Raw genomic sequence first — 111437 nt, forward strand, 5'->3', positions numbered from 1 at the left:
CGCTTCGAGACGCTGGAAGACTTTCGCCAGGTATTCGAGGTGGGTCTGGTCATCCTGCTCGCGCAGCAAACCGACCAGCGCCATCTGCAGCATCTGACGCAACTTGCGCAGTACGTTGGGCCAGTCGGCCGGCTCCAGCGCGGCCAGCGCTTCTGCGCTCAGCGCCGGCAAGTCCGGCAGGGGCGGGCTGAACAGGCTGGTTTCCGAGAGCAGGCTGTCGCCGCGCGCACTGCGCAGGTCGTTGATCAGCGGCAGCACCACCAGCGGCAAGTCGCGGCGGGCGCTCTGCACCCGATCAAGGTAGATCGGCAATTGCCCAAGGGCTTGCAGCAGCAGGTGCAGGGCTTCGTCGCGATGGGCGACGCGCCCGTGCTGCAAGGCTTCGACCAGATGCTCCATCTCTTCGGCCAGCAACGCCGCGCCGTAGAACTCAACCATCTGCAAACTGCCGTGCACCTGATGGATATACGCCAGACACTCATCCAGCCCCGGCGTGGCCTGCGGGTCATCGAGCACGGTTTCAATCGCCTGATGCGCCTGTTTCAGCGTTTCGGCAATTTCACCCTTGACCCATTCGAGGGCCACGTAGTCGTGCCGGTCACCCATAACCACTCCACTCACGCCTTATCCGTCGCGGACGCCGACGGCAAGGTGAAACCGGATACCGAACGGCGCAGCTGACTGGCCATTTTCGCCAGATTGCCGATGCTCTCGGCGGTGGCGGTGGAGCCGGACGAGGTCTGCGTGGTGATCTGCTGGATCACGTTCATCGTCAGCGAGATCTGCCCGGCCGACGAAGTCTGCTGCTGCGCCGCGTTGGAGATGCTCTGAATCAGCGCGGCAAGGGTCTTCGATACGCCTTCGATTTCTTCCAGGGCCACCCCGGCATCCTGCGCCAGTCGCGCGCCGCGCACCACTTCGGTGGTGGTCTGTTCCATGGAGATCACCGCTTCGTTGGTGTCGGTCTGAATCGCCCGCACCAGGGTTTCGATCTGCCGGGTGGCGGCGGACGAACGTTCGGCCAGTCGCTGCACTTCGTCGGCAACCACGGCAAAGCCGCGTCCGGCGTCCCCGGCCATCGAGGCCTGAATCGCAGCGTTGAGCGCGAGGATGTTGGTCTGGTCGGCAATGTCGTCGATCAGGCTGACGATGTCGCCGATTTCCTGCGACGACTCACCCAGACGCTTGATGCGCTTGGCGGTGTCCTGAATCTGTTCGCGAATGTTGTCCATACCGTGGATGGTGTTGTGCACCACCTCGTTGCCCTTGTTGGCGATTTCCACCGAACGCTCGGCCACCGCCGAGGATTCGGCAGCGTTGGCCGAGACCTGATCGATCGACTGGGCCATGTCGCTGATCGCGGTCGAGGCTTCGGAAATCTGCTGCGCCTGATGCTCCGAGGCCTGGGCCAGGTGCATGGCGGTGGCCTGGGTTTCCTGCACGGCGGCGGCGACCTGGCCGGCGGTGAGGTTGATGGTCGCGACCAGATCGCGCAGTTGATCGACCGAGTAGTTGATCGAGTCGGCGATGGTCCCGGTGAAGTCTTCGGTTACCGAGGCGGTCACCGTCAGGTCGCCATCGGCGAGGTCTTCAATCTCGTCGAGCAGACGCATGATCGCGTTCTGGTTGCGTTCGTTCTTCTCGGCGGTCTCGCGCAACTGGCGATTGGTTTCACGAACCATGACCAGACCGATCAGGATGATCGAAGCCAGCGCCAGCAAGCCCAGCACGTAGCCGCCGATGGTGTCGGTGTTGCGCCCGCCGGCGAGGTTTTCGAAACCGCTGGCGAGGTGCGAGGCTTCGTCGAGCAGGGTTTGCGACAGGCTGAAGATGTTGCTCGCCGACTCACGAACCTTGAACAGCTCCGGCGATGTTTCGAGGATTTCATCCACGGAGCCGGAGACGAACTGGAACAGCTCGGAGATTTCACTCAAACGGGCGCGGGCATCACGGTCTTCGACCTGGCTGACTTTCAGCGCCGGGTTGCCCTGCAACATGCCGTTGAGCACCTGGCCGAAACGGGTGGCATCGCGGCCGAAAGCGTCGGCGGCCTGCTGCGAATTCTCGTCGCCAGCGAGCACGGTGTTGACCGCGCCGAGGATGCGTTCGGCCAGCAGCGATTGGCGCTGGGCCATCGCAACTTGCGCTGCCGGGGCGCCACGTTGCAGGAGGATCTCGACGACTTTTTCGTACTCGATCTGCAATTGCGGCACAGTTTCGGCCAGTGTCGCGGCGACCTGATGCAGCGAGAGCACGGTCTGCTCGCTGGAGAGAATCGCGTCGGTGTTTTTCAGCAGGCGCTCCCAGTCCAGCTGCACCGCGCGCATTTCCGGGCGCACAGTAGCGGGGGCTGGCGGCAGGCCGGTGGCCGGGTCACCCTTCTTCAGGTAACCCCAGCGCTGGGCAAAATCGTTACGTGCATCACTCAGCAGCTTGAACGCAGCAGCCTTGCCGGCGGCGGCTTCGGTGGCGTTCTTGGCGATGCGCTGTGACAGCACGCGCAGTTCACCGGCATGACCGATGTACTGCTTGTCATAGTTGGCCTGGGTGTTGAGGTACGCGAAGTTGGCGAACAGCAGCATGATGAACACGATCAGTGCGATGAACAGCACGATGATCTGCGAGCGACTGCGCGACCCTTCTGCCGACTTGCCTGTTTTTGCCTTTGTCATCGGTCCTCGCCTATGAAACCTGCCACGGTCCACTGTGGGATTTGTGGTGAGGGGATTTATCCCCGATGGGTCGCGCAGCGGCCCCAAAACTGAGTTGTATCTGGCACATCGCGAATGCAGGTTTTGGGTTGGCTTCGCCAACCATCGGGGATAAATCCCCTCGCCACAGACCCCCACCCCATAGATTTATGGTGTTTCGGCTAAATCGCGACGCTCATGAACACCGGCGATTTGGCCAGCGCAAACAGGCTGAACACCCGCCAGTTCTGCTCGCGCCGGAAATAGCCTTTGACGAACTCGGCCTTGGAGCCCTGGCGCTTGCTGATCGAGATCGGTTCGAAGCTGTCCTGCGCGAAGTGCTGTAAACCGAACACCTCATCCACCAGCAGCCCGGCGAACACATCGTTGTGCTCCACCACCAATACCCGCCGCTGTTTGCGCAATGGCGACAGCTCGTGACCGAAGAATCCGCACAGATCCATGATCGGCAGCAAGCGCCCACGCAGGTTAGCCACCCCTTTGACCCACGGCTTGACCCCGGGCAACTGAGTGCAGCGCGGCTCGTGCAGCACTTCGCTGACTTCGCCCATCGGCGTCACGTACCAATGCTCGCCAAGGCGAAAGCCGATGCCGCTCCAGCGATCCTGACGGCCGGGCTGCGACGGCAGATCCGCCGCCAGCAGGCGGCAGCGCTGGTCGATCTGCCACAGCAGCTCGAACGCGGTCAGCGACTGGTTCATGGCAGCGCGATCAACCGGCCAGCACGTTGTTCAGGGTCTTGATCAGCATGTCTTCTTCGACCGGTTTGGTCAGGTAATCCTTCGCGCCCTGGCGCGTGCCCCAGACCTTGTCGGTTTCCTGATCCTTGGTGGTGATGATGATCACCGGAATGTGGCTGGTTTCGGCATCCTTGGTCAGTTGCCGGGTAGCCTGGAAGCCGTTGAGGCCGGGCATGACGATGTCCATCAACACCGCGTCAGGCTTTTCCTGACGGGCCAGGGCCACGCCGTCGGCGCCGTTTTCGGCCTTGAGCACTTCATGGCCGTGCTTTTCCAGCATGCCGGTGAGTTTGTACATTTCAGTCGGCGAATCATCGACGATCAGGATACGTGCCATGGTCTTCCCCATTTTTCTTGTCGACACCCGGCCCGCTGGCCGAGCGTCACTGTACGTGTCTTACTGCGGCAAAACGGCGGCGAAGCCCGGAACATGGGCCTGAATCGCGTCGAGCAGTTCTTCCTTGCTGAAAGGCTTGGTCAAAAATTGATCAGAACCGACAATCCGCCCCTTGGCCTTGTCGAACAGCCCGTCACGCGACGACAGCATGATCACCGGCGTGGCCTTGAACGCACTGTTGTTCTTGATTAAAGCGCAGGTCTGATAACCATCCAGACGCGGCATCATGATGTCGACAAAAATGATCCCGGGGTGGTGATCGGCGATCTTGGCCAACGCGTCGAAACCGTCGATGGCCGTGATGACTTCGCAGCCCACATTTTTCAACAGCGTTTCGGCGGTGCGACGAATCGTTTTCGAGTCATCGATCACCATGACCTTCAAGGCGCTGGACTGCTGTTCCATAAGAGGGCTCTACCGTCGCCTTTGCGAATCAAATTGTCCGTTTTGCGATGAGTAATGGCTGGAAACCCTTGATGCTCAAGGGCCAGCACGCTATGCCAGCCTTTTTAGCACAGTCTCCAGATGCAATCTATCGACGGGTTTTTCCTTGACCGAAAACCCTGCCAGCGCCACTCTGGCGGCACTTTTTCAATACCGATCCGGTAGCCAATTTTCGAGGAAAACCCAATGAGCGTTCGCGTCGGGATTGTCATGGACCCTATCGCCAGCATTTCCTATAAAAAGGATAGCTCGCTGGCCATGCTGCTGGCCGCGCAGAAACGTGGCTGGGAACTGTTCTACATGGAGCAGCGCGACCTGTATCAGGCCGAAGGTCAGGCCCGGGCGCGCATGAAGCCGCTGAAAGTCTTCGCCAACCCGGAAAAATGGTTCGAACTGGACGCCGAGCAGGACAACCTGCTGAGCGACCTCGACGTGATCCTGATGCGCAAGGATCCGCCGTTCGACATGGAGTTCGTTTACTCCACCTACTTGCTGGAACAGGCCGAAACCGCCGGCGTGCTAGTGGTCAACAAGCCGCAGAGCCTGCGCGACTGCAACGAAAAACTGTTCGCCACGCTGTTCCCGCAGTGCACGCCGCCAACCATCGTCAGCCGTCGCGCCGACGTCCTGCGCGAGTTCGCCGCCAAACACGGCGACGTGATTCTCAAGCCGCTGGACGGCATGGGCGGCACCTCGATCTTCCGTCACCGTGCCGGCGATCCGAACCTGTCGGTGATCCTCGAAACCCTGACTGCCCTCGGCAATCAGCAGATCATGGGCCAGGCCTACCTGCCGGCGATCAAGGACGGTGACAAGCGCATCCTGATGATCGACGGCGAGCCGGTGGATTACTGCCTGGCACGGATTCCGGCCCAGGGCGAAACCCGTGGCAACCTCGCGGCCGGTGGTCGTGGTGAAGCACGGCCGTTGACCGACAAGGATCGCTGGATTGCCGCGCAGGTCGGCCCTACTTTGCGTGAGAAAGGCCTGCTGTTCGTCGGTCTGGACGTGATCGGTGAAAACCTCACCGAAATCAACGTCACCAGCCCGACCTGCATCCGCGAAATCGACAACGCTTTCGGTACCGACATCGGCGGCATGCTGATGGATGCCATCGACAAGAAGCTGCAAGCCGCCGGCAAAAAGCCGCAAGCTTGACGTGTGTCACATGCAGCCTGTCGCTTGAAGCGTGAAGCCCAAGGCGCGAAACCAACATTGCGTTATCATGCGCAGCCTCTGAAAAACGCGATGTTGGTTTTCTTGTCATGACCCTCCCGTCCGATCTGCCCGCAGAACTCGCCCATCGTGGCGTGCGCCCGGCCGATCGCCTCGGTTTTACCCTGTTTCTCGCGGCGCTGATTCACCTGGCGCTGCTGCTTGGCGTCGGCTTCACCATGGTCGAGCCCAAGCAGATCAGCAAAACCCTGGAAATCACCCTCGCCACCTTCAAAAGTGAAAAGAAGCCTGAGAAGGCCGATTTTCTCGCTCAGGAAAACCAGGAAGGCAGTGGCACCCTCGACAAGAAGGCGATTCCCAAGACCACCGAGGTCGCGCCGTTCCAGGACAATCAAGTCAAGAAGGTCACCCCGCCTCCGGCCGCCAAACCGGAAGTACGCGAGGCCGCGCCCAAGGCTGCGGTGACCACGGTGGCGCCGAAACAGCAAAAGGCGCCGACCAAGAAAGAAGAAACCAAAACCGAGACCAAACCTGCGGTCAACGCGCCGACGTTCGACAGCTCACAGCTGTCCAGCGACATCGCCAGCCTTGAAGCGGAACTGGCCAACGAACAACAGCTGTACGCCAAGCGCCCGCGTATCCACCGTTTGAGCGCGGCCTCGACCATGCGCGACAAGGGCGCTTGGTACAAGGATGACTGGCGCAAGAAGGTCGAACGCATCGGCAACCTCAATTACCCGGAAGAAGCGCGGCGCAAGCAGATTTACGGCAACCTGCGCTTGATGGTCTCGATCAACCGCGACGGCTCTCTGTACGAAGTGCTGGTGCTGGAATCCTCCGGCCAGCCGCTGCTGGATCAGGCGGCGCAGCGCATCGTCCGGCTGGCGGCACCGTTTGCGCCGTTTACCGGCGATCTGTCGGATATCGACCGACTGGAAATCATCCGCACCTGGAAATTCGCCCGGGGCGACAAGCTCTCGAGCAATTAAGAACACCGCAACCCCCCTGTGGGAGCGGGCTTGCTCGCGAATGCGGTGGGTCAGCTACATTGACTTTGCCTGACACGCCCTCTTCGCGAGCAAGCCCGCCCCCACCCTTTGATCTGCGTTGTTCTCTGATCGTCAGCTTGTCAGTTTGCCCCTACGACGCCACACTATCGCTCATGAAAAACGTCAGCCCCAGCTACCTCAAGCATCACTTCCTGATCGCCATGCCGCACATGGCCGACCCGAACTTTGCCCACACCTTGACCTACATCGTCGAGCACACGGCCAATGGCGCCATGGGGCTGGTGGTCAATCGACCGCAAGAGCTGAATCTGGCTGACATTCTCGAGCAACTGCGCCCGGACATCGATCCGCCAGCGCTGTGCCAGCATGTGCCGATCTTCATTGGCGGCCCGGTGCAGACCGATCGCGGTTTCGTCCTGCACCCGGCGGGCAAGACCTTTCAGGCCACCGTCGAGCTCGAAGGTGATCTGGCGCTGTCCACCTCGCAGGACGTGCTGTTCGCTATAGCCGACGGCGTAGGCCCGGCGAAAAGCGTAATCGCCCTCGGTTATGCCGGTTGGGAAGCCGGGCAACTGGAGGCCGAGCTGGCCGACAACGCCTGGCTGACCTGCCCGTACGACGCCGACATCCTGTTCAACACCAGCAGCGAGCTGCGTCTGGAAGCAGCGGCACGGCATCTGGGGATCAACCTCAGCCTGCTGACCAGCCAGGCGGGGCACGCCTGATGGCCCTGCGCCTGCTTCTCGGCTTCGACTACGGCACCAAACAGATCGGCGTTGCGGTCGGCCAGGTGATTACCGGCCAGGCCCGTGAGCTGTGCACCCTGAAAGCGCAGAACGGCGTGCCCGACTGGAGTCAGGTCGAAGCGCTGTTCAAGGAATGGAAACCCGACGCGGTGGTGGTCGGCCTGCCGCTGAACATGGACGGTACGCCCAGCGAGATGTGCCTGCGCGCGGAGAAATTCGCCCGGCGCCTCAATGGCCGCTTCAATGTGCCCTTCTATACCCACGACGAACGCCTGACCACCTTTGAAGCCAAGGGTGAGCGACTGGTGCGTGGCGGGCAGAAAGGCAGTTACCGCGACAACCCGGTGGATGCCATCGCCGCCGCCCTGCTGTTGCAGGGCTGGCTCGATGAAAACACTGCATTGTTTGAATCCTGACAAGCGCTTCGGCGCTTTTCTTTTGGTTATAAACCCAGCCACGTCCGGCAGGACGCGGCTCGGAATCACGAAGGAGCAACCATGAGCCTGCCCAATCCCGCCGATCTGATCAGCCAGATGGCGACCCGCCTCAAGGCGCACCTTGCACAGCGTGATATCAGCGAACCGCGTTACATCGGCATCCGCACTGGCGGCATCTGGGTTGCTCAGGCCTTGCTCAAGGAATTGGCCAGCGACGCACCGCTGGGCACGCTGGATGTTTCCTTCTACCGCGACGACTTCAGCCAGAACGGCCTGCACCCGCAAGTGCGCCCCTCGGCCCTGCCCTTCGAAATCGAAGGCCAGCATCTGGTGCTGATCGATGACGTACTGATGAGCGGCCGCACCATCCGCGCCGCCATGAACGAACTGTTCGACTACGGCCGGCCGGCCAGCGTGACCCTGGTCTGCCTGCTCGACCTGGACGCCGGCGAGCTGCCGATCCGTCCGAACGTGGTGGGTGCGACCCTGTCGCTGGCTGCCAATGAGCGGGTCAAGCTGTCCGGCCCGGAGCCGCTGACGCTCGAACTGCAAGACCTGAATTCCTAACCCGCCCTTATTGAGAGTCCCCCTCGCGATGACGCCTCTAGATACCAAGCGCCCGCTGCAGCTCAATGATCAGGGCCAGCTGCGCCACTTCCTCTCGCTCGACGGCCTGCGCCGCGAGTTGCTGACGGAAATCCTCGACACTGCCGACTCGTTCCTCGAAGTCGGTGCCCGGGCGGTGAAGAAGGTCCCGTTGCTGCGCGGCAAGACCGTGTGCAACGTGTTCTTCGAAAACTCCACCCGCACCCGCACCACCTTCGAACTGGCGGCCCAGCGGCTGTCGGCGGACGTGATCACCCTGAACGTGTCGACCTCGTCGGCCAGTAAAGGTGAAACCCTGCTCGACACCCTGCGCAACCTCGAAGCCATGGCCGCCGACATGTTCGTCGTGCGCCACGGTGATTCCGGCGCGGCACACTTCATCGCCGAACACGTCTGCCCGCAGGTGGCAATCATCAACGGCGGCGACGGCCGTCACGCGCACCCGACCCAAGGCATGCTCGACATGCTCACCATCCGTCGGCACAAGGGCGGTTTCGAAAACCTCTCGGTGGCGATCGTCGGCGACATCCTGCACTCGCGGGTGGCGCGCTCGAACATGCTCGCGCTGAAGACCCTCGGCTGCCCGGACATCCGCGTGATCGCGCCGAAGACTCTGCTGCCGATCGGCATCGAGCAGTACGGCGTCAAGGTCTACACCGACATGAATGAAGGCCTGAAGGACGTCGACGTGGTGATCATGCTGCGCCTGCAGCGTGAACGCATGACCGGCGGCCTGCTGCCGAGCGAAGGCGAGTTCTACCGCCTGTTCGGCCTGACTACCGCACGTCTGGCCGGGGCCAAACCCGATTGCATCGTCATGCACCCGGGGCCGATCAACCGTGGGGTGGAGATCGAGTCCGCGGTGGCCGACGGCCCGCACTCAGTGATCCTCAATCAAGTGACCTACGGCATCGCCATCCGCATGGCCGTGCTGTCGATGGCCATGAGCGGGCAAACAGCGCAACGTCAATTCGAGCAGGAGAACGCCCAGTGAAGCTCAGCATTCTCGGCGCCCGCGTCATCGATCCAAGCAGCGGCCAGGATCAAATCACCGACATTCACGTTGAAGCCTGCAAGATCGTCGCCCTCGGCGCCGCACCGGCCGGTTTCACCGCAGTGGAAACCATCGACGCCAGCGGTCTGGTTGCAGCACCGGGCCTGGTCGACCTGAACGTGGCCCTGCGCGAGCCGGGCTACAGTCGCAAAGGCACGATCGCCAGCGAAACCCGCGCCGCAGCGGCCGGTGGCGTGACCAGCCTGTGCTGCCCGCCGAAGACCAAACCGGTGCTCGACACCTCGGCCGTGGCCGAACTGATCCTCGACCGCGCCCGCGAAGCCGGCAACACCAAGGTGTTCCCGATCGGCGCGCTGAGCAAAGGTCTGGACGGCGAACAGCTTGCAGAGCTGGTGGCGCTGCGCGACGCCGGGTGTGTAGCGTTCGGCAATGGTCTGGAGAGTTTCCGCAACACCCGCACCCTGTGCCGGGCATTGGAATACGCGGCGACCTTCGACCTGACGGTGATTTTCAATTCACAAGATCATGATCTGGCCGATGGCGGTCTGGCCCATGAAGGCGCGGTCGCCAGTTTCCTCGGCCTGCCGGGGATTCCGGAAACCGCTGAAACCGTGGCTCTGGCTCGCGATCTGCTGCTGGTCGAGCAGACCGGCGTGCGCGCGCACTTCAGCCAACTGACCAGCGCGCGCGGCGTGGCCCTGATCGCTCAGGCGCAGGCCCGTGGTTTGAAGGTCACCGCAGATGTCGCCCTGTATCAGCTAATCCTCACCGATGAAGCGCTGATCGACTTCAGCAGCCTGTATCACGTGCAACCGCCGCTGCGCACCCGCGCCGACCGCGATGGCCTGCGTGAAGCAGTGAAATCCGGGGTGATTTCGGCGATCTCCAGCCATCACCAGCCGCATGAACGCGACGCCAAACTGGCACCGTTCGGTGCGACCGAGCCGGGCATCAGCAGTGTCGAATTGCTGCTGCCGCTGGCGATGACGCTGGTTGATGATGGTTTGCTGGATCTGCCGACCCTGCTGGCGCGCCTGAGTGCCGGGCCTGCGGACGCGCTGCGTCTGCCGGCGGGCAAACTGGCGGTGGGCGGTGCGGCGGATATCGTGCTGTTCGATCCGAAAGCCTCCACCGTGGCTGGTGAAGGCTGGCTGTCGAAGGGCGAGAACTGCCCGTTCCTCGGTCACACCCTGCCGGGTGTGGTGCGCTATACGCTGGTGGATGGGCGGATCAGCCACGAGGCCTGAAGACAAGAGATAGCAGGCTGCAATGGCCTGCTATCTCTTGAGTTTCATTTGATTTGCGACAAACATTTTTATGAATAAGCTTCCCTCAAAATCATTGCTCGCAACAGACATATCCTTCCCACCATTCCCACCATTCCCGCCATTCCCGCCATTCCCGCCATTCCCGCCGATAGGCCTACACCAAGTGGCGTAGGAAAGCGGCCACCCGCCGTAAAGAAATATCCGATGCTTTACCCGCCTGTAAAAACAGCTTCCACACAATCAGAAACACCCTACAAAGTTACTTTAGGCGACATATACGCACAGCCATTAATATCAAACCGTCAGAAGGACAACCAATTCCCACAAGGATGAACCTATGAAAAATGGACTTACGCTTCCCCCTATTGTCACCAGAGGTACAACAGGAAACTCTGGCGGCTTTACAGTCGACACCGGATTCAGCTGGGGAACCTACGCAGTAGCAGACTGGCAAGGCGCCGGAGAAGCCATCATTACAAATAACGGCCAAACCTACTCACTACCAATGAGCACTGGCCCCGTAATAACCTCAGCAGAAATGGATATGTTTCATGCTTGGCTTGAAATGAAATCCGGAATCAAAGCTTTCACCTATGAACTGCAAAAGGTCAGCAAGGCAATTAATAACGACACCTTGGGTGGAATTCGAGAACTTTGGAGAATCACAGAAAGCGACAACTACTTACTAAACAGCTCCACCATTATCAGCCATGGTTACTTCAAGAACAAAGTCATCAACTTCAGCCTGGCTGATTCATTCGCGGCACAGCAAAAACTAAGCCCCATAGTAGCGTTGATCAAAGTCTCAGCCACTGCCCCGTACAACCTGAATTACGAAACACTCACAACAGAACTCTCAGGAGGCACCTTTAGCCCGATCAAAGCTTTCGCTCATTATCTTTGGGGTAATGGTGAAAGGATGAGGGTTAACATCAATAATATTGGTCTGAATGTCACGGCCAATGAGCTGCCATTATTGGCAAGCTCTATCGCAAGCACTCAAGAGGCTGGCACTTATTACTTATCAGACCCCAAAATTCCTTACGCCACTATCAATGACAGCAATGTCACAGGAGCTTATCTAGGAAGAATAACGTTAAAAATGGAAGGAAATTTTACCCGAGACAATGCTGGATCTTGGGTTTCGATGGTGTCATCAGAGCCTACACTGATACTTACGACTTCGACGCAAGCAACAGATCAACTGCCCTTGAGTTATTAACGACAGCAGGCAGGGTGTTTTCCGGAACGCATTATGAGATCGAAATCTTCGGTGACCATAAAATAAGGCTAAGCGGAACCGGGTTTAATGCCACCCCATGAATATAAATATTTTTATAGACACCTGCGCCACGGAGAGCGAATGAGCAGAACTTACAAGCTTTCAAGCCATATATACCTGACCACTCTCGCACTTACATCTGGCGCAGGAGCACTAATACTAGTAAAGAACCTCGAAACAGAAACTTATGGTGTTAATCAGGATTCAATCGGCCTGCCCATTGGTGTAACACTGATTATTTTTCTTACGCTGACGCTAACGCACCTACTGCAGGTTCTCTTATTACGCTGGGCACACACTAAATCATTCGCAAGTCTGTTATTGAAAATATCAGCCTACTTGATTTCAACAGTATCGCTGATGATTTTGGTTGACCGGATTGTGTACTGGTCCATGCCCCATCACGCCATCATTGCAATACTTTATGGTGTCACTGCTCTTACGTTTGTCGTTTTTCAAATGCAAACCTTCGCTCATTTGAAATAACACAGATGCAATACCGGAATTCGAGGGGCCTGCCAGCGCACGAACTGCGCCCGCGGCCTGCCCCTCTTTTCATTTACTGGAAGGCGCCGCGATTCTGCGCGTTGCGCACCGAAACCTGATCATTCAGCGTCCAGAAGTCATACAGCACCCCCAGAAAGAACAACCCGCCGGTCAGCAGATACAGCAACCCGCTGATCCACTTGCCCTGGTACATCCGGTGCACGCCGAACACACCCAGGAACGTCAGCAGAATCCACGCCACGTTGTATTCGATCGGCCCTGCGGTGAAGCGCAGATCCGCCTCGCGATCCATTGCCGGGATCAGGAACACGTCGATCAGCCAGCCAATGCCCAGCAGACCGAAGGTGAAGAACCAGATCGTCCCGGTCACCGGCTTGCCGTAATAGAAGCGGTGAGCGCCGGTGAAACCAAAAATCCACAGCAGATAACCGATGATTTTGCTGTGTGTATCCTGCGGTGCTGCAACCTGCTGATAGCGGTTCATGAAGACCTCGATTCACACGATAGATAAATTTTCTTTAATTCTTTGTGACTTTTTTACATGTAGCCGACGTACGGCAAATGTTACCGTGTCGTCCGTCAAAGCCTTATAGCACCGGACTTCTGTCCGACAATTGCGTCCGTTTGCCGCTTGTTTGGTTCCGTTGCCCTCCGATGGAATCGACCAACGGCCTCGGAAGGGACAAAAAAGCTGTTATAAAGTTGCGCGCTACCACATAAGAGCCACGCCTAATGCGACCATTTTTCAAGACATGGCTAACTATTTGCCTATTAATGCCACTGGCCGCCCACGCCACCAATCGTGAGCAACGTCTTCCCAACGTTAACGGTTTCACCCCTAAATCCCATGCTTCGGCTCCTTCGAGCAAGAGCAGCAAACAAACGAAACACACCACGCTCGCCAGCAAGAATAACGGCAAGCTGGTGCCACCGATGGCCAACAAGGAAAGCAGCAACGTCCTGAGCCGTGCGGTGAACGTCCTCGGTACTCCATACCGTTGGGGCGGCAGCAGCCCAAGTAAAGGCTTTGATTGCAGCGGGCTGGTGAAATATGCGTTCAACGACGCCACGTTCGACCTGCCACGCACTTCCAACGCGATGGCCAGCGGGCATGGCGAGAAAGTCGAACGCAAGGATCTGAAACCGGGCGACCTGATTTTCTTCAACATCAAGAGCCGTCGGGTCAACCACGTTGCCATCTACCTGGGCAACGACCGCTTCATCCACGCACCACGCCGTGGCAAAGCGGTGAGCATCGATACGCTGAACAAGCCGTACTGGCAGCAGCATTACGTGGTTGCCAAGCGTGTGTTGCCGAAAGAACCGGCTGGCAAGCAGATGCGTGTGGTTCAGCGCTGAGCTGACTGATCCAGAATCTGTTCAAGCAGTATTGACCCCTTCGCGAGCAAGCCCGCTCCCACATTTGATTTGTGAACGACACAGATCCAATGTGGGAGCGGGCTTGCTCGCGAAGAGGCCAGTGAACGCAACACAAACCTCTCTTAGAAATTATCCGGCGTACGCGCCTTCTCCCGCGCATGTTCGCGACTGATCAAGCCTTTGGTCACCAGCTCCTTCAGGCACATGTCGAGTGTCTGCATCCCCAACGAACCGCCGGTCTGAATCGCCGAATACATCTGCGCCACCTTGTCCTCGCGGATCAGGTTCCGGATCGCCGACGTTCCCAGCATGATTTCGTGCGCGGCCACCCGCCCGCCGCCGATCTTCTTGATCAGCGTCTGCGACACCACGGCCAGCAACGACTCCGACAGCATCGAGCGCACCATAGACTTCTCGTCGCCCGGGAACACATCGACAACACGGTCGATGGTCTTGGCGGCGGACGTCGTGTGCAGCGTGCCGAACACCAGATGCCCGGTCTCAGCGGCAGTCAGTGCGAGGCGAATGGTTTCCAGGTCGCGCATCTCACCCACCAGGATCACATCCGGGTCTTCGCGCAGCGCCGAGCGCAACGCCGTGGCGAAGCTGCGGGTATCGCGATGGACTTCGCGCTGATTGATCAGGCATTTGCGCGATTCGTGGACGAACTCGATCGGGTCTTCGATGGTGAGAATGTGGTGATGGCGATGGGTATTGAGGTAATCGATCATCGCCGCCAACGTGGTGGATTTGCCGGACCCGGTCGGCCCGGTCACCAGCACCAGCCCGCGCGGGGCATCGGTGATCTTGCGAAAGACATCGCCCATGCCGAGGTCTTCCATGCTCAGCACTTTCGAGGGAATGGTGCGGAACACCGCGCCGGCGCCACGGTTCTGGTTGAACGCATTGACCCGAAAGCGCGCCACGCCGGGGACTTCGAACGAGAAATCCGTTTCCAGCTGTTTCTCGAAGTCGACCCGCTGGGTGTCGTTCATGATGTCGTAGATCAATTCGTGCACTTGCTTGTGATCCAGCGCCGGCAGATTGATCCGCCGCACATCGCCATCGACGCGGATCATCGGCGGCAGACCGGCCGACAAGTGCAGGTCGGAAGCGCCCTGTTTGGCGCTGAACGCCAGCAATTCAGTGATATCCATAGCGCTCCTCAATTCCAGTAGAATGCCGCGAACCTTCAGACCGCCGGCGCCTCTTGATGTCCACGATAGCAGACAACATCCAACTGGTTAGTTCGCGCATCCAGGCTGCCACCGCAGCGGCCGGGCGCAGTGAAAACAGCGTGCAGTTGCTGGCGGTCAGCAAGACCAAACCCGCACAAGACCTGCGTGAAGCCCATGCCACCGGCCTGCGTGACTTCGGTGAGAATTATCTGCAGGAAGCCTTGGGCAAACAGCTCGAACTGGCCGACCTGCCCTTGATCTGGCACTTCATCGGCCCCATTCAATCGAACAAGACTCGCGCCATCGCCGAGCATTTCGACTGGGTGCACTCCGTGGATCGCCTGAAAATCGCCCAACGCCTGTCCGAACAGCGCCCGGCCGAGTTGCCGCCGCTGAACATCTGCATTCAGGTCAACGTCAGTGGTGAGGCCAGCAAGTCTGGCTGCACTCCGGCCGACCTGCCGGCGCTGGCCGAGGCCATCAGCGCCCTGCCCCGGTTGAAACTGCGCGGGCTGATGGCGATTCCCGAGCCGACCGAAGATCGCGCCGAACAAGATGCCGCTTTTGCTGCAGTGCAACGTTTGCAGGCCAGCCTGAATCTGCCGCTCGACACACTTTCCATGGGCATGAGCCACGACCTCGAGTCGGCCATCGCCCAAGGCGCCACCTGGGTGCGGATCGGTACCGCCCTGTTTGGCGCCAGAGATTACGGTCAGCAATGACCGACAGCCATCTGAAAAAGGACCTGACATGAGCAACACACGCATTGCCTTTATCGGTGCCGGCAACATGGCCGCCAGCCTGATCGGCGGCCTGCGGGCCAAGGGTCTGCAAGCCAGTCACATTCGCGCCAGCGATCCGGGCGAAGAGACCCGCCAACGCGTCAGCGCCGAACACGGCATCGAAACCTTCGCCGACAACGCGCAGGCCATCGACGGCGTCGACGTGATCGTGCTGGCGGTCAAGCCACAGGCGATGAAAGCCGTGTGCGAAGCCATCCGTCCCAGCCTGAAGCCGAAACAACTGGTGGTGTCGATCGCCGCCGGCATCACCTGCGCGAGCATGACCGCATGGCTTGGCGAGCAGCCGATCGTGCGCTGCATGCCGAACACCCCGGCGCTGCTGCGTCAGGGCGTCAGCGGTCTGTACGCCACCAGCGAAGTGACCGCCGAACAGCGTCAGCAGGCTGAAGAGCTGCTGTCCGCCGTCGGCATCGCGCTGTGGCTGAACGAAGAACAGCAACTCGATGCGGTGACCGCCGTCTCCGGTTCCGGCCCGGCGTACTTCTTCCTGCTGATCGAAGCGATGACCGCCGCTGGCGTCAAACTCGGCCTGCCAAAGGAAATCGCCGAACAACTGACCCTGCAAACGGCACTGGGCGCCGCGCACATGGCGGTATCCAGCGATGTCGACGCTGCCGAACTGCGCCGCCGCGTGACGTCGCCAAATGGCACCACAGAGGCCGCGATCAAATCATTCCAGGCTAATGGCTTCGAAGCCCTGGTAGAAAAAGCACTCGGCGCCGCCGCGCACCGCTCGGCCGAAATGGCCGAACAACTGGGCAAATAAGGAGCCTTACATGATTGGATTGAACACCGCAGCGGTTTACGTGCTGCAAACCCTCGGCAGTCTGTACCTGCTGATCGTGCTGTTGCGCTTCGTCCTGCAACTGGTGCGCGCGAACTTCTACAACCCGCTGTGCCAGTTCGTGGTCAAGGCTACCCAGCCGCTGCTCAAGCCTCTGCGCCGGATTATCCCGAGCGTATTCGGTCTGGACATGTCGTCGCTGGTGCTGGCGATTCTGGTGCAACTGGCCCTGATGGCCCTGACCCTGCTGCTGACCTATGGCACCACCGGCAACCCGCTGCAGCTGTTCATCTGGTCGATCATCGGCGTGACCGCGCTGTTCCTGAAGATTTTCTTCTTCGCCCTGATCATCAGCGTGATCCTGTCGTGGGTCGCCCCAGGCAGCCACAATCCGGGTGCTGAACTGGTGAACCAGATCTGCGAGCCGGCGCTGGCACCGTTCCGCAAGATTCTGCCGAACCTCGGTGGCCTGGACCTGTCGCCGATCTTCGCCTTCCTCGCGCTGAAGCTGATCGACATGCTGGTGATCAACAACCTCGCGGCGATGACGATGATGCCGGAAATCCTGCGCCTGCTGATGTGAGCTGGTTTCGCTGGGACGGGGACGACCTGATCCTCGAATGTCATCTGCAACCGGCAGCCCGCAGCGATGATTTCGCCGGGCTGCACGGTGACCGCCTGAAGATCCGCCTCACCGCACCGCCGGTCGAGGGCAAGGCCAACGCCTATCTGATGGGCTTTCTGGCCAAGGCGTTTGGAGTCTCCAAGAGCCAGGTCAGTTTGCTCAGCGGCGAGTTGAACCGGCAGAAACGGGTGAAGATCTGTGCGCCGAAGAGGCTGCCGGAGTTGCCTGATCTGGTGCGTCCAGCCTGATCCACCGAGTCGCTCCATTCGCGAGCAAGCCCGCTCCCACAGGAGATCGCATTCCCCTGTGGGAGCGGGCTTGCTCGCGAATGGCCGCACCTCGGTCCAAAGCGAACAAACAGGCCCCATCGTTGCTTGCCGCTAACCCCCCCGGTCTTTAGACTTACGCCTCATTTCAACGAGAGCAGGGTCGATGCCAGCTGCCTTTCCCCCCGATTCTGTTGGTCTGGTGACGCCGCAAACGGCGCACTTCAGTGAACCTCTGGCTCTGGCCTGTGGCCGTTCGCTGCCTGCCTACGACCTGATCTACGAAACCTACGGCACGCTGAACGCGCAAGCGAGCAACGCCGTGCTGATCTGCCACGCCTTGTCCGGGCATCACCATGCCGCCGGCTATCACAGCGCCGAAGACCGCAAGCCCGGTTGGTGGGACAGTTGCATCGGCCCGGGCAAACCGATCGACACCAACAAGTTCTTCGTGGTCAGCCTGAACAATCTGGGCGGCTGCAACGGCTCCACCGGCCCGAGCAGTATCAACCCGGAGACCGGCAAGCCGTTCGGTGCCGACTTCCCGGTGCTCACCGTGGAAGACTGGGTACACAGTCAGGCGCGCCTGGCCGATCTACTCGGCATTCGTCAGTTCGCCGCCGTGATCGGCGGCAGCCTCGGCGGCATGCAGGCACTGCAATGGACCATCACCTACCCGGATAGAGTGCGTCACTGCCTGGCCATCGCCTCGGCGCCCAAGCTGTCGGCGCAGAACATCGCCTTCAACGAAGTCGCGCGTCAGGCGATCCTCACCGACCCGGAATTCCACGGCGGTTCGTTCCAGGAAGCGGGCGTGATCCCCAAACGCGGGCTGATGCTCGCGCGAATGGTCGGACACATCACCTACCTGTCCGACGACTCGATGGGCGAGAAATTCGGCCGTGGCCTGAAGAGCGAAAAGCTCAACTACGACTTCCACAGCGTCGAATTCCAGGTCGAAAGCTATCTACGCTATCAGGGCGAAGAGTTCTCCGGACGTTTCGATGCCAACACCTATCTGTTGATGACCAAGGCGCTGGACTACTTCGATCCGGCGGCGAACTTCGACGATAACCTGGCGAAAACCTTCGAGAACGCCACCGCCAAGTTCTGTGTGATGTCGTTCACCACCGACTGGCGCTTCTCCCCGGCTCGCTCGCGAGAACTGGTGGACGCGCTGATGGCGGCACGCAAAGACGTCAGCTATCTGGAAATCGACGCACCCCAGGGCCACGACGCCTTCCTGATTCCGATCCCGCGCTATTTGCAGGCGTTCGGCAATTACATGAACCGAATTACGGTGTGAACAAGCCATGAGAGCTGATCTGGAAATCATCCAGGAATGGATCCCCGCCGGCAGCCGCGTGCTCGACCTCGGTTGCGGCGACGGCGAACTGCTGACCTGGCTGCGCGACAACAAGAACGTCACCGGTTATGGCTTGGAAAACGACGCCGACAACATCGCCGAGTGCGTGGCCAAGGGCATCAACGTCATCGAGCAGGACTTGGACAAAGGGCTGGGCAACTTCGCCAGCAACAGCTTCGACATCGTCGTCATGACCCAGGCCCTGCAAGCCGTGCATTACCCGGACAAGATCCTCGACGAGATGCTGCGGGTCGGTCGTCAGTGCATCATCACCTTCCCCAACTTCGGTCACTGGCGCTGCCGCTGGTACCTGGCGAGCAAGGGCCGGATGCCGGTGTCGGAGTTTCTGCCGTACACCTGGTACAACACGCCGAACATCCACTTCTGCACCTTCGAAGACTTTGAAGAACTTTGTCGCGAACGTGATGCGAAGGTCATTGATCGGCTTGCCGTGGATCAACAGCACCGCCACGGGTGGGCCAGTAAGCTATGGCCTAATCTGTTAGGTGAGATTGGTATCTACCGCGTCAGCAGCCCGGTGCTTGCAGATCATCGGGTCGCGGTCTGAACCACGACATTTCGAGGAGAACGATCATGGGTCGCTTGATTACTGTGCTATTGGCCGCCTGCCTGAGTCTGTCGGCGATGGCCGCCGATGCCATCAAGGGCGAACGCAAGGAAGTGTTCGGTGACGTTACCGTGCACTACAACACCTTTAACTCGACCTTCCTGACACCCGAGATCGCCAAAGCAGCCGAGCTGATCCGCAGCAAGAACCAGGGCGTGATCAACGTCTCGGTGATCAAGGACGGCAAACCGCTGATCGCCAACGTCACCGGCACGGTCAAAGACCTGACCAGCCAAAGCGTGCCGCTGAACTTCCGCCAGGTCACCGAACAGGGCGCGATCTACTACATCGCCCAGTACCCGGTGGAGCAGCAGGAAACCCGCACCTTTGAAATCAGGGTGCAGAACGGTGACAAGGTCAACACCATCAACTTCAACCAAGAACTTTTTCCCGGCGAATGATGAACCTCACGCAACTCGTACTGGCCAGCCATAACGCCGGCAAACTCAAGGAACTCCAGGCCATGCTCGGCGACTCGGTGCAACTGCGCTCGATCGGCGAATGGAGCAAGGTCGAACCGGAGGAAACCGGTCTGTCGTTCGTCGAGAACGCGATCCTCAAGGCGCGCAATGCTGCGCGCATCTCCGGCCTGCCGGCGCTGGCCGACGACTCCGGTCTGGCGGTGGATTTCCTCGGCGGTGCACCGGGCATCTACTCGGCGCGCTATGCCGACGGCAAGGGCGATGCGGCGAACAACGCCAAACTGCTCGAGGCCCTCAAAGACGTGCCGCAAGCCGAGCGCGGCGCGCAGTTCGTCTGCGTGCTGGCACTGGTGCGACATGCCGATGATCCGCTGCCGATTCTCTGCGAAGGCCTGTGGCACGGACGCATCCTGACCGCCGCCAGCGGCGAGCACGGTTTCGGCTACGACCCGCTGTTCTGGGTGCCGGAGCGTGACGTGTCCAGCGCCGAACTGAGCCCGGCCGACAAGAACCAGATCAGCCACCGCGCCCGTGCAATGGATCTGCTGCGCCAGCGTCTGGGCCTGAAATGACCGACAGCCACCCCGCGTCGTCGCTGATCATCGGCGGCGCCGCCTCTTCGCCTCGGGCGCTGCTGCCTGCGCTGCCGCCTCTGGCGCTGTACATCCACATTCCGTGGTGTGTGCGCAAATGTCCGTATTGCGACTTCAACTCGCACACTGCCAGCCCGGTGCTGCCAGAAGAGGAATACGTCGACGCCTTGCTGGCCGATCTCGATCAGGACCTGCACGCGGTGTATGGCCGTGAAATCAGTTCGATCTTCTTCGGTGGCGGTACGCCGAGCCTGTTCAGCGCGCAAGCCCTCGGGCGCTTGCTCAAAGGCGTCGAGCAGCGCATCCCGTTCGCCCACGACATCGAGATCACCCTGGAAGCCAACCCCGGCACCTTCGAGCAAGAGAAGTTCGTTGCGTATCGCAAGCTCGGGATCAATCGCCTGTCGATCGGCATCCAGAGCTTCCAGCAGCAGAAACTCGAAGCCCTCGGACGTATCCACAACGGCGACGAAGCGGTGCGCGCGGCCGGTATGGCGCGTCAGGCCGGGTTCGATAACTTCAACCTCGACTTGATGCACGGCTTGCCCGATCAGTCGCTGGAAGATGCCTTGAGTGATCTGCGCCAGGCCATCGAACTGCAACCGACACACATCTCCTGGTATCAGCTCACACTGGAGCCGAACACGGTGTTCTGGAACCAGCCGCCGGTGCTGCCGGAAGACGACACGCTGTGGGATATTCAGGAAGCCGGGCAAGCGCTGCTCGCCGCGCACGGTTACGCGCAATACGAAGTCTCGGCCTATGCCCAGCCCGGGCGGCCGGCGCGGCATAACCTCAATTACTGGAGTTTCGGCGACTTCATCGGCATCGGCGCCGGCGCGCACGGCAAGCTCAGTCATCCGGACGGGCGCATTGTGCGCACCTGGAAAACGCGCCTGCCGAAGGACTATCTCAACCCGGCCAAGAGCTTCCAGGCTGGCGAGAAATCCCTGAGCAACGATGAGATGCCGTTCGAGTTCCTGATGAACGCCCTGCGCCTGACTGCCGGGGTGGAATCACGCCTGTATCCCGAACGCACCGGCCTGCCGCTGGAAAGTCTCGCCGAACACCGCCGCGAGGCCGAACAAAGCGGCCTGATGCAGGTCGAACCGTCACGTCTGGCGGCCACCGAGCGCGGACAACTGTTTCTCAACGACCTGCTGCAGAAATTTCTGAGCTGAGCCCACCTCAAACGGCTGCCCTAAGGAAAACCGCATGGATTTGATACTCGACCTGCTCGCCACCGTGTCCCGCTGGAGCCGCAGCAACCTCTCGGAAATCGCCCTGGCCCTGGTGGGCTGCCTGCTGGTGCTGTTCGGCGCCGACTTCAAAGGCTGGGTCGAGCAACGCCTGGGCAGCATCGCCGGCGCCCTGCGCGTACCGCTGATGGCCCTGCTTTGCGTGATCGGCAGCGGCGCTGCGCTGATCTATGCGACGCCATGGGTGGTCAAGGGCCTGAGCCAGTTCAACAACTACAGCCTGGCGCCGGTGTTGCTGGTGGTGCTCGTCCTGATCGGCGTAGTCGCTGACCGCCGCTGACTTTCAGCCATCACCAAAAACAACTGTGGGAGCGGGCTTGCTCGCGAAGGCGTCGTATCAGTCAACATCAACGTTGCATGATTCACCGCTTTCGCGAGCAAGCCCGCTCCCACAGTTGATCGCAATGACAGGGAAGTTCATGAGCAAAAAACTGTTGGACGAGACAAGCAAATTTCTCAGCTTCGTATTGCGACACGAACCTCAGGCGATTGGTCTGACGCTGGATTCTGAAGGCTGGGCGAATATAGACGCGCTGATCAGGGGCGCTGCGCGTGACGGTCGTAAACTGGATCACGAACTGATTGAAGCGGTCGTTACAAGTAGCGACAAGAAGCGCTTCTCGATATCCGAGGACGGCCAACTGATTCGTGCGGTCCAAGGTCACTCAACGAAAAGCGTGGATTTGCAGTTCGAGCAGAAACAGCCACCGCAAACGCTCTATCACGGCACAGCGACGCGCTTTCTTGAGTCAATCAAAGAACAAGGCCTGATCCCGGGGTCACGCCATCACGTGCATCTTTCCCAAGACATCGACACCGCTTCGGCGGTCGGGCAGCGCTATGGCACCGTGGTGATTCTGAAAGTCGCCGCACGGCAGATGGAAGAACAGGGTTTCAAGTTCTATCAGGCCGAAAACGGCGTCTGGCTGACAGAACAGGTGCCGGCGCGCTTTCTCTCCACCGTGTAATTTCTGAGCACACAAAACAACTGTGGGAGCGGGCTTGCTCGCGAAGGCGTCGTATCAGTCAACATCAACGTTGAATGATTCACCGTTTTCGCGAGCAAGCCCGCTCCCACATTGGGTTTTGCGTGATGCTCAGGAGATTTTCTCGAACTTCAGATCCCACACGCCATGGCCAAGACGTTCGCCGCGGCGTTCGAACTTGGTGATCGGGCGTTCGGCCGGGCGCGGTACGCATTTGCCGTCTTCGGCGAGGTTGCGGTAGCCCGGGGCGACGTTCATCACTTCCAGCATGTACTCGGCGTATGGTTCCCAGTCGGTGGCCATGTGCAGGATGCCGCCAACCTTCAGCTTGCTGCGCACCAGTTCGGCGAAGGACGCCTGAACGATGCGACGCTTGTGGTGACGGCTCTTGTGCCACGGGTCCGGGAAGAACAGCATCAGGCGATCAAGACTGTTATCGGCGATGCAGCGGTTGAGCACTTCGATCGCGTCGCAATCGTAGACCCGCAGGTTGGTCAGGCCCTGGGTCAGCACGCCGTTGAGTAGCGCGCCAACACCCGGACGGTGTACTTCCACACCGATGAAGTCCTGATCCGGCGCCGCTGCGGCCATTTCCAGCAGCGAGTGGCCCATGCCGAAACCGATCTCCAGCGAGCGCGGCGCCGAACGGCCGAACACCTGATCGTAATCCACCGGCGCGTCGGCCAGCGGCAGCACGTACAGCGGCGCGCCCTGGTCCAGACCCCGTTGCTGGCCTTCGGTCATGCGCCCGGCGCGCATCACGAAGCTCTTGATGCGGCGGTGTTGGCGCTCGTCGCCCTCTTCCGTCTGGATAGGCGTGTCGTTCGATTCAGTCATCAATGGCTCTTACTTGATCAGACCATCCAGCGGCGAAGAGGCGCTGGCATAGAGTTTTTTCGGCATGCGCCCGGCGAGGTAGGCCAGACGGCCTGCGACGATCGCGTGTTGCATGGCTTGGGCCATCATCACCGGTTGTTGGGCGTGAGCGATGGCCGAGTTCATCAGCACCGCGTCACAGCCCAGTTCCATGGCGATGGTGGCGTCGGAAGCGGTACCGACACCGGCATCCACCAGCACCGGAATTTTCGCTTCTTCGAGGATGATCTGCAGGTTGTACGGGTTGCAGATCCCCAGACCGGAACCGATCAGACCGGCCAGCGGCATGACCGCGATGCAGCCGATTTCCGCCAGTTGGCGAGCGATGATCGGGTCATCACTGGTGTAAACCATCACGTCGAAGCCTTCCTTGACCAGCGTTTCCGCGGCCTTGAGGGTTTCGATCACGTTGGGGAACAGGGTTTTCTGGTCAGCCAGCACTTCCAGCTTCACCAGGTTGTGACCATCGAGCAGCTCACGGGCCAGGCGGCAGGTGCGCACGGCTTCGATGGCGTCGTAGCAACCGGCGGTGTTCGGCAGGAAGGTGTAGCGATCCGGCGACAGCACGTCGAGCAGGTTCGGCTCGCCTTCGATCTGGCCGAGGTTGGTGCGGCGCACGGCGAAGGTGACGATCTCGGCACCCGAGGCTTCGATGGCCTGGCGGGTTTCTTCCATGTCACGGTATTTGCCCGTACCGACCAGCAAACGCGACTGGTAAGTACGACCGGCCAGAACAAAAGGCTTGTCGCTGCGAACGATGCTCATGGGGAATCCTCTTTAGGGGTGAGGGTCTTGCAGAATTCTATGCCCTTGCGGGCCTGGCGATCAGCCGCCGCCGATGGCGTGCACCACTTCGACGTTATCGCCGTCGTTGAGGATGGTGTCGGCATGCTGGCTGCGCGGGACGATATCCAGATTGAGTTCGACTGCCACCCGGCGTCCGGTCAGTTCCAGACGGGTGATCAGGGCCGCAACGGTCTCGCCGTCGGGCAGTTCAAGGGATTCGCCGTTCAACTGAATGCGCATGCGCCAAGCCGCCATCATTTTTAGGGGGTGGCATTCTAGCCCGATCATGACCTAAAGGTCAGCACCAAGCGTCAAGCGGTTTACTGCAGGCGCCAGGCGGCAAGTCCAAGGCACAGCCAGCCGACCAGAAACGCCAGACCGCCGAACGGGGTGATGATGCCGAGCTTGCTGATGCCGGTGGTGGTCAGCACGTACAAGCTGCCGGAGAACAATAGAATGCCGACAGCGAACGAAATGCCGGCCCAGGTCACCAGCCGCCCCTGAATCTGCGTGGCCAGCAGCGCCACGCCGAACAGCGCCAGAGTGTGCACCAGTTGATAGGTCACGCCAGTGTGGAAAATCGCCAGATACTCGGGGGTCAGGCGGCTTTTCAGGCCATGCGCGGCGAAGGCGCCCAGGCCCACACCGGTAAAACCAAAGAAAGCGGCCAGCATCAGAAAGCCACGCAGCATGTGGAACTCCAGTCAGACTCGTTCGGCAGGGTCTGTATAATGGCCCGCTCTATCGGTTCGGCCAAGCCATCTCTATGCTGCGTTCACTTTTGCGTCGTCTCACGAAGGCCCTGCTCTGGTTCGCGGGCGGCAGTGTATTGCTGGTGTTGCTGTTTCGCTTCGTGCCGCCGCCGGGCACGGCGCTGATGGTCGAGCGCAAGATCGAATCCTGGGTCGACGGCGAGCCGATTGACCTGCAGCGCATCTGGAAACCGTGGGACGAGATCTCCGACGATCTCAAAGTCGCGGTCATGGCCGGCGAAGACCAGAAATTTCCCGAGCACTGGGGCTTTGACTTCGGCGCGATCCAGGCTGCACTGGCCCACAACGAACTCGGCGGCTCGATTCGCGGCGCCAGCACCTTGAGCCAGCAGGTGTCGAAGAACCTGTTTCTGTGGTCCGGTCGCAGCTATCTGCGCAAAGGCCTGGAAGCATGGTTCACCGCACTGATCGAGGTGTTCTGGCCCAAGCAGCGAATTCTTGAGGTTTATCTGAACAGCGTCGAGTGGGATGACGGGGTGTTTGGTGCCGAAGCGGCGGCCCGCCATCACTTTGGCGTGAGCGCCAAATCGCTGTCGCGGCAGCAGGCGAGTTATCTGGCGGCGGTGCTGCCTAACCCGCGAGTGTGGAGCGCCAGCCATCCGACGGCTTATGTTTCGCGCCGGGCCGGGTGGATTCGGCAGCAGATGAGCCAGTTGGGCGGAACCAGTTATTTGCTGGGGCTTGATGATTCGCGTCGGGCGCCGTGGGCCCAATAACCACATTCAATCATTCAGACACCATCGATCACTGTGGGAGCGGGCTTGCTCGCGAAGGCGGTGGGTCAGCCAGCATTGTCGGTGACTGACACGACGCCTTCGCGAGCAAGCCCGCTCCCACAGGGATTTGTGTTGGAACAGAAATGAAAACGCCCCGATCATCGCTGATCGGGGCGTTTTTGTTTGCCTGACCGCCGGTTATGCGGCGATCGACAATTTGAGCTTGTTCATCGCGCTCTTCTCGAGCTGACGGATCCGCTCGGCCGACACGTTGTACTTCTGCGCCAGGTCGTGCAGCGTGGCTTTCTCTTCTGCCAGCCAGCGCTGGTAGAGGATGTCGCGGCTACGTTCGTCCAGCACTTCCAGCGCTTCGTGCAGGTTGTGGTTGGAGTTGTCGCTCCAGTCGGCATCTTCCAGCTGACGCGCCGGGTCGTACCGGTGGTCTTCCAGGTAGTTGGCCGGCGACTGGAAAGCACTGTCGTCGTCAGCTTCTGCAGCCGGGTCGAAGGCCATGTCATGGCCGGTCAGGCGACTTTCCATCTCGCGCACTTCACGTGGTTCGACGCCGAGGCTTTCCGCCACACGGTGGACTTCCTCGTTGTTCAGCCACGCCAGACGTTTCTTCTGGCTGCGCAGGTTGAAGAACAGCTTGCGCTGGGCCTTGGTGGTCGCGACCTTCACAATGCGCCAGTTGCGCAGGATGAACTCGTGAATTTCCGCCTTGATCCAGTGCACGGCGAACGACACCAGACGCACACCCATTTCCGGGTTGAAGCGTTTTACCGCCTTCATCAGGCCGACGTTGCCTTCCTGGATCAGGTCAGCCTGAGCCAGACCGTAGCCGGAATAGCTACGGGCGATGTGTACGACAAATCGCAGGTGGGCGAGCACCATCTGCCGAGCCGCCCCCAAATCCTGCTCATAGTAGAGACTCTCGGCCAGTTCACGCTCCTGCTCCGGCGTCAGCAATGGAATGCTGTTGACGGTGTGCACATAGGCTTCCAGGTTCGCACCCGGAACCAACGCGTACGCAGGTTGCAAAGAATTGGTCATGCGAAAAAACCTCCCACTTACATACTCGTGCCTCTCGGCACTGCGAAAAATTGACCGGGAATTCAAGTGCAAGTTCCCAAAAAAACCGCAAGGTCAATCACGCGCAAAAAAGATTCTACTTCGGCGCCAGCTCCCTGAGATGACGTGCGACTGCAATCCATGCACCGATATAACCCAACAGCACCGCGCCAAGCAAGAGCGACAGACCGTCGGCAACTGGCACTCCGGCCAGCGCGAAATCACTGCCGTACAAGCCGGCCAGCCCAACCACCGCGTCGTTCAGCCAGTTCAGGCCGAACGCCAGCACACCCCAGGACAAGACACCTGCACCGAAGCCATACAACGCGCCCATATAAAGGAAAGGACGACGCACATAACTGTCAGTGCCGCCGACGAGTTTAATCACTTCTATCTCTGTGCGGCGGTTTTCAATATGAAGACGAATGGTATTGCCTATCACCAAAAGTAATGCAGACACCAAAAGCACCGTCAGACCGAAGACAAAGCGGTCACCGAGCTTGAGGATGGCGGCCAGACGCTCGACCCAGACTAGATCAAGTTGCGCCTGTTGTACCTTGGGCAGCTCGGAAAGTTTTTGTCTTAATGCTTCCAGGGTCGGCTTGTCGACCTCGTTCGGAGTCACCAGCACCACGCCCGGCAGCGGGTTCTCCGGCAGCTCGCGCAGGGCTTCGCCCAGACCGGACTGCTGCTGAAATTCTTCCAGGGCCTGATCGCGACCGACATATTCGGCCTCAGCAACGCCAGGCATGCCTTTGATCTGTTCGCGCAACGATTCGCCCTGCGCGGGCGTGGCGTCCAGTTGCAGGTACAGCGAAATCTGCGCCGCACGCTGCCACGAACCACCCAGACGTTCAACGTTGTTGATCAGCAGCGACAGGCCCATCGGCAAGCTCAACGCCACGGCCATCACCATGCAGGTGAAGAAGCTGCCGATCGGCTGCTTGCCGAGGCGCCGCAGGCTGTCGAGCAGGCTGGCGCGGTGACTTTCGATCCACGAATGCAACAGCGTGGAAAAGTCCGGGCCGTCGTCATCGTCGTGTTTTTTCTTCTTTGGCGGCTGCGGATCGGCGGCCTTCGGAGCCACGCGCTCGGAAACCTTGGGACTGCGTGTCGCACTCATACGCCGGCCTCCCCGTCGCCGATCAATCGGCCGCGCTGCAAGGTCAGCATGCGGTGACGCATGCGCGCAATCAGGGCCAGGTCGTGACTGGCGATCAGCACACTGGTGCCCAGGCGGTTGATGTCTTCGAACACGCCCATGATCTCGGCCGCCAGACGCGGGTCGAGGTTACCGGTCGGTTCGTCCGCCAGCAGCAGGGCCGGACGGTGGACGATGGCGCGGGCGATGCCGACGCGCTGTTGCTGACCGGTGGACAGGTCGCCTGGATATAGATCGGTTTTATCCGACAGCGCCACGCGTTCCAGCGCCGAATCGACGCGCTTGGCGATCTCGGCCTTGGACAGCCCGAGAATCTGCAGCGGCAGCGCGACGTTGTTGAACACCGTGCGATCGAACAGCAACTGGTGGTTCTGAAACACCACGCCGATCTGCCGACGCAGGAATGGAATCTGCGCGTTGCTGATGGTGCTCAAGTCCTGCCCGGCCAGCAGCAGTTTGCCGCTGGTCGGCCGCTCCATCGCCAGCAACAGGCGCAACAGCGTGGATTTACCGGCACCGGAGTGGCCGGTGACAAACAGAAACTCGCCACGACGGACTCGAAAGCTCAGCTCATGCAAGCCGACGTGACCGTTCGGGTAGCGTTTACCGACCTGTTCGAAACGAATCATGAACGCTCCCGCTCGGCAAACAGTGCCTGGACAAAGGGTTCGGCTTCAAAGGTACGCAGGTCGTCGATGCCTTCACCGACACCGATGTAGCGGATCGGCAGGCCAAACTGCTTGGCCAGGGCGAATATCACCCCGCCCTTGGCGGTGCCATCGAGCTTGGTCAGCGCCAGGCCGGTCAGTTCGACGGTCTGGTTGAATTGCTTGGCCTGGTTGATGGCGTTCTGCCCGGTACCGGCGTCGAGCACCAGCAGCACTTCGTGCGGTGCGTCGGCGTCGAGCTTGCCGATGACCCGACGAACTTTCTTCAGCTCTTCCATCAGGTTGTCTTTGGTGTGCAGACGACCGGCGGTGTCGGCGATCAGCACGTCGATGCCACGGGCCTTGGCGGCCTGCACGGCGTCGAAGATCACCGACGCCGAGTCGGCACCGGTGTGCTGGGCGATCACCGGGATTTTGTTGCGCTCACCCCAGACCTGCAACTGCTCAACAGCAGCGGCGCGGAAGGTGTCGCCGGCGGCGAGCATGACTTTCTTGCCCTCCAGCTGCAGCTTCTTCGCCAGTTTGCCGATGGTGGTGGTCTTGCCGGCGCCGTTGACGCCGACCACCAGAATCACGAACGGCTTGCTCTGCGAGGCGATTTTCAGCGGCTGCTCGACCGGCTTGAGCATCGCGGCCAGCTCGGCCTGCAACGATTTGTACAGCGCGTCGGCGTCGGCCAGCTCTTTGCGTGCAACCTTCTGGGTCAGACGCTGGATGATCTGCGTGGTGGCTTCGACACCGACGTCGGCGGTCAGCAGACGGGTTTCCAGCTCATCGAGCAAATCGTCATCAATGGTTTTACGGCCGAGAAACAGGCTGGCCATGCCCTCGCCGATGCTGGCGCTGGTTTTCGACAGGCCTTGCTTGAGGCGGGCGAAGAAGCCGACTTTGGTTTCTTCGCTGCGCGGGGCTTCCACTGGCGCTTCAGCAACCACTTCTGCCGGCACCACCGGAGCAGCGACGACCGGTGCAGGTGCAGGTGCAGGTGCAGGTGCAGGTGCAGGCTCGGGCTGCTGAACGACCGGCGCAACAGGGGCAACGAACACCGGGGCCACTGGCTCGGGAACAACCGGAGCAGGCTCGACAACCGGCTCAACCAATGGCGCCGGAGCGACTTCAGGGACGAACGCGGCAGGCGCCGGAATCGGCGGCGTCACATGCGGCGCGGCCTCTTCGACCAAGGCCACCGGCTCTTCCGCCACCGGCAAGGTCAGCCACGGCTCGGCCGTCGGGGACAGTGGCAGCTCGGCCGCCACCGGGGTTTCAGGTTCTGGCTCGGGCTCGACCGGTTGCAGCACCGGCTCGGCAATGGGCAGCACGATCGGCGCCGGCTCTTCTTCTATAGCAGGCGCTGGCGTCGGAGCCGGTTCAGGAATCGCGGGCGGCTGTTCGACGACGGGTTCCTGCGGTTTCTTACGCAGCCATCCGAACAGGCTTTTCTTCTCGCCAGCCGCAGCTGGGGTCTTCTTGTCGTCGTTGGAACCAAACATGGAGGACGGCTATCTCACGGTAGCGACGCGCCATAAGGGCGCCCCGGCAAATAAATATTCGATGCAGAACAGACTGTGTTTCATCCAGCTTGTTCACGCGCAACATTTTGTCGAGGCGCCAGCGGCACCCCAAAGATTCGTATTAACGAAGGACTAAACCGGCAAAATCGGCGAAAAAGCGAAGTCTAGTCGATAAACCGCAGCTTTCTGCCGCCAACCTATACAACCGCATCAGGCCTGAAAACCTGATAGGCGTGGTCGCCGGTAAAACGGATCAGTATCCTAGCACCCTCTCGCCCGCCGACGCTAAGACCAAGCGGGCAGCCCAACAGGTTAAAAAACGAATGAATGCTCTAGCCCGCCGCGCTGCAGGCCTGCTGCTCAGCACAGTCTGCCTGCCCCTTTCGGCCCTGGCGGCCGACCCGCAACCGACCCACGAATTCACCCTCGACAACGGCCTGAAGGTCGTCGTGCGCGAAGACCATCGCGCGCCGGTGGTGGTGTCGCAGGTCTGGTACAAGGTCGGTTCCAGCTACGAAACTCCGGGCCAGACCGGTCTGTCCCACGCACTCGAGCACATGATGTTCAAGGGCAGCGAAAAAGTCGGCCCCGGCGAAGCCTCGCTGATCCTGCGCGACCTGGGCGCCGAAGAAAACGCCTTCACCAGCGACGATTTCACCGCCTATTACCAGGTGCTGGCCCGCGATCGTCTGGGCGTGGCCTTCGAACTGGAAGCCGACCGCATGGCCAATCTGCGCCTGCCGGCTGACGAGTTCGCCAAGGAAATCGAAGTCATCAAGGAAGAGCGCCGCCTGCGCACCGACGACAAGCCGATGTCCAAGGCTTACGAGCGCTACAAGGCGATGGCTTACCCGGCCAGCGGCTACCACACGCCGACCATCGGCTGGATGGCGGATCTGGACCGGATGAAAGTCGAAGAGCTGCGGCATTGGTATCAGTCCTGGTATGTGCCGAACAACGCCACGCTGGTGGTGGTCGGCGACGTCACTCCTGATGAAGTGAAGACCCTCGCCCAGCGCTACTTCGGGCCGATTGCCAAGCGCGACGTGCCACCGGCGAAGAAACCGCTGGAGCTGGCCGAGCCGGGTGAGCGCCAGATCACCCTGCACGTGCAGACCCAACTGCCGAGCCTGATGCTCGGTTTCAACGTACCCAGCATCGCCACCGCTGAAGACAAGCGCTCGGTCAACGCCCTGCGCCTGATCTCGGCGCTGCTCGACGGCGGCTACAGCGGGCGCATCCCGACGCAACTGGAGCGCGGCGAGGAGCTGGTTTCCGGCGGTTCGTCGAGCTACGACGCCTACACCCGTGGTGACAGCCTGTTCACCCTGTCGGCGACGCCGAACACGCAGAAGAAAAAGACCATGGCGCAAGCTGAAGCCGGTCTGTGGAAACTCCTGGACCAGTTGAAAACCACCGCACCGTCCGCCGAAGAACTGGAGCGCGTGCGGGCACAGGTCATCGCCGGCCTGGTGTTCGAACGTGATTCGATCACCAGTCAGGCCACCGCCATTGGCCAACTGGAAACGGTCGGACTGTCATGGAAGTTGATGGACACCGAACTCGCCGATCTGGAAAGCGTGACCCCGCAAGACATCCAGAACGCCGCCAAGCTGTATTTCACCCGCGAACGTCTCAGCGTCGCCCATGTCCTGCCACTGGAGACGACTCATGAGTGAGCGCAAATCCCCACGCCTGTTGCTCGGCCTGATCGCCGTGGCGGTCATCGGCTCCGCCGCGTTCTATCTGATGCCCGGTGTCAAAACCGGCGCCAGCGAAGCACTGGACAACGCCAAAACCAGCCAGAAGCTGCAATCACTGGCCGAACTCGACGGCAAGGCCCCGGCCAGCCGCAAGCTCGACGTGCAGACCTGGAACACCGTCGAAGGCGCCAAGGTGCTGTTCGTCGAGGCCCATGAGCTGCCGATGTTCGACATGCGCCTGATCTTCGCCGCCGGCAGCAGTCAGGACGGCAATGCGCCGGGCCTGGCAGTCCTGACCAATGCCATGCTCAACGAGGGTGTGGCGGGCAAGGACGTCGGCGCCATCGCCCAAGGCTTCGAAAGCCTCGGTGCGGATTTCGGCAACGGTGCCTACAAGGACATGGCGCTGGCTTCGCTGCGCAGTCTGAGTGCCGCCGACCAGCGCGAGCCGGCGTTGAAGCTGTTCTCCGAAGTGGTGGGCAAACCGACCTTCCCGGCCGACTCCTTTGCGCGCATCAAGAACCAGATGCTCGCCGGTTTCGAATACCAGAAACAGAACCCCGGCAAACTCGCCAGCCTCGAGCTGATGAAGCGTTTGTACGGCGACCACCCTTACGCACACTCCAGCGACGGCAATGCGCAGAGCGTGCCAAAGATCACCCTGGCACAGTTGCGTGAGTTCCACGCCAAGGCCTACGCGGCGGGGAACGTGGTAATCGCACTGGTCGGTGACCTGTCGCGCGCAGAAGCCGAGGCAATTGCCAATCAAGTCTCCGGCGCCCTGCCGAAAGGCCCGGCTCTGGCGAAAATCGCCCAGCCGCAGGAACCGAAAGCCAGCGTCAATCACATCGAGTTCCCGTCGAAGCAGACCAATCTGCTGCTCGCGCAACTGGGCATCGACCGTGACGACCCGGATTACGCGGCGCTGTCGATGGGCAACCAGATCCTCGGTGGCGGCGGTTTCGGCACCCGCCTGATGAGCGAAGTGCGCGAGAAGCGCGGCCTGACTTACGGCGTGTATTCCGGTTTCAGCCCGATGCAGGCTCGCGGCCCGTTCATGATCAACCTGCAGACTCGCGCGGAAATGAGCGAAGGCACGCTGAAACTGGTGCAAGACGTGCTCGCCGATTACCTGAAGAGCGGCCCGACCCAGAAAGAACTCGACGACGCCAAGCGCGAGCTGGCCGGCAGCTTCCCGCTGTCCACCGCAAGCAACGCCGATATCGTCGGCCAACTGGGCGCCATGGGCTTCTATAATCTGCCGTTGAGCTATCTGGATGACTTCATGCGTCAGTCCCAGAGCCTGACTGTCGAGCAGGTCAAAGACGCGATGAACAAACACCTGAGCACGGACAAACTGGTCATCGTCAGCGCTGGCCCGACCGTGCCGCAAAAGCCGTTACCGGCCCCATCTGATAAACCTGCCGAGCAACCGCTCGGGGTTCCGGAGCATTAATGGCTACTCGTCCTAAAAAACCTGCGCAGAACGTTCACAACGGTGTGAACCAGCTGCGCATCATCGGCGGCGAATGGCGCAGCCGCAAACTGAGCTTCCCCGATGCGCCGGGCCTGCGCCCGACGCCGGATCGCGTGCGCGAAACCCTGTTCAACTGGCTCGCGCCGTATGTGGCCGGGGCCAAGGTGCTGGACCCGTTCGCCGGCAGCGGCGCGCTGTTTCTTGAGGCATTGTCGCGTGGCGCGGCCATGGGCCAAGCGCTGGATGCCAGCCACGTAGCGGTGTCGAGCCTGAAGGAACACCTCGGCACCCTGCGCTGCACAAACGGCCAGGTGCAAACCGCGGACGCGCTGCGTTATCTGGAAACCCAGGTGGCCACGCCGTTTGATCTGGTGTTCCTCGATCCGCCGTTCAACCAGAACCTGCTGCCGGCGGTCTGCACCCTGCTGGAAGAGCGTCAATGGCTGGCAGCGGATTCGTGGATCTACACTGAAAGCGAGACCGCGCCATCGACGCTGGGCCTGCCGGGCAACTGGCGCCTGCACCGCGAGCAGAAATCCGGGCGGGTGTACTACGCGTTGTGGCAACGTATGGCAGCTAACTGAACATATTGAACAACCCTGTGGCGAGGGAGCTTGCTCCCGCTGGACTGCGCAGCAGTCCCAAAAAAGGGCCGCTTCGCGTCCCAGCGGGAGCAAGCTCCCTCGCCACAAAAGGTGTGTGCCCTCTGGAAACTGAACGCTTCACCCCCGCCTTCGGCCTCGGCAATCCGCACCTGCAAACCTTGTGGGGGCCGCTGTGGCGCAAAACCGTCCACCTTGAACGCGAGCGTGAACGCCTGTGGCTGGACGACGGGGATTTCCTCGATCTCGACTGGCATGGCCCGCACAGCGCCGAGGCGCCGTTGGTGCTGGTGCTGCACGGGCTGACTGGCTCTTCAAATTCACCCTACGTCGCCGGGATTCAGGCAGCACTCGCCACGCAAGGCTGGGCCAGCGTCGCGCTGAACTGGCGCGGTTGCTCCGGCGAACCCAACCTGCTGCCGCGCAGTTACCACTCCGGCGCCAGCGAAGACCTCGCCGAAGCCATCAGACACCTGCGCGCCAAGCGGCCACTGGCGCCGCTGTATGCGGTCGGTTATTCCCTCGGCGGCAATGTGTTGCTCAAGCATCTGGGCGAGACCGGCAGCAACAGCGGCGTGCTCGGTGCAGTGGCGGTGTCGGTGCCGTTTCGTCTCGATCAATGCGCCGATCGGATCGGTCAGGGGTTCTCCAAGGTCTATCAGGCGCACTTCATGCGCGAAATGGTCGCCTACATCAAGAACAAGCAACGCCAGTTCCAGCATGACGGGCGCGAGGATGGCCTGGCGGCTCTGGCGGCGCTCGGTTCGCTGGAGAACATGCGCACCTTCTGGGACTTCGATGGCCGGATCACTGCGCCGTTGCATGGTTTTACCGATGCCGAGGATTACTATCGCCAGGCATCGAGTCGCTACTTTCTCGGCGAGATCCGCACCCCGACCCTGATCATTCAGGCGGCTGACGATCCGTTCGTGTTTCCCCACAGCCTGCCGACGCCCGAGGAGCTGTCCACCAGCACCCGGTTCGAGCTGCAGGCCAAGGGTGGGCATGTCGGCTTCGTCGATGGCACGTTGCGCCAGCCCGGTTACTACCTGGAACGGCGCATCCCGCAATGGCTGGCCCGTGTGACGTCATGAGCGATCAGGGCGAGTCGATCCGATTCTGGCAAACCGCGCCGCTGGCCGGGGTCGAATTGTTGTCGGCGCGCTACATCGAGCATCGCTTCGCCCCGCACGTCCACGACGGTTATGTGATCGGCATGATCATGGCCGGCGCGCAGCGTTATCGCTATCGCGGTGCCGAACACCTTGCGGGCAGCGGCACCCTGGTGCTGATCAACCCGGACGAATTGCACACCGGCCACAAGGGCACCGAGGATGGTTGGCTGTACCGGGCGTTTTATCCCGACACCGGACAGATCGTTTCACTGCTCGAAGAACTGGAACTGCGCACCGCGCCGATGCCCGCGTTTGGCGCGACGCTGTACCGCGACCCGGATCTGGTCAACGGTTTCTGTCAGTTGCATCGCTTGCTGGAAAGCCCGGCCACCGCGCTGCAACAGCAGACGATGTGGCGCGAAATGATGATGCTGCTGTTGCAACGGCATGCGGCGGTGCAGATCAGCGGCAAACCGGGCAAGGAACATCGCGCGGTGGTGATGGCCAAGGAGCTGCTGCATGCGCAACTGGCTGCGCCGCCATCGCTGGAAGAACTGGCGGCTGCGGTAAATCTGTCGCCCTTCCACTTCGCCCGGGTGTTCCGCCGCGCCACCGGCATGCCGCCACACACCTGGCTGATGCAACAGCGCATCGCCACCGCCCGGGGTTTATTGCAGAGTGGTTGCCTGCCGGTGGAAGTCGCCATGCAGTTGGGTTTTGCCGACCAGAGTCATCTGAGCCGGCAGTTCAAGCAGGTGTATGGCGTGGGGCCGGCGGCGTATCGCAGTGCCCGCGTGGAACGCTGAAAGATCGCAGCCTGCGGCAGCGCCTACAAGGTTCACCGGCCCCTGTAGATACCGTCTTGCCCCTTACCGGGCAAGTGCCAATTTCGGGTCAAATGGTTGGCCCGATTTGAGCACTCCGTAAACGAAGTGCAGCAACTTGCGCATGGCTGCACAGATGATCTGTTTGGGCGCCTTGCCATTGGCCTTCAAGCGTTCCTTCATGGCGATGATCGCCTCGTTGTGCTTCAGCGCTACCAGGCCTGGCATGTACAGACCCGCGCGGACGCGAGCCGATCCGATCCTGGAAATCACTGTTCTGCCTTTGAGCTTTCCCGAGTCCTGCAGCTTTGGGTTCAACCCCGCAGCAGCGACCAGTTTGCGAGGGTCGTCATATTTGCGCAGGTCGCCCAGTTCGGCCAGCAGCCGCTCAAGGGTTTTCTGCCCGATACCGTCGATGGTCACGATCAAGTCGCGCATCTGGCGCATGTCCGGATCATCGTCGATGTGTTTCTTGATCGCTTTGTGCGTTTCAGCGATCTCTTTTTCGATGTGGCGCAGAACGGAGTTGATCGAGTCTTTGACCTTTTCGTCGGACACATCCAGACGATTGAGCTCCATCTGTTCCATTTCCTGAAGATCATCCAGCCGACGCACCATCGCCTTCAGTTGGCGGTATTTCAGTGGCTCCGGTGCCCAAAGCTGAAGCTTTTCAGCCTTTTCCCGAGCAAAATCAGCGATCAGTTTGGCGTCGCTTTTATCGGTTTTGATCCGGCGTAACTCGCTGTCGGCGTAAGCATGGGTCGTGGCCGGATTGACGACACAGACCCGGTAACCCTTGCTGTAGACGAACTCGGCAAGTTCCAGGTGATAGATGCTGGTGGCTTCCATCACGATCAAGGCTGTAGGCTCGACCTGCTTGTTCAACCAAGCTTCAAATTCTTTGAAACCCTTCGAGTTATTAGGCAGCTTGGCCTTGGTTTTGTGCTTGCCGTTCGGCAAGTGCGTGGCGATATCAAAGGTATTTTTAGCGACATCGACACCGACGAAACTGGACATGACTGTCTCTCCATTGATCCGTTTTCGATCATCACTGCACTCTGTCCAACCTTGCGAATGCGAGCTCTCGCCAGAGACGGGCCCAAGATACCGTTCGAACTATATGAGTGAGTGTGGAGGGCTGGAGCACGATCTACATCACAGGCAAAAAGCCTAAGGAGCTGCACGGCTTCCAAGTCCCTCCCTCGATGATCAGTCGAGAACTATCGCTCCTGACGGAGCGATAGTCGAGATACAAGGAGCTGCCGCAGGCTGCGATCTTTTGCTGTTATTCGCCCGTGGCTATACCTCTGGAAGGCTCGTTGATCCACTCACTCCACGACCCGGCATACAGCGAACCCAGCGGATACCCCGCCAGGCACAACGCAAACAGGTTGTGACACGCCGTCACCCCGGAGCCGCAGTAAGCCACCAGTTCCATTGGCGAACGATCACCTAGTTTCGCGGCAAAGCGCTGCTTGAGCTGCTCCGCCGGCAGGAAGCGTCCGTCGCTGCCGAGGTTTTCGGTAAACGCCGCGCACTGCGCGCCGGGAATGTGCCCGGCAATCGGATCGATCGGCTCCACCTCACCCTTGAAGCGCGGCAAGGCCCGGGCGTCGAGCAACGTCAGCAATGGCTGATCAAGGCGCTTCTGCAATTGCTCGGCGCTCAGCAGCAGGCCCATGTCCGGTTTGCCGCTGAAGCTGCCCCGGCTGACCGATGGCGCATCCAGGCTCAGCGGCAGACCCGCCGCGTGCCAGGCCTTCAACCCGCCGTCGAGAATGAACACGCCGTCGCGCTTGCCCAGCCACGCCAGCAACCACCAGGCGCGGGCCGCATAGGCACCGGGGCCGTCGTCGTACAAAACCACATCGCTGTCGGCATTGACGCCCCAGGCTTGCAGGCGTTCGATCATTGCTGCCGGCTCGGGCAACGGGTGACGCCCGGTCACGCCTTTGATCACCTTGCCACTGAGATCGCGCTCAAGGTCGGCGAAGCTGGCGCCGGCGATGTGCCCTTCGGCATAGCTGCGCTGCCCGTAGTCCGGGTCTTCGAGGGCAAAACGACAATCGAGAATCACCAGCCCCGGCTGCTCCTTGCGGGCATCCAGTGCATTCGGGCTGAGCAGTTGCGCAATCGGCATAACGGACTCCTGTGAGCGACTTCGAAATGGGTTACCGCCCCTCCTCGAGGGCTTGGGCCAGCGGCACGTAGAACTCGTCGAACAAGGCATTCACCTCCTCGCGCGCCTGATCGGTGACGAACCCGGCTTCCAGCACCAGCACCTGATACACGCCACGCTTGATGGCCTGTTCGCTGAGGTGGTTGGAGTTTTCCCGGGTGGTGCACAGAAAGCGCACCCACGAGGTGAGGATGATCCAGGCATTGATCGTCAGGGATTCGATCTGCACCCGATCCATCTTGAGGATGCCGGCGGCGACGAAGCCTTCGTAGATCGCCATGCCCTGGATCACGCAGCGCTGGGAAAAACGCCGGTAGCGCGCGGCCAGATCCGGGTCGCTGTCGAGCAGGTGCTCCAGATCCCGATGCAGAAAGCGGTAGCCCCACATCGCCGACAGCAGCTCCTTGAGGTAATAGCGCTTGTCTTCGACGGTGGCGGCGCGCCCCTGCGGCGGGCGCAGAAAGCTGTCCACCAGGCTTTCGTACTCACTGAACAGCACGGCGATGATCGCCTGCTTGTTGGGGAAGTGGTAGTACAGATTGCCCGGAGAAATCTCCATATGCGCGGCGATGTGATTGGTGCTGATGCTGCGTTCGCCCTGCTGATTGAACAGCTCGAGGCTGTTCTGCACGATGCGCTCGCTGGTTTTTATTCGTGGGGCCATGGCTTGAGCTTTAATTCAGAGTGCGGTGAGGGGCATCTTACGACCTAACCGGAACTGGATAAAACAAAGCTGTGTCGGGAAGTCATTTGACTTTCTAGAGCATAGACTCTAGAAAGTCATCACTACAATAAATCCGGAGCCGACGATGACTGCCGACATTGCATATCTGCAAACGCTGCAACAGCCCCTGGAAGAGCTGGATCGGCTGTTCGCGGCACAGCGCGCCGCCTATGCCGCCAACCCGATGCCAGCGGCAGACCAGCGCCAGCAGTGGCTCAAGGCGTTGCGCGACTTGCTCAGCGATGAGCGGCAGGCGCTCGTTGACGCCATCAGCGTAGATTTCAGTCATCGCAGCGCCGATGAAACCCTGCTCGCCGAACTGATGCCCAGTCTGCACGGCATCCATTACGCCAGCCGCCATCTCAAGGGCTGGATGAAGTCGTCGCGGCGCAAAGTCGGCATGGCCTTTCAACCGGCGTCAGCAAAAGTCGTGTACCAGCCACTTGGCGTGATCGGCATCATCGTCCCGTGGAACTACCCGCTGTATCTGGCCATCGGCCCGCTGGTCGGCGCACTGGCGGCGGGCAACAGGGTGATGCTCAAGCTCAGCGAATCGACCCCGGCCACCGGCCAGTTGCTCAAGACCCTGCTGGGACGGATCTTCCCCGAAGACCTGGTCTGCGTGGTGCTCGGCGAGGCCGACATCGGCGTGGCGTTTTCCCGTCTGCGCTTTGATCACCTGCTGTTCACCGGCGCCACGAGCATCGGTAAACAGGTGATGCGCGCCGCAGCGGAAAACCTGACCCCGGTGACCCTCGAACTCGGCGGCAAGTCCCCGGCCATCGTCTCCCGCGACGTGCCACTCAAGGACGCCGCCGAACGCATCGCCTTCGGTAAAACCCTCAACGCCGGGCAGACCTGCGTCGCCCCCGATTACGTGCTGGTGCCGCAAGACCGCGTCGGCGCGTTCGTCGAAACCTATCGCCAGGTGGTCAACAATTTCTATCCAACCCTCGCCGACAACCCGGACTACACCGCGATCATCAACGAGCGCCAATTCGCCCGGCTGAACGGTTATGTCAGCGACGCCACGAGCAAGGGCGCGCTGCTGATCCCGCTGTTCGAACAGGGCCAGGGCCGGCGCATGCCGCACAGCCTGCTGCTCAATGTCACTGACGAGATGACCGTGATGCAGGACGAAATCTTCGGCCCGTTGCTGCCGATCGTGCCATATCAGGATCTCGACCAGGCGTTTGCCTACATCAATCAGCGCCCACGTCCTCTGGCGCTTTACTACTTTGGCTACGACAAGCGTGAGCAAAACCGCGTGCTGCACGAAACCCACTCTGGCGGCGTGTGCCTGAACGACACCCTGCTGCACGTGGCGCAGGACGACATGCCGTTCGGCGGCATCGGCCCTTCGGGCATGGGCCACTATCACGGCCACGAAGGCTTCCTGACCTTCAGCAAGGCCAAGGGCGTGTTGATCAAACAGCGCTTCAATGCCGCCAGGCTGATTTACCCGCCTTACGGCAAATCGATTCAGAAACTGATTCAGAAGCTGTTCATCCGCTAATCGTCGTCACCGCCGGGTAATAACAACAATGCACCCAAGCCTGACCGAAACACCTGCCCTGTCGCGCCGTGGCCTGCTGAAATTCAGCCTCGGCGCCACAGCATTTCTCGCCACCGCCGGCCTCGGCGCCAGCCTCAGTGGTTGTTCATCGAGTGTCGCAGCCAATGGCTTCGTCACTTTGCGCGACGGCGACCTGTTGTTTCTGCGCGCACTGATTCCAGTGATGCTCGACGGCGCCGTGGCGAGCGAAAAAATGCCCGGTGCCATTGATGGCACCCTCAAGTCGCTGGATTACAGCCTCGATCACCTGTCGCCGGAGATGCTCAAACTCACCCGGCAGCTGTTCGACGTGCTCGGCATGGCCGTCACCCGTGGCCCGCTCACCGGAATTTGGGGCAGTTGGGAAAACGCCAGCCCCGAGGCGATGCGCCACTTCCTCGACCGCTGGCAGAACAGTTCGTTGAGCCTGCTGCGCATGGGCCATAGCTCATTGCAGCAAATGGTGATGATGGCCTGGTACACCCGCGCCGAGTCCTGGGCGCATTGCGGCTACCCCGGCCCGCCCACGGTCTGAAATCGAGTCGCGCCGTTCGCGAGCAAACTCGCTCCCACAAGGGAATGCATTTCAATGTGGGAGCGGGCTTGCTCGCGAAGGCGCCAGCCGGCACACCACCGCACCCAGAATAATAAAGAGAACCTGATCAATGCCTGTACCCGACCCGTTCCGCGAAGGCCTCGCCCGTGGCTGGAAAACCTACAACGGCGCACAGCTGACCGCCGACCTTACGCTGCAAGCCGACGTGGCGATCATCGGCAGCGGCGCCGGTGGCGGCACCACGGCGGAAATCCTCAGCGCCGCCGGCTACAAAGTGCTGCTGATCGAAGAAGGCCCGCTCAAGACCAGTTCTGACTTCAAGATGCTCGAAGACCAGGCCTACAGCAGCCTCTATCAGGAAGGCATCGGCCGCATGAGCAAGGACGGCGCAATCACCATCCTCCAGGGCCGTGCGGTGGGCGGCACCACGCTGATCAACTGGACGTCGAGTTTCCGCACGCCCGAGCCAACGCTCGAGCACTGGGCCAGGGAGCACAACGTCAAAGGTCACAGCCCGGCCGAGATGGCGCCGTGGTTTGAAAAAATGGAACAGCGCCTGGGCGTCGCGCCGTGGATGATCCCGCCCAATGCCAACAACGACGTGATCCGCAAGGGCTGCGAGCAACTTGGCTACAGCTGGCACGTGATCCCGCGCAACGTGCGTGGCTGCTGGAACATCGGCTACTGCGGCATGGGCTGCCCGACCAACGCCAAGCAGTCGATGCTGGTTACCACCATTCCGGCGACCCTGGAAAAGGGCGGCGAGCTGCTGTACCTGGCCCGCGCGGAAAAACTGCTGATCAACGGCGACAAGATCACCGGCCTGCAATGCGTGGCGATGGACGAGCGTTGCGTCGCGCCGACCGGACGCAAAATCACGATCAAGGCGCGGCATTACGTGCTGGCGGGCGGCGGCATCAACAGCCCGGCCCTGCTGCTGCGTTCGGATGCACCGGATCCGCATCAACGCCTCGGCAAACGCACGTTCCTGCATCTGGTGAACATGTCCGCCGGGCGTTTCGACGAGGTGATCAACCCGTTCTACGGCGCGCCGCAGTCGATCTACTCGGATCATTTTCAATGGAAGGACGGCACCAGCGGGCCGATGGGTTACAAACTCGAAGTGCCGCCGCTGCACCCGGCGCTTGCGGCAACGCTTCTGGGCGGTTTCGGCCAGCAGAACGCCGAACATATGGCTGATCTGCCGCACACCCACGCGATGCTCGCGTTGCTGCGCGACGGTTTCCACCCGGACAGCTCCGGCGGCAGTGTCGAGTTGCGCGGCGACGGCTCGCCAGTGCTCGACTATCAAGTCTCGCCTTACGCCTGGGAAGGCTTGCGCCGCGCCTTTCACAGCATGGCCGAGATCCAGTTTGCCGGCGGTGCGAAAGCGGTGATGCCGATGCACGCCGATGCGCGTTACGTGAACAGCCTGGCCGAAGCCCGCACGCTGATCGACGGTTTGAACCTTGAGCTGTATCGCACGCGTTTGGGCAGTGCCCACGTGATGGGCGGTTGTGCGCTGGGCGAGGAACCGAAAAACGCAGTCACCGACAGCCTTGGCCGGCATCATCAACTGAGCAATCTGTCGATTCACGACGGCTCGTTGTTCCCCACCAGCATTGGTGCCAACCCGCAATTGTCGGTGTACGGGCTGACCGCACAACTGGCGACGTCCCTCGCCGATCGACTGAGAAATCCGTGAAAAAACCGTTTTATCGCGTCGTCTATAGTGCTTTCTTACCCAACAGGCGACTTGGCCGACCGGGACGGCTGCGATACCATCCGACTCCCCAACGGACTCCCGCCAGGACGACGCGATGAACCGAGTGTTGTACCCAGGTACCTTCGACCCTATTACCAAGGGCCATGGCGATCTGGTCGAACGCGCCTCGCGCCTGTTCGATCACGTGATCATTGCGGTCGCCGCCAGCCCCAAGAAAAACCCGCTGTTCCCGCTGGAACAACGGGTCGAACTGGCTCGCGAGGTCACCAAACACCTGCCCAACGTCGAGGTGGTCGGCTTCTCGACGCTGCTCGCGCATTTCGCCAAGGAGCAGAACGCCAACGTGTTCCTGCGTGGCCTGCGTGCGGTGTCGGACTTCGAATACGAATTTCAGCTGGCCAATATGAACCGCCAGTTGGCCCCGGACGTCGAGAGCCTGTTCCTCACCCCGTCCGAGCGTTATTCGTTCATTTCCTCGACGCTGGTGCGGGAAATCGCCGCGCTGGGCGGCGATATCAGCAAGTTCGTGCACCCGGCCGTGGCCGATGCCCTGACCCTACGCTTCAAAAAGTAGGAGCTGCCGCAGGCTGCGATCTTGGCTTTTGATTTCAGCCCTTGATCGCAGCCGCGTGCACTGCGGGCGCCAATGCGGCACAATTGCGCGCATTGATTTATTGCGCCCGGGCCTGCCGCCCCGGCTGGAGTTAGCATGTCCCTGATCATCACCGACGATTGCATCAACTGCGACGTCTGCGAACCCGAGTGCCCGAACGCCGCGATTTCCCAAGGCGAAGAGATCTACGTGATCGACCCGAACCTGTGCACCCAGTGCGTCGGCCACTACGACGAGCCGCAGTGCCAGCAGGTCTGCCCGGTGGATTGCATTCCGCTGGACGAGGCGCATCCTGAGACTGAAGAACAGTTGATGGAGAAATACCGCAAGATCACCGGCAAGGCCTGATCTGAACGTTTTGTAGCGCTCTTCCGGGCCCTTTCGCGAGCAAGCCCGCTCCCACAGTTGGAATGCATTTCACTGTGGGAGCGGGCTTGCTCGCGAAAGGGCCATCAGCAACACCGCAGAATCCGGATCAGCTCACTCGCGCTGCTCAAACCCTTCCCCAATACACCCCAGACACCGCATAAACGCCGCTTTCGCCGGATCAACAACCAACGCCTGCCCCGCATCGCCCACCCCGCCACCCAGCGCGGTAAACGGCAATGACACTACAAACACCCCCGCACCCAGCACCGTTGCCACCACCAATAAAGGTCGGGCAATCAGCAAATCGCCGATCATGGCGTAGGCGGGAGGGTTCTGGATGGTGTAGCGCGGATCACCGCTGCCGTGCTCCGCGGCCTGAACGGCCAGGCTGGAACACAGCAGCAGTATGGCAAAGAGGACTTGCAAGGACTTCATGGCACGATCCTTCGGGCTGAACAGTGAGACCACTCACTATAGACCGTAGGACTTTTTCAGATTTTTGCCTCAGGTCTGGCAACGTGGGCAGAACACACTGGCCCGTTGCCCCAGCTTCACTTCGCGCAGGCCGGTGCCGCAGACCTTGCAGTGCTCACCGCCACGGCCATAAACGAACAGCTCCTGCTGGAAGTACCCCGGCTGCCCGTCACCGCCGATGAAATCACGCAACGTGGTGCCGCCGCGCTCGATGGCCGCGGCGAGGATGCGTTTGATCTCGATCGCCAGCTTCAAATACCGCGCCCGGGAGATGCTCTTGGCTTCGCGGCGCGGATCGATCCCGGCGGCGAAAAGCGCTTCGGTCGCGTAAATGTTGCCGACGCCAACCACCACCGCGTTATCCATGATGAACGGCTTGACCGCCATCGAACGCCCGCGCGACAGCTGGAACAGGCGCTCGCCGTCGAACAGATCGGTCAACGGCTCCGGCCCGAGGCGAATCAGCAGTTCGTGATTGAGCGGATCGGAACTCCACAGCATCGCTCCGAAGCGGCGTGGATCGGTGTAGCGCAGCGCCAGACCGGATTCCAGCTCGATATCGACGTGCTCATGCTTGAGCGCCGGCAACCCGACTTCCACCAGCCGCAAGTTGCCCGACATGCCCAAGTGGCTGATCAAAGTGCCAACTTCGGCATTGATCAACAAATACTTGGCCCGCCGCTCGACCAGCACGATACGCTGCCCGGACAGGCGCACATCGAGGTCTTCGGGGATCGGCCAGCGCAGCCGGCGATCACGCACGATCACCCGGCTGACGCGCTGGCCTTCCAGGTGCGGAGCAATGCCCCGGCGGGTGGTTTCGACTTCCGGCAATTCAGGCATGGCGTTCTCGAATCAATGCGCGCCGAGGTCGCGGATCGTCTGTTTGAGGGTTTCGAAATCGTAGTCCGACAAGCCCACGTAATCGAGAATCAGCGGGCCGATGCTGTTCCATTCGTGGTCTTCGGTTTGGTTGCCCAGCACCCGATAAGACGCACAGATGTGCTCGGCCATCTTCAGGATCGCCAACAGATTCTTCATCTGGCTGTTGCGCGAGGACTCGTCGCTGAAGATCGCCAACGCATTGTGGTGATTGGCGATCGCCGTGCTGACGTGTTCAGGCAGGCGCCACGACTTGGCGGTGTAGTAGCCGACCACGGCATGGTTGGTGTTGAACTCGGCGTTCTCGGTGTCCACCACCCGGCATTCGGCGCTGGCATTGGCGTAAGCCTTTTCCAGTACCGACATGTAGTTGGGGAAGCGCTGCAGCATCAACGGCACGCCGCAGTCGTGGAACAGCCCCAAGGCATAGGCTTCGTCGCCGGCCTGAGTGCCGATGCGCTTGGCCAGGGTCAGGCACGTCATCGCCACGTCCTGGGCGGTGTCCCAGAAACGGTTGAGGGTGACGATGGTGTCGTCGTTCATCTCGCCCTTGATCGACTGCGCGTTGATCAGGTTGATGATCGACCGACTGCCCAACAGATTCACCGCACGCTGGATCGAGGTGATCTTGTTGCTCAGGCCGTAATACGGCGAATTGACGATTTTCAGCAGAGAACCGGACAGGCCTGGATCCTGGGCGATCAGCTTGGCGATCACCTCCAGATCCGGGTCGGGCATGTACTGCTCCATCTGCAGATCCACCATGATCTGCGGCTGCGCGGGCACGCTGATGCCTTGCAGGGATTGTTGAATCTGTTCGGTGGTCAGCTCTTGGGACATAAGTACACACTCTGGGACAGGCGGCGATTCTAACCTCTAAAAACCGCGGGACGACACACCAGTGGGCAATTGTCAGGAACTTTCATTCACGCTCAGGCTTCGGAATCTGTAATGCCCATGGGATGACTCAGCTCCCGTGCGGCGGCAAACGTCCACAGACTCAGGAGCTTAGCGATGGCCACTACTCTAAACGGCAAACGCGTCGCCATTTTGGTTACAGACGGTTTCGAACAGGTCGAATTGACCGGCCCCAAGCAAGCACTGGAGCAGGCCGGCGCCCAGGTCGACATCCTTTCGGCCGAGGCCGGCAAGGTCAAAGGCTGGAACCACGACAAACCGGCGGATGACTTCAAGGTCGACCAGACATTTCAAGGCGCCAGCAGCGAGCAGTACGACGCGATCGTCCTGCCGGGCGGGGTACAGAACTCCGACACCATCCGCATCGACCAGGATGCCCAGCATCTGGTCAAGACCGGCGCCTCCGCCGGCAAACCGATTGCGGTGATCTGCCACGGCAGCTGGCTGCTGATTTCCGCCGGGCTGGTCAACGGCAAGACCCTGACCAGCTACAAGACGCTCAAGGATGACTTGGTGAATGCCGGGGCCAACTGGGTGGATAAAGAAGTGGTCAAGGACGGCCACCTGATCAGCAGCCGTCAGCCGGACGATATTCCAGCGTTCAGCCGTGAGTTGATCGACGCGCTCTCTGCCTGATCTGGGGGTTTGTGAGTTTATGTGGTGAGGGGATTTATCCCCGATGGACAGCGCAGCTGTCCCAAATCGACTCACGCGGTCAGTCAGAAAACTGCTTGGGGGGTTTGCGACTGCTGCGCAGCCGATCGGGGATAAATCCCCTCGCCACAGGTAATGTCTTCCACCGGCAATGACTTGCCACATGTCCACTCACCAGCCAATCAGGCCGAGCAACACGGTATACTCCCGCTCTTTTTTCCGGAGCGACGTCATGTCCCTGCCTAGCCTGCGCCTCAAAGCCAACGCCGACCGTCGCCTGCGCAACGGCCACTTGTGGGTCTACAGCAACGAAATCGATGTGGCTGCCACGCCACTGCACGGCTTCAAGGCCGGCGATCAGGCGATCCTCGAAGCCGCCGGCGGCAAACCGCTGGGCGTCGTCGCGATGAGCCCGAACAATCTGATCTGCGCACGCCTGCTGTCGCGTGACATCAAACTGGCGCTGGACAAGTCGCTGCTGGTGCACCGCCTGAACGTGGCCCTGTCACTGCGCGAGCGCTTGTTCGACAAGCCGTTCTATCGCCTGGTCTACGGCGACTCCGACCTGCTGCCAGGCCTGGTAGTCGACCGTTTCGGCGACATCCTCGTCGTGCAGATCGCCTCGGCGACCATGGAAGCGCATAAAGATGACGTGATCGCTGCACTGACCCAAGTGCTCAAGCCAAGCGGCATCCTGTTCAAGAACGACTCCGCCGCCCGTGACGCCGAAGGCCTCAACCGCTACGTCGAAACCGTGTTCGGCCTGGTGCCGGAGTGGGTGGCACTGGAAGAGAACGGCGTGAAATTCGAAGCACCGGTCATTGGCGGCCAGAAAACCGGCTGGTTCTACGACCACCGCATGAACCGCGCCCGCCTCGCGCCTTACGCCAAAGGCAAACGCGTTCTCGACCTTTATAGCTACATTGGTGGCTGGGGCGTGCAGGCTGCCGCGTTCGGCGCCAGCGAAGTGTTCTGCGTCGACGCATCGGGCTTCGCCCTCGACGGCGTCGAGCGTAACGCCGCACTGAACGGCTTCGCCGACAAGATGACCTGCATTGAAGGCGACGTGTTCGAAGCCTTGAAAGAGCTTAAGGCCAGCGAAGAGCGCTTCGACGTGATCGTTGCCGACCCGCCTGCATTCATCAAACGCAAGAAAGACATGAAGAACGGCGAAGGCGCCTACCGTCGCCTGAACGAACAAGCCATGCGCCTGCTGACCAAGGACGGCATTCTGGTCAGCGCTTCGTGCTCCATGCACCTGCCCGAAGATGATCTGCAGAACATCCTGCTGACCAGCGCCCGTCACCTGGACCGCAACATCCAGATGCTCGAGCGCGGCGGTCAGGGCCCGGATCACCCGGTACACCCGGCCATCGCCGAGACTCGCTACATCAAAAGCATCACTTGCCGTCTGCTGCCAAACAGCTGACAGACCCATGAAACGGGGAGCCTGCGGGCTTCCCGTTGTCTTTACGGCGATGCAATGTCGGCGAATTTTCTTCCTCTTTCCTACAACTAACTTCCTACATGTATGCAGGACATTTCCCTGCGCATTACATTTCAAGAACTAATACTTACAAGCCCGCCCTGGCAGCACGCCCACTCCGACAAAATTAATAGAAATTTCCTACCCAAGTATCGCTTGCCAATAATTCATTACAACCTATTATTAAGTTGTCACCACGACGGTGACATCCACTCTCAATGAACAAGGAGTTCATACTTATGAAAGCAATTACTCTGGAAACCAACAAAATCGCAAACCTGGCCTTCCTGGTTGCGCCTAAAGCCCGCTAAGTGAGCCAGAACGCTGGGGAGTGCCGGCCCCCCAGCGTTCTTTCGACCCTTTTCCAGAGCGATCAATACAACATGCACATTAATCCTTATTTATTCATATTGCCGCGCACGCCCGGACAAATTGTCTGGAACTATAAAGATCACACCCAACACGAACTGGACCTGACTTACTCTTGTCGACTTGCACAACTTATCAACAACCCGGAACAGTTCGACAGACGCAACATAATAGACTCACAACTTCTGAACGCGGGCATATTAACCGTTGCAAAAATAGACAGTCCGCCATGGGGCTGGGATGAATTGTCGAAGATTTATCATATTGGCACCCAGAACATTCCCTGCGAACAGATACCCCAGAATATTCAAGAGTGGTCCAGGCAATACCTGAACCATTGCAGCGCCGTGCTGACCACACCGGCACCCGCGCAAGATCGCCCGATCCATCAAGACAAACCTCTGATCACCCTGCCCGCCTCCGCGGCCTTGACCGTCGCCAGCCTGGGCAATGTCCTGCGCCTGAGAAAAACCTGCCGCTCCTTTACTGGCGAAGCGATCACGCTCGGCGACGTCGGCACATTGATGTATCTCTCGCTGGGCTTTCTTCGTCATCGCGACAATGACCGCGATGAGAGCATCGCCGAGGGCCTCGGTGCCCGACGCAGCAGTCCTTCCGGTGGCGGGTTGAATGCCTGCGAAGGTTTTCTCCTGGCTCGCAATATCGAAGGCCTGGAACCGGGCATCTATGCCTATCACCCGGCAGAACACGCACTCAGCCGGGTCAATCCTTTGCCCGCCCCCGCGCTGGGTCATTTGCTGGCGGGTCAGCACTTCATCAATAACCTGCCACTGGGTCTGTTTATCACCGCTCGTTTCGACAAGCTCTGGTGGAAGTATGAACACTCACGCGCCTATCGCATGGCGTTCGTCGAGGCGGGTCACCTGTCGCAGACCTTTCAACTGGTGGCCACGGCGCTGGGCCTGGGAACGTGGCTGACCGGGGCGTTTGCCGATCGTCAGGTCGAAGCCCTGCTCAACCTCGAAGGCAGCGCTGAACAACCGTTGTTCTTTGTCGGCTGCGGCGCCAGCGACGGTCAGGCGATGTGTCAGGAAATGCGCGACCTGTTGCAGGAGACGCGTAAATGAACGCGCCAACCGCGGATCAGCCCGAAGCGCCAGAGTCCTGGGCGCTTCGATTCACCCTCGGCGACTGGAACAACCACGCGTCGGTACGCACCAGCCGGCACGACTACCAGTTGCCGGCAGATCTGCAGTTGCAACTGCAAACCCGCTTCTGGTTTCCGCCGGCATTCCTGCCGTATCTGTCCCACCCGGCGATCGAATCCGCAGGCCACAGGGTCATGCATCGGCTCGCAGCCAGTCACCTGGTGCACTTTCTCGACTACACCACGTTGCTGGAACACCGCATCGTCAACCGCGCCGTGGAAACCATCGTCCACGGCGAGTTGCCCGCGCACATTCCGTCAAGGATGAAAACCGCCGCGCTGCAGCTCTATACCGACGAGGGGTATCACGCACTGTTCTCCCATCATCTGGCTGAACAGATCGCCGAACTGCATGGTTTCACCGGCCGTCCACAGATGCCGCTGCGCATTATCCGCCTGACCGGTCAGATCGCCCGAACGCCGGAGAGCAAACGCCCGCTGGCATGGTTTCTGCTCGGCTTTGTTTCCGAAACCATCATTGCCCGGGAGTTACTGGATGTGTGTCGGGAAACGTTGGTCAGCAGCGTGAATGACATGTTGCGCGACCATCTCGCTGATGAAGCGCGCCACAGCCGTTTTTTTTCCGAGGTCTTTCACTACCTCTGGTTGACCCTGAACAGCCGCCAGCGCGCCTTCGCGGCCAGAACCTTGCTGGAGACCCTGGCGACCTTCTTCGAAGTCGACGAGCAATGGCTGCACCAAAGCCTGCGCCGCGCCGGCATTGGCGAAGGTGCGATCAAGGAAATCCTCGACGGCCTGACCAACGAACAAGCCAGCCGCCAGCGTGCCAGATCCGGAGCCACGGCCACGCTTGCCGCACTCGAAAGGGCCGGATTCTTCGCGCTACCCAACAACCGCAAACTTTTCGCCAAGGCAGGACTGATCGATGCTTGAAGGAAGAACGGTGGCAACTACCCGACAACGACGCGGGGCGGTAAGTCTGCTTTTGGCCATGGTGCTGCTGGGGGTGTTTCCGCTGGATGTCCTGCTGCCATCGTTCCCGGCACTGGCCGAACACTTCGCCAGCACCCCGACCGACATCGCCCTGTCGATCAGCTTGTTCGCAGTGGGCATCGCCTTTGCCCAACTGCTGATCGGGCCGTTGTCCGACGTTATCGGGCGCAAGGGCTTGTTGCTCGCCGGCATGGCTGTCTCGATCCTCGGCGCCATCGGTTGCGTAATGACCAGTGACTACACACTGTTCATGGCCTTTCGCATCGTGCAGGCCATCGGCTGCGGCTGTTTCGTCCTGTCACAGGCGCTGGTGCAGGATCTGTTCGAGGGCGCAGAGCGTGATCGTCTGCGGATCCTGATGGTGACCGCCACCGGGATATTCATCTCGGTGTCACCGCTGGCCGGGACCTTCCTGCAGGCGACCCTGGGCTGGCGTGGCAGCTTCTGGCTGTTCATCGCTCTGGCGGTTGTCGTGTTGCTCAAGGCCTGGCTGTTTCTGGACAGTGGTCGGCCCGCTGCAAGAGATACACCCATCCATTTTCTCAAGGCTTACCGACGGGTGCTGGGGGACTTCGAGTTCGTCGGCTATTGGCTGATCTCGGCTTTCGCGTTCGCCTGCCACTTCTCGTTCATCGTCATTTCGCCGCTGATCTTCATGGATCAATTGCAGCTGTCAGCCTACGACTTCTCGCTGATCCTGCTGATCTACGGTGCGGCGTATGTCGCTGGCGGGATCGTCGCCACACTGCTGAGCCGGCGAATCTCGCCCGGACAGCAAATGGTGGTCGGGCTGAGCCTGATCCTGCTGGCGGGGCTGGTGATGCTGTTCATGGCCAGGCACCTTGCGCTCTCAGCGGCCACGGTGCTGATTCCGATGTTGATCTGCACCGCCGGCACCACTATCACACGCCCTGCAGCCACGTCGCGGGCCATGAGCCTGTTTCCCGAGAATGCCGGCACCTCGGCTTCGGCAGGCAGTACGATCATTTTCATTTGTGGTGGTTTGATCAGCGCCTTGATCAGCCTGAGCCCAAGTAACCTGCAAGCCACCCTCGGCTACTGTTTTGTCCTGCTCAGTTGCATCGCGCTGGCGTTGAACAAGCGGATCAGCCATCGCGCCAGCGGCATCGAAAACGGCGCCGTCACGCCCTCTGGCAGCGATTGAGCCTGCCGATCGTCATGCCATACGCACCGTCGGCACTGGAACAACGCTTTGCGCCATTCCCTCCAGACGCCAGCGGTGTAGAATCGGCTGATTCATCGCCATTCATCCCCCGGCGGGTTTATGAGCTCAGGCTGAGGCAAGCGGCGATCCCGCAAAGTCATCGGCAACATCCAGGACACACGGCCATTTCTGAGTGTTCCAGACGTCAATAGAAGCTCACTCCCTTTTGATACCTGATTAGCCGCCCGGAGTGCTCCATGCCAGATTACCGCTCGAAAACATCCACCCACGGCCGCAACATGGCCGGCGCCCGCGCACTGTGGCGCGCCACCGGGATGAAAGATGACGACTTCAAGAAGCCGATCATCGCCATTGCCAACTCTTTCACCCAGTTCGTGCCGGGCCACGTGCACCTCAAAGACCTCGGTCAACTGGTTGCCCGGGAAATCGAACGCGCCGGTGGTGTAGCGAAAGAATTCAACACCATCGCCGTGGATGACGGCATTGCAATGGGCCACGACGGCATGCTGTATTCGCTGCCGAGCCGCGAGATCATCGCCGACTCGGTCGAATACATGGTCAACGCTCACTGTGCCGACGCCATCGTCTGCATCTCCAACTGCGACAAGATCACCCCGGGCATGTTGATGGCCGCTCTGCGCCTGAACATTCCGGTGATCTTCGTGTCCGGCGGCCCGATGGAAGCCGGCAAGACCAAACTCGCTTCCCACGGCCTCGACCTCGTCGACGCCATGGTGATCGCCGCCGACTCCAGCGCTTCTGACGAGAAGGTTGCCGAGTACGAGCGCAGCGCCTGCCCGACCTGCGGTTCATGCTCCGGCATGTTCACCGCCAACTCGATGAACTGCCTGACTGAAGCCCTGGGCCTGGCATTGCCGGGCAACGGTTCGACCCTCGCGACCCATAGCGACCGCGAACAACTGTTCCTGCAGGCTGGCCGCACCATCGTCGAGCTGTGCAAGCGTTACTACGGCGAGAACGACGAGTCCGTGCTGCCGCGCAACATCGCCAACTTCAAGGCGTTCGAGAACGCGATGATGCTCGACATCGCCATGGGCGGTTCGACCAACACCATCCTGCACCTGCTGGCTGCCGCCCAGGAAGCCGAGATCGATTTCGACCTGCGCGACATCGACCGTCTCTCGCGCAGCGTGCCGCAACTGTGCAAGGTCGCGCCGAACATCCAGAAATACCACATGGAAGACGTGCACCGCGCTGGCGGCATCTTCAGCATCCTCGGTTCCCTGGCCCGTGGCGGCCTGCTGCACACCGACCTGCCGACCGTGCACAGTCGCAGCATGGAAGAAGCCATCGCCAAGTGGGACATCACCCAGACCACCGACGAAGCCGTGCATCACTTCTTCAAGGCCGGCCCGGCGGGCATCCCGACCCAGACCGCGTTCAGCCAGTCGACCCGTTGGGAAACCCTGGATGACGACCGTGAAAACGGCTGCATCCGCAGCTTCGAGCACGCCTATTCGAAAGAAGGTGGCCTGGCCGTGCTGTACGGCAACATCGCCCTCGACGGCTGCGTGGTGAAAACCGCCGGCGTCGACGAGTCGATCCATGTCTTCGAAGGCAACGCGAAGATCTTCGAAAGCCAGGACAGCGCCGTGCGCGGCATCCTCGCCGACGAAGTGAAGGAAGGCGACATCGTCATCATTCGTTACGAAGGCCCGAAAGGCGGCCCGGGCATGCAGGAAATGCTCTACCCGACGTCGTACCTGAAGTCCAAAGGTCTGGGCAAAGCCTGTGCGCTGCTGACCGACGGGCGCTTCTCCGGCGGTACTTCCGGCCTGTCGATCGGCCACGCTTCGCCAGAGGCTGCGGCCGGTGGTGCGATAGGTCTGGTGCAGGACGGCGACAAAGTGCTGATCGACATTCCGAACCGCTCGATCAACCTGTTGGTCAGCGATGAAGATCTGGCTGCGCGCCGGGTCGAGCAGGACAAGAAAGGCTGGAAACCGGTCGAGCAGCGTCCACGCAAAGTGACCACCGCCCTGAAGGCCTACGCCCTGCTGGCAACCAGCGCCGACAAGGGTGCGGTGCGTAACAAGGCGATGCTCGACGGGCTGTAAGCGTCGAATCGCCGAAACAAAAATGCCCCGCCAATTGCGGGGCATTTTTTTTGCCTGATGCTTGCAAACCCGATCCCCTGTAGGAGCTGCCGCAGGCTGCGATCTTTTGATCTTGCTCTTGAAAACAAGATCAAAAGATCGCAGCCTGCGGCAGCTCCTACAGGGATTTCAAAGATTTCAGGGCTTACTGAATGTCCTCGGGTTTAACGATCACCCAGTTCTTGTCCGCCGTCACCGGCAACCCTTCCTTGGCCTGCGCCGCCGCGTGCTTGGCCATCATGCCGTTGAGCTGGGTCATGTATTTGTCCTTGCGGTTGACCCACAAGTGAATGCCGCCCTTGGCCACATCCACATCGTGGAACAGCATGTAACCATCGCTGCTCGGCGTATCGCCGCCCACCAGTACCGGTTTTTTCCACTCATCGATGTAGGTCAGGATCGCCGCATGTTTGCCAGCCATCCACGTTGCCGGCGTCCACAGGTACGGCGTCAGTTCGAGGCCGAGGTTGGCCTTCTCATCATACTTGCCCGCGGTGATCTGCTTACGCGCAGTAGTCAGCTCGCCGGTTTCGCGGTTCTTCAGCAACGTGGTCACGCCGATCACGTTCTGCGGTTTGACGTTGTAGCCGTACTTCGGATCAGCCGCGACCATGCGCACCAGTTCCTCCGAGGCGGCGGTCATCACGTAGACCTCGATGCCGTTTTCCATCAGCTTGTTGTACAGCTCTTGCTGGCCGGTGAAGATCTTCGGCGGATTGACGTCGAGCGTCTTCACCACATCGCCTTCGTAATAAGTCGCCGGCACCGGTTTGCCCGACGCCATCAGCTCATCGACGTAACCTTTGAGCTCCTTGAGGGTGAAGCCGGAGAACACCTGCGCTACCCATGGGTAGCAGACCATGTCGTCGACTTCGCACAGGCGATAGTAGTAACTGAACAGACTTTCCTTATGGTCGGCGGTGTCTTTGAACGGCATCAGTTTCAGGGAGGGATCGAGTTTGTCGCGGGTGATCAGGCCTTTGTTTTCCATGAACGGCAACAACGACTCTTCGAGGTCGTAGCGGTAACTGGTGTTGTCCATGTCGAACACCGCGTAGTTACCTTTGTTGGCGTTGGCCGCGATCATCGCGTCCAGTGCCTTGGCCTGATCCGCCGGCCAGTGCTTCAGGTCGGTGGCGAATGCATGAGCGGCCAAGCCCAATCCAAGAACCACAGCGAGCATTTTCGGTGCGAACTTCATCAGCGTTTTCTCCCTGACTGAAAGACATCGACGCTAACAAATAAGTGTGACAGTCCTCGTCTGTCAGCGACCGCTTACGTCTCCTCAACGCCAGTTGCATTGCCGAGAGCGACAAGCGCTTATTCCAAAAACGACGGATGACCTGCGATTTCGGTATTAATTCATTGGAAATCAAACTGTTAGGCTTGCCGGTTCGCAGTTGCCCCAGAAGGCGACTGGCACAAGTCTTATCGGAGTCTTCATGAATCTGCCGCTGATCCTCAATCTGCTGGTGTTCCTCGCCCTGCTCTTCGGTCTGGCGCAAACCCGCCACACGACGTGGAGCCTGGCGAAAAAAGTCCTGCTCGCGCTGGTGCTCGGCGTAGCCTTCGGTGTTGCCCTGCACACCGTTTACGGTGCCGGCAACCCGGTACTGAAAGCCTCGATCGGCTGGTTCGATCTGGTCGGCAACGGCTACGTGCAGTTGCTGCAAATGATCGTGATCCCGCTGGTGTTCGCCTCGATCCTCAGCGCGGTCGCGCGTCTGCACAACGCCTCGTCGCTGGGCAAGATCAGTTTCTTGACCATCGGCACCCTGCTGTTCACCACCGCGATTGCGGCGCTGATCGGCATTGGCCTGACCAACCTGTTCGGCCTCACCGCCGAAGGCCTGGTGGCCGGTACTCAGGAAATGGCCCGCCTGCAAACCATTCAGACCGACTACGCCGGCAAGGTCGCCGACCTGAATGTGCCGCAGTTGCTGCTGTCATTCATCCCGCAGAACCCGTTCGCCGACCTGGCGCGGGCCAAGCCGACCTCGATCATCAGCGTGGTGATCTTCGCCGCGTTCCTGGGGGTCGCGGCGCTGCAACTGCTCAAGGATGATGCCGAGAAAGGTCAGAAAGTGATCAATGCCATCGACACCCTGCAAGCCTGGGTGATGCGTCTGGTGCGTCTGGTGATGAAGCTGACCCCTTACGGCGTGCTGGCGCTGATGACCAAAGTGGTGGCCGGTTCCAACCTGCAGGACATCATCAAGCTCGGCAGTTTCGTCGTGGTCTCGTACCTCGGCCTGGGCCTGATGTTCGTGGTGCACGGCCTGCTGGTGTCGGCGGCCGGGATCAACCCGCTGCGTTTCTTCCGCAAGATCTGGCCGGTGCTGACGTTCGCGTTCACCAGCCGCTCCAGCGCCGCGAGCATTCCGCTGAGCATCGAAGCGCAGACCCGTCGCCTGGGCATTCCGCAGTCAATCGCCAGTTTCGCCGCCTCGTTCGGTGCGACCATCGGCCAGAACGGTTGCGCCGGTCTGTACCCGGCGATGTTGGCGGTGATGGTTGCGCCAACCGTAGGCATCAACCCGCTGGATCCGCTGTGGATCGCGACACTGGTGGCGATTGTCACGCTGAGCTCGGCCGGTGTGGCCGGTGTTGGCGGCGGCGCGACGTTTGCCGCACTGATCGTGCTGCCGGCGATGGGCTTGCCGGTGTCACTGGTGGCGCTGCTGATTTCGGTTGAGCCGCTGATCGACATGGGTCGTACGGCGTTGAACGTGAGTGGTTCGATCACCGCTGGTGCGATCACCAGCCAAGTGATGCAGCAGACCGATAAAGAGCTGCTGGATGCGGATGAGCATGCGGAGCTTGCTCAGGCTTGATGTAAAGCAAGATCAAAAGATCGCAGGCTTCGCCAGCTCCTACAGGGAAATGCGTAAACCTTGTAGAAGCTGCCGCAGGCTGCGATCTTTCAAGCTTTTTCCCAGACTTCGAAGTTGTACGCGGGCTTGTCGCCCTCAGCCGGATTCGACACGTTCGACACCAGCGTCCACTGATTCAGATCGAACTCCGGAAACCACGCATCGCCTTCCGGGCTCAGCGCCACTCGGGTCAGATACAGACGATCGGCCTGCGCCAGCCCTTGCGCATACAACTGCGCGCCGCCAATCAGCATCAACTCATCGACGCCCTGTTCTTTTGCCCATTCCTCGGCGCGAACCACTGCAGCTTCCAGCGACGGATATACCTCCGCACCTTCCAGCAGCAGATCTGGCTGACGGCTGACCACGATGTTCAAGCGGCCCGGCAGCGGCCGACCGAGGGAGTCCCAGGTCTTGCGACCCATGATGATCGGCTTGCCGAGGGTCGTGGCCTTGAAGTATTTGAAGTCCCCCGGCAGGTGCCAGGGCATGCTGTTGTCGACGCCGATCACACGGTTTTCACCGAGGGCTGCGATCAGGCTGAGGGGGAGTGATTTAGTCATGTCGGCGAGGATACCAGAGCCTCGCTTGACCCGATAAGCGCCACAGCGGTTATGCTCTCTGCTCAATTGAGCAACGGAATGGCGCGTGACTGAACTGACTCCACTGCAAAACCTCTGGCTGACCGAAACCATCCGCCTGCGCGAAGAACACGCAGGTCCCCTGGAAGATCTGGAAGCCAATCGTCTGGCCCGCGCGGCCGGCGGCGATCTGCCGGGCCGTATTCAGCGCCGCGCCGTGTGGCTGGCCGAGCGCGACGGGCTGAGCGCAGCACTCAGGCACTGGCTGCAAGGCGCGCGTCTGGCGCTGGTGCTGCTGGTGATTTTCGCGCTGCTGAGCGGCGCCGGCCTGGCCTTCGCCGCGCTGAGCCAGACACCGGTCAATGTGTTCTGGGCCTTGGGCAGTCTGCTCGGGCTGAACCTTCTTCTGCTGCTGAGCTGGGCGCTGGGGCTGATCTTCGCCGGTGAACACGGCGCCACCCTCGGCCGCTTGTGGCTGTGGCTCAGTGAAAAACTCGCTCGCGATGCCAAAGCCGCGCAACTGGCGCCGGCCCTGCTGCTGATGCTGCAACGCAAGAAACTCAATCGCTGGGCCCTCGGCACATTGGTCAATGGCCTGTGGTTGCTGGCGATGCTCAGCGCCCTGCTGTTGCTGCTGACACTGATGGCGACCCGGCGCTACGGCTTCGTCTGGGAAACCACCATTCTCGGCGCCGACACGTTCATCAACCTGACTCAAGCCCTCGGCGCGCTGCCGGCGCTGCTTGGCTTTAACGTGCCAACGGTGGAGATGATCCGCGCCAGCGGCGGTGCGGCGCTGGATATCGAAAGCGCACGCCAGGCCTGGGCGACCTGGCTGGTCGGGGTGCTGGTGGTCTACGGCGTACTGCCGCGACTGCTGCTGGCACTGTTGTGCTTCTGGCGCTGGAGTCGCGGCAAGGCCGCGCTGACCCTGGACTTGAACCTGCCCGGCTACGCCGAGTTGCGCGAACGGCTGATGCCGACCAGCGAACGTCTCGGCGTCAACGACCCTGAGCCTGCGCAACTGCATCGGGTCGAAAGCAGCGTCAGCGAACAGGCCAGCGAGGGCGCGTTGTTGGTCGCCATCGAACTCGACGACCAGCGCCCATGGCCGCCAGCCCTGCCGAAAACCGTGAGCAACGCCGGGATCCTCGACAGCCGCGAATCACGGCACAAACTGCTCGAACAACTCAGCCGCTTCCCCCCGGCGCGCCTGCTGATTGCCTGCGATCCACGGCGTTCGCCGGATCGCGGCAGCCTCGCGCTGATCGCCGAACTGGCGCGCAACGCCAGCGCCACACGGGTCTGGCTGCTGCAAGCACCGTCCGGCGAAGCGCTGGACAGCGCCCGCCTCGGCGACTGGCACGTGGCTCTGCAACAACTGGAGCTGCCGTTCGCCGATTGCGCGCCAATGAATTGGCTGGAGAACGGTCATGACTGATGCCCGCAAAGCCCCACTGAAACTCGCGGTGGTTGGCCACACCAACGTCGGCAAGACTTCGCTGCTGCGCACCCTGACCCGCGACGTCGGTTTCGGCGAAGTCTCGCACCGACCGAGCACCACCCGACATGTCGAGGGGGCGCGGCTGTCGGTGGACGGCGAGCCGCTGCTCGATCTTTACGACACGCCGGGGCTGGAAGATGCCATCGCCCTGCTGGATTTCCTCGAGCGTCTGGAGCGCCCCGGCGAACGTCTCGACGGCCCGGCGCGACTGGCGCGGTTTCTCGACGGCAGCGAGGCGCGCCAGCGTTTCGAACAGGAAGCCAAGGTGCTGCGGCAACTGCTCGCCTCCAACGCCGGTCTGTATGTGATCGACGCCCGTGAACCGGTGCTGGCCAAATATCGCGACGAACTCGAAGTGCTCGCCAGTTGTGGCAAACCGCTGCTGCCGGTGCTGAATTTCGTCAGCAGTGCCAATCATCGCGAGCCGGACTGGCGCGAAGCGTTGGCGCGGCTTGGCCTGCATGCGCTGGTGCGGTTCGACAGCGTTGCACCGCCGGAGGATGGCGAGCGGCGCCTGTACGAAAGCCTCGCGCTGCTGCTGGAAAATGCCCGTCCGCAACTGGAACGCTTGATCGCCGATCAACAGGCCCAGCGTCTCGCCCGCCAGCAAAGTGCGGCGCGCCTGATCGCTGAACTACTGATCGATTGTGCGGCGTGCCGGCGCAGTGTGGTCAGCGAGGCCGAGCAGGAACAGCAAGCCATCAGCGACCTGCGCAAAGCCGTGCGTCAGCGCGAGCAGAAGTGCGTCGAGGCGCTGCTCAAGCTCTACGCGTTTCGCCCGCACGACGCGGCGGCCAGTGACTTGCCGCTGCTGGATGGACGTTGGGGCGATGATCTGTTCAACCCGGAAACCCTGAAGCAACTCGGCGTGCGGGTGGGCGGCGGGATTGCGGCAGGCGCTGCGGCCGGGGCTGGCGTGGATTTGCTGGTGGGCGGGATTACCCTCGGTGCGGCGGCTTTGGCCGGTGCGATTGCCGGTGGTGCGCTGCAAACCGCGCGCAGTTATGGCAGCCGCCTGCTGGGCAAGATCAAGGGCCAGCGTGAATTGACCGTGGATGACGGGGTGTTGCGGTTGTTGGCGCTGCGTCAGCGGCAATTGCTGTTGGCGCTCGATCAGCGCGGGCATGCAGCCATGGACGCGGTTCAGGTCGCCACCCCGCAGGACAAGACCTGGCGCGAGGGCAAGTTGCCGGATGCGCTAAGCAAGGCGCGGGCGCATCCGCAGTGGTCTTCGCTCAATCCGCATGCGAAGTTGAATCAGGCGGAACGGCAGGAGCAGATTGAGGCGTTGGTTGATCGGGTGCTTGAGCTTTAGATCGCGCCCCCCTCACCCCAGCCCTCTCCCCCAAGGGGTAGAGGGGGAAGGGAGCAGATCTTCTGGCTTTTCAAAACCTGAGTTCGACTGGATATTTCAGATCGATGTAGGGCCCAAGAACAACACGGTCGGCTCCCTCTCCCTCCGGGAGAGGGCTGGGGTGAGGGTTGCAATCACTCAGCCGACAACAAAACCTCAGCCTTGCGCTTCAGCAAACCCGAATCCATCACCGGCACCCCCATCTCCTTGGCCAGCTCATCCCACTGGCGCATGCGCAAACTCACGGCACACAACGGGTCCCGCTCAAACGCATCCGCCTCAGCCTCGCTCATCACCCCACCCTGATACTCCAGCGTCCGGCGACTCGCTTCACTCAATCGCGCGTAGTACCCCGGCTCACGCAGCGTCAGATACCGCTTGGCCTGCACGTGATATTCCACCAGCCGTGCCAGGCGCTCACTGAACCCGGCCTCACGCAAATAATTCGCCCCCAGCCGCTCATGGCTGACTACACCATAACCGCCCATGTTCTCGGCGCCTTCAACACACAAATGACCGATGTCATGAAAGAACGCCGCCAGCACCACTTCGTCGTCAAAGCCTTCGGCGATTGCCAGCTCAGCGGCCTGGGACATGTGCTCGATCTGCGATACCGGCTCGCCGATGTAATCGCGGGTGCCGAAGCGCTCGTACAAGTCGAACACCCGGTCGACGACCTGTTGCTGCTCCCCCATCAGGTTTCCTCCAGCAATTGCGCCACGTTGCGCTCGGCCAGTGCCGGGCCGACGCTCATGCCGACGCCGGTGTGCATCAACGCCACACTCAGCCCCGGTGCCGGGCGCAGCAACGAAAACGGCCCCGGCCCACGGGCACCGTAGACGCCCTGCCAGCGCTCGACCACCTGCACCTTGCAGCCCAGCGTCTGTTCGGCCAGCTCCAGCATCCAGTTGTCGACCTGCTCGGCGTTGAACGGCGACGGATCGCTGCCGTAATGGTGCGAGTCGCCGATGATCAGTTCGCCGTACGGCGTCGGGCTGATCAGCAGGTGTATACCGTTGTCATGCAGATGCGGTTGTTCGCGCAGGATCTGCGCCTGCACCGCTGCCGCTTGCGGCAGATCGGCGAAGGCGCCGTAGTGCACGCAGCTCAGACCGGTGAGCAAGGCGTGTTGCAGGTTCAGCTCGATCTGCGGTTTGGCGCGGAGCATCTGCAGGCGGCAGATCTGCGGGTCGAGCGCGGCAATCGGCTCGGCCAGCAGGGTCTGATAATCGTGGCCGGAGCAGACGATGATCTGCTTCGCCGTGAAACTGCCGGCGGTGCTGTACAGGCGCCCCGGTTCGACGTCGCGCACCAGCGTATTGAAGTGAAATTCCACACCGAGGTCGCGGCGCAGGTAGTCAATCAGCGCGGGGATCGCTTCCCGCGAGTACAGCTGTTGATCGTCCAGGCCGTGCAGCGCCGCCCGGTGGTGGCTGAACTGACCGTGATACAGATCACGCAGGGCGCCGCCGCGCAGCAAGGCGACGTTGTAACCGTGCTCCACGGCGCGGCCGTTGCAGAAAGCTTCGAGCAATTGTTCTTCAGCTTCGCTGCGGGCGAACAGGTACGAGCCGTTACGCTTGATCTGCAGACCGGCGAGTTGCGCCCAGTCGCCCCAGATCTCGCGGCTGGCCTTGGCCAGTTCGAGCATCGGCCCCGGTGGCTGGCCGGTGATCAGCGCCTGACCGAAGTTGCGCACCGAAGCACCGAGGGGCGTGGCGGTGCGCTCGAAAACGCTGACCTTGAGGCCGCGTCTGGCGGCGGCGTAGGCGTGGGACAGGCCGAGGATGCCGGCGCCGACGATCAGCAGGTCTTTGTGTTGAGTCATGGAGATTTTCCCTGAATGGGAGACCGCCTTCGCGAGCAAGCCCGCTCCCACAGTTTGATCGCATTCCTTCCGGTGAAACTCGGTCGAATGTGGGAGCGGGCTTGCTCGCGAAGGGGCCCTGTCAGTCGATAAAGATCTTACTTGGCGACGACTTTCTCGGACTTGCCGTCATACCGCTTGCGCCACTCGGTGAGGATCTCGTCGCGGTTCTTCGAGGCCCAGGCAAAGTCGTTCTTGATCAGGCGCTGCTCGTAGTCGGCCGGCAGTTCGGTCTGCGGCTTGGCGATGCCCGGCTGTGCAAGAACAGCGAAGTTCTCCTTGTACAGATCCATCGCCTCGGCGCTGGCGGAGAAGTCCGCGAGTTTCTTCGCTGCGTCTTCATGCGGCGTGCCCTTGATCAAGGCAGTCGCTTCGATCTCCCAGCCCAGGCCTTCCTTCGGCAGAATGATGTCCAGCGGTGCGCCTTGGCGTTTCAGCTGTACGGCCGGGTATTCGAAGGAAATGCCGATCGGGAACTCGCCCGCCGCCGCCAGTTTGCAAGGCTTGGAACCGGAGTGAACGTACTGGCCGATGTTCTGGTGCAGACCGTCCATGTAGGCCCAGCCCTGCTTCTCGCCGAAGGTTTGCAGCCAGGCGCTGACGTCGAGGAAACCGGTGCCGGACGACGCCGGGTTCGGCATGACGATCTTGCCCTTGTACTCAGGCTTGGTCAGATCCTGCCAGCTCACCGGTTTGCTCAGGCCCTGCTTCTCGGCTTCGACGGTGTTGAAGCAGATGGTCGCGGCCCAGACGTCCATGCCGACCCAGGCTGGCGGGTTGGCGGCGTCGCGGTAGTTCGCGCCGATCTTGCCCAGATCCTTCGGTGCGTAGCTTTGCAGCATGCCCTGCTGATCGAGAATCGCCAGGCTGGAAGCGGCCAGACCCCACACGGCGTCAGCTTGCGGCCGGGCCTTTTCGGCCAGCAGTTTGGCGGTGATGATCCCGGTGGAGTCACGCACCCACTTGATCTCGACGTCCGGGTTAGCCTTTTCGAAGGCTTCTTTATAGGACTTCAATTGCTCGGCTTCGAGGGCGGTGTACACCGTCAACTCGGTTTTTGCCGCGAAGGCATTCAGGCTGAAAGTCGCGAGCACAGCAGCGGCCAGGGCCATAGGCTTGAACATGATCGTTTTCCTGTCGGTGAGTTGAGGCTGTAGGGATAAGTCGTCAATCAGTGACCGGGCGCGGTTTGCCGCCAGGCCTGGGAACGGCGCAGCAAGCCGCGCGAAGCCCACGCCAGCAGCAAGGACACGCCTGCCGAGGTGAACAGAATCAGGGTCGACATCGCTGCCGCGCCGCCGACGTTGCCGGCGTCGTCCATGTTCAGCACCGCCACCGCCGCGAGGATGGTGTCGGGGCTGTAGAGGAAGATCGCCGCCGACACCGTGGTCATCGCCGAGACGAACAGGTAGCGCACGATGTCCAGCAGCGCCGGCAGGCAGATCGGCACGGTGACGCGCAGGTAGTGGCGGTACAGCGGCGCCTTGAGCGATAGCGCGGCGGCTTCGAACTCGGCGTCGAGCTGACGCAGCGCGGTGGTCGCGGTCATTTGCGCAGTGGTCAAATAGTGCGCAATGGTGCAGACGATCAGCAGGGTCATCGTGCCGTACAGCACGTGCAGCGGGTTGCCACTGAGGTTGAAGAAGAAGACGTAGCCCAGACCGAGCACCAGCCCCGGCACTGCCATCGGGATGAAACTGAGCATGCGCAACGCGAGATTGAGGCCGCGTTGGCTGCGGGTTTTCTCCATCAGGTAAGCGCCGGTGAAAATCAGCACGCTGCCGATCAGCGCCGTGCCCAGCGCCATCTTCAAGCTGTTGCCGTAGGCCAGCCAGCCACCGCCGGCGGTCTCGTTGAACTGGTAGTGATTGAGCGACAGCGACAGGTTGTACGGCCAGAACTTCACCAGCGAGGAAAACACCGCCATGCCGAACACCAGCAGCAACGCCGCGCTGATCAACAGGACAATCGCCAGATAGCAGCCATCACGCAATTTCGACGGCGCTGGTTTGAACACCTGTGCACGGCCACTCATGGAGTCGCCATGACGCCGACGCAACCAGGCATCGACGCCGAAGCTGAACAGCGCCGGCAGCAACAGCACCATGCCGATCAACGCCCCGCGTCCGAATTGTTGCTGACCGACCACGGCTTTGTAGGCTTCCAGTGCCAGCACTTGATAGTCGCCGCCGACCACCACCGGCACACCGAAATCGGTGATGGTCAGGGTGAACACCAAGCAGAACGCGGCGAACACTGCCTGCCGGGTCGCCGGCCAGGTGATGCTGCGAAAGGCTTTCGCCGGACTGGCGCCCATGCTCGACGCCGCATCAAACAGCCGCGCGTCGGCCAGCGACAGCGCCGACAGCAGAATCATCAGCGCATGAGGAAAGGTGTAAATCACCTCGCCCAGCACAATCCCCCAGAAGCCGTAGATGTTGTCCGAGAGCAGCCCGCGCAGCATGCCCTGATTGCCGAACAGATAGACCAGTGCGATCCCCGGCAGCATCGACGGCGCCATCAATGGCAGCAGAGAAATTCCGCGCCAGAGGCCCTTGGCCGGAATCATCGTGCGTTGCAGTGCGTAGGCAAACAGGTAGGCCAGCGGTACGACGATGGCCGCGACGCTGAGGGAAACTTTCAGGCTGTTGCCGAGCAGCCAGTGGAAATTCTCGCTGCTGACCAACTCCTTGGCGGCGAGCCAGCCACCGCCCTGCCCGGCCTCGCTGCTGAAGCCGCGCCAGAAGATCGCCAGCAACGGCAGCAGCACAGCGACACCGAGCAGCAACAGCAGCAGGAGTTTGCCGCCGAGGACGAAGATCCGGTCACCGACCTCGGCCCCGGACACTCGCCGCGCCTGCTTGTGCGGTAGCGGCCGTGCGATGTTCGCGCTCATCCGGCAAACACCTGCAGGCTGCGCGGCGGCAAGGCGACCATGATCTGCTGGGCGCCAAGGCGTGGCATGGCTTCCGGCGCCAGTTCGGCGAGCAGCGCGTGGCCCGGCAATTGGTCGAGTTCGAAGCTCATGCGGCAGCGATTGCCGAGAAAAGTGATCTCGCGCACCTTGGCCGGGAACAGGTTTTCTTCGTGCACCAGCGGATTGACGCTGATTGCTTCCGGACGGCAGAACAAGCGGCCCGACGGCCTGTGGACACTGCCGTCGGCCAGGCGCAGGTTCATCCCGCCGACCTTGGCGTGGCTGTCGCTGCTGCGCTGGAACGGCAGCCAGTTGCCCTGCCCGACAAACTCGGCCACGAACGGCGTGGCCGGGCGGTTGTAGATTTCCTGCGGGGTGGCGTACTGCTCGACCCGACCGTTGTTCATCACGGCGATGCGGTCGGCCATCAGCATGGCTTCGTCCTGATTGTGCGTGACCATCAGGGTGGTGATGCCGAGGTTGCGCTGCAGTTGGCGCAGTTCGGTGCACAGATGCTCGCGCACTCGGGCATCAAGGGCCGACATCGGTTCATCGAGCAACAGCAGCGACGGCGCCGGGGCCAAGGCGCGAGCCAGGGCGACTCGCTGTTGCTGACCGCCGGACAACTGGCCCGGGTACTTTTTCTCACTGCCGGTGAGGCCGACCAGCTCCAGCATCTGCCCGACGCGGCGACGGACTTCGTCGCGACCATTACCGGCGAGTCCGTAGGCAATGTTCGCTTCGACGGTCAGATTGGGGAACAGCGCGTAGGACTGGAACAGAATGCCGTAATCCCGGGCCTGCGGCGCGAGGTGCGAGACATCGCGATCGCCGAGGTACAACTCGCCGCTGTCCTGCTTCTCCAGCCCGGCGATGCAGCGCAGCAGCGTGGTCTTGCCGCAGCCCGAGGGGCCGAGCAGGCACACCAGCTCACCGGCCGCGACATCGAGGGAGACGTTATCCAGCGCGGTGAACGCGCCGAAGCGCTTCTGCACGCCGCGCACTTTCATCGGCGCACCGGGGTTGGTCAGGGCAGTTGCGATTGCAGGATTCATGGACAGACCTCATCAAGCTGATGGGGCCAATCCTAGAGTTGTAATGCGTCCGTCATGTGGCAGTAGGGCAAAAACGGCTGATAGTGGTATTCGGGGATTTTGGTTCAGGTCATTCGGTGTCTGGACTGGCGCCATCGCGAGCAGGCTCACTCCTACAGGGGAACGCATTCCATTGTAGGAGTGAGCCTGCTCGCGATGAGGCCAGCAAGATAGATGAAGATCTCAGGCCGGAGACATCTCTTGGGCCAGGCCAAGAAATGCCGCCGGCAACCGCGCGCCCTTCCTTTCTTTCAAGCAGTAAAGGTACTCGGGAATCTGCGGCGCATTCTCGATGGTCAGCACCCGCAACTGCGGATCGTGCGGGACTTCCTGGCGGGCAATGATGCTGATGCCGATATTGCGCAGCACCGCCTCACGGATCGATTCGCGGCTGCCAATTTCCAGCAGCGGCCCGAAACTGACCCCGGCGCTTTCCAGCAACTCCTCGGTCAACCGGCGGGTGGTCGAGCCGGACTCGCGCATCAGCAAGGTATGCCCGGCCAGCGCACTCAACGCCACATGCTCCTGCGCCGCCAGCGGATGATTGCGATGCACCGCCAGCACCAGCGGATCGCTGCCGAGCACCCGGCGAATCAACCGCGCATCCTCAAGCAACTGCGACGACGCCGCGACATCGACCCGGTAATCCTCCAGCGCTTCGAGCACCTGCTGCGAGTTGCCGATTTCCACCGACACTTCCACCTGCGGCAGGCGCTCGCGGAAGGTCTTCACCAGATCAAGAATGTAGTACGGCGCGGTGGCGGCGATGCGCAACGTGCCCTGCACCTGACCGCTGTTGCGCAGGAAGAACTCGATGTCCGCCTCTTGCTGCAACAGCGCCTTGACCATCGGCAGCAACCGCGCGCCTTCGTCGCTGACGCTCAGGCGCCGGCCGCCACGGTAGAACAACTCCACCGAATACTGGCTTTCCAGATTGCGGATCTGCGTGGTCACGGTGGGTTGGCTGAGGCCGAGCTTTTTCGCCGCCAGCGTAATGCTGCCCAGGCGGGCGACCATATAAAACGCTTTCAGCTCGGCACTCAGCACAACCGCCCCTCTCGTTTATTTGCGCAGCAAGCGCAAACCGTTGAACACCACCAACAGGCTCACGCCCATGTCGGCAAACACCGCCATCCACATGGTGGCGAGTCCGGCGAAGGTTACCCCAAGAAAGATAGCCTTGATCACCAGTGCCAAGGCAATGTTCTGTTTCAGGATGCTCGCGGTGTCGCGCGACAGGCTGATGAATGCAGGAATCTTGCGCAGATCGTCGTCCATCAGGGCAACATCGGCGGTTTCAATCGCGGTGTCGGTGCCGGCGGCGGCCATGGCAAAACCGATCTCGGCCCGCGCCAATGCCGGAGCGTCATTGATGCCGTCGCCGACCATGCCCACCCGATGCCCCTGTGCATAAAGTGCTTCGATGGCTTGCAGTTTGTCGGTCGGCAGCAAGTCGCCTTTGGCCTGATCGATGCCGACCTGCGCCGCGATGGCTTGCGCGGTGTGCACGTTGTCGCCAGTGAGCATCAGGGTTTTCACGCCCAGTGCGTGCAACTGGCGGATCGCTTCGCGGCTGGTTTCCTTGACCGTGTCGGCCACAGCGAACAGCGCCAGCGGGCCGGAATTGTCGAGCAGCAGCACCACGGACTTGCCCTGTTTCTCCAGCGCAAACAGCTTCTCTTCGAGTTGCGGCGAGCACAGGCCCAATTCCTCGACCAGACGATGGTTGCCCAAGTGATAGGTCTGACCGTTGACCTGCCCTTTGACGCCGCGACCGGCCAGCGCTTCGAAGTTATCCACACTCAGTACGGCGAGATTTTTATCCACAGCCGCATTGGCAATCGCCAGCGACACCGGGTGATCGGAACGCCCGGCCAGCGAGGCGGCGATTGCCGGAGCGCTGGCGTCGGCGGTCGGGTCGAGCGACAGGTAATCGGTCTGCACCGGTTTGCCGTGGGTGATGGTGCCGGTCTTGTCCAGCGCCAGATAATCGAGCTTGAAACCGCCCTCCAGATACACGCCGCCCTTGACCAGAATGCCTTTGCGCGCCGCTGCCGCGAGGCCGCTGACGATGGTCACTGGGGTAGAGATCACCAGTGCGCACGGGCAGGCCACCACCAGCAGCACCAGCGCGCGGTAGATCCAGTCGAACCACGCCGCGCCCATGAACAGCGGCGGAATGATCGCCACCGCCAGCGCCAGCGCGAACACCACCGGGGTATAGATTTTCGAGAATTGATCGACGAAGCGCTGCGTCGGCGCCCGCGCACCCTGCGCCTGCTCGACGGCGTGGATGATCCGCGCCAAAGTCGAGTTGTTCGCCGCCGCAGTCACCGTATATTCCAGCGAGCCTGCCTGGTTGATGGTGCCGGCGAAGACTTTATCGCCTACGGTCTTCTCCACCGGCAGGCTTTCGCCGGTGATCGGCGCCTGATCGATGGTCGAACTGCCGCTGACCACTTCGCCGTCCAGCGCGATACGCTCGCCGGGTTTTACCCGCACGCGGGCGCCGAGTTCGACGCTTTTAACCTCTTGTTCGATCCAGCTGCCGTCGGCTTGCTGCACCGTGGCCTGTTCCGGGGTCATCTGCATCAGGCCGCTGATGGCGTTGCGCGCACGATCCAGCGAGCGCGCCTCGATCAACTCGGCCACGGTGAACAGGAACATCACCATCGCCGCTTCCGGCCACTGACCGATGAGGATTGCGCCGGTCACCGCGATGCTCATCAGCGCGTTGATGTTGAGGTTGCGGTTCTTCAGGGCGATCCAGCCCTTTTTATAGGTGGTCAGGCCGCCGCTGAGGATCGACACCAGCGCAATGATCGCCACCACCCAGGTTGGCGCAGCGTTGGTGAAATGGATCACTTCGGCCGCCAGCGCGCCGACACCGGACAGCGCCAGGGGCCACCAGTGTTTTTTCACCGGCGCCGCGGTCGGGGATTCGACGCCCGCCTCCAGCGGTTCGGCGTGCATGCCCAAGGACGTGATCGCTTCAGTGATCGACGCGGTACTCGACAGGTTATGCGTCACGCCGAGCACACGGTTGATAAGGTTGAATTCCAGCTGCTGCACTCCAGCGAGTTTGCCGAGTTTGTTCTGGATCAGTGTCTGCTCGGTCGGGCAGTCCATCGCTTCTATGCGGAAACTGCTCAGGCGTGCGTCAGCACTGGTTTTCTCGCTCAGTTGCACCAACGCAGGCGCGGCAGCTGTCGACGAGCAGCAAGAATCTTCGTGCGAATGAACCGGTGCCGGTGCTGCGGCTTTCGACCCGCAGCAGGAATCGCCGCCATGTTCGTGCTTATGCACAGGCTGCAATTTATGGCTGTGGCTATGATCGTGCCCGTCGCCGGGCTTGTGGGTGTGCTGGGAATCGCTCATCGGGTCGCGTCCATGAAGGTGCCTGTTGCCAAGTAAAGACCCTGTAGCCACTATAGGGTCAAGCACCCTTTTGGAGATTGCCGTCATGAAGATCGGAGAACTGGCCAAACTCACCGATTGCGCCGTGGAAACCATCCGCTATTACGAGCGCGAAAACCTGCTGCCGGAGCCGGCACGCAGCGAAGGTAACTACCGCGTCTACACCCAGGCCCATGCCGAACGCCTGACCTTCATCCGCAACTGTCGCACCCTCGACATGACCCTCGAAGAAATCCGCAGCCTGCTGGCGATGCGTGACAGCCCGCAGGATCAGTGTGCAAGCGTCAATACGCTGATCGACGAGCACATCCAGCACGTGAAAGCGCGGATTGACGGGTTGCTGGCGTTGCAGACACAACTGCTCGACCTGCGCCAACGCTGTGGCGAAGGGCCGGGGGCGGATCAGTGCGGGATCTTGCAGCGGCTGGAGGTGAGTGGCGGAGTTGTGGCGACGGAAGTCGAACACTCCCACGTAGGCCGTAGCCACGGCCATTGAGACTTACACAGAACCCAATGTGGGAGCGGGCTTGCTCGCGAAGGCGGAGTGTCAGTCGACATCATCGTTAACTGACACACCGCATTCGCGAGCAAGCCCGCTCCCACAGGGTATTGCGTGAAGCTTTTAGACCGCCATCGGCGCGGTCATCGGCGCGTGGTGCTCGTAGCCTTCCAGCGAGAAATCGCTCGGCTCCACCAGCTCCAGCCACTCCGGTTGGTACACACCGGTCTTGGCGAACTCCGGCACTCGGTCGGAGATCTTCAGTTTCGGCATGGCGAACGGCTCGCGCTTGAGCTGTTCGTTGAGCATGTCCAGATGATTCTCGTAGACGTGCGCATCACCGATGAAATAGGTGAACCAGCGCGGCGTGTAGCCGGTCAGGCGCCCAATCAGGCTCAGCAGCGCAGCGCCTTCGGTGAGGTTGAACGGCGTGCCCAGGCCCAGATCGTTGGAGCGGATGTACAGGGTCAGGGAGATTTCTTTGGTCTCGACGTTCGGGTGGAACTGGTACAGCAGATGGCACGGCGGCAGGGCCATCTCATCGAGTTGGGCGACGTTCCAGCCGTGGAACAGGATGCGGCGGCTGCCCGGATCGTTGATGATCGTGTCGACGCACTGGCGCACCTGATCGATGGCTTTGTACAGCACCACGTAGGCCTGACCGTCTTCTTCGCCCTGGGCGATCTGCTTGTAGCCATTGCTCAGGGTTTGTTCGATGGCGGCGGTGTTGCTCAGCGGGATCTGCTTGTACGCCGGCCATTTGCGCCATTGCACGCCGTAGATTTCGCCGAGGTCGTCCTCGCCCTGACGGAACGGGTTGGCCAGCCACTGCGCGTTTTCGTTGGCGTTCTGGTCCCAGACCTTGCAACCCAGCGCGCGGAATTCAGCAGCGTTGTTCACGCCACGCAGAAAACCGCACATCTCGCCGATGGCCGATTTGAAGGCCATCTTGCGGGTGGTGATCGCCGGAAAGCCTTCCTGCAGATCGAAACGCAGCATCGCACCCGGGAAGCTGATGGTGTTGATGCCGGTGCGATTGGCCTGTTTGGTGCCGTTCTGAATAACGTGCGAGACCAGTTCGAGATATTGCTTCATGAGTTACCTGTGTCCTTTGAGCCCCGGCGTCGCGCGCCGGGGTTCGTAGTTTAAGCGGTCGGCGCGAGCGGCGCTGCCGGCGCACGACGATAGGCCAGCCAGATCAGGAACAGCCCGCCGACAATCATCGGCACGCACAGCACTTGGCCCATGGTCAGCCAGTTCCAGGCCAGGTAGCCCAGTTGCGCATCCGGTACGCGGACGAACTCGACGATGAAACGGAAAATGCCGTAAAAAAGCGCGAACATGCCCGATACCGCCATGGTCGGACGCGGCTTGCGCGAGAACAGCCACAGGATCAGGAACAGCGCCACGCCTTCGAGCGCGAACTGATACAGCTGCGACGGGTGACGCGGCAGTTGCGCCGGATCGCTGAACGGCGGGAACACCATGGCCCACGGCACATCGGTGGCCTTGCCCCACAACTCGGCATTGATGAAGTTGCCGATTCGCCCGGCACCCAGACCGATCGGCACCATCGGTGCGACGAAGTCCATCAGCTGGAAGAACGACTTGCCATTACGCTTGCCGAACCACAGCGCGGCGAGCATTACCCCGATGAAGCCGCCGTGGAACGACATACCGCCCTTCCACACTTCGAAAATCAGCGTCGGGTTGGCCAGATAAGCGCTCAGGTCATAGAACAGCACGTAACCCAGACGTCCGCCGACGATTACGCCCATCGACAGCCAGAACACCAGATCGGAGAGCTTCTCCTTGGTCCAGGTCGGGTCGAAACGGTTGAGCCGGCTCGACGCCAGCAGCCATGCGCCGCCGATGCCGACGAGGTACATCAGGCCGTACCAGTGGATTTTCAGCGGACCGATGGCCAGGGCCACCGGGTCAATCTGCGGGTAAGGCAGCATTGCGACTCCTCGTTAGAGTGAAACCAAAATTCCCGGGCGACGCTGCCACCTCAGGATTAAGCCAGGATTGCGGCCTGTTCTGACCGACCGGGTCAGAGCAGGAAATTCAGGCCCACGCAGAACAGCAAAGCGGCGAACAGCCGCTTCAGCAAGCGCGGCGACAATCTGTGTGCCAGGCGCGCACCGAGACGGGCGAACACCATGCTGGTCAGGGCAATGCCCAGCAGCGCCGGCAAATAGACAAAACCGAGACTATGCGGTGGCAACAGCGGATCATGCCAGCCCAGAATCATGAAACTTAACGCACTCGCCACAGCAATCGGCAAGCCACAGGCCGACGACGTTGCCACCGCCTGCTGCATCGGCACGCTGCGCCAGGTCAGGAACGGCACGGTCAGCGAACCGCCGCCGATTCCGAAAATCGCCGAGGCCCAGCCGATCACACTGCCGGCCACGGTCAGACCGAGTTTGCCCGGCACCGTTCGACTCGCCTTGGGTTTGACCTCCAACGCCAGTTGCACAGCAATCACCAGGGCGAACACGCCGATGATCTTCTGCAGGTTCGGCCCGGAAATCGCCTCGGCGGTCAGCGCACCAAAACCGGCGCCGAGCAGAATGCCGACGGTCATCCACATGAAGATCGGCCAGCGCACCGCACCACGTCGATGGTGTTCACGCACGGCATTGACCGAAGTGAATATGATCGTCGCCAGCGATGTCCCTACCGCCAGATGCGTAAGGATCGACTGATCGAATCCCTGCAAGGTAAAACTGAACACCAGCACCGGGACAATAATGATCCCGCCGCCCACCCCGAACAGCCCGGCCAGCACGCCCGCACAGGCGCCCAACGCCAGATAGAGCAGAAATTCCATGACCGTCTCCCAGACGCATCCCCACAACCGGAGCGGCATGGTAACGGATGCATGCCCTCCGGCTCCACTGACGATGGATGCACGGACGCCGACTGCGTAGAGTGAGCAGAAAACACACAAGGACCACCTTATGTGCCTGATTGTTTTCGCCTGGCGCCCGGGCCATGCCCAGCCGCTGATCGTCGCGGCTAACCGTGACGAGTTCTACGCCCGGCCGAGCCTGCCGCTGGCGCAATGGGCCGACGCGCCGCACGTGCATGCCGGGCGCGATCTTGAGGCTGGCGGCACGTGGTTGGGGATCGGCGCCAACGGGCGCTTCGCCGCGCTGACCAATATCCGCGACCCGCACCAGCCGCCGGCGCGCAAGTCGCGGGGCGAACTGGTAGCGCGGTTTCTCGCGGGTGATGCGTCAATTGATGATTATTTGCGCGATGTGGTCGCTCGATCGCCGGAATACGCCGGGTTCAACCTGCTGCTGGGTAATGCCCATGAGCTGTGGCACTTCAATGCGCGGGCATCTGAACCGGTGATGCTCGAACCCGGCGTTTACGGTCTGTCTAATGCCGGGCTGGATACGCCGTGGCCGAAGTTGCTCAAGGCCAAGGCTGCGCTGAGCGCGGTATTGGATGATCCGCAGCCTGCGCGACTGCTGGGGTTACTGAGCGATGCGCAGACCGCGCCGTTTAACGAATTGCCGGACACCGGGGTCGGGCTGGCCACTGAATCACTGCTGTCGAGTGTGTTTATTGCCAGTCAAAGTTACGGGACGCGAGCGAGTACCGCGTTGATTGTGCAGGCGGATGGAACGCGGCGGATGGTCGAGCGCAGTTTCGGGCCGTATGGCGGGCATTTGGGGGAGGTGGAGATCAGAATCTAAAGATCGCAGCCTCCGGCAGCTCCTACAGGGATACACATTCCAGGTAGATACCGTCTTGCCCCTTACCGGGCAAGTGCCAATTTCGGGTCAAATGGTTGGCCCGATTTGAGCACTCCGTAAACGAAGTGCAGCAACTTGCGCATGGCTGCACAGATGATCTGTTTGGGCGCCTTGCCATTGGCCTTCAAGCGTTCCTTCATGGCGATGATCGCCTCGTTGTGCTTCAGCGCTACCAGGCCTGGCATGTACAGACCCGCGCGGACGCGAGCCGATCCGATCCTGGAAATCACTGTTCTGCCTTTGAGCTTTCCCGAGTCCTGCAGCTTTGGGTTCAACCCCGCAGCAGCGACCAGTTTGCGAGGGTCGTCATATTTGCGCAGGTCGCCCAGTTCGGCCAGCAGCCGCTCAAGGGTTTTCTGCCCGATACCGTCGATGGTCACGATCAAGTCGCGCATCTGGCGCATGTCCGGATCATCGTCGATGTGTTTCTTGATCGCTTTGTGCGTTTCAGCGATCTCTTTTTCGATGTGGCGCAGAACGGAGTTGATCGAGTCTTTGACCTTTTCGTCGGACACATCCAGACGATTGAGCTCCATCTGTTCCATTTCCTGAAGATCATCCAGCCGACGCACCATCGCCTTCAGTTGGCGGTATTTCAGTGGCTCCGGTGCCCAAAGCTGAAGCTTTTCAGCCTTTTCCCGAGCAAAATCAGCGATCAGTTTGGCGTCGCTTTTATCGGTTTTGATCCGGCGTAACTCGCTGTCGGCGTAAGCATGGGTCGTGGCCGGATTGACGACACAGACCCGGTAACCCTTGCTGTAGACGAACTCGGCAAGTTCCAGGTGATAGATGCTGGTGGCTTCCATCACGATCAAGGCTGTAGGCTCGACCTGCTTGTTCAACCAAGCTTCAAATTCTTTGAAACCCTTCGAGTTATTAGGCAGCTTGGCCTTGGTTTTGTGCTTGCCGTTCGGCAAGTGCGTGGCGATATCAAAGGTATTTTTAGCGACATCGACACCGACGAAACTGGACATGACTGTCTCTCCATTGATCCGTTTTCGATCATCACTGCACTCTGTCCAACCTTGCGAATGCGAGCTCTCGCCAGAGACGGGCCCAAGATACCGTTCGAACTATATGAGTGAGTGTGGAGGGCTGGAGCACGATCTACATCACAGGCAAAAAGCCTAAGGAGCTGCACGGCTTCCAAGTCCCTCCCTCGATGATCAGTCGAGAACTATCGCTCCTGACGGAGCGATAGTCGAGATACAAGGAGCTGCCGAAGGCTGCGATCTTTTAAAGGGCCTTGTTGACCGCCGGCGGATTCATCTTCGACAGCCCGAGATTCTTCAGCGCCAGTTGCAGCGAGCTGTGGATAACTTGCGGGTTATCGATCTTCATCAGCTCCGCCAGCAAATCCTTGGCCTTGCTCAGGTTGATCTGACGCAGCATCCACTTCACTTTCGGCAAGTTGGTGGCGTTCATCGACAAGCTGTCGAAGCCCATCGCCATCAACAGCACCGCCGCTGCCGGATCACCGGCCATTTCGCCGCAGATGCTCACCGGTTTGCCTTCGGCATGCGCGTCGCGCACCACGGTCTGCAGGGCTTGCAGCACGGCCGGGTGCAGGTAGTCGTAGAGATCGGCCACTCGCGGGTTGTTGCGATCGACCGCCAGCAGGTACTGGGTCAGGTCGTTGGAGCCGACCGACAGGAAGTCCACCTGCCGCGCCAGCTCCTTGGTCTGGTACACCGCAGCCGGAATTTCAATCATCACCCCGATCGGCGGCATCGGCACGTCGGTGCCTTCGTCGCGCACTTCGCCCCAGGCCCGGTGGATCAGGTGCAGGGCTTCCTCGAGTTCGTGGGTGCCGGAGATCATCGGCAGCAGGATCCGCAGGTTGTTCAGGCCTTCGCTGGCCTTGAGCATCGCGCGGGTCTGCACCAGGAAGATTTCCGGGTGGTCGAGGGTGACGCGAATCCCGCGCCAGCCGAGGAACGGGTTGTCTTCCTTGATCGGGAAATACGACAGCGACTTGTCACCGCCGATGTCGAGGCTGCGCATGGTCACCGGTTGCGGATGGAACGCGGCGAGCTGCTCGCGGTAGATCGCCAGCTGTTCCTTTTCGCTCGGGAAGCGCTGGTTGATCATGAACGGCACTTCGGTGCGGTACAGGCCGACACCTTCGGCGCCGCGCTTCTGCGCCCGGGCCACATCGGCCAGCAGACCGGTGTTGACCCACAACGGCATGCGATGGCCATCGAGGGTCACGCACGGCAGATCGCGCAGGGTGTCGAGGCCCAGCGCCAGTTGTTTCTCTTCTTCGACCACCTCGGCGAACTGCTTGCGCAGCACATCGCTGGGGTTGGTGTAGACCTCGCCACGGGTGCCATCGACGATCACCTCGATGCCATCGACCTTGGCGTACGGCAGGTCAACCAGGCCCATCACTGTCGGAATGCCCATGGCCCGGGCCAGGATCGCGACGTGGGAGTTACCCGAACCGAGTACAGACACCAGACCGACCAGTGTGCCTTCCGGCACCTCGCCGAGCATCGCCGGCGTCAGCTCTTCGCTGACCAGAATGGTTTTTTCCGGGTAGACCAGGTTCTGCTGACGCTCTTCCTGCAAATACGCCAGCAGGCGGCGGCCGAGGTCTTTGACGTCCGACGCACGCTCGCGCAGGTAGGCGTCGTCCATCAGTTCGAAACGGTTGACGTGCTCAGTGACCACCTGACGCAGCGCGCCCTGGGCCCACTGGCCGGTCTTGATCACGGTGGTGATTTCGCTGCCCAGCGAGGCATCGTCAAGCATCATCAGGTAGACGTCGAACAGCGCACGCTCTTCCGGGCGCAGCTGGGTCGCGAGCTTGGCGGACAACGCGCGCATGTCGGCGCGCACGCCTTCGATGGCGGTCTTGAACAGCGCAAGCTCAGCGTCGATGTCGGTGATGGTTTTATCTGGCACAACGTCCAGATCCGCCGGCGGCAGCATGACCACTGCGGTACCGACCGCCGCACCCGGCGAACCCGGTACGCCGACGAACTTGGCTTCCTGAATGCCCTTGCCCTGTCTGCCCAGACCACGGATCGAGCCGGTGGCCTCGGCGTGGGCGATAACGCCGGCGAGCTGCGCGCTCATGGTCACGAGGAAGGCTTCTTCACCTTCATCGAACTGGCGGCGTTCTTTCTGCTGGATGACCAACACGCCGACGACGCGGCGGTGGTGAATGATCGGCGCCCCGAGGAAGGAGGCGTAGCGCTCCTCGCCGGTTTCGGCGAAGTAACGGTAGCGCGGGTGATCCGCAGCGTTTTCGAGGTTCAGGGGTTCTTCACGCGTGCCGACCAGACCCACCAGACCTTCGTTGGGTGCCATGCTGACCTTGCCGATCGAGCGCTTGTTCAAGCCCTCGGTGGCCATCAGGACGAAGCGGTTGGTCTCGGGATCAAGCAGGTAGACCGAGCAGACCTGGCTGCCCATGGCCTCTTTGACGCGCAACACAATAATCCCCAACGCCGCCTTGAGATCCTTGGCGGAGTTAACTTCCTGGACGATCTTGCGCAGCGTATTGAGCATGGCTCGGGGTCGAACTCCGTCGTCAGTCGCGCGCTAAAAGGCGCGGGGCAAGCTCTTTGAGGGCGCGTCGATACACCTCGCGCTTGAATGTCACCACCTGGCCCAACGGATACCAATAACTGACCCAGCGCCAGCCATCGAACTCCGGTTTACCGGTCAAATCCATCCGCACCCGCTGCTCGTTGGAGATCAGGCGCAGGAGAAACCATTTCTGTTTCTGGCCGATGCACAGCGGTTGGCTGTGGGTACGCACCAGACGTTGCGGCAAACGATAGCGCAACCAGCCCCGGGTACAGGCCAGTATTTCAACATCTTCACGTTCCAGGCCAACTTCTTCGTTCAGCTCGCGGTACAAGGCGTCTTCCGGCGTCTCCTCGGGGTTGATTCCCCCCTGCGGAAACTGCCAGGCATCTTGATTGATACGGCGAGCCCATAGCACCTGGCCGGCGTCATTCGTCAGAATGATCCCGACATTGGGGCGGAAACCATCGGGGTCGATCACGGCAACAACCTCGCAAACGCATGTCGCCGCATTGTTCCACAAAGCTTGATAAGGCGGCAACGAAGGTTCCTACCTTATGTGCACTCTTGTGAAAAGACCGTATTCTTGTCGCCTTTTTACTGACTTTTCAGCGGGTAACTGCAATGCGCCTGGCTCTATTCGATTTGGACAACACCCTTCTGGGCGGCGACAGCGATCACGCTTGGGGCGACTATCTGTGCGAACGCGGCTTCCTCGATCCGGTGGCGTACAAGCAGCGTAACGACGAGTTCTATCAGGATTACCTGGCCGGCCAGCTGGATAACGCCGCGTACCTGAACTTCTGCCTGGAAATCCTCGGCCGCACCGAAATGGCCGTGCTTGAGCAGTGGCACAACGATTACATGCGCGACTGCATCGAGCCGATCGTGCTGCCCAAGGCGCTGGAGCTGCTGAAAAAACACCGCGACGCCGGCGACAAACTGGTGATCATCACCGCCACCAACCGCTTCGTCACCGCACCGATTGCGGTGCGCCTGGGCGTTGAAACCCTGATCGCCACCGAGTGCGAGATGGTCGATGGCCGCTATACCGGGCGCAGCACTGACATTCCGTGCTTCCGTGAGGGCAAGGTGACGCGCCTGAATCGCTGGCTGGAGGAAACCGGGTATTCGCTGGATGACAGCTATTTCTACAGCGATTCGATGAATGACCTGCCGCTGCTGGAGCAGGTGGCAAATCCGGTGGCCGTAGACCCGGATCCGAATCTGCGGGCCGAGGCCGAGAAGCGGGGCTGGCCAGTTATCTCGTTGCGCGACTGAAGATCAAAAGATCGCAGCCTGCGGCAGCTCCTACAGAGGTACACATCCCATGCAGGAGCTGCCGCAGCTGCGATCTTTTCGCTTCACACAGGCTTGGCGCCCATTAACCCGGCAATGGCGATAAAGCAGACAAAGCTGAACAACGCCAAGGCAAAAGTGAACTTGCCAACGCCACCCGGCGCCTTGCGCAAGCGATTCAACCGCACCAGTAACCAGAACCACGCCAGCGCCGCCACGGTGTACAGCACACTGGAAGCCAGCAGCCAGGTCTGCCCCAGCGGCCAGCCGACCAGATGCACCATGCCCCAGCCGGTAAACGGCATGCTCAGCAACGCCAGGCCCATCAACAGCCAGATGAACACCCGTGGCCGTTGCAGGGTGCGGCTGCCAGCCGTTGCATCACCTTTGCGACGCGCCAGAAAAACCCAGATCCCCAGACCCAGCGCACTGGCCAGCAACACCACGGTGGCGACCATGTGCGCAGTTTTCAGGGCAGTTAACGTTTCCATTGTTCGATTTCCTCAGGGCCTGCCCATCAGCGTAGCCGTTCAGCCAAGAAACAGCTGATAGGCCGGGTTTTCGCTTTCATCCCAGTACGGGTAGCCGATTTCCTCAAGCGCCGCCGGCACCAGATGACGCTCGTCATGCGGTACTTGCAGGCCTGCAACCACCCGGCCATCTGCCGCACCGTGGTTGCGGTAGTGGAACATCGAGATGTTCCAGCGCCCGCCGAGCTTGTTCAGGAAGTTGAACAGCGCGCCCGGACGTTCCGGGAATTCGAAGCGGAACACCACTTCGTCGATCACGTGCGCCGCGTGGCCGCCGACCATGTGGCGGATGTGCAACTTGGCCAGTTCGTTGTCGGTCAGGTCGAGCACCGGGAAGCCCTGCTCGGTCAGGCTCGCCAGTAAAGCGCTGCGCGGGTCGTTTTCCGGGTGAGTCTGCACGCCGACGAAGATGTGCGCTTCGCTGCCGGTGTTGTAGCGGTAGTTGAATTCGGTGATCTGGCGCTTGCCGATCGCTTCGCAGAAGGCCTTGAAGCTGCCGGCCTGCTCCGGGATGGTCACGGCGATAATCGCTTCGCGGCCCTCGCCCAGCTCGGCGCGCTCGGCGACGTGGCGCAGGCGGTCAAAGTTGACGTTGGCCCCGGAGTCGATGGCGACGAAGGTCTGACCACTGACGCCGCGCAACTCGACGTACTTCTTGATCCCGGCCACGCCCAAGGCGCCGGCAGGTTCGGTGATCGAACGGGTATCGTCGTAGATATCCTTGATCGCCGCGCAAATCTCGTCAGTGCTGACGGTGATCACTTCGTCGACGTAATCCTTGCAGATGTCGAAAGTGTGCTGGCCGATCTGCGCCACCGCCACGCCGTCGGCGAAGATGCCCACGGTCGGCAGCACCACGCGCTCTCCAGCGGCCATGGCCGCTTGCAGGCAGTTGGAGTCGTCCGGTTCGACGCCGATGACCTTGATGTCCGGACGCAGGTATTTCACGTACGCCGCAATACCGGCGATCAGACCGCCGCCGCCGACCGGCACGAAGATCGCGTCCAGCGGTTGCGGGTGCTGGCGCAGAATTTCCATCGCCACGGTGCCCTGCCCGGCAATGGTGTGCGGATCGTCGTACGGGTGGATGTAGACGTAGCCCTTTTCATCGACCAGCTTCAGCGAGTAGGCCAGGGCTTCCGGGAACGAATCACCGTGCAGCACCACTTTGCCGCCGCGCGAACGCACGCCTTCGACCTTGATCTCCGGAGTAGTCTTGGGCATCACGATGGTCGCTTTCACGCCCAGCACTTTCGCCGCCAGCGCCAGACCCTGCGCATGGTTGCCCGCCGACGCGGTGACCACGCCACGGGCGCGCTCTTCGTCAGTCAGCTGGGTCAACTTGTTGTACGCGCCGCGAATCTTGAAGGAGAACACCGGCTGCAAGTCTTCGCGCTTGAGCCAGATGTCATTGCCCAGCCGCTCGGAGAGCTGGCGAGCGTTCTGCAGCGGGGTTTCTACGGCAACGTCATAAACGCGCGAGGTGAGGATCTTTTTGACGTACTGTTCGAGCATCGGAAAGCATCACTGGCGATTGGGCGGGACCGACGAGTCTAACCCGGCTTTCAGCCGCACGACCACACTGAACAGGTGGCTTTAGGGTGTGAATAGCCATTGTGGCGAGGGAGCTTGCTCCCGCTCGGCTGCGCAGCAGTCGTAAATCAGAACATTCGATTTGTCTGAAAAAATGCAAAGGACCGCTTCGCGCTCCAGCGGGAGCAAGCTCCCTCACCACAGGGTGTTTCCCCCTGCACCACCCCGGGGCCTATAATGCCGGCCTTTCCGTCTCCCCTTGCCCGCTTCCGGAGCCCGCATGACCCAGGATCAACTCAAACAGGCAGTGGCTCAGGCCGCCGTCGACTTTATCCTTCCGAAACTCGACGACAAGAGCATCGTCGGGGTCGGCACCGGCTCCACCGCCAACTGCTTTATCGATGCGCTGGCCCAGCACAAGGGTGCGTTCGATGGCGCGGTCGCCAGTTCCGAAGCCACTGCCGCGCGTCTCAAGGGCCACGGGATTCCGGTGTATGAGCTGAACACCGTCAGCGACCTGGAGTTCTACGTCGACGGCGCCGATGAAAGCGACGCGCACCTGAACCTGATCAAGGGCGGCGGCGCAGCCCTGACCCGCGAGAAGATCGTCGCGGCGGTGGCCAAGACTTTCATTTGCATCGCCGACGCCAGCAAACTGGTGCCGGTGCTGGGTGAATTCCCGCTGCCGGTCGAAGTGATCCCGATGGCCCGCAGCCACGTTGCCCGCCAATTGGTAAAACTGGGCGGCGACCCGGTTTACCGCGAAGGCGTGCTGACCGACAACGGCAACATCATCCTCGACGTGTACAACCTGCAGATCACCAATCCGGTGGAGCTGGAAGCGCAGATCAATGCGATCGTCGGCGTGGTCACCAACGGCCTGTTCGCGGCGCGTCCGGCGGATCTGCTGTTGTTGGGTACCAGCGAAGGTGTGAAGACGCTGAAGGCCGAGTAAGCCGAGACCGCCCACGCTCTTGCAGGCAAATGCATTCCCCCCTGTGGGAGCGGGCTTGCTCGCGAATGCGGTGTGTCAGATACATTAATTTGTCTGATACACCGCATTCGCGAGCAAGCCCGCTCCCACATTTGGTTTTTTGGGGTGTCAGTCAGTTTGGCGCAGGCTTTTTGAAGACGTAAAACAGGTTCGGCTCGCTCACCAGATACAACGTCCCGTCGTCATCCATCGCAATGCCTTCAGCCTGCGGCACGCTCTTCTGCAAACCCTGCCGGCCCTTGGTCAGCGACAAGGTGCTCAGCGGGCGCCCGTCCACGTCCAGTTCCAGAATCAGCCCCGACTCGTCGGACAGCGCCAGCAAATGGCCGCTGCGCTCGTCGTATTGCAGGCTCGACAGATCGCGCACGAACATCCCCGCATCGCGTTTGGGGTTGTTGATCACGTGTACCGCGTAGGATTTTTCAGGATTGAAGTGCGGAAAACCGTGCACCTCATAAATCAGCATCGGGTCACGCTCCTTGGCGACGAACAGGCGCTTGCCCACCGAATCGTACGCCAGGCCTTCGAAGCCCTTGTTGCCGCTCATGTGCACCCCGAGGGTCATCTGTTCGGCGTCCGCCGCGTCGAGGAACGTGGTGTCCTGCTCCAAATGGACTTTGATCAGGCGTTGCTGGCGCTCGTCGGTGATCACGTAGGTGTCGGCGCTGATGAACTCCACCGCTTCAGGATCGCCGAAGCCGATCAGCGCAATGCGCCGCAGGATTTTGCCTTCGAGCGACAACTCGACCAGTTCGGCATTCTTGTTGGTCACGGTGAACAGACTGTTGCGCACCGGATCATAGGTCAGCGCTGAAACATCGTCGTTCAGCCCGTCGATGACCCTGGCTTCGACCTCGACCCGGTATTGATCCAGGCCAATGGCCTCGCTGCTCAACGGCTGCCACAGGGTGTGCAGGTTGAACCAGGCACGCTCGAACAGGCGCAGGTATTGGCCGATCGCGATCAACACGATCAGGGCAATCACCGACAAGATAACAATCAGCGGTTTGGGACGGGTAAGTCGACGCATTCAGGCAGGCTCGGGATCAAAACAGGCCGATGAAATATCACGCCTGTCTGAACTGAAGCTTAATGGCCACTTGCCTGCGACCACAAGTCGACCGCTATCGGCTTACTTCTGCTTTTCGAAACGGTAGAACAGGTTCGGCTCGCTGACCATGTACAGCGTACCGGCGTCATCCATGGTCACGCCTTCGGCGCGGGGGATGGTGCCCTTCAAGCCGTTGAAGCCGCCAAGCAGGGTCATGAAGCTGACCTGCTCGCCCTTCTCGTCCAGCTCCAGCAGCAGGTGCGAGTCGGCGGACAGCACCAGGGTGTGGCCGGTACGCGGGTCGATGGCCAGCGCCGAAAGGTTGCGAATATCCAGCTCATCACTGGCAAGCTTTTGCTTGTCGCCCTTGAGAATCTGACTGCCATCGCTTTTCCAGGTGAACAGCGCCGGCGGCCGCTCCTCGCCCAGCAGCAGTTGCTGATTGTGCGGATCCCAGGTGATTGCCTCGAATGCCTTGTTCTGGTTTTCCGACGGGCCGAGGTCATACTTCGGGAAGTCGGCGATATTCAGTTCGCGGGTATTGGCATCGACCTTGACGATGCTCAGCAGGTGCTCGCGCTCATCGACAATCGCCATCAGACCGTTTTCCATCACGCTCAGGCCTTCTGGATTGCTCCAGCCCACCAGCGGCATCTTGCGCAGCACATCACCCTGCAAGCTCAGTTCGACCAGAAACGGATTCTTGCCCATCACCGAAAACAGGGTTTTGGTCTGCGGGTTGTAGGACAGGTCCGAGGCCTCGTCCTTTTCCATGCCCGGCAGCAGCTTGCCGTCGATCACCGCCCGATAGTCCGGCAGCCAGATGCTTGCCTTCTGCTCGGCCTGACTCTCGAGACGCTCGCGCATCCACAGCAGACCACGGTCGTCCCAATGCATGGCGAACGCCAGACCGTAAGCGGCGGCGATCACCAGCAACAGCCAGACATACCAGCGCAGGGCGAAACGTGAGCGGCGTGGAGGATTGAGCTGAGTGTGAGCTGACATCAAGGACGCGTTCCGAAAATTCAGGCTAAGGGTAATAGCACAAAGAGGCCGGCTCAGACGCCAGAATGAGAGGAATTATCCGTACAGAATGTGAAAAAAACGGCAAATGGCGGGATTGTCGTGTGCGTTTGCGAGCCGCAACACATAACCAGGGTGGGGGGGAGCCCTATTGTGAGGGGATTTATTGTGGCGAGGGAGCTTGCTCCCGCTGGGGCGCGAAGCGACCCTGCTTTTCGCTTCAAAAAGCGAGGGCCTGCTGCGCAGTCCAGCGGGAGCAAGCTCCCTCGCCACAGCTTATGTGTATCCCAAAAGGGAGGACGCGTTCGGTCAGCGCACGCTGCTGCTGAAGCTGCTCGCGCCAACCAGTTCCAGCACGATGTCGTCGCCGACATTCAGCGGGCCGACGCCCACTGGTGTGCCGGTAAGGATCACGTCGCCGGCCTGCAGCGAGAAGCAGCCGGCCATGTGCTGGATCATCGGCACGATCGGGTTGAGCATCGCGCTGCTGTTGCCGTCCTGACGCACTTCACCGTTGATGGTCAGGCGAATGCCGATGTCGGTCAGGTCAGGGAAAGTGCTGCCGACCACGAACGGGGCAATCACCGCCGCGCCGTCGAACGACTTGGCGATTTCCCACGGCAGGCCCTTGGACTTGAGCTCGGCCTGTTTGTCGCGCAGGGTCAGGTCCAGCGCCGGAGCGAAACCGGAGATCGCGTCCAGCACTTCTTCACGGCTCGGCTTGGTCGACAGCGGCTTGCCGATCAACACGGCGATTTCCGCTTCGTAGTGCACCGAACCGCGCTCGGTCGGAATACTGAACCCGCCTTCCAGTGGCACCACGCAACTGCCTGGCTTGATGAACAGCAACGGCTCGGTAGGCACCGGGTTGTCCAGTTCCTTGGCGTGTTCGGCGTAATTGCGGCCAATGCACACCACTTTCCCGATCGGGAAGTGAATGCGCGTGCCGTCGACGTACTGGTGCTGATAGCTCATTTACCGACTCCTGCCTTCATTGATTCATCAGGGATTGCCAATCAAACCGCGAAGATCTTGCCCGGGTTCATGATGCCGTTCGGGTCGAACACCGCTTTGACCGCTTTCATGTACTCGATTTCGACCGGCGAACGGCTGTAGGTCAAGTAATCGCGCTTGGTCATGCCCACGCCGTGCTCGGCGGAAATCGAACCGTTGTACTTCTCGACGGTTTCGAACACCCACTTGTTGACGGTCGCGCACTTGGCGAAGAACTCGTCCTTGCTCAGGTTATCCGGTTTGAGAATGTTCAGGTGCAGGTTGCCGTCGCCGATGTGGCCGAACCAGACGATTTCAAAATCCGGGTAGTGTTCACCGACGATGGCGTCGATTTCCTGCAAGAACGCTGGCACTTTTGACACGGTGACCGAGATGTCGTTCTTGTACGGTGTCCAGTGCGAGATGGTCTCGGAGATGTACTCGCGCAGCTTCCACAGGTTCTGCAGCTGGGTTTCGCTCTGGCTCATCACGCCGTCCAGCACCCAGCCCTGCTCGACGCAGTGTTCGAAGGTTTCCAGCGCCGTGTTGGCCACTTCTTCGCTGGTCGCCTCGAATTCCAGCAGCGCGTAGAACGGGCACTCGGTCTCGAACGGCGCCGGCACATCGCCACGGCCCAGTACTTTGGCCAGGGCCTTGTCGGAGAAGAATTCGAACGCGGTCAGGTCGAGCTTGCCCTGGAAGGCGTGCAGCACCGGCATGATCGAGTCGAAGTCGGCGGTGCCGAGCACCATGGCGGTGAGGTTTTTCGGCGCGCGATCCAGACGCATGGTCGCCTCGACCACGAAACCAAGCGTGCCTTCAGCGCCGATGAACAACTGGCGCAGGTCGTAACCGGTGGCGTTCTTGATCAGGTCTTTGTTCAGCTCCAGAACATCACCCTTGCCGGTGACGACTTTCATGCCAGCGACCCAGTTACGGGTCATACCGTAGCGAATCACCTTGATCCCGCCGGCATTGGTGCCGATATTGCCGCCAATCTGACTGGAACCGGCGGAAGCGAAGTCCACCGGGTAGTACAGGCCGTTTTCTTCGGCGACGTTCTGCAACTGCTCGGTGACCACGCCCGGCTGACACACGGCGGTGCGGTCGGTGAGGTTCACGTCGAGAATCTGGTTCATGTAGTCGAACGACACCACCACTTCGCCATTCGCGGCCACCGCGGCGGCGGACAGCCCGGTGCGCCCGCCCGACGGCACCAGCGCCACTTTGTGAGTATTGGCCCAACGGACGATCGCCTGCACCTGTTCGATGGTCTTGGGGAACACAATGGCGCACGGCGCGGGCGCGAAGTGCTTGGTCCAATCCTTGCCGTACGCATTCAGGGAGTCGGCGTCGGTCAGGACCTTGCCAGGCTCGACCAGGGTCTTCAGTTCATCAATCAGGGCAGGATTGGTCATCGACAGAACTCTCGAACAATTCATGGTCATCCTGAAGACGCTTCACGTCGCAGGAATGAGTGTTTCGCGGGGTGGCTATGCTAGCATACCGACCCCGCAGGCCAGTGCCCAAGGCCAGTTCTGCGGAGACGGCTTTCTTGCCGTGCGGGTCAGCTCCAGGCTGCTCCCCTCCCTGCCATTTTTCTCCGGGATACAGGTTTACGCAGATGAGCAAGACTTCTCTCGATAAGAGCAAGATCAAGTTCCTTCTTCTCGAAGGCGTCCACCAATCGGCTGTCGACGTCCTCAAGGCGGCGGGCTACACCAGCATCGAATACCTGACAGGCTCCTTGCCGGAAGCCCAGCTCAAGGAAAAGATCGCTGACGCTCACTTCATCGGCATTCGTTCGCGCACCCAGCTGACCGAAGAAATCTTCGATCACGCAAAGAAGCTGGTCGCGGTCGGCTGTTTCTGCATCGGCACCAACCAGGTTGACCTGAGTGCTGCCCGCGAGCGCGGTATCGCCGTGTTCAACGCGCCGTACTCCAACACCCGTTCCGTCGCCGAACTGGTGCTGGCCGAAGCGATCCTGCTGCTGCGCGGCATCCCTGAGAAAAACGCTTCCTGCCACCGTGGTGGCTGGATCAAGTCCGCAGCCAACTCCTTCGAGATCCGTGGCAAGAAACTCGGCATCGTCGGCTACGGCTCGATCGGTACGCAGCTGTCGGTTCTGGCTGAAGGTCTGGGCATGCAGGTGTTCTTCTACGACACCGTGACCAAGCTGCCGCTGGGCAACGCCACTCAGGTCGGCAACCTGCACGAGCTGCTGGGCATGTCCGACATCGTCACCCTGCACGTTCCGGAAACCGCGGCGACCCAGTGGATGATCGGCGAGAAGGAAATCCGCGCCATCAAGAAGGGCGGCATCCTGATTAACGCCGCGCGCGGCACCGTGGTCGAGCTGGACGCCCTGGCGGACGCGATCAAGGACAAGCACCTGATCGGCGCGGCCATCGACGTATTCCCGGTGGAGCCACGCTCCAACGACGAAGAGTTCGAGAGCCCGCTGCGTGGCCTGGACAACGTGATCCTGACTCCGCACATCGGTGGCTCGACTGCCGAAGCGCAAGCCAACATCGGTCTGGAAGTGGCGGAGAAACTGGTCAAGTACAGCGACAACGGTACTTCGGTGTCGTCGGTGAACTTCCCGGAAGTGGCCCTGCCGGCTCACCCTGGCAAGCACCGCTTGCTGCACATCCACGAGAACATCCCGGGTGTGATGAGCGAGATCAACAAGGTCTTCGCCGAAAACGGCATCAACATCTCCGGTCAGTTCCTGCAGACCAACGAGAAAGTCGGTTACGTGGTGATCGATGTCGACGCCGAGTACTCGGAGCTGGCGCAAGAGAAGCTGCAACACGTCAACGGCACCATCCGTAGCCGCGTGCTGTTCTGATCGAACGCCGAGCAATAAAAAAGGGAGCCTTCGGGCTCCCTTTTTCATGCAACGCCGGAAATTTATTTGACGTTGACGGTGATTTTCTTCGAGACAATCGGCGGATCGAACGCCATGTGGCCGCTGTCACCCAGCTCCAGTTGCAAGGTGTGCTTGCCCGGGGCCAGTTTGATCGTAGCCTCGGTCTGCGCTTTGCCGAAGTGCATATGGTTGGCATCGGTCGGCACGACGGAACCGGCCGGAACGATTTCCTTGGCGTCGATCAGCAGGTGGTGGTGACCGGTGTTTTTGGTGACGTCACCGGCCGGCGCCAGCGCGATGTCCTTGACTCCGAACTTGACCTTGAACTCCTGAGACACCGTGGCCCCATCCTCGGGAGAAACGATGAACACTTCGGCGCCCTTGGGTGCCGGAGTGGCCGCACTGGCCAGCACCGAAACGCCCATCAGCAAACCCGCCAAAGCTGCACGTGACATGAATGTTTTCATTCTCTTCTCCAGTTTTTCCGTAAAATCCGCGCGGTCATGACAACTTCATGACCATTCGTTGTCGAAGGCACTCGACAACCATAGCAAAGCGAGCCTGACTCAGAGCATCGCAATAATGATTTCAAAGGAGTGACCATGCGCTTTCTGCCTGGCCTGATCTGCCTGCTACCCCTTCTGAGCCCTCTGGCTCACGCCGAACTGATTGATGACGTCAACGACCGTGGCGAGTTGCGCATTGCCCTTGAGGCTAATACACCGCCCTTCAATTTCAAGGATGGCGACACGCTCACGGGGTTCGAGGTCGAGCTTGGGCAACTGCTGGCCAACGAGCTGGATGTGCGCGCCGACTTCATCGTCACCGACGAAGCCGACCTGCTCCAGGGCGTTGAAAGCGGCAAGTACGACGTTGCGCTCAATCACATAGCACTGACACCCGAACTCAAGGATCGTTTCGACGTCAGCGAGTCTTACGGCAAGGTCGATGCGCAGTTGCTGGCGAAAAAAGATGAGCAACCACGCCCGATGGTGCTGGTACAGGCGCTGACCGAGGAGAAGCCGAAGGCGACCCCGGTGGACTTGGCGATTCCGTTTCAGAAGGGTAACCCGGCGTTTCAGGCGAGTCTTGCGGGTGCGTTGCAGCGGATCAAGGCGGATGGGCGCCTGGCGGCATTGTCCGAGAAGTGGTTCGCCGAGCCCAAATGAACACATAAACCCTGTAGGAGTGAGCCTGCTCGCGATAGCGGTCTGTCAGTCATTCACTCATGTGCTGATAGACAGCTATCGCGAGCAGGCTCACTCCTACAGGGGGGCTGCGGTGGGCTTTCAGTCGAGTTGAGTCAGGGCCATTGCGGCTTCAGGCAGTTCCAGTTCGCTGAAAACCTGCACACCATGGCGTTTGAGCAACGCGGCCGTTACGCCTTCGCCGGAGACTTTCACTCCGTTGAACGTCCCGTCATATGTCAGCAAATTCCCGCAGGAAGGGCTGTTGGCCTTGAGCACCGCGACGCGGATGCCATGTTTCTGCACCAGTGCCAGCGCCTGCCGCGCACCATCGAGAAACTGCGCACTGACATCCTCGCCGTCAGTGGTGATCACTGCCGCGACGCCATCGAGCACTTCACTACCCTGCCCGCCGGGGATTTCAGCCGCCGCTCGCGGCGTCGGCAAACCGCCAGCCACCTCCGGACACAGCGGCACCACACGCCCTTCGGCAATCCACTGTTCGAGCAGATCGAACGGCCCGCTGGCCTCGCCGTCGTAACGCACGCGGTGGCCCAACAGGCAACGGCTGACCAGAATCTTCTGCATTTCAGAACGGCTCGTTGCCACGGCGGCGGAACCAGCCGGTCAGCGACAAGCGTTCGCGGTGCGCCGGCAACACTTCATGCGGTACTTCGCCGGAGAGGAACACCACCAGACAGCCGCCGGTGGGTTGCACGTCATGCACCCGGTCTTCGCCCAGATACATGCGCAACTGACCGCCGTCTTCCGGCAGCCAAGCGTCATTGAGGTAGACCACCGCCGAAACCATGCGCCGGTCATCGTCACGAAAACGGTCGACGTGCTTGCGGTAAAACGCGCCCGGCGGATACAGGGCGAAATGACACTCGAAATCCTCCAGCCCGAGGAACAGCCCGCGATTGAGTGCCTCGCGCAGGCTTTCCATCAGGTTCAGATAACGGTCGCTGGCTTCGGCCTGGCCCGGGTCGATCCACTGGATGTGGTCGCCGCGAATGCCCTCACGAATCTCCGAAAACGGCCCACGGCCCACCGCCGCCGGCGCCAGTTCTCCCTCGGCCTCACGTTTACGGCACTCGGCCGCCAGCTCGCGGGTCAAACCTGCGGGCAGGAAAATGTTCTGCTGCGACCAGCCGTGTTCGGCCAGGTCGTCGACGATACGTAACAGCAGCGGGTGTTCGGAGGATATTTGCATGGCGCGCATAGTATGCCGGCGGCAAGAAATTCGACAGAGCCACGCAGCGGCTTGCTACGAATTCTCGACAAGTACCGGCACCGCACGGAGAATAGTCCGCTGCTGACAGGAGTCCCTATGCGCCGTTTGCTTTTTTCACTGTTGATGTTCTGCGTTTTGCCCGCCTGGGCGGACGGCCACGATCAGTTGTACAAGATCGCCGGCTGGCCAGATCAACGTGCGCATTTCAATGATGCCCTGAGTGCTGCGCAGCAGCGCTACCAGAACAACCTGCCGCCGGCGGTGTTTCAAGCCTTGGTCAACAACAGCAACCAGCGCTTCGCCCCCCAGGCCATGGATCAGCGTGCCGAAGCGCAACTGCGTCAGCACCTGGCTGATCCGCAGCCGGCACTGGCCTTCTTCCAGTCGCCGCTGGGCAAGAAAATCGTCGCCGCTGAATTGCTCGCCACCCGTCGCGATCAACTGGCGAAAAACGCCAAGGGCTTGCCGAAGATGCAGGTCAGCGATAGCCGTCTGCTGATCATCGGCCACCTGGCGCAAGCCCTGCCGGCGCGCGAAGCCGGCGCCGAGGTCAGCCTGGCGATTGCCGGCGTGGCGGCGGACAGTTTGAGTTCGATGATTCCCGGTCTGCTCGGCGGCGGTCAGGCGCAAGGCATGCTGAACGGTCAGCGCCAGCGCCTGATGGAGCAGATCGGCGCCGACTTGAACAACACGCTGCTCTACGTTTATCGCGATTTGTCGGATGACGAACTGGAGCAGTTCGCGACCTTTGCCGAATCCACCGAAGGCAAGGCGTATTACCAGGCGGCGCTGGCAGCGATCCGAGCTGGGTTGGCGGTGGGGCAAAGCTCTTCGAACCTCAGCCAGTAAGCCTTATCGCCTTTCAGACCGCCATCGCGAGCAGGCTCACTCCTACAGGAGACCGCGATCAAATGTAGGAGTGAGCCTGCTCGCGATGAGGCCCTCGGAATCACTGAAGATTCCGCCCCCTGATCCGCTTGTTCAGAAACTCGAAATACTCCTCGCGCATCTCCAGCGTCTCATTGGCCAGATGATGCCGCGCCTGCGGCAGCAGCAGAATCTGCGGCCGGTCGAACTTCCACTTCAGCACCTGCAAGTTGTGCTGCCAGTCCACGGTCATGTCCGCCTGCCCCTGAATGATCAGCGGCCGTCGCGGACTTTTTTTCGCGTGTTCGACACGGATGATCCAGCGCGACAGCGCACCGACCCACGCGGTCGGCAAGCGTTTGGGCTGTAACGGATCAGCTTGCAGAAACGGCAGGAAATCGGGGTCGTTGGAGTTCTCGCTGAAGCGCCGGGTGACGCCCCGCACGAAAGGCCTCAGCAAATAATAACTGAGCTGCGACCAACCCCAGGCACGCGGACGCACCAGCGGCGCCAGCAGAATCAGCTGGCCCTGCGCCGGACTGTTCTCGCCATGATTAAGCACATGATCGACGACAATCGCGCCGCCAGTGCTTTGCCCGCACAGGTGCCAGGGCTGCGGCAGGGCAATCGAACTGGCTTCAGCGAACAACGCCTGCAAGGCGTCCTGATATTCGGAGAAGTCGCGGATGCTCGCCCGCGCTCCGCTCGACAGGCCATGCCCCGGCAAATCGCAGGCGATGACGGCAAAATCCTGATCCAGCGCCCACTCGATCACATGCCGATACAGCCCGGTGTGATCGTAAAAACCGTGCAGCAGAAACAGCGTGCCCTTGACCTTTTCCGGCCACCAGCAATGGCTGACCAGTTCATAGCCATCGACTTCGAACCGGCCCATGCCGCGCCAGACATCGCGTTCGGGGAAGTCGGTCTGATAGAACCGCTGATACGCCTTGGCCTCGTCCGACAACGGCTGCCACTGGGCCAAAGGCTTGAGGCTGGCGCGTAAATGATCGGCATCGAAAGTGTCAGGCATGCGGGTATTCCAAAGCGGTAAACAGACTTTATCGGCCTGCGATATTCATCTGTTGCGGCAAGCATGGCAAGCTAGCCCCCCTTCGAGGATCGAAAAACCATGCGCTCGCCCTACCGCACCGCACTGTTTGCCAGCCTGCTCGCGCTTGTGTGTGCCGGGGTGCTGTGGGCGGCGTACGACTGGTTTCAAGGGCGCTATCTGCGCGCGTTCAGTCAGCACACCGCCGTGTTTTCCGGGGATCCGTTGCGTCTGCCGGAAGAGTTGGCCGGCCCCGGAAAAATCCGTCTCGTGCATTTCTGGGACCCGGCCTGCCCGTGCAACGTCGGCAATCAACAGCACCTGACGGAAATGGTCGAGCAGTTCGGCGCGCGCGGTGTGGAGTTCTTTGCGGTGCAGCGTGGCGGCAGCCACGGCCAGTTGCCCGCCACCCTGAGCAATCTGAAAACCATTGCGGTGTTGCCCGGTTCCGAGCAGGTACCGGCCAGCCCCGCCGTGGCGATCTGGGATCGCAGCGGCAAACTGGCGTACTTCGGGCCGTACAGTGAAGGGCTGACCTGCAACTCCAGCAACAGTTTTATCGAACCGATCCTCAATGCCCTGACCGAAGATCGCCCGGTCAGCGCCACGCACACCCTGGCGGTCGGTTGTTATTGCCCGTGGCCGGTGCTGGCGCAGTAAGGCATTCCGGACTTTTCGAGGACAGCGATGCACGGCACGGAAGGTCTGTGCTAATTGTTTGCAGCCCGACGGGCGGCAATCCCGCATGCACAAGGAGTCACCATGAAACGCGTGTTCACCGTTCTTGCCTTGCTCATCGTTGTCCTGCTCGCCGGCATCGGCGGGTACGTTTATAGCAAGCAACCGACGCGTCAGGGCCAGGTGGAGCTGCGCAATCTGCAAGGTTCGGTGACCGTGCGTTACGACGAACGCGGGGTGCCGCATATTCGTGCCGAAAACGAAACCGACCTGTATCGCGCCCTCGGCTACGTGCATGCCCAAGACCGACTGTTCCAGATGGAAGCCATGCGCCGCCTCGCCCGTGGCGAACTGGCCGAAGTGCTCGGGCCGAAGCTGCTCGACACCGACAAACTGTTCCGCAGCCTGCGCATCCGTGAACGCGCTGCCAGTTATGTCGCCAGTCTCGATAAGCAGTCACCCGCGTGGAAGGCCCTGCAAGCCTATCTGGATGGTATCAACCAATATCAGGACAGCCACGCCGCGCCGGTCGAGTTCGACGTGCTGGGCATCCCCAAGCGGCCGTTCACCGCCGAAGACAGCATCAGCGTTGCCGGTTACATGGCCTACAGCTTTGCCGCCGCGTTTCGCACCGAGCCGTTGCTGACCTACGTGCGCGATCAACTCGGCGCCGATTACCTCAACGTCTTCGACCTCGACTGGCAGCCCAAGGGCGTGCTCGCCAAAGATCGCGCTCATCCGACGCCGGCCCTCGCTGCCGGCGACTGGCAAGACCTCAACGCCCTCGCCCGCCTCAGCGAGCAGGCGCTGATTGAAAACGGCCTGCCGCAATTCGAAGGCAGCAACGCCTGGGTGATTGCCGGCAGCCGCAGCCAGAGCGGCAAACCGCTGCTGGCCGGTGACCCGCACATTCGCTTCTCGGTGCCGTCGGTGTGGTACGAGGCGCAACTGTCGGCACCGGGCTTTGAGCTCTACGGCCATCATCAGGCGCTGGTGCCGTTCGCGTTCCTCGGCCACAACCTCGATTTCGGCTGGAGCCTGACCATGTTCCAGAACGACGATCTGGATCTGATCGCCGAGAAGGTCAACCCGGATAATCCGAATCAAGTCTGGTACCACGGCCAGTGGACCGATCTGGTGAGCACCGAGCAGCAGATCGCGGTAAAGGGCCAGGCACCGGTGACGCTGACCTTGCGCCAGTCGCCCCACGGCCCGATCGTCAACGACGCCCTCGGCACTGCTGCCGGTAAAACACCGATCGCCATGTGGTGGGCGTTCCTCGAAACGCCGAACCCGATCCTCGATGGTTTCTACCAGCTCAACCGTGCCGACACCCTGGCCAAGGCCCGTGCGGCAGCGGCCAAAGTGCAGGCGCCGGGGCTGAACATCGTCTATGCCAACGCCAAGGGCGACATCGCCTGGTGGGCCTCGGCGCTGCTGCCGAAACGCCCGGCCGGGGTGAAGCCGGAGTTCATTCTCGATGGCAGCGGCAATCAGGCGGACAAGGACGGCTACTACCCGTTCAGCGCCAACCCGCAGGAAGAAAACCCGGCGCGCGGCTACATCGTCTCGGCCAACTTCCAGCCGCTGTCGCCGACCGGGATGGAGATCCCCGGTTACTACAACCTCGCCGATCGCGGTCAGCAGCTCAACCGCCAGCTCAGCGACAAGAGCGTGAAATGGAGCAACGAAGCCAACCAGAAACTGCAACTGGGCACCACTACCGCCTACGGCCCGCGCACCCTGGCGCCGTTGCTGCCGGTGTTGCGTGAAGTGGTGAGTGATCCGGCGCAACTGAAACTGGTCGAGCAATTGGCGCAGTGGCCGGGCGACTATCCACTGGACTCGGTCAGCGCCACGCTGTTCAACCAGTTCCTCTACGACCTCGCCGATGCGGCGATGCGCGATGAGCTGGGCAACGACTTCTTCGAAACGCTGCTCTCGACCCGGGTGATCGACGCGGCCCTGCCGCGCCTGGCGGCGAACGCCGATTCACCGTGGTGGGACAACCGCAAGACGCCGAACAAGGAAACCCGCGCCGACATCGTCAAAGCAGCGTGGCAGGCGAGCATGGCGCACCTGAGACAAACCCTCGGCGACAATCCGTCGGACTGGCATTGGGGCACGGCACACACCCTGACTCATGGCCATCCGCTGGGACAACAGAAGCCGCTGGACCGCATCGTCAATGTCGGGCCGTTCGCTGCGCCGGGCAGTCATGAAGTGCCGAACAATCTCTCGGCCAAGCTCGGCCCGGCGCCATGGCCGGTGACTTATGGGCCTTCGACGCGGCGTCTGGTGGACTTCGCCGACCCGGCGCACAGTTTGACCATCAACCCGGTCGGCCAGAGCGGCGTGCCGTTCGACAGCCACTATGACGATCAGGCCGAAGAGTACGTTGAGGGGATGTACGTGCAGGCGCACTTCAGCGAGGAAGAGGTGACGGCCAATACGCGCAGTACGTTGAAGCTGTTGCCGGCGCGTGCTGCGCAATAGTTCTCGGTTAGCCGGACGGGCCCTATCGCGAGCAGGCTCACTCCTACAGGGGAACGCATTCCAATTGTAGGAGTGAGCCTGCTCGCGATGGGGCCCGCCAACTCAACACATCTCTCAGAGCATCAACGCAAAATTCAGCCGAAACTGCTGCGGCGTCACCCCCAACCGCCGATTGAACACACTGCGCATGTGCTGTGCATCGCGAAACCCGCACTGATACGTCATAAGCCTCCAGGCAATCATTGTGGCGAGGGAGCTTGCTCCCGCTGGGCTGCGAAGCGGCCCCAATTCCATTCAACCGGATTATGTCAGTCAATACGCGGACACCGGATTTACGACTGCTGCGCAGCCGAGCGGGACGGTGCGACGATTCGACAAGCTCCCTCGCCACAATTGGACTGCACTCTGCCGTGCAAGGTGAGTTGGCACGATTTGCAGGTCGATTGGCAAGGATCGCAGCCATGCGTTGATTGTCCGTTTAGTGCCTTGGGGAACAGACTTCGTCCATCAGCGCCACGACGGCGTTTTCGATGAGGATACCTTCATGAGCACGACCATTGCCGGCATCAAGATCCCCGACAGCGCCCTCGCCCGGGCCACCACCGAATACATTCGCGACATCGAAACCGACCTGCTCTACCACCACTCGCGCCGGGTGTTTCTGTTCGGTGCGTTGAGCGGCGAGCGCCAGCAACTGACCTACAACCCGGAGCTGCTGTATGTCGGCGCGATGTTCCACGACCTCGGGCTGGTCGAAGGTTATCGCAGTGCCGACGAGCGTTTCGAAGTGGATGGCGCCAACGCGGCTGCGGCATTTCTCAAGCCGTACGGACTGAGTGATGACGACATCGAACAGGTCTGGCTGTCGATTGCCCTGCACACCACACCGGGGGTGCCTAAGCATCTGCGTCCGACCGTGGCGCTGGTGACGGCGGGTGTCGAGATGGATGTGTTGGGCATGGATTACGCGGCGTTCAGCAACACCCAGCGCGAGGCGGTGGTGCATGCGCATCCACGCGGGGAAGGTTTCAAGGAATGCATCATCTGCGCGTTTGCCGACGGCTTGCGCCATCGTCCGCAGACCACGTTTGGCAACGTGAAGACCGATGTGCTGGTGGATCAGGAGCCGGGGTTCAAACCGCTGAACTTTGTTGAGGTCATCCGCCAATCTCCCTGGACTACCTAATACCCAATGTGGGAGCGGGCTTGCTCGCGAATGCGGTGGGTCAGCCAACATTTCAGTCGACTGACACGCCCTCTTCGCGAGCAAGCCCGCTCCCACAGTGGATTTGGGTTGGCCTTGATAAAGGGGCCAACCCGAGTTTGCTTTAAGCCGCTTCCGGTGCAGGCGCCCGGCGGACGTCCGGTTGCTTCCACGAATCGGCGGCGCCTTCTTCGATGGCTTGCTGGATGGCTTTCTTGCGCGCTTCTTCGGCACGGCGGCTGAAGAACCACACCAGGAACGTCACCAGCGATACCGCCAGCAGGATCAGACTGGCCACGGCGTTGATCTCCGGCTTCACGCCCAGACGCACCGCCGAGAACACTTCCATCGGCAGGGTGGTCGAACCCGGGCCGGAAACGAAGCTCGCCAGCACCAGGTCATCCAGCGACAGGGCGAACGACATCATGCCGCCTGCGGCCAGCGACGGCGCGATCATCGGGATGGTGATCAGGAAGAACACCTTCCATGGCCGTGCGCCGAGATCCATGGCGGCCTCTTCGATCGACAGGTCCAGCTCACGCAGACGCGCCGACACCACCACCGCCACATACGCCGCGCAGAACGTGGTGTGGGCGATCCAGATGGTGACGATGCCACGTTCCTGCGGCCAGCCGATCATCTGCGCCATCGCCACGAACAGCAGCAACAGCGACAGACCGGTGATCACTTCCGGCATCACCAGCGGCGCGGTGACCAGGCCACCGAACAGCGTGCGGCCCTTGAAGTGGGTGATGCGGGTCAGCACAAACGCTGCCAGCGTACCCAGCGCCACTGCGGCAACCGCGGTGTAGCAGGCGATTTCCAGCGAGCGCAGCACCGAGCCCATCAGTTGGGTGTTGTCGAGCAAGCCGACGTACCACTTGATCGACCAGCCGCCCCACACCGTCACCAGTTTCGAGGCGTTGAACGAGTAGATCACCAGGATCAGCATCGGCGCGTAAATGAACAACAGACCCAGTACCAGCATCAGGCTGGAGAAACGGAAGTTCTTCATTCTTTGCCCTCCATTTCCTTGGCCTGACTGCGGTTGAACAGGATGATCGGCACAATCAGGATCGCCAGCATCACCACCGCCAGCGCAGACGCCACTGGCCAGTCACGGTTGTTGAAGAACTCTTGCCAGAGCACTTTACCGATCATCAGGGTTTCCGGGCCACCAAGCAGTTCCGGGATCACGAACTCGCCGACCACCGGGATGAACACCAGCATGCAGCCGGCAATGATCCCGTTCTTGGACAGTGGAATAGTGATTTTCCAGAAGCTGTTGAAGGTGCTCGAACCGAGGTCGGAAGCCGCTTCCAGCAGGCTCTGATCGTGTTTCACCAGGTTGGCGTACAGCGGCAGGATCATGAACGGCAGATACGAATAGACCACGCCGATGTAAACCGCGAGGTTGGTGTTGAGAATCTGCAGCGGCTCGTCGATCAGGCCCATGCTCATCAGGAAGCCGTTGAGCAGGCCGTTGTTGCTGAGGATGCCCATCCACGCGTAAACGCGGATCAGGATCGCGGTCCAGGTCGGCATCATGATCAGCAGCACCAGCACCGTCTGCAGCTCTTTGCGCGCGCTGGCGATGGCGTAGGCCATCGGGTAACCGATCAGCAGGCACAGCAGCGTGCTGAAGAACGCCATCTTCAACGAGCCGAGATAGGCGGCGATGTACAACTCGTCATCGCCGAGCATCGCGTAGTTACCGAGGTTCAGCAGCAATTGCAGCTTCTGTTCGGCGTAGGTGTAGATCTCGGTGTACGGCGGGATGGCCACGTCGGCTTCAGCGAAGCTGATCTTCAGGACGATGAAGAACGGCAGCATGAAGAACAGGAACAGCCAGATGAACGGAACCCCGATGACCAGTTGCCGGCCATTGGGAATTATTCGGTTGAGCCGTCGTTTGAACTTGCGCATGTTCATGAGCGAAGTACCACGCCGCTGTCGTCTTCCCACCACACGTAAACCTGATCGCCCCAAGTCGGACGCGCACCACGGCGTTCGGCGTTGGCGACAAACGACTGCACCAGTTTGCCGCTCGGCAATTCGACGTAGAACACCGAGTGACCGCCGAGGTAGGCGATGTCATGCACCTTGCCGCTCGACCAGTTGTATTCGCAGGTCGGCATTTCGGCGGTGACCAGCAGCTTCTCCGGACGAATCGCGTAGGTCACCGATTTGTCCTGTACCGAAGTGCTGATGCCGTGGCCGACGTAGATCTGCCGGTCGAGGTCTTTGCAAGTGATGGTCGCGTGGCCTTCGGCGTCGTCGATCACTTCGCCTTCGAAGATGTTCACGTTGCCGATGAATTCGCAGACCAGACGGCTGGTCGGGGTTTCGTAGATGTCGATCGGGCTGCCGATCTGGGCGATCCAGCCCAGGTGCATGATCGCGATGCGCTCGGCCATGGTCATGGCCTCTTCCTGGTCGTGGGTCACCATCACGCAGGTCACGCCGACGCGCTCGATGATCTCTACCAGCTCCAGTTGCATCTGCGAACGCAGTTTCTTGTCCAGAGCGCCCATCGGCTCGTCGAGCAGCAGCAGTTTCGGCCGCTTGGCCAGCGAGCGCGCCAGTGCCACCCGCTGCCGCTGACCGCCGGACAGTTGATGCGGCTTGCGCTTGGCGTACTGGCTCATCTGCACCAGCTTGAGCATCTCGGCCACGCGCGCATCGATCTCGGCGTTGGGGATCTTGTCCTGCTTGAGGCCGAAGGCGATGTTCTGCGCCACGGTCATGTGCGGGAACAAGGCGTACGACTGGAACATCATGTTGATCGGTCGCTCGTACGGCGGCATGTCGGTGATATCGACGCCGTCGAGGAAAATGCGCCCCTCCGTGGGCCGTTCGAACCCTGCCAGCATCCGCAGCAGCGTGGATTTGCCCGATCCCGAACCGCCGAGCAAGGCGAAGATCTCGCCTTTCTTGATTTCCAGGGACACATCGTCCACGGCAATCGTCTCGTCGAACTTCTTCGTGACCCGGTCGATTTTGACCAACACCTGCTTGGGTGTCTGGTCGCCCTCGAGGGCTTTCTTATAGGCGCCGGAGGCAACTGCCATTTACGAAACTCCCAGAAAAAAACAGTGCAGTTCGCCCCATGCGGACGAACCCAGGATAGTTTGTGCCTTACTTGCCCGACTTGACCTTGGTCCAGCTACGGGTCATCAAACGCTGAATATTGGGTGGCAACTCGACCGACACGTAGGTCTTGTCGAGGACTGCTTGCGGTGGATAAACCGCTTCATCGGTGCGGATGGACTGTTCCATCAGCTTGTCCGACCCCGGGTTGGGGTTGGCGTAACCGACGTAATCACTGACCTGGGCGATCACCTCAGGTTTCAGCAAATAGTTGATGAAGGCGTGGGCTTCCTTGACGTTGGACGAGTCCTTCGGAATCGCCAGCATGTCGAACCACAGCGCACCGCCCTCTTTCGGAATCGAGTAGGCGATGTTCACGCCCTTCTTGGCTTCTTCGGCACGGTTCTTCGCCTGGAAGATGTCGCCGGAGAAACCGATGGCCACGCAGATGTCGCCGTTGGCCAGATCACCGATGTATTTCGACGAGTGGAAATAGGTCACGTAAGGACGCACGGCCAGCAGTTTGTCGGTGGCCTTGGCGTAGTCCTTCGGATTGGTGCTGTTGGCGTTCAGGCCCATGTAGTTGAGCACGGTCGGCATCATTTCATCGGCCGAGTCGAGGAACGCGACACCACAGCTGTGCAGCTTCTTGATGTTCTCCGGTTCGAACAGCACGCTCCAGGAGTCGATCTTGTCGACACCGAGCGCGGCCTTGACCTTGTCGACGTTGTAGCCGATGCCGTTGGTGCCCCACAGGTACGGCACGGCGTACTGGTTGCCCGGGTCGTTCTGCTCCAGACGCTTGAGCAGCACCGGATCGAGATTCGAGTAGTTCGGCAGCTGCGACCGGTCGAGCTTCTGGAACGCGCCCGCCTTGATCTGTTTGCCGAGGAAGTGGTTCGACGGCACGACCACGTCGTAACCGGTACGGCCGGCCAACAGTTTGCCTTCCAGGGTTTCGTTGGAGTCGAACACGTCGTACACCGGCTTGATCCCGGTGGCTTTCTCGAAGTCGGCCAAAGTGGTCTCGCCGATGTAATCCGACCAGTTATAAATATGCACCGTACCGGCGGCCTGGGCTCCAACAGCGATCGTCAGGCCGGCAGTGGCCAGCAGGGCTTTGCGCAAAGAAGAAAAAATAGGCAAGTGCAGGTCCTCTAAATTAGTTGGGCCCAAGTTGCCCCGCGTTACATGACAGCCGTGGCTGCCCGGCAATCAAACCGGCGCGCAACTTACCCTCGAAAAACCGTTCCAGCAAAACTTTCTGTCATTTAATTATCCCGCTGGCCGCCCTCGCGGGGACGACGGCCAGCGGTTGCTGCGTCAAACCGGCTTATTTACCGGATTTGATCTTGGTCCAGCTGCGGGTGATCAGGCGCAGGGTGGCGGCATCCAGATCGCTGATCGCGTAGAGCTGTTTCTTCACTTCAGCCGACGGATAGATGCTCGGATCGCTGGTGATGTCTTTGTCCACCAGCGGCGTGGCAGCCTTGTTGCCATTCGGGAAGCGTACGGCGTTGGTGATCCCGGCCATCACTTCTGGCTCAAGCAGGTAGTTCATGAATTTGTAAGCGGCTTCGACGTTTTCGGCATCCTTGGGAATGGCGACCATGTCGTAGAACGTGCCAGCGCCTTCTTTTGGAATGGTGTAGGCCAGCTTGACCTTGTCACCGGCTTCCTGGGCGCGGGTCTTGGATTGTTCCAGGTCACCCGAGTAACCGACGGCGACGCAGATGTTGCCGTTGGCCAGGTCCGAGATGTACTTGGAGGAATGGAAATAGGCAACCGAAGGACGAATCTTCAGGAACAGGTCTTCGGCAGCCTTCAGGTCAGCCTTGTCCTTGCTGTTGGTCGGCTTGCCCAGATAGTGCAGCGCCGCCGGAATCATTTCGGTCGGGGCGTCGAGGAAGCTTACGCCGCAGCTTTTCAGCTTCTCGATGTTCTCGGGCTTGAACACGATGTCCCAGGAATCGATCTTGTCGATGCCCAGCGCAGCCTTGACCTTCGCCGGGTTGTAGCCGATCCCGATGGAGCCCCACATGTACGGGAATGCGTGCTTGTTGCCCTGGTCGCTGGCATCGCCAACGGCCTTGAGCAGGTCTTCGTCGAGGTTCTTCCAGTTCGGCAGCTTGGACTTGTCCAGCTCCTGGTAAACACCGGCCTTGATCTGCTTGGCGAGGAAGTTGTTGGAAGGCACCACAATGTCGTAACCGGATTTACCGGCCAGCAGCTTGGCTTCCAGGGTTTCGTTGCTGTCGAATACGTCGTAGACGACTTTGATCCCGGTGGCCTTCTCGAAGTTGGCGACCGTGTCCGGCGCAATGTAGTCGGACCAGTTGTAGACGTGCAGTACCTTGTCGTCCGCCTGAACCGCGCCCGCCATCATGCCCGCTACGGACAGCGCGAAAAGAGTCTTGCCAGCGAGCTTTTTACCTAATGCCTTCATGCGTCATGCTCCAAATTTTTCTTTTTTGAACCACTTTGTTCAGCGGCCGAACCCGGACAACTGGAACCGCGGCTAGTCTGGCAAGATCGGAGGCGGTCTTTCAAGAAAAGGCCAACCTTTCTGACACCTTCGAGCGCGAGCGCCGCAGCTCCCCCGCTCGAAGCCTAGCACTTAGGCCTGCAACGCACTGAGGGTGAGGTCCAGACACTTGCGCGCCTTGGTCACCAGCTCATCGATTTCTGCCTTGTTGATCACCAGCGGCGGCGCAATGATCATGGTGTCGCCCACGGCGCGCATGATCAGGCCGTTATCGAAGCAGAACTGCCGGCAGATCATGCCCACGCCCCGGCCTTCGTAACGCTTGCGAGTGGCCTTGTCCTGCACCAGTTCGATCGCCCCCAGCAAACCGACCCCGCGTACTTCGCCCACCAACGGATGATCGTTGAGTTCGCGCAGACGTTTCTGCAAATACGGTGCCGTTTCGTTGTGCGCGTTCTCGATAATTTTCTCGTCGCGCAGAATCCGGATGTTTTCCAGACCCACCGCCGCCGCCACCGGGTGCCCGGAGTAGGTGAAGCCGTGGTTGAAGTCGCCGCCTTCGTTGAGCACCTTCACCACTTCGTCGCGAACGATCAGGCCACCCATCGGGATATAGCCGGAGGTCAGGCCTTTGGCGATGGTCATCATGTCCGGCTTCAGGTCGTAGAAATCCGAACCGAACCACTGGCCGGTACGGCCGAAACCGCAGATCACTTCGTCCGCCACGAACAGGATGTCGTACTTGGCGAGGATTTCCTTGATGCGCGGCCAGTAGCTGTCCGGCGGAATGATCACGCCGCCGGCGCCCTGGATCGGCTCGGCAATGAACGCACCGACGTTGTCGACGCCGACTTCAAGAATCTTCTCTTCCAGCTGATTGGCCGCCCAGATGCCGAACTCTTCCGGCGACATGTCGCCGCCCTCGGCAAACCAGTACGGCTGCGCGATATGGACGATGCCCGGGATCGGCAAGTCGCCCTGTTCGTGCATATACGTCATGCCACCCAGGCTCGCGCCGGCCACGGTGGAACCGTGATAGCCGTTCTTGCGGCTGATGATGACTTTCTTGTTCGGCTGGCCCTTGATCGCCCAGTAATGGCGAACCATGCGCAGCATGGTGTCGTTGCCTTCGGAGCCGGAACCGGTGAAGAACACGTGATTCATGCCCTCAGGCGCGACGTCGGCGATGGCCTTGGCCAGTTCCAGTGCCGGCGGGTGCGCGGTCTGGAAGAACAGGTTGTAGTAAGGCAGTTCGCGCATCTGCTTCGCAGCGGCGTCGGCCAGTTCATCGCGGCCATAACCGATCGCCACGCACCACAGACCCGCCATGCCATCGAGGATCTTGTTGCCCTCGCTGTCCCACAGGTACACGCCCTTGGCGTTGGTGATGATCCGTGGACCCTTCTCTTTCAGCTGCTTGAAGTCGCTGAACGGGGCCAGGTGGTGATCGCTGCTCAGGGCTTGCCACTCACGGGTTTGCGGGTTGTTGCTGGTCATGCCAATTCTCCTTGTTATCGGTGAAGGCGCGGCGGCTGCCAGCCGCGCCCGGCGTATCAGACGGCGAAGAGCAGGTACTCACGCTCCCAGGAACTGATCACGCGCTTGAAGTTTTCATGCTCGGCTCGCTTGACCGCGACGTAGCCGGTGATGAAGGTCTTGCCCAGGTATTTCTCGATGGTCGCGCTGTTTTCCATACGCTCCAGCGCGTCTTCGATGGTCAGCGGCAGACGCAGGTTGCGGCGTTCATAGCCACGTCCGACCACTGGCGCGCTCGGGTTAAGGCCCTCGACCATGCCGATGTAGCCGCAGAGCAGGCTCGCGGCAATCGCCAGGTACGGGTTGGCGTCGGCGCCCGGCAGACGGTTTTCCACGCGGCGGTTCTGCGGGCCAGCATCCGGTACGCGCAGGCCCACGGTGCGGTTCTCTTCGCCCCACTCCACGTTCACCGGCGCCGAGGTGTCCGGCAGGAAGCGGCGGAACGAGTTGACGTTCGGCGCGAACAGCGGGAGCAATTCCGGAATGAGCTTCTGCAGGCCACCGATGTGGTGCAGGAACAGCTGGCTCATGGTCCCGTCTTCATTGGAGAACACGTTCTTGCCGGTCTCGATGTCGATGATGCTCTGGTGCAAGTGCATCGCACTGCCCGGCTCACCGGTCATCGGCTTGGCCATAAAGGTTGCGGCCACGTCATGCTTGAGCGCGGCTTCGCGCATGGTGCGTTTGAACACCAGAATCTGGTCGGCCAGAGACAGTGCGTCACCGTGACGGAAGTTGATTTCCATCTGCGCCGTGCCGTCTTCGTGGATCAGCGTGTCGAGGTCCAGCTCCTGCAGTTCGCACCAGTCGTAGACGTCTTCGAACAGCGGGTCGAATTCGTTCGCCGCTTCGATCGAGAACGACTGACGCCCGATTTCCGGACGGCCCGAACGGCCGATCGGCGGCTGCAACGGATAGTCGGGGTCGTCACTGCGCTTGGTCAGGTAGAACTCCATCTCCGGTGCCACGATCGGCTGCCAGCCCTTGTCGGAATAGAGCTTGAGGACTTTCTTGAGGACGTTGCGCGGCGACAGCTCGATCGGGTTGCCTTGCTTGTCGTAGGTGTCGTGGATCACCTGGGCAGTCGGCTCGATGGCCCATGGCACCAGGTACACGGCGTTCTGGTCGGGGCGGCAGATCATGTCGATGTCGGCCGGGTCGAGCAGTTCGTAATAGATGTCGTCTTCGACGTAGTCGCCGGTCACGGTCTGCAACAGCACGCTTTCCGGCAGGCGCATGCCCTTTTCGGCGATGAACTTGTTGGTCGGCGAGATCTTGCCCCGGGTGATACCGGTCAAGTCGCCGATCATGCATTCGACTTCTGTGATCTTGTGGTCTTTCAACCAATCGGTGAGCTGGTCGAGGTTGTTACTCATAAATGCCTCTGGGCTGAGTCTCCTGACATCGTGTCAGGCAAAGTTTGACGCCTTGGCGTCGCGTTAAAGGGGGGCTTGCTTGCGCGCAGTGCCGGCTTACGCCCGGCACCGCGCATAGACAATGAAAGAGGAGCTTACCTGCCCTTTACGCTGGCGTTGCATTTCCTGTGCACATTCAAGGCGTGCAGAATCATGAGCACGGCTCGGGGAGCGGCACAGGCTTTGGGACTCAAAGAGATCTATATTGGAAGAGGACGCCATAAACAGAGTGCTTTGCCGTACGTCCAGAATAACGGACGCTGGCGTTCTGGCTATTGTCGCCGAGAACATCGTCAACAGACCGCGAACCATGCTGGCTACGCTACGGACGGATTTGTCGCCACTGATGTGATGAGCATGCAGACCGGACTGTTGCGAGCAGTCGGTGATGCCGATTAACGGCAGGCGAGACATGAAGCACCCCGGTATTATTGCTGTTATGGGTTTGGTCGGAGCTTAGCCTTGTTCATTTTTTTACACAACACCCCCGTAAAAAATACAACACGGCCTGCTCAAGCCCGCGGGTGCCAAGTGTTTCAACGACAAAAAACCGCCCCAAAGTGCCCCATAAATGCCCTTGCAGCGCTTTTTTAGGGCAAAAAAGGCCTCGCTTGACTTCGGCAGGCCGTTCGGGTTGACTGAAACCAGAAAAGATCAATGATTGATATTTTTAACAACAAAGGTGTTGCATCATGTCGGTACCCCCGCGTGCCGTTCAGCTTAACGAAGCGAACGCGTTCCTTAAGGAACATCCTGAGGTTCTGTACGTTGACCTTCTGATTGCGGATATGAATGGTGTGGTGCGCGGCAAGCGCATCGAACGCACCAGCCTCCACAAGGTTTACGAGAAAGGCATCAACCTGCCGGCCTCTCTATTTGCTCTGGATATCAATGGTTCTACGGTGGAAAGCACCGGCCTGGGTCTGGACATCGGCGACGCCGACCGGATCTGCTATCCAATCCCCGATACCCTGTGCAACGAGCCATGGCAGAAGCGCCCTACCGCGCAACTGTTGATGACCATGCACGAACTCGAAGGTGACCCGTTCTTCGCCGATCCGCGCGAAGTGCTCCGTCAAGTTGTTGCAAAGTTTGACGAGCTGGGCCTGACCATCTGCGCAGCCTTCGAGCTGGAGTTCTACCTGATCGACCAGGAAAACGTGAACGGTCGTCCACAGCCGCCACGCTCGCCGATCTCCGGCAAACGCCCGCACTCGACTCAGGTCTACCTGATCGACGACCTCGACGAATACGTCGACTGCCTCCAGGACATTCTGGAAGGCGCCAAAGAGCAAGGCATCCCGGCCGACGCCATCGTCAAGGAAAGTGCCCCGGCGCAGTTCGAAGTGAACCTGCACCACGTCGCCGACCCGATCAAGGCCTGCGACTACGCGGTATTGCTCAAGCGTCTGATCAAGAACATCGCCTACGACCATGAAATGGACACCACCTTCATGGCCAAGCCGTATCCGGGCCAGGCAGGCAACGGTTTGCACGTACACATTTCGATCCTGGACAAAGCCGGCAAGAATATCTTTGCCAGCGAGGATCCCGAGCAGAACGCCGCGCTGCGTCACGCGATCGGCGGTGTGCTCGAGACCCTGCCGGCGCAGATGGCTTTCCTCTGCCCGAACGTCAACTCGTACCGTCGCTTCGGCGCGCAGTTCTATGTACCGAACTCGCCGTGCTGGGGCCTGGACAACCGCACCGTGGCGATCCGCGTACCGACCGGCTCTGCCGATGCCGTGCGTATCGAACACCGCGTAGCGGGCGCCGACGCCAACCCGTACCTGCTGATGGCTTCGGTCCTGGCCGGTGTGCATCACGGTCTGGTGAACAAGATCGAACCTGGCGCTCCGGTCGAAGGCAACAGCTACGAGCAGAACGAACAAAGCCTGCCGAACAACTTGCGCGATGCCCTGCGCGAGCTGGACGACAGCGAGGTGATGGCCAAGTACATCGATCCGAAATACATCGATATCTTCGTCGCCTGCAAGGAAAGCGAGCTGGAGGAGTTCGAACACTCCATCTCCGACCTTGAGTACAACTGGTATCTGCATACCGTTTAAGCGGATTGCGATCAGATAAAACGCCGTTGGCTGTCGTAGCCCGCGGCGTTTTTTTATGGCCCGATTTTGATCTGAATGGCCGCCTGCGGCGGTTCGGGAGCAAGCTCCCTCCCACAGGGGATCTCAGCGAATGGGGATCTTTTGTACGCAGAAGATCAACTGTGGGAGGGGGCTTGCTCCCGAAGGCGTCCTGGCAGACAACACACGGCTCGGCTCGTACAATGCCCGCTGCCCCGCAGGAGACTTTCATGACGCGTCCCGCCCCCGTCCGCAAACCCCGTGCCCGCAGCCAAGCGCGCATCGACTCGATACTCGACGCCGCGCGTACGCTGCTGGCCGCCGAGGGTGTGGCCAGTCTGTCGATCTACAGCGTCGCCGAACGCGCGCAGATTCCACCCTCCTCCGTGTACCACTTCTTCGCCAGCGTGCCGGCGCTGCTCGAAGCGCTGACCGCCGACGTGCATGCGGCGTTTCGCGCCTGCCTGCAAGCGCCGATCGACCACGACTCCCTGCGCGACTGGCGTGACCTGTCGCGGCTGGTCGAAGAGCGGATGCTGGAGATCTACGACGAAGACGCGGCGGCCCGCCAGTTGATCCTCGCCCAGCACGGCCTGACCGAAGTGACCCAGGCTGACCGCCAGCACGACATCGAACTCGGCGACCTGATGCACAAGCTGTTCGACCATCACTTCGAGTTGCCGCGACTGCCAAGCGATGTCGACGTGTTCGCGCTGGCGATGGAACTGGGCGACCGCGTGTATGCGCGTTCGGTGCAGCAGCACGGGCAAATCACGCCGCGCATGGCCGAGGAAGGGATGCGGGTGTTTGATGCCTATATCGGGCTATATCTGCCGCCGTATCTACCCAAAAGAGTTCTCTAGCGAGTTCACCGGCCTCTTCGCGAGCAAGCCCGCTCCCACATTTGGAGCGCGATCCCCTGTGGGAGCGGGCTTGCTCGCGAAGGCCGCGCCACAGTTTTCAGATCAGGCACAAAAAACCCCGAAGGGCTCACGCCCTCCGGGGTTTGTTTTGTTCCACAGGCTTACAACTTGGCGATCGACACCTCGGTGGATTTCACGAAGGCGATCACTTCGCTGCCCACCGCCAGTTCCAGCTCCTTGACCGAGCGGGTGGTGATCACTGAAGTGACGATGCCGGAAGCGGTCTGTACGTCGATTTCCGACAGCACGTCGCCGAGAACGATCTCCTTGATCGAGCCTTTGAACTGGTTGCGCACGTTGATGGCTTTGATAGTCATGGCTTTGATTCCTGTCGTTGGATGGAACTTGAGTTATTGCGCCCAACGCAATTGCGTAGGCAGTGGTGAAACAGGCTCCGGCTCCGGCGGTTCGCCGGGCAGGGACAGAACACGGTTGAGCACTTCGGTTTCCAGCGCCGCCAGTCGATGCGATCCGCGCACTCGCGGACGCGGCAACTCCACTTGCAGATCGAGACCGACTTCGCCGTCCTCGATCAGAATCACCCGGTCGGCAATCGCCACCGCTTCGCTGACGTCATGGGTCACCAGCAGCACGGTGAAGCCATGTTGCTGCCAGAGTCGTTCGATCAGTTGCTGCATCTCGATCCGGGTCAGGGCATCCAGCGCACCCAGCGGCTCGTCGAGCAGCAACAGGCGCGGCTGGTGAATCAACGCCCGGGCCAGCGCCACACGCTGCTTTTGCCCGCCGGACAAGGCGGCCGGCCACTCGTTGGCGCGATCGGCCAGCCCCACCGCTTCCAGCGCTTCCAGTGCTTGCGGGCGCCAGTTGCCTTTAAGGCCGAGGCCGACGTTGTCGATGATCTTTTTCCACGGCAGCAGCCGGGCTTCCTGGAACATCAGCCGGGTGTCTTCCCGCGCATCGCTCAGCGGTGCGGCACCGGCCAGCAGGTCGCCGCCAGTCGGTTGATCGAGGCCGGCGAGCAAGCGCAGGAAGGTGCTCTTGCCGCATCCGCTGCGCCCGACCACGGCGACGAATTGCCCCGCCGGAATGTGCAGGTCGATGTCGCGCAACACCTGCCGCGCGCCAAAGGTTTTCTGCAGGTTGCGCACCACCAGCGGAATCCCGCGCAGCAAGCGTGGAGGTTGTTGGGCGGTCATGCCGCACCTCCCTTGGCAACCTGATAGGCCGGATGCCAGCGCAACCACACACGCTCAAGTCCACGGGCCGCGAGGTCGGCAAGTTTGCCGAGTACCGCGTAAAGCAGGATCGCCAGCACCACCACATCCGTCTGTAAAAACTCCCGGGCATTCATCGCCAGATAGCCGATGCCGGAGCTGGCGGAGATGGTTTCGGCAACGATCAGCGTCAGCCACATGAAGCCCAGCGCAAAGCGCACACCGACCAGAATCGAAGGCAACGCACCCGGCAGGATCACTTGCCAGAACAGGCTGAAACCGGACAGGCCGTAACTGCGCGCCATTTCCACCAGCGCCGGATCGACGTTGCGGATGCCGTGATAGGTGTTGAGGTAGATCGGGAACAACGTGCCCAATGCGACCAGGAAAATCTTCGCCGACTCGTCGATGCCGAACCACAGGATTACCAGCGGAATCAGCGCCAGGTGTGGCACGTTGCGGATCATTTGCACCGAGCTGTCGAGCAGGCGTTCACCCCATTTCGACAGGCCGGTGATGAAGCCCAGCACCAGGCCGATGCTGCCGCCGATGGTGAAGCCCAGCGCCGCGCGCCAGCCGCTGATTGCCAGATGCGTCCAGATCTCGCCGCTGCGCACCAGACTGACGCCGGCCTCGATCACCGCCACCGGTGCCGGCAGGATCCGCGTCGACAACCAGCCGGCCGACACCGACAACTGCCACACCGCCAGCAACAGCACCGGCAATGCCCAGGGCGCGAGGCTGTGAATGATTTTCTTCATGGCGCGCCTCAGCTCTGCGACGCGGCTTTGGGAAGAATGTCGTTGGCCACCATCTCGCCGAACGGGCTGACATAACCGGCACTTTTTGGCAGTTCCGGACGCTCGATGTCGAGGTGCGGGAACAGCAGTTCAGCGACGCGGTACGACTCTTCTAGGTGTGGATAACCGGAGAAGATGAAGGTGTCGATGCCCAGATCCGCGTACTCCTTCACGCGCGCCGCCACAGTCGGGCCATCGCCGACCAGCGCCGTACCCGCACCGCCACGCACCAGGCCGACGCCGGCCCACAGGTTGGGGCTGACTTCGAGGTTGTCGCGACTGCCGCCGTGCAGCGCGGCCATGCGTTGTTGACCGACCGAATCGAAACGCGCCAGCGAGGCTTGAGCGCGAGCAATGGTTTCGTCGTCCAGATGCGAGATCAGCCGGTCGGCCGCTTGCCAGGCTTCGGCGTTGGTTTCGCGCACGATCACATGCAGACGAATGCCGAAGCGCACGGTACGCCCGAGTTTGGCGGCTTTGGCGCGCACCTGCTCGATCTTCTCGGCGACGGCCGCTGGCGGCTCGCCCCAGGTCAGCACCATCTCGACCTGTTCGGCGGCCAGATCCTGCGCCGCTTCCGACGAGCCGCCGAAGTACAGCGGCGGACGCGGTTGCTGAATGGGTGGATAAAGCAGCTTGGCGCCTTTCACGCTGATGTGTTCGCCGTCGTAATCGACGGTTTCACCTTCCAGCACCCGACGCCAGATCCGGGTGAACTCCACCGAGGCCTGATAACGCTCTTCGTGGTTGAGGAACAGACCATCACCGGCCAACTCTTCCGGGTCGCCACCGGTCACCAGGTTGAACAGCGCGCGACCGCCGGACAGACGATCCAGCGTCGCTGCCTGCCGCGCCGCCACCGTCGGGGAAATGATCCCGGGGCGCAGGGCGACAAGGAATTTCAGACGCTGGGTCACCGGAATCAGCGACGCGGCGACCAGCCACGAGTCTTCGCAGGAACGGCCGGTGGGAATCAGCACGCCGCCAAAGCCCAGACGATCCGCCGCTTGCGCGACCTGTTGCAGATAACCGTGGTCAACGGCGCGAGCGCCTTCGGCGGTGCCAAGGTAATGGCCGTCACCGTGGGTAGGCAGGAACCAGAAGATGTTGAGGCTCATGGAGTGGTCTCCTTGGGAATTCGATTTACTGGGCTTGGGTAACCGAGCTTTGGGCCACAGCGGCCGGTGGTGTCCAGATCACATCCTTGATGCTCAACGGCTTGGGAATCAGCTTGAGCTGGTAGAAGGTGTCGGCGATTTTCTGTTGCGCGGCGACCACTTCCGGGGTCAGGAACAGCGCACCGTAGCCCTGGCGTTTCACCGAGGTCAGGGTGATGTCCGCCGGCAGGCCGAGCAGTGGCGCGACCTGTTGGGTCACGTCTTCAGGATTGGCTTTGGACCACTCGCCGACGGCGCGCACTTCTTCGACGAGGGTCTTGATCACCTCGGGATTTTTCTGCGCGTAAGGTTTGGTCGCGAGGTAGAACTGATGGTTGTCGACGATGCCTTTGCCGTCACGCAGGGTGTGCGCTTGCAGCTGTTTCTCGGCAGCGGCCTGGTACGGATCCCAGATCACCCAGGCATCGACGCTGCCACGCTCGAACGCAGCGCGAGCATCGGCCGGCGGCAGGAATACGGTCTGGATATCGGAGT

The 111437-nt window shown here is 60.9% G+C and carries 110 protein-coding genes and 2 pseudogenes (2 of these 112 cut by a window edge); 53 read left to right on the forward strand and 59 right to left on the reverse strand.

The genetic code is table 11. The annotated features are described in order from the left end of the window. The 5 genes from AC1RBR_RS25265 to pilG form a co-directional block, all read right to left on the reverse strand. Positions 1–606: the 5' end (the start) of an Hpt domain-containing protein gene (locus AC1RBR_RS25265; protein ID WP_492567272.1), read on the reverse strand. It extends 5295 nt beyond the left edge of the window; 606 of the gene's 5901 nt are visible here — the first part of the coding sequence; its start codon is at positions 604–606; its stop codon lies beyond the left edge, outside the window. An 11-nt stretch (positions 607–617) separates the two neighbouring features. Continuing rightward, a complete protein-coding gene (locus AC1RBR_RS25270) occupies positions 618–2672 on the reverse strand; it encodes a methyl-accepting chemotaxis protein (RefSeq protein WP_095137528.1) in 2055 nt (684 codons plus the stop codon). A 200-nt stretch (positions 2673–2872) separates the two neighbouring features. Continuing rightward, entirely contained in the window at positions 2873–3412 is a 540-nt protein-coding gene (locus AC1RBR_RS25275; protein WP_095137529.1) for a chemotaxis protein CheW, read from the reverse strand. Positions 3413–3422: 10 nt separating this feature from the next. Further along, complete coding sequence (pilH, locus tag AC1RBR_RS25280) at positions 3423–3788, reverse strand: twitching motility response regulator PilH (RefSeq protein WP_025109154.1); 366 nt, start codon at positions 3786–3788, stop codon at positions 3423–3425. A 60-nt stretch (positions 3789–3848) separates the two neighbouring features. Further along, entirely contained in the window at positions 3849–4253 is a 405-nt protein-coding gene (pilG, locus tag AC1RBR_RS25285; protein WP_003229093.1) for a twitching motility response regulator PilG, read from the reverse strand. Between the two features lie 225 nt (positions 4254–4478). Between pilG and gshB the strand changes: the two genes are divergently transcribed. From gshB to AC1RBR_RS25330, 9 genes and pseudogenes are all read left to right on the forward strand, one after another. Further along, a complete protein-coding gene (gene gshB, locus AC1RBR_RS25290; RefSeq protein WP_095137531.1) occupies positions 4479–5450 on the forward strand; it encodes a glutathione synthase in 972 nt (323 codons plus the stop codon). A gap of 107 nt (positions 5451–5557) precedes the next feature. Further along, positions 5558–6457 carry an energy transducer TonB gene (locus tag AC1RBR_RS25295; protein ID WP_115985955.1) on the forward strand — a complete coding sequence of 300 codons (900 nt, stop codon included), beginning with the start codon at positions 5558–5560 and terminating at the stop codon, positions 6455–6457. 173 nt (positions 6458–6630) lie between these two features. Further along, positions 6631–7203, forward strand: coding sequence for a YqgE/AlgH family protein (locus AC1RBR_RS25300; protein WP_064589633.1), 573 nt, complete (start codon positions 6631–6633; stop codon positions 7201–7203). After that, positions 7203–7640 (forward strand): Holliday junction resolvase RuvX, encoded by a 438-nt coding sequence (ruvX, locus tag AC1RBR_RS25305; protein ID WP_492567046.1) that lies wholly within the window; start codon positions 7203–7205, stop codon positions 7638–7640. The genes AC1RBR_RS25300 and ruvX overlap by 1 nt, the downstream gene beginning before the upstream one ends. Positions 7641–7721: 81 nt before the next feature. Beyond that, positions 7722–8228, forward strand: a complete 507-nt coding sequence (pyrR, locus tag AC1RBR_RS25310; RefSeq protein WP_027610583.1) for a bifunctional pyr operon transcriptional regulator/uracil phosphoribosyltransferase PyrR — start codon at positions 7722–7724, stop codon at positions 8226–8228. 28 nt (positions 8229–8256) lie between these two features. Next, entirely contained in the window at positions 8257–9261 is a 1005-nt protein-coding gene (locus tag AC1RBR_RS25315; protein WP_003229107.1) for an aspartate carbamoyltransferase catalytic subunit, read from the forward strand. Further along, positions 9258–10529: a dihydroorotase gene (locus AC1RBR_RS25320; RefSeq protein ID WP_492567047.1), complete on the forward strand. Its 1272-nt coding sequence runs from the start codon at positions 9258–9260 to the stop codon at positions 10527–10529. Before AC1RBR_RS25315 ends, AC1RBR_RS25320 begins: the two co-directional genes overlap by 4 nt. A 586-nt stretch (positions 10530–11115) precedes the next feature. Next, positions 11116–11873, forward strand: a pseudogene (locus AC1RBR_RS25325) (lipid II-degrading bacteriocin). Between the two features lie 40 nt (positions 11874–11913). Then, positions 11914–12318, forward strand: coding sequence for a hypothetical protein (locus tag AC1RBR_RS25330; RefSeq protein ID WP_456018138.1), 405 nt, complete (start codon positions 11914–11916; stop codon positions 12316–12318). Positions 12319–12391: 73 nt separating this feature from the next. Here the strand turns inward: AC1RBR_RS25330 and AC1RBR_RS25335 are convergent, their stop codons facing one another. Next, complete coding sequence (locus AC1RBR_RS25335; RefSeq protein WP_095137538.1) at positions 12392–12823, reverse strand: NINE protein; 432 nt, start codon at positions 12821–12823, stop codon at positions 12392–12394. Between the two features lie 248 nt (positions 12824–13071). Between AC1RBR_RS25335 and AC1RBR_RS25340 the strand changes: the two genes are divergently transcribed. Then, entirely contained in the window at positions 13072–13698 is a 627-nt protein-coding gene (locus AC1RBR_RS25340; protein WP_095137539.1) for a C40 family peptidase, read from the forward strand. Positions 13699–13841: 143 nt separating this feature from the next. Here the strand turns inward: AC1RBR_RS25340 and AC1RBR_RS25345 are convergent, their stop codons facing one another. Next, positions 13842–14876, reverse strand: a complete 1035-nt coding sequence (locus tag AC1RBR_RS25345; protein WP_492567050.1) for a type IV pilus twitching motility protein PilT — start codon at positions 14874–14876, stop codon at positions 13842–13844. A gap of 56 nt (positions 14877–14932) precedes the next feature. On the opposite strand from AC1RBR_RS25345, the gene AC1RBR_RS25350 reads away from it, so the two are divergent. The 11 genes from AC1RBR_RS25350 (at position 14933) to AC1RBR_RS25400 (ending at position 22611) form a co-directional block, all read left to right on the forward strand. Next, the gene (locus AC1RBR_RS25350) at positions 14933–15619 is read left to right on the forward strand and encodes a YggS family pyridoxal phosphate-dependent enzyme (protein ID WP_492567051.1); all 687 of its coding nucleotides are present in this window, start codon (positions 14933–14935) and stop codon (positions 15617–15619) included. A gap of 28 nt (positions 15620–15647) precedes the next feature. Next, entirely contained in the window at positions 15648–16466 is an 819-nt protein-coding gene (proC, locus tag AC1RBR_RS25355; protein WP_492567053.1) for a pyrroline-5-carboxylate reductase, read from the forward strand. Positions 16467–16476: 10 nt separating this feature from the next. Continuing rightward, complete coding sequence (locus AC1RBR_RS25360; RefSeq protein ID WP_102358357.1) at positions 16477–17067, forward strand: YggT family protein; 591 nt, start codon at positions 16477–16479, stop codon at positions 17065–17067. Further along, positions 17064–17357, forward strand: coding sequence for a DUF167 domain-containing protein (locus tag AC1RBR_RS25365; protein WP_492567055.1), 294 nt, complete (start codon positions 17064–17066; stop codon positions 17355–17357). The genes AC1RBR_RS25360 and AC1RBR_RS25365 overlap by 4 nt, the downstream gene beginning before the upstream one ends. Before the next feature lie 184 nt (positions 17358–17541). Beyond that, a complete protein-coding gene (gene metX / locus AC1RBR_RS25370; RefSeq protein WP_443531951.1) occupies positions 17542–18681 on the forward strand; it encodes a homoserine O-succinyltransferase MetX in 1140 nt (379 codons plus the stop codon). 7 nt (positions 18682–18688) lie between these two features. After that, positions 18689–19309 carry a methionine biosynthesis protein MetW gene (gene metW / locus AC1RBR_RS25375; RefSeq protein ID WP_003229126.1) on the forward strand — a complete coding sequence of 207 codons (621 nt, stop codon included), beginning with the start codon at positions 18689–18691 and terminating at the stop codon, positions 19307–19309. Positions 19310–19335: 26 nt separating this feature from the next. Further along, entirely contained in the window at positions 19336–19770 is a 435-nt protein-coding gene (locus tag AC1RBR_RS25380) for a DUF4426 domain-containing protein (protein ID WP_492567056.1), read from the forward strand. Continuing rightward, entirely contained in the window at positions 19767–20363 is a 597-nt protein-coding gene (rdgB, locus tag AC1RBR_RS25385; RefSeq protein WP_134784874.1) for an RdgB/HAM1 family non-canonical purine NTP pyrophosphatase, read from the forward strand. The genes AC1RBR_RS25380 and rdgB overlap by 4 nt, the downstream gene beginning before the upstream one ends. Beyond that, positions 20360–21565 carry a radical SAM family heme chaperone HemW gene (gene hemW, locus AC1RBR_RS25390; protein WP_492567058.1) on the forward strand — a complete coding sequence of 402 codons (1206 nt, stop codon included), beginning with the start codon at positions 20360–20362 and terminating at the stop codon, positions 21563–21565. Before rdgB ends, hemW begins: the two co-directional genes overlap by 4 nt. A gap of 34 nt (positions 21566–21599) precedes the next feature. Continuing rightward, positions 21600–21923 (forward strand): DUF3392 domain-containing protein, encoded by a 324-nt coding sequence (locus tag AC1RBR_RS25395; protein WP_003229134.1) that lies wholly within the window; start codon positions 21600–21602, stop codon positions 21921–21923. A 139-nt stretch (positions 21924–22062) separates the two neighbouring features. Next, a complete protein-coding gene (locus AC1RBR_RS25400; protein WP_166495321.1) occupies positions 22063–22611 on the forward strand; it encodes an RNA 2'-phosphotransferase in 549 nt (182 codons plus the stop codon). 129 nt (positions 22612–22740) lie between these two features. Here AC1RBR_RS25400 and trmB read toward each other — a convergent pair whose 3' ends face one another. The 4 genes from trmB to AC1RBR_RS25420 all read right to left on the reverse strand — a co-directional run bounded on the left by trmB (position 22741) and on the right by AC1RBR_RS25420 (position 24983). After that, entirely contained in the window at positions 22741–23466 is a 726-nt protein-coding gene (gene trmB, locus AC1RBR_RS25405; RefSeq protein ID WP_047297147.1) for a tRNA (guanosine(46)-N7)-methyltransferase TrmB, read from the reverse strand. A 9-nt stretch (positions 23467–23475) separates the two neighbouring features. After that, positions 23476–24270: a thiazole synthase gene (locus tag AC1RBR_RS25410; protein ID WP_047297148.1), complete on the reverse strand. Its 795-nt coding sequence runs from the start codon at positions 24268–24270 to the stop codon at positions 23476–23478. A 60-nt stretch (positions 24271–24330) separates the two neighbouring features. Continuing rightward, entirely contained in the window at positions 24331–24531 is a 201-nt protein-coding gene (thiS, locus tag AC1RBR_RS25415) for a sulfur carrier protein ThiS (protein ID WP_166495319.1), read from the reverse strand. An 80-nt stretch (positions 24532–24611) separates the two neighbouring features. Next, complete coding sequence (locus tag AC1RBR_RS25420; RefSeq protein ID WP_003229144.1) at positions 24612–24983, reverse strand: DUF423 domain-containing protein; 372 nt, start codon at positions 24981–24983, stop codon at positions 24612–24614. Between the two features lie 74 nt (positions 24984–25057). On the opposite strand from AC1RBR_RS25420, the gene mtgA reads away from it, so the two are divergent. Further along, the gene (gene mtgA, locus AC1RBR_RS25425) at positions 25058–25780 is read left to right on the forward strand and encodes a monofunctional biosynthetic peptidoglycan transglycosylase (RefSeq protein WP_492567061.1); all 723 of its coding nucleotides are present in this window, start codon (positions 25058–25060) and stop codon (positions 25778–25780) included. Between the two features lie 198 nt (positions 25781–25978). Here the strand turns inward: mtgA and rpoH are convergent, their stop codons facing one another. The 4 genes from rpoH to ftsY all read right to left on the reverse strand — a co-directional run bounded on the left by rpoH (position 25979) and on the right by ftsY (position 30171). Continuing rightward, on the reverse strand, positions 25979–26833 hold the full coding sequence (rpoH, locus tag AC1RBR_RS25430) for an RNA polymerase sigma factor RpoH (RefSeq protein ID WP_003229146.1): 855 nt from the start codon (positions 26831–26833) through the stop codon (positions 25979–25981). Positions 26834–26948: 115 nt separating this feature from the next. Continuing rightward, positions 26949–27974: a permease-like cell division protein FtsX gene (gene ftsX, locus AC1RBR_RS25435; RefSeq protein ID WP_095137550.1), complete on the reverse strand. Its 1026-nt coding sequence runs from the start codon at positions 27972–27974 to the stop codon at positions 26949–26951. Continuing rightward, positions 27971–28642, reverse strand: coding sequence for a cell division ATP-binding protein FtsE (gene ftsE, locus AC1RBR_RS25440; protein ID WP_003229148.1), 672 nt, complete (start codon positions 28640–28642; stop codon positions 27971–27973). Before ftsE ends, ftsX begins: the two co-directional genes overlap by 4 nt. Further along, positions 28639–30171, reverse strand: a complete 1533-nt coding sequence (gene ftsY / locus AC1RBR_RS25445) for a signal recognition particle-docking protein FtsY (protein WP_492567063.1) — start codon at positions 30169–30171, stop codon at positions 28639–28641. The genes ftsE and ftsY overlap by 4 nt, the downstream gene beginning before the upstream one ends. A gap of 344 nt (positions 30172–30515) precedes the next feature. Here ftsY and AC1RBR_RS25450 point away from each other — a divergent pair, with 344 nt between their 5' ends. The 5 genes from AC1RBR_RS25450 to AC1RBR_RS25470 all read left to right on the forward strand — a co-directional run bounded on the left by AC1RBR_RS25450 (position 30516) and on the right by AC1RBR_RS25470 (position 35895). Then, on the forward strand, positions 30516–31871 hold the full coding sequence (locus AC1RBR_RS25450; RefSeq protein ID WP_115985940.1) for a M16 family metallopeptidase: 1356 nt from the start codon (positions 30516–30518) through the stop codon (positions 31869–31871). Beyond that, positions 31864–33351: a M16 family metallopeptidase gene (locus AC1RBR_RS25455; protein ID WP_492567065.1), complete on the forward strand. Its 1488-nt coding sequence runs from the start codon at positions 31864–31866 to the stop codon at positions 33349–33351. The genes AC1RBR_RS25450 and AC1RBR_RS25455 overlap by 8 nt, the downstream gene beginning before the upstream one ends. Beyond that, positions 33351–33956 (forward strand): 16S rRNA (guanine(966)-N(2))-methyltransferase RsmD, encoded by a 606-nt coding sequence (gene rsmD / locus AC1RBR_RS25460; protein ID WP_115985938.1) that lies wholly within the window; start codon positions 33351–33353, stop codon positions 33954–33956. The genes AC1RBR_RS25455 and rsmD overlap by 1 nt, the downstream gene beginning before the upstream one ends. A gap of 113 nt (positions 33957–34069) precedes the next feature. Next, the gene (locus tag AC1RBR_RS25465) at positions 34070–35068 is read left to right on the forward strand and encodes a hydrolase (RefSeq protein WP_492567067.1); all 999 of its coding nucleotides are present in this window, start codon (positions 34070–34072) and stop codon (positions 35066–35068) included. Continuing rightward, on the forward strand, positions 35065–35895 hold the full coding sequence (locus AC1RBR_RS25470) for an AraC family ligand binding domain-containing protein (protein WP_492567273.1): 831 nt from the start codon (positions 35065–35067) through the stop codon (positions 35893–35895). Before AC1RBR_RS25465 ends, AC1RBR_RS25470 begins: the two co-directional genes overlap by 4 nt. A gap of 63 nt (positions 35896–35958) precedes the next feature. On the opposite strand, the gene AC1RBR_RS25475 is transcribed toward AC1RBR_RS25470, so the two are convergent. From AC1RBR_RS25475 to AC1RBR_RS25485, 3 genes are all read right to left on the reverse strand, one after another. Beyond that, the gene (locus tag AC1RBR_RS25475) at positions 35959–36930 is read right to left on the reverse strand and encodes an IS110 family RNA-guided transposase (protein WP_492563214.1); all 972 of its coding nucleotides are present in this window, start codon (positions 36928–36930) and stop codon (positions 35959–35961) included. Positions 36931–37198: 268 nt separating this feature from the next. Further along, positions 37199–38053: a sulfurtransferase gene (locus AC1RBR_RS25480; RefSeq protein ID WP_492567069.1), complete on the reverse strand. Its 855-nt coding sequence runs from the start codon at positions 38051–38053 to the stop codon at positions 37199–37201. A gap of 31 nt (positions 38054–38084) precedes the next feature. Further along, positions 38085–38756 (reverse strand): TetR/AcrR family transcriptional regulator, encoded by a 672-nt coding sequence (locus AC1RBR_RS25485; RefSeq protein ID WP_007964152.1) that lies wholly within the window; start codon positions 38754–38756, stop codon positions 38085–38087. Between the two features lie 145 nt (positions 38757–38901). Here AC1RBR_RS25485 and AC1RBR_RS25490 point away from each other — a divergent pair, with 145 nt between their 5' ends. The 5 genes from AC1RBR_RS25490 to AC1RBR_RS25510 all read left to right on the forward strand — a co-directional run bounded on the left by AC1RBR_RS25490 (position 38902) and on the right by AC1RBR_RS25510 (position 43614). After that, entirely contained in the window at positions 38902–40332 is a 1431-nt protein-coding gene (locus tag AC1RBR_RS25490; RefSeq protein ID WP_492567071.1) for a coniferyl aldehyde dehydrogenase, read from the forward strand. A 28-nt stretch (positions 40333–40360) separates the two neighbouring features. Then, positions 40361–40906, forward strand: coding sequence for a twin-arginine translocation pathway signal protein (locus AC1RBR_RS25495; RefSeq protein WP_166495310.1), 546 nt, complete (start codon positions 40361–40363; stop codon positions 40904–40906). A gap of 130 nt (positions 40907–41036) precedes the next feature. Next, the gene (locus tag AC1RBR_RS25500) at positions 41037–42632 is read left to right on the forward strand and encodes a GMC family oxidoreductase (protein ID WP_492567072.1); all 1596 of its coding nucleotides are present in this window, start codon (positions 41037–41039) and stop codon (positions 42630–42632) included. 115 nt (positions 42633–42747) lie between these two features. Beyond that, positions 42748–43227, forward strand: a complete 480-nt coding sequence (coaD, locus tag AC1RBR_RS25505) for a pantetheine-phosphate adenylyltransferase (protein WP_003229157.1) — start codon at positions 42748–42750, stop codon at positions 43225–43227. Positions 43228–43362: 135 nt separating this feature from the next. Continuing rightward, positions 43363–43614, forward strand: coding sequence for a YfhL family 4Fe-4S dicluster ferredoxin (locus AC1RBR_RS25510; protein WP_003195146.1), 252 nt, complete (start codon positions 43363–43365; stop codon positions 43612–43614). A 132-nt stretch (positions 43615–43746) separates the two neighbouring features. On the opposite strand, the gene AC1RBR_RS25515 is transcribed toward AC1RBR_RS25510, so the two are convergent. The 3 genes from AC1RBR_RS25515 to AC1RBR_RS25525 all read right to left on the reverse strand — a co-directional run bounded on the left by AC1RBR_RS25515 (position 43747) and on the right by AC1RBR_RS25525 (position 45777). Continuing rightward, positions 43747–44070: a multidrug transporter gene (locus AC1RBR_RS25515; RefSeq protein ID WP_492567073.1), complete on the reverse strand. Its 324-nt coding sequence runs from the start codon at positions 44068–44070 to the stop codon at positions 43747–43749. Between the two features lie 69 nt (positions 44071–44139). Next, on the reverse strand, positions 44140–44952 hold the full coding sequence (gene mutM, locus AC1RBR_RS25520; protein WP_095137561.1) for a bifunctional DNA-formamidopyrimidine glycosylase/DNA-(apurinic or apyrimidinic site) lyase: 813 nt from the start codon (positions 44950–44952) through the stop codon (positions 44140–44142). Between the two features lie 12 nt (positions 44953–44964). Continuing rightward, complete coding sequence (locus AC1RBR_RS25525) at positions 44965–45777, reverse strand: HDOD domain-containing protein (RefSeq protein ID WP_171061892.1); 813 nt, start codon at positions 45775–45777, stop codon at positions 44965–44967. Between the two features lie 228 nt (positions 45778–46005). Between AC1RBR_RS25525 and AC1RBR_RS25530 the strand changes: the two genes are divergently transcribed. The 6 genes from AC1RBR_RS25530 (at position 46006) to ilvD (ending at position 53804) form a co-directional block, all read left to right on the forward strand. Next, positions 46006–46545: a type 1 glutamine amidotransferase domain-containing protein gene (locus tag AC1RBR_RS25530; protein WP_492567075.1), complete on the forward strand. Its 540-nt coding sequence runs from the start codon at positions 46006–46008 to the stop codon at positions 46543–46545. 250 nt (positions 46546–46795) lie between these two features. Continuing rightward, positions 46796–47992 carry a class I SAM-dependent rRNA methyltransferase gene (locus tag AC1RBR_RS25535; RefSeq protein ID WP_258676997.1) on the forward strand — a complete coding sequence of 399 codons (1197 nt, stop codon included), beginning with the start codon at positions 46796–46798 and terminating at the stop codon, positions 47990–47992. 440 nt (positions 47993–48432) lie between these two features. Next, positions 48433–49506 (forward strand): SagB family peptide dehydrogenase, encoded by a 1074-nt coding sequence (locus tag AC1RBR_RS25540; RefSeq protein ID WP_492567077.1) that lies wholly within the window; start codon positions 48433–48435, stop codon positions 49504–49506. After that, entirely contained in the window at positions 49503–50480 is a 978-nt protein-coding gene (locus tag AC1RBR_RS25545; RefSeq protein ID WP_492567078.1) for a diiron oxygenase, read from the forward strand. Before AC1RBR_RS25540 ends, AC1RBR_RS25545 begins: the two co-directional genes overlap by 4 nt. Further along, positions 50473–51705, forward strand: coding sequence for a multidrug effflux MFS transporter (locus AC1RBR_RS25550; RefSeq protein WP_492567080.1), 1233 nt, complete (start codon positions 50473–50475; stop codon positions 51703–51705). Before AC1RBR_RS25545 ends, AC1RBR_RS25550 begins: the two co-directional genes overlap by 8 nt. A gap of 257 nt (positions 51706–51962) precedes the next feature. Then, positions 51963–53804: a dihydroxy-acid dehydratase gene (gene ilvD, locus AC1RBR_RS25555; protein ID WP_492567082.1), complete on the forward strand. Its 1842-nt coding sequence runs from the start codon at positions 51963–51965 to the stop codon at positions 53802–53804. Positions 53805–53988: 184 nt separating this feature from the next. Here the strand turns inward: ilvD and AC1RBR_RS25560 are convergent, their stop codons facing one another. Further along, entirely contained in the window at positions 53989–55044 is a 1056-nt protein-coding gene (locus AC1RBR_RS25560) for an HAD family hydrolase (RefSeq protein ID WP_492567084.1), read from the reverse strand. 241 nt (positions 55045–55285) lie between these two features. On the opposite strand from AC1RBR_RS25560, the gene AC1RBR_RS25565 reads away from it, so the two are divergent. Then, positions 55286–56677 (forward strand): L-cystine transporter, encoded by a 1392-nt coding sequence (locus tag AC1RBR_RS25565; protein ID WP_247267275.1) that lies wholly within the window; start codon positions 55286–55288, stop codon positions 56675–56677. Positions 56678–56766: 89 nt separating this feature from the next. Here the strand turns inward: AC1RBR_RS25565 and AC1RBR_RS25570 are convergent, their stop codons facing one another. Next, the gene (locus AC1RBR_RS25570; RefSeq protein WP_492567087.1) at positions 56767–57279 is read right to left on the reverse strand and encodes a dihydrofolate reductase; all 513 of its coding nucleotides are present in this window, start codon (positions 57277–57279) and stop codon (positions 56767–56769) included. An 85-nt stretch (positions 57280–57364) separates the two neighbouring features. Here AC1RBR_RS25570 and AC1RBR_RS25575 point away from each other — a divergent pair, with 85 nt between their 5' ends. Then, on the forward strand, positions 57365–58738 hold the full coding sequence (locus tag AC1RBR_RS25575; RefSeq protein WP_492567089.1) for a DUF2868 domain-containing protein: 1374 nt from the start codon (positions 57365–57367) through the stop codon (positions 58736–58738). After that, positions 58731–60116: a GTPase/DUF3482 domain-containing protein gene (locus tag AC1RBR_RS25580; RefSeq protein ID WP_492567091.1), complete on the forward strand. Its 1386-nt coding sequence runs from the start codon at positions 58731–58733 to the stop codon at positions 60114–60116. The genes AC1RBR_RS25575 and AC1RBR_RS25580 overlap by 8 nt, the downstream gene beginning before the upstream one ends. A gap of 173 nt (positions 60117–60289) precedes the next feature. On the opposite strand, the gene AC1RBR_RS25585 is transcribed toward AC1RBR_RS25580, so the two are convergent. The 7 genes from AC1RBR_RS25585 to AC1RBR_RS25615 all read right to left on the reverse strand — a co-directional run bounded on the left by AC1RBR_RS25585 (position 60290) and on the right by AC1RBR_RS25615 (position 69411). Beyond that, the gene (locus AC1RBR_RS25585; RefSeq protein ID WP_492567093.1) at positions 60290–60850 is read right to left on the reverse strand and encodes a phosphonate degradation HD-domain oxygenase; all 561 of its coding nucleotides are present in this window, start codon (positions 60848–60850) and stop codon (positions 60290–60292) included. Continuing rightward, the gene (locus tag AC1RBR_RS25590) at positions 60850–61983 is read right to left on the reverse strand and encodes a TIGR03364 family FAD-dependent oxidoreductase (protein ID WP_492567095.1); all 1134 of its coding nucleotides are present in this window, start codon (positions 61981–61983) and stop codon (positions 60850–60852) included. Before AC1RBR_RS25590 ends, AC1RBR_RS25585 begins: the two co-directional genes overlap by 1 nt. Before the next feature lie 137 nt (positions 61984–62120). Further along, positions 62121–63146 carry a putative 2-aminoethylphosphonate ABC transporter substrate-binding protein gene (locus AC1RBR_RS25595; RefSeq protein WP_492567097.1) on the reverse strand — a complete coding sequence of 342 codons (1026 nt, stop codon included), beginning with the start codon at positions 63144–63146 and terminating at the stop codon, positions 62121–62123. Between the two features lie 47 nt (positions 63147–63193). Further along, positions 63194–64918: a putative 2-aminoethylphosphonate ABC transporter permease subunit gene (locus AC1RBR_RS25600; RefSeq protein WP_492567099.1), complete on the reverse strand. Its 1725-nt coding sequence runs from the start codon at positions 64916–64918 to the stop codon at positions 63194–63196. Next, positions 64915–65994, reverse strand: a complete 1080-nt coding sequence (locus AC1RBR_RS25605; protein WP_492567101.1) for a putative 2-aminoethylphosphonate ABC transporter ATP-binding protein — start codon at positions 65992–65994, stop codon at positions 64915–64917. Before AC1RBR_RS25605 ends, AC1RBR_RS25600 begins: the two co-directional genes overlap by 4 nt. A 222-nt stretch (positions 65995–66216) precedes the next feature. Further along, positions 66217–67080, reverse strand: a complete 864-nt coding sequence (locus AC1RBR_RS25610; protein WP_041072184.1) for a LysR family transcriptional regulator — start codon at positions 67078–67080, stop codon at positions 66217–66219. A 15-nt stretch (positions 67081–67095) separates the two neighbouring features. Next, a complete protein-coding gene (locus AC1RBR_RS25615) occupies positions 67096–69411 on the reverse strand; it encodes a heavy metal translocating P-type ATPase (protein ID WP_492567103.1) in 2316 nt (771 codons plus the stop codon). Positions 69412–69496: 85 nt separating this feature from the next. Between AC1RBR_RS25615 and cadR the strand changes: the two genes are divergently transcribed. Continuing rightward, entirely contained in the window at positions 69497–69946 is a 450-nt protein-coding gene (cadR, locus tag AC1RBR_RS25620) for a Cd(II)/Pb(II)-responsive transcriptional regulator (RefSeq protein WP_492567105.1), read from the forward strand. A gap of 126 nt (positions 69947–70072) precedes the next feature. Here the strand turns inward: cadR and AC1RBR_RS25625 are convergent, their stop codons facing one another. The 3 genes from AC1RBR_RS25625 to AC1RBR_RS25635 all read right to left on the reverse strand — a co-directional run bounded on the left by AC1RBR_RS25625 (position 70073) and on the right by AC1RBR_RS25635 (position 72785). Continuing rightward, positions 70073–71044 (reverse strand): thymidylate synthase, encoded by a 972-nt coding sequence (locus tag AC1RBR_RS25625; RefSeq protein ID WP_027610539.1) that lies wholly within the window; start codon positions 71042–71044, stop codon positions 70073–70075. Between the two features lie 50 nt (positions 71045–71094). Then, the gene (gene lgt, locus AC1RBR_RS25630) at positions 71095–71910 is read right to left on the reverse strand and encodes a prolipoprotein diacylglyceryl transferase (protein WP_095137577.1); all 816 of its coding nucleotides are present in this window, start codon (positions 71908–71910) and stop codon (positions 71095–71097) included. A gap of 92 nt (positions 71911–72002) precedes the next feature. Further along, positions 72003–72785, reverse strand: coding sequence for a sulfite exporter TauE/SafE family protein (locus tag AC1RBR_RS25635; protein ID WP_027610537.1), 783 nt, complete (start codon positions 72783–72785; stop codon positions 72003–72005). Positions 72786–72915: 130 nt separating this feature from the next. Here AC1RBR_RS25635 and AC1RBR_RS25640 point away from each other — a divergent pair, with 130 nt between their 5' ends. Further along, positions 72916–73662, forward strand: coding sequence for an NRDE family protein (locus tag AC1RBR_RS25640; RefSeq protein WP_492567107.1), 747 nt, complete (start codon positions 72916–72918; stop codon positions 73660–73662). Positions 73663–73724: 62 nt separating this feature from the next. Here AC1RBR_RS25640 and AC1RBR_RS25645 read toward each other — a convergent pair whose 3' ends face one another. From AC1RBR_RS25645 to AC1RBR_RS25655, 3 genes are all read right to left on the reverse strand, one after another. Then, positions 73725–74696 carry an IS110 family RNA-guided transposase gene (locus AC1RBR_RS25645; protein ID WP_492563214.1) on the reverse strand — a complete coding sequence of 324 codons (972 nt, stop codon included), beginning with the start codon at positions 74694–74696 and terminating at the stop codon, positions 73725–73727. 262 nt (positions 74697–74958) lie between these two features. After that, positions 74959–77238, reverse strand: a complete 2280-nt coding sequence (ptsP, locus tag AC1RBR_RS25650) for a phosphoenolpyruvate--protein phosphotransferase (protein ID WP_047596633.1) — start codon at positions 77236–77238, stop codon at positions 74959–74961. A gap of 22 nt (positions 77239–77260) precedes the next feature. After that, entirely contained in the window at positions 77261–77740 is a 480-nt protein-coding gene (locus AC1RBR_RS25655) for an RNA pyrophosphohydrolase (RefSeq protein WP_003229203.1), read from the reverse strand. 143 nt (positions 77741–77883) lie between these two features. Between AC1RBR_RS25655 and AC1RBR_RS25660 the strand changes: the two genes are divergently transcribed. Beyond that, the gene (locus AC1RBR_RS25660) at positions 77884–78540 is read left to right on the forward strand and encodes a histidinol-phosphatase (RefSeq protein ID WP_492567109.1); all 657 of its coding nucleotides are present in this window, start codon (positions 77884–77886) and stop codon (positions 78538–78540) included. 83 nt (positions 78541–78623) lie between these two features. On the opposite strand, the gene AC1RBR_RS25665 is transcribed toward AC1RBR_RS25660, so the two are convergent. Beyond that, positions 78624–79049, reverse strand: a complete 426-nt coding sequence (locus AC1RBR_RS25665; protein WP_226500881.1) for a DUF2269 domain-containing protein — start codon at positions 79047–79049, stop codon at positions 78624–78626. A gap of 39 nt (positions 79050–79088) precedes the next feature. Then, positions 79089–80603, reverse strand: coding sequence for a threonine ammonia-lyase, biosynthetic (ilvA, locus tag AC1RBR_RS25670; protein ID WP_027610533.1), 1515 nt, complete (start codon positions 80601–80603; stop codon positions 79089–79091). A gap of 298 nt (positions 80604–80901) precedes the next feature. On the opposite strand from ilvA, the gene rpiA reads away from it, so the two are divergent. Next, the gene (gene rpiA / locus AC1RBR_RS25675) at positions 80902–81576 is read left to right on the forward strand and encodes a ribose-5-phosphate isomerase RpiA (protein ID WP_095137581.1); all 675 of its coding nucleotides are present in this window, start codon (positions 80902–80904) and stop codon (positions 81574–81576) included. 151 nt (positions 81577–81727) lie between these two features. Here the strand turns inward: rpiA and AC1RBR_RS25680 are convergent, their stop codons facing one another. From AC1RBR_RS25680 to AC1RBR_RS25695, 4 genes are all read right to left on the reverse strand, one after another. Then, positions 81728–82645 (reverse strand): SdiA-regulated domain-containing protein, encoded by a 918-nt coding sequence (locus AC1RBR_RS25680; protein WP_492567112.1) that lies wholly within the window; start codon positions 82643–82645, stop codon positions 81728–81730. A gap of 102 nt (positions 82646–82747) precedes the next feature. Then, complete coding sequence (locus AC1RBR_RS25685) at positions 82748–83671, reverse strand: SdiA-regulated domain-containing protein (protein WP_492567114.1); 924 nt, start codon at positions 83669–83671, stop codon at positions 82748–82750. Between the two features lie 327 nt (positions 83672–83998). After that, positions 83999–84664 carry a fumarylacetoacetate hydrolase family protein gene (locus AC1RBR_RS25690; protein ID WP_027610530.1) on the reverse strand — a complete coding sequence of 222 codons (666 nt, stop codon included), beginning with the start codon at positions 84662–84664 and terminating at the stop codon, positions 83999–84001. Positions 84665–84705: 41 nt separating this feature from the next. Continuing rightward, complete coding sequence (locus AC1RBR_RS25695) at positions 84706–86100, reverse strand: FAD-binding oxidoreductase (protein ID WP_492567116.1); 1395 nt, start codon at positions 86098–86100, stop codon at positions 84706–84708. A 206-nt stretch (positions 86101–86306) separates the two neighbouring features. Between AC1RBR_RS25695 and serA the strand changes: the two genes are divergently transcribed. Further along, complete coding sequence (serA, locus tag AC1RBR_RS25700; protein WP_025112046.1) at positions 86307–87536, forward strand: phosphoglycerate dehydrogenase; 1230 nt, start codon at positions 86307–86309, stop codon at positions 87534–87536. A gap of 62 nt (positions 87537–87598) precedes the next feature. On the opposite strand, the gene AC1RBR_RS25705 is transcribed toward serA, so the two are convergent. Next, positions 87599–88024 carry a DUF4399 domain-containing protein gene (locus tag AC1RBR_RS25705; protein WP_204894086.1) on the reverse strand — a complete coding sequence of 142 codons (426 nt, stop codon included), beginning with the start codon at positions 88022–88024 and terminating at the stop codon, positions 87599–87601. 135 nt (positions 88025–88159) lie between these two features. On the opposite strand from AC1RBR_RS25705, the gene AC1RBR_RS25710 reads away from it, so the two are divergent. Next, the gene (locus AC1RBR_RS25710; protein ID WP_492567118.1) at positions 88160–88726 is read left to right on the forward strand and encodes a transporter substrate-binding domain-containing protein; all 567 of its coding nucleotides are present in this window, start codon (positions 88160–88162) and stop codon (positions 88724–88726) included. A 120-nt stretch (positions 88727–88846) separates the two neighbouring features. Here AC1RBR_RS25710 and AC1RBR_RS25715 read toward each other — a convergent pair whose 3' ends face one another. Next, positions 88847–89332: a 2-thiouracil desulfurase family protein gene (locus AC1RBR_RS25715; RefSeq protein WP_492567120.1), complete on the reverse strand. Its 486-nt coding sequence runs from the start codon at positions 89330–89332 to the stop codon at positions 88847–88849. Between the two features lies 1 nt (position 89333). Then, positions 89334–89966, reverse strand: coding sequence for a 2OG-Fe(II) oxygenase (locus AC1RBR_RS25720; protein WP_492567122.1), 633 nt, complete (start codon positions 89964–89966; stop codon positions 89334–89336). 108 nt (positions 89967–90074) lie between these two features. Here AC1RBR_RS25720 and AC1RBR_RS25725 point away from each other — a divergent pair, with 108 nt between their 5' ends. Next, positions 90075–90827, forward strand: a complete 753-nt coding sequence (locus AC1RBR_RS25725) for a DUF2059 domain-containing protein (RefSeq protein WP_095137590.1) — start codon at positions 90075–90077, stop codon at positions 90825–90827. Between the two features lie 100 nt (positions 90828–90927). On the opposite strand, the gene bipL is transcribed toward AC1RBR_RS25725, so the two are convergent. Further along, entirely contained in the window at positions 90928–91878 is a 951-nt protein-coding gene (gene bipL, locus AC1RBR_RS25730; protein ID WP_492567124.1) for a phospholipase BipL, read from the reverse strand. A gap of 99 nt (positions 91879–91977) precedes the next feature. Here bipL and AC1RBR_RS25735 point away from each other — a divergent pair, with 99 nt between their 5' ends. Together AC1RBR_RS25735 and AC1RBR_RS25740 are read left to right on the forward strand one after the other, a co-directional pair. Beyond that, entirely contained in the window at positions 91978–92556 is a 579-nt protein-coding gene (locus tag AC1RBR_RS25735; protein ID WP_492567126.1) for a DUF6436 domain-containing protein, read from the forward strand. A 102-nt stretch (positions 92557–92658) separates the two neighbouring features. Next, on the forward strand, positions 92659–95070 hold the full coding sequence (locus AC1RBR_RS25740) for a penicillin acylase family protein (protein WP_492567128.1): 2412 nt from the start codon (positions 92659–92661) through the stop codon (positions 95068–95070). A gap of 114 nt (positions 95071–95184) precedes the next feature. Here the strand turns inward: AC1RBR_RS25740 and AC1RBR_RS25745 are convergent. Continuing rightward, a pseudogene (locus tag AC1RBR_RS25745) lies at positions 95185–95301 on the reverse strand (AraC family transcriptional regulator); the annotation flags it as partial. 313 nt (positions 95302–95614) lie between these two features. Here AC1RBR_RS25745 and AC1RBR_RS25750 point away from each other — a divergent pair. After that, the gene (locus AC1RBR_RS25750; protein ID WP_492567130.1) at positions 95615–96256 is read left to right on the forward strand and encodes an HD domain-containing protein; all 642 of its coding nucleotides are present in this window, start codon (positions 95615–95617) and stop codon (positions 96254–96256) included. 142 nt (positions 96257–96398) lie between these two features. On the opposite strand, the gene AC1RBR_RS25755 is transcribed toward AC1RBR_RS25750, so the two are convergent. From AC1RBR_RS25755 to AC1RBR_RS25785, 7 genes are all read right to left on the reverse strand, one after another. Then, positions 96399–97289 (reverse strand): ABC transporter permease subunit, encoded by an 891-nt coding sequence (locus AC1RBR_RS25755; protein WP_095137596.1) that lies wholly within the window; start codon positions 97287–97289, stop codon positions 96399–96401. Then, the gene (locus AC1RBR_RS25760; RefSeq protein WP_177327455.1) at positions 97286–98167 is read right to left on the reverse strand and encodes an ABC transporter permease subunit; all 882 of its coding nucleotides are present in this window, start codon (positions 98165–98167) and stop codon (positions 97286–97288) included. Before AC1RBR_RS25760 ends, AC1RBR_RS25755 begins: the two co-directional genes overlap by 4 nt. Positions 98168–98202: 35 nt before the next feature. Then, complete coding sequence (locus tag AC1RBR_RS25765; RefSeq protein WP_108590088.1) at positions 98203–99345, reverse strand: ABC transporter ATP-binding protein; 1143 nt, start codon at positions 99343–99345, stop codon at positions 98203–98205. Between the two features lie 67 nt (positions 99346–99412). After that, positions 99413–100510 (reverse strand): polyamine ABC transporter substrate-binding protein, encoded by a 1098-nt coding sequence (locus AC1RBR_RS25770; RefSeq protein WP_492567132.1) that lies wholly within the window; start codon positions 100508–100510, stop codon positions 99413–99415. 187 nt (positions 100511–100697) lie between these two features. Further along, positions 100698–101810 carry a polyamine ABC transporter substrate-binding protein gene (locus tag AC1RBR_RS25775; RefSeq protein WP_492567134.1) on the reverse strand — a complete coding sequence of 371 codons (1113 nt, stop codon included), beginning with the start codon at positions 101808–101810 and terminating at the stop codon, positions 100698–100700. Positions 101811–101981: 171 nt separating this feature from the next. After that, positions 101982–103346, reverse strand: coding sequence for an aspartate aminotransferase family protein (locus AC1RBR_RS25780; protein ID WP_492567135.1), 1365 nt, complete (start codon positions 103344–103346; stop codon positions 101982–101984). Positions 103347–103402: 56 nt separating this feature from the next. Then, complete coding sequence (locus AC1RBR_RS25785; protein WP_003229252.1) at positions 103403–104761, reverse strand: glutamine synthetase family protein; 1359 nt, start codon at positions 104759–104761, stop codon at positions 103403–103405. Positions 104762–105492: 731 nt separating this feature from the next. Between AC1RBR_RS25785 and AC1RBR_RS25790 the strand changes: the two genes are divergently transcribed. Next, positions 105493–106869, forward strand: a complete 1377-nt coding sequence (locus AC1RBR_RS25790; RefSeq protein ID WP_095137602.1) for a glutamine synthetase family protein — start codon at positions 105493–105495, stop codon at positions 106867–106869. Between the two features lie 248 nt (positions 106870–107117). Continuing rightward, complete coding sequence (locus AC1RBR_RS25795) at positions 107118–107750, forward strand: TetR/AcrR family transcriptional regulator (RefSeq protein WP_492567138.1); 633 nt, start codon at positions 107118–107120, stop codon at positions 107748–107750. Between the two features lie 161 nt (positions 107751–107911). Here the strand turns inward: AC1RBR_RS25795 and AC1RBR_RS25800 are convergent, their stop codons facing one another. The 5 genes in view from AC1RBR_RS25800 to AC1RBR_RS25820 are tightly spaced (at most 33 nt apart) and all read right to left on the reverse strand, a layout consistent with a single transcriptional unit that may run on beyond the window. Continuing rightward, positions 107912–108127 (reverse strand): TOBE domain-containing protein, encoded by a 216-nt coding sequence (locus AC1RBR_RS25800; protein WP_007967989.1) that lies wholly within the window; start codon positions 108125–108127, stop codon positions 107912–107914. A 33-nt stretch (positions 108128–108160) separates the two neighbouring features. After that, on the reverse strand, positions 108161–108967 hold the full coding sequence (gene ssuB, locus AC1RBR_RS25805; RefSeq protein WP_047596659.1) for an aliphatic sulfonates ABC transporter ATP-binding protein: 807 nt from the start codon (positions 108965–108967) through the stop codon (positions 108161–108163). Next, positions 108964–109746 carry an aliphatic sulfonate ABC transporter permease SsuC gene (gene ssuC / locus AC1RBR_RS25810; protein ID WP_003229260.1) on the reverse strand — a complete coding sequence of 261 codons (783 nt, stop codon included), beginning with the start codon at positions 109744–109746 and terminating at the stop codon, positions 108964–108966. The genes ssuB and ssuC overlap by 4 nt, the downstream gene beginning before the upstream one ends. Before the next feature lie 8 nt (positions 109747–109754). Continuing rightward, complete coding sequence (ssuD, locus tag AC1RBR_RS25815) at positions 109755–110903, reverse strand: FMNH2-dependent alkanesulfonate monooxygenase (RefSeq protein WP_492567140.1); 1149 nt, start codon at positions 110901–110903, stop codon at positions 109755–109757. 25 nt (positions 110904–110928) lie between these two features. Then, positions 110929–111437: the 3' portion of a sulfonate ABC transporter substrate-binding protein gene (locus tag AC1RBR_RS25820; RefSeq protein WP_115985894.1), read on the reverse strand. Its footprint extends 472 nt past the window's final position; the window shows 509 of its 981 coding nt (coding positions 473–981); its start codon lies beyond the right edge, outside the window — the gene reads right to left on this strand; its stop codon occupies positions 110929–110931.

It is taken from the genome of Pseudomonas sp. GW823-FHT01D03 (assembly GCF_058798255.1).

Excerpts from the sequence above, each read along its gene's own strand:
- AC1RBR_RS25785 (WP_003229252.1), bottom strand. The coding sequence starts at position 104,761 with ATGAGTAACAACCTCGACCAGCTCACCGATTGGTTGAAAGACCACAAG.
- AC1RBR_RS25295 (WP_115985955.1), top strand. The coding sequence starts at position 5,558 with ATGACCCTCCCGTCCGATCTGCCCGCAGAACTCGCCCATCGTGGCGTG.
- AC1RBR_RS25775 (WP_492567134.1), bottom strand. The coding sequence starts at position 101,810 with ATGAAGGCATTAGGTAAAAAGCTCGCTGGCAAGACTCTTTTCGCGCTG.
- AC1RBR_RS25685 (WP_492567114.1), bottom strand. The coding sequence starts at position 83,671 with ATGTCAGCTCACACTCAGCTCAATCCTCCACGCCGCTCACGTTTCGCC.
- AC1RBR_RS25645 (WP_492563214.1), bottom strand. The coding sequence starts at position 74,696 with ATGTCCAGTTTCGTCGGTGTCGATGTCGCTAAAAATACCTTTGATATC.
- AC1RBR_RS25470 (WP_492567273.1), top strand. The coding sequence starts at position 35,065 with ATGAGCGATCAGGGCGAGTCGATCCGATTCTGGCAAACCGCGCCGCTG.
- AC1RBR_RS25270 (WP_095137528.1), bottom strand. The coding sequence starts at position 2,672 with ATGACAAAGGCAAAAACAGGCAAGTCGGCAGAAGGGTCGCGCAGTCGC.
- AC1RBR_RS25545 (WP_492567078.1), top strand. The coding sequence starts at position 49,503 with ATGAACGCGCCAACCGCGGATCAGCCCGAAGCGCCAGAGTCCTGGGCG.
- AC1RBR_RS25740 (WP_492567128.1), top strand. The coding sequence starts at position 92,659 with ATGAAACGCGTGTTCACCGTTCTTGCCTTGCTCATCGTTGTCCTGCTC.
- AC1RBR_RS25540 (WP_492567077.1), top strand. The coding sequence starts at position 48,433 with ATGCACATTAATCCTTATTTATTCATATTGCCGCGCACGCCCGGACAA.
- mtgA (WP_492567061.1), top strand. The coding sequence starts at position 25,058 with ATGCTGCGTTCACTTTTGCGTCGTCTCACGAAGGCCCTGCTCTGGTTC.
- AC1RBR_RS25565 (WP_247267275.1), top strand. The coding sequence starts at position 55,286 with ATGAATCTGCCGCTGATCCTCAATCTGCTGGTGTTCCTCGCCCTGCTC.
- thiS (WP_166495319.1), bottom strand. The coding sequence starts at position 24,531 with ATGCGCATTCAGTTGAACGGCGAATCCCTTGAACTGCCCGACGGCGAG.
- AC1RBR_RS25300 (WP_064589633.1), top strand. The coding sequence starts at position 6,631 with ATGAAAAACGTCAGCCCCAGCTACCTCAAGCATCACTTCCTGATCGCC.
- AC1RBR_RS25345 (WP_492567050.1), bottom strand. The coding sequence starts at position 14,876 with ATGGATATCACTGAATTGCTGGCGTTCAGCGCCAAACAGGGCGCTTCC.
- AC1RBR_RS25570 (WP_492567087.1), bottom strand. The coding sequence starts at position 57,279 with ATGACTAAATCACTCCCCCTCAGCCTGATCGCAGCCCTCGGTGAAAAC.
- ssuD (WP_492567140.1), bottom strand. The coding sequence starts at position 110,903 with ATGAGCCTCAACATCTTCTGGTTCCTGCCTACCCACGGTGACGGCCAT.
- cadR (WP_492567105.1), top strand. The coding sequence starts at position 69,497 with ATGAAGATCGGAGAACTGGCCAAACTCACCGATTGCGCCGTGGAAACC.
- gshB (WP_095137531.1), top strand. The coding sequence starts at position 4,479 with ATGAGCGTTCGCGTCGGGATTGTCATGGACCCTATCGCCAGCATTTCC.
- AC1RBR_RS25790 (WP_095137602.1), top strand. The coding sequence starts at position 105,493 with ATGTCGGTACCCCCGCGTGCCGTTCAGCTTAACGAAGCGAACGCGTTC.
- AC1RBR_RS25530 (WP_492567075.1), top strand. The coding sequence starts at position 46,006 with ATGGCCACTACTCTAAACGGCAAACGCGTCGCCATTTTGGTTACAGAC.
- AC1RBR_RS25695 (WP_492567116.1), bottom strand. The coding sequence starts at position 86,100 with ATGACCAATCCTGCCCTGATTGATGAACTGAAGACCCTGGTCGAGCCT.
- AC1RBR_RS25275 (WP_095137529.1), bottom strand. The coding sequence starts at position 3,412 with ATGAACCAGTCGCTGACCGCGTTCGAGCTGCTGTGGCAGATCGACCAG.
- serA (WP_025112046.1), top strand. The coding sequence starts at position 86,307 with ATGAGCAAGACTTCTCTCGATAAGAGCAAGATCAAGTTCCTTCTTCTC.
- AC1RBR_RS25315 (WP_003229107.1), top strand. The coding sequence starts at position 8,257 with ATGACGCCTCTAGATACCAAGCGCCCGCTGCAGCTCAATGATCAGGGC.
- AC1RBR_RS25725 (WP_095137590.1), top strand. The coding sequence starts at position 90,075 with ATGCGCCGTTTGCTTTTTTCACTGTTGATGTTCTGCGTTTTGCCCGCC.
- ruvX (WP_492567046.1), top strand. The coding sequence starts at position 7,203 with ATGGCCCTGCGCCTGCTTCTCGGCTTCGACTACGGCACCAAACAGATC.
- trmB (WP_047297147.1), bottom strand. The coding sequence starts at position 23,466 with ATGACTGAATCGAACGACACGCCTATCCAGACGGAAGAGGGCGACGAG.
- AC1RBR_RS25755 (WP_095137596.1), bottom strand. The coding sequence starts at position 97,289 with ATGAAGAACTTCCGTTTCTCCAGCCTGATGCTGGTACTGGGTCTGTTG.
- AC1RBR_RS25480 (WP_492567069.1), bottom strand. The coding sequence starts at position 38,053 with ATGCCGATTGCGCAACTGCTCAGCCCGAATGCACTGGATGCCCGCAAG.
- AC1RBR_RS25495 (WP_166495310.1), top strand. The coding sequence starts at position 40,361 with ATGCACCCAAGCCTGACCGAAACACCTGCCCTGTCGCGCCGTGGCCTG.
- AC1RBR_RS25550 (WP_492567080.1), top strand. The coding sequence starts at position 50,473 with ATGCTTGAAGGAAGAACGGTGGCAACTACCCGACAACGACGCGGGGCG.
- AC1RBR_RS25485 (WP_007964152.1), bottom strand. The coding sequence starts at position 38,756 with ATGGCCCCACGAATAAAAACCAGCGAGCGCATCGTGCAGAACAGCCTC.
- AC1RBR_RS25715 (WP_492567120.1), bottom strand. The coding sequence starts at position 89,332 with ATGCAGAAGATTCTGGTCAGCCGTTGCCTGTTGGGCCACCGCGTGCGT.
- ssuB (WP_047596659.1), bottom strand. The coding sequence starts at position 108,967 with ATGACCGCCCAACAACCTCCACGCTTGCTGCGCGGGATTCCGCTGGTG.
- pilG (WP_003229093.1), bottom strand. The coding sequence starts at position 4,253 with ATGGAACAGCAGTCCAGCGCCTTGAAGGTCATGGTGATCGATGACTCG.
- AC1RBR_RS25535 (WP_258676997.1), top strand. The coding sequence starts at position 46,796 with ATGTCCCTGCCTAGCCTGCGCCTCAAAGCCAACGCCGACCGTCGCCTG.
- AC1RBR_RS25340 (WP_095137539.1), top strand. The coding sequence starts at position 13,072 with ATGCGACCATTTTTCAAGACATGGCTAACTATTTGCCTATTAATGCCA.
- AC1RBR_RS25400 (WP_166495321.1), top strand. The coding sequence starts at position 22,063 with ATGAGCAAAAAACTGTTGGACGAGACAAGCAAATTTCTCAGCTTCGTA.
- AC1RBR_RS25585 (WP_492567093.1), bottom strand. The coding sequence starts at position 60,850 with ATGGGGGAGCAGCAACAGGTCGTCGACCGGGTGTTCGACTTGTACGAG.
- proC (WP_492567053.1), top strand. The coding sequence starts at position 15,648 with ATGAGCAACACACGCATTGCCTTTATCGGTGCCGGCAACATGGCCGCC.
- AC1RBR_RS25605 (WP_492567101.1), bottom strand. The coding sequence starts at position 65,994 with ATGAATCCTGCAATCGCAACTGCCCTGACCAACCCCGGTGCGCCGATG.
- bipL (WP_492567124.1), bottom strand. The coding sequence starts at position 91,878 with ATGCCTGACACTTTCGATGCCGATCATTTACGCGCCAGCCTCAAGCCT.
- rsmD (WP_115985938.1), top strand. The coding sequence starts at position 33,351 with ATGGCTACTCGTCCTAAAAAACCTGCGCAGAACGTTCACAACGGTGTG.
- AC1RBR_RS25595 (WP_492567097.1), bottom strand. The coding sequence starts at position 63,146 with ATGTTCAAGCCTATGGCCCTGGCCGCTGCTGTGCTCGCGACTTTCAGC.
- ftsX (WP_095137550.1), bottom strand. The coding sequence starts at position 27,974 with ATGAGTGCGACACGCAGTCCCAAGGTTTCCGAGCGCGTGGCTCCGAAG.
- AC1RBR_RS25420 (WP_003229144.1), bottom strand. The coding sequence starts at position 24,983 with ATGCTGCGTGGCTTTCTGATGCTGGCCGCTTTCTTTGGTTTTACCGGT.
- metW (WP_003229126.1), top strand. The coding sequence starts at position 18,689 with ATGAGAGCTGATCTGGAAATCATCCAGGAATGGATCCCCGCCGGCAGC.
- AC1RBR_RS25500 (WP_492567072.1), top strand. The coding sequence starts at position 41,037 with ATGCCTGTACCCGACCCGTTCCGCGAAGGCCTCGCCCGTGGCTGGAAA.
- AC1RBR_RS25475 (WP_492563214.1), bottom strand. The coding sequence starts at position 36,930 with ATGTCCAGTTTCGTCGGTGTCGATGTCGCTAAAAATACCTTTGATATC.
- AC1RBR_RS25395 (WP_003229134.1), top strand. The coding sequence starts at position 21,600 with ATGGATTTGATACTCGACCTGCTCGCCACCGTGTCCCGCTGGAGCCGC.
- AC1RBR_RS25720 (WP_492567122.1), bottom strand. The coding sequence starts at position 89,966 with ATGCGCGCCATGCAAATATCCTCCGAACACCCGCTGCTGTTACGTATC.
- rpiA (WP_095137581.1), top strand. The coding sequence starts at position 80,902 with ATGACCCAGGATCAACTCAAACAGGCAGTGGCTCAGGCCGCCGTCGAC.
- AC1RBR_RS25765 (WP_108590088.1), bottom strand. The coding sequence starts at position 99,345 with ATGGCAGTTGCCTCCGGCGCCTATAAGAAAGCCCTCGAGGGCGACCAG.
- AC1RBR_RS25615 (WP_492567103.1), bottom strand. The coding sequence starts at position 69,411 with ATGAGCGATTCCCAGCACACCCACAAGCCCGGCGACGGGCACGATCAT.
- AC1RBR_RS25490 (WP_492567071.1), top strand. The coding sequence starts at position 38,902 with ATGACTGCCGACATTGCATATCTGCAAACGCTGCAACAGCCCCTGGAA.
- ssuC (WP_003229260.1), bottom strand. The coding sequence starts at position 109,746 with ATGAAGAAAATCATTCACAGCCTCGCGCCCTGGGCATTGCCGGTGCTG.
- mutM (WP_095137561.1), bottom strand. The coding sequence starts at position 44,952 with ATGCCTGAATTGCCGGAAGTCGAAACCACCCGCCGGGGCATTGCTCCG.
- AC1RBR_RS25380 (WP_492567056.1), top strand. The coding sequence starts at position 19,336 with ATGGGTCGCTTGATTACTGTGCTATTGGCCGCCTGCCTGAGTCTGTCG.
- hemW (WP_492567058.1), top strand. The coding sequence starts at position 20,360 with ATGACCGACAGCCACCCCGCGTCGTCGCTGATCATCGGCGGCGCCGCC.
- AC1RBR_RS25410 (WP_047297148.1), bottom strand. The coding sequence starts at position 24,270 with ATGAGCATCGTTCGCAGCGACAAGCCTTTTGTTCTGGCCGGTCGTACT.
- AC1RBR_RS25660 (WP_492567109.1), top strand. The coding sequence starts at position 77,884 with ATGCGCCTGGCTCTATTCGATTTGGACAACACCCTTCTGGGCGGCGAC.
- rdgB (WP_134784874.1), top strand. The coding sequence starts at position 19,767 with ATGATGAACCTCACGCAACTCGTACTGGCCAGCCATAACGCCGGCAAA.
- ilvA (WP_027610533.1), bottom strand. The coding sequence starts at position 80,603 with ATGCTCGAACAGTACGTCAAAAAGATCCTCACCTCGCGCGTTTATGAC.
- pyrR (WP_027610583.1), top strand. The coding sequence starts at position 7,722 with ATGAGCCTGCCCAATCCCGCCGATCTGATCAGCCAGATGGCGACCCGC.
- pilH (WP_025109154.1), bottom strand. The coding sequence starts at position 3,788 with ATGGCACGTATCCTGATCGTCGATGATTCGCCGACTGAAATGTACAAA.
- AC1RBR_RS25510 (WP_003195146.1), top strand. The coding sequence starts at position 43,363 with ATGTCCCTGATCATCACCGACGATTGCATCAACTGCGACGTCTGCGAA.
- metX (WP_443531951.1), top strand. The coding sequence starts at position 17,542 with ATGCCAGCTGCCTTTCCCCCCGATTCTGTTGGTCTGGTGACGCCGCAA.
- ftsY (WP_492567063.1), bottom strand. The coding sequence starts at position 30,171 with ATGTTTGGTTCCAACGACGACAAGAAGACCCCAGCTGCGGCTGGCGAG.
- AC1RBR_RS25705 (WP_204894086.1), bottom strand. The coding sequence starts at position 88,024 with ATGAAAACATTCATGTCACGTGCAGCTTTGGCGGGTTTGCTGATGGGC.
- AC1RBR_RS25600 (WP_492567099.1), bottom strand. The coding sequence starts at position 64,918 with ATGAGCGCGAACATCGCACGGCCGCTACCGCACAAGCAGGCGCGGCGA.
- rpoH (WP_003229146.1), bottom strand. The coding sequence starts at position 26,833 with ATGACCAATTCTTTGCAACCTGCGTACGCGTTGGTTCCGGGTGCGAAC.
- ptsP (WP_047596633.1), bottom strand. The coding sequence starts at position 77,238 with ATGCTCAATACGCTGCGCAAGATCGTCCAGGAAGTTAACTCCGCCAAG.
- lgt (WP_095137577.1), bottom strand. The coding sequence starts at position 71,910 with ATGCTGCCTTACCCGCAGATTGACCCGGTGGCCCTGGCCATCGGTCCG.
- coaD (WP_003229157.1), top strand. The coding sequence starts at position 42,748 with ATGAACCGAGTGTTGTACCCAGGTACCTTCGACCCTATTACCAAGGGC.
- AC1RBR_RS25625 (WP_027610539.1), bottom strand. The coding sequence starts at position 71,044 with ATGAAGCAATATCTCGAACTGGTCTCGCACGTTATTCAGAACGGCACC.
- AC1RBR_RS25640 (WP_492567107.1), top strand. The coding sequence starts at position 72,916 with ATGTGCCTGATTGTTTTCGCCTGGCGCCCGGGCCATGCCCAGCCGCTG.
- AC1RBR_RS25455 (WP_492567065.1), top strand. The coding sequence starts at position 31,864 with ATGAGTGAGCGCAAATCCCCACGCCTGTTGCTCGGCCTGATCGCCGTG.
- AC1RBR_RS25330 (WP_456018138.1), top strand. The coding sequence starts at position 11,914 with ATGAGCAGAACTTACAAGCTTTCAAGCCATATATACCTGACCACTCTC.
- AC1RBR_RS25635 (WP_027610537.1), bottom strand. The coding sequence starts at position 72,785 with ATGGAATTTCTGCTCTATCTGGCGTTGGGCGCCTGTGCGGGCGTGCTG.
- AC1RBR_RS25360 (WP_102358357.1), top strand. The coding sequence starts at position 16,477 with ATGATTGGATTGAACACCGCAGCGGTTTACGTGCTGCAAACCCTCGGC.
- ilvD (WP_492567082.1), top strand. The coding sequence starts at position 51,963 with ATGCCAGATTACCGCTCGAAAACATCCACCCACGGCCGCAACATGGCC.
- AC1RBR_RS25710 (WP_492567118.1), top strand. The coding sequence starts at position 88,160 with ATGCGCTTTCTGCCTGGCCTGATCTGCCTGCTACCCCTTCTGAGCCCT.
- AC1RBR_RS25780 (WP_492567135.1), bottom strand. The coding sequence starts at position 103,346 with ATGACCAGCAACAACCCGCAAACCCGTGAGTGGCAAGCCCTGAGCAGC.
- AC1RBR_RS25800 (WP_007967989.1), bottom strand. The coding sequence starts at position 108,127 with ATGACTATCAAAGCCATCAACGTGCGCAACCAGTTCAAAGGCTCGATC.
- AC1RBR_RS25580 (WP_492567091.1), top strand. The coding sequence starts at position 58,731 with ATGACTGATGCCCGCAAAGCCCCACTGAAACTCGCGGTGGTTGGCCAC.
- AC1RBR_RS25665 (WP_226500881.1), bottom strand. The coding sequence starts at position 79,049 with ATGGAAACGTTAACTGCCCTGAAAACTGCGCACATGGTCGCCACCGTG.
- AC1RBR_RS25560 (WP_492567084.1), bottom strand. The coding sequence starts at position 55,044 with ATGAAGTTCGCACCGAAAATGCTCGCTGTGGTTCTTGGATTGGGCTTG.
- AC1RBR_RS25590 (WP_492567095.1), bottom strand. The coding sequence starts at position 61,983 with ATGACTCAACACAAAGACCTGCTGATCGTCGGCGCCGGCATCCTCGGC.
- AC1RBR_RS25690 (WP_027610530.1), bottom strand. The coding sequence starts at position 84,664 with ATGAGCTATCAGCACCAGTACGTCGACGGCACGCGCATTCACTTCCCG.
- AC1RBR_RS25680 (WP_492567112.1), bottom strand. The coding sequence starts at position 82,645 with ATGCGTCGACTTACCCGTCCCAAACCGCTGATTGTTATCTTGTCGGTG.
- AC1RBR_RS25750 (WP_492567130.1), top strand. The coding sequence starts at position 95,615 with ATGAGCACGACCATTGCCGGCATCAAGATCCCCGACAGCGCCCTCGCC.
- AC1RBR_RS25350 (WP_492567051.1), top strand. The coding sequence starts at position 14,933 with ATGTCCACGATAGCAGACAACATCCAACTGGTTAGTTCGCGCATCCAG.
- AC1RBR_RS25515 (WP_492567073.1), bottom strand. The coding sequence starts at position 44,070 with ATGAAGTCCTTGCAAGTCCTCTTTGCCATACTGCTGCTGTGTTCCAGC.
- AC1RBR_RS25735 (WP_492567126.1), top strand. The coding sequence starts at position 91,978 with ATGCGCTCGCCCTACCGCACCGCACTGTTTGCCAGCCTGCTCGCGCTT.
- AC1RBR_RS25335 (WP_095137538.1), bottom strand. The coding sequence starts at position 12,823 with ATGAACCGCTATCAGCAGGTTGCAGCACCGCAGGATACACACAGCAAA.
- AC1RBR_RS25795 (WP_492567138.1), top strand. The coding sequence starts at position 107,118 with ATGACGCGTCCCGCCCCCGTCCGCAAACCCCGTGCCCGCAGCCAAGCG.
- ftsE (WP_003229148.1), bottom strand. The coding sequence starts at position 28,642 with ATGATTCGTTTCGAACAGGTCGGTAAACGCTACCCGAACGGTCACGTC.
- AC1RBR_RS25450 (WP_115985940.1), top strand. The coding sequence starts at position 30,516 with ATGAATGCTCTAGCCCGCCGCGCTGCAGGCCTGCTGCTCAGCACAGTC.